Annotated in this window: 98 protein-coding genes, 1 riboswitch and 1 other annotated feature (2 of these 100 only partly in view); of the genes, 57 read left to right on the forward strand and 41 right to left on the reverse strand. The window is 54.5% G+C overall.

Translation table 11 applies throughout. From position 1 onward, the window contains the following. From WH298_RS12875 to thrC, 5 genes are all read left to right on the forward strand, one after another. Nucleotides 1–129 carry the final stretch of a tRNA/rRNA methyltransferase gene (locus WH298_RS12875; RefSeq protein ID WP_180823029.1) on the forward strand. 576 nt of this gene lie to the left of the window's left edge, so 129 of the gene's 705 nt are visible here — the last part of the coding sequence; its start codon lies off the left edge, out of view; it ends in the stop codon at nucleotides 127–129. A 189-nt stretch (nucleotides 130–318) separates the two neighbouring features. Then, the gene (gene thrL, locus WH298_RS23705) at nucleotides 319–390 is read left to right on the forward strand and encodes a thr operon leader peptide (RefSeq protein ID WP_071531027.1); all 72 of its coding nucleotides are present in this window, start codon (nucleotides 319–321) and stop codon (nucleotides 388–390) included. Further along, nucleotides 326–448, forward strand: a sequence feature (Thr leader region). Its footprint overlaps the gene before it by 65 nt. 26 nt (nucleotides 449–474) lie before the next feature. After that, nucleotides 475–2,937: a bifunctional aspartate kinase/homoserine dehydrogenase I gene (gene thrA / locus WH298_RS12880; RefSeq protein WP_180823030.1), complete on the forward strand. Its 2,463-nt coding sequence runs from the start codon at nucleotides 475–477 to the stop codon at nucleotides 2,935–2,937. Between the two features lie 2 nt (nucleotides 2,938–2,939). Beyond that, on the forward strand, nucleotides 2,940–3,869 hold the full coding sequence (gene thrB, locus WH298_RS12885) for a homoserine kinase (protein ID WP_180823723.1): 930 nt from the start codon (nucleotides 2,940–2,942) through the stop codon (nucleotides 3,867–3,869). Nucleotides 3,870–3,872: 3 nt separating this feature from the next. Next, entirely contained in the window at nucleotides 3,873–5,156 is a 1,284-nt protein-coding gene (gene thrC / locus WH298_RS12890; protein WP_180823031.1) for a threonine synthase, read from the forward strand. 178 nt (nucleotides 5,157–5,334) lie between these two features. Here thrC and yaaA read toward each other — a convergent pair whose 3' ends face one another. Continuing rightward, the gene (gene yaaA / locus WH298_RS12895; RefSeq protein ID WP_180823032.1) at nucleotides 5,335–6,111 is read right to left on the reverse strand and encodes a peroxide stress protein YaaA; all 777 of its coding nucleotides are present in this window, start codon (nucleotides 6,109–6,111) and stop codon (nucleotides 5,335–5,337) included. 213 nt (nucleotides 6,112–6,324) lie between these two features. Here yaaA and tal point away from each other — a divergent pair, with 213 nt between their 5' ends. The 3 genes from tal (at nucleotide 6,325) to WH298_RS12910 (ending at nucleotide 9,408) form a co-directional block, all read left to right on the forward strand. Further along, complete coding sequence (gene tal, locus WH298_RS12900; protein ID WP_007884940.1) at nucleotides 6,325–7,278, forward strand: transaldolase; 954 nt, start codon at nucleotides 6,325–6,327, stop codon at nucleotides 7,276–7,278. Between the two features lie 119 nt (nucleotides 7,279–7,397). Further along, the gene (mog, locus tag WH298_RS12905; protein ID WP_049851424.1) at nucleotides 7,398–7,985 is read left to right on the forward strand and encodes a molybdopterin adenylyltransferase; all 588 of its coding nucleotides are present in this window, start codon (nucleotides 7,398–7,400) and stop codon (nucleotides 7,983–7,985) included. 112 nt (nucleotides 7,986–8,097) lie between these two features. Continuing rightward, nucleotides 8,098–9,408 (forward strand): MFS transporter, encoded by a 1,311-nt coding sequence (locus WH298_RS12910; protein WP_180823033.1) that lies wholly within the window; start codon nucleotides 8,098–8,100, stop codon nucleotides 9,406–9,408. A gap of 53 nt (nucleotides 9,409–9,461) precedes the next feature. On the opposite strand, the gene satP is transcribed toward WH298_RS12910, so the two are convergent. Further along, on the reverse strand, nucleotides 9,462–10,022 hold the full coding sequence (satP, locus tag WH298_RS12915; protein ID WP_180823034.1) for an acetate uptake transporter: 561 nt from the start codon (nucleotides 10,020–10,022) through the stop codon (nucleotides 9,462–9,464). 298 nt (nucleotides 10,023–10,320) lie between these two features. Here satP and dnaK point away from each other — a divergent pair, with 298 nt between their 5' ends. The 4 genes from dnaK (at nucleotide 10,321) to nhaR (ending at nucleotide 15,802) form a co-directional block, all read left to right on the forward strand. Beyond that, on the forward strand, nucleotides 10,321–12,225 hold the full coding sequence (dnaK, locus tag WH298_RS12920) for a molecular chaperone DnaK (RefSeq protein ID WP_049851427.1): 1,905 nt from the start codon (nucleotides 10,321–10,323) through the stop codon (nucleotides 12,223–12,225). A 104-nt stretch (nucleotides 12,226–12,329) separates the two neighbouring features. Next, nucleotides 12,330–13,463, forward strand: a complete 1,134-nt coding sequence (gene dnaJ, locus WH298_RS12925) for a molecular chaperone DnaJ (RefSeq protein ID WP_007884949.1) — start codon at nucleotides 12,330–12,332, stop codon at nucleotides 13,461–13,463. Nucleotides 13,464–13,695: 232 nt separating this feature from the next. Beyond that, nucleotides 13,696–14,874 (forward strand): Na+/H+ antiporter NhaA, encoded by a 1,179-nt coding sequence (nhaA, locus tag WH298_RS12930; RefSeq protein WP_007884950.1) that lies wholly within the window; start codon nucleotides 13,696–13,698, stop codon nucleotides 14,872–14,874. A gap of 34 nt (nucleotides 14,875–14,908) precedes the next feature. Next, on the forward strand, nucleotides 14,909–15,802 hold the full coding sequence (gene nhaR / locus WH298_RS12935; RefSeq protein ID WP_180823035.1) for a transcriptional activator NhaR: 894 nt from the start codon (nucleotides 14,909–14,911) through the stop codon (nucleotides 15,800–15,802). Nucleotides 15,803–15,863: 61 nt separating this feature from the next. Here nhaR and rpsT read toward each other — a convergent pair whose 3' ends face one another. Further along, nucleotides 15,864–16,127: a 30S ribosomal protein S20 gene (gene rpsT, locus WH298_RS12940; RefSeq protein WP_036619798.1), complete on the reverse strand. Its 264-nt coding sequence runs from the start codon at nucleotides 16,125–16,127 to the stop codon at nucleotides 15,864–15,866. Between the two features lie 318 nt (nucleotides 16,128–16,445). Here rpsT and ribF point away from each other — a divergent pair, with 318 nt between their 5' ends. From ribF to folA, 10 genes are all read left to right on the forward strand, one after another. Then, nucleotides 16,446–17,384: a bifunctional riboflavin kinase/FAD synthetase gene (gene ribF, locus WH298_RS12945; RefSeq protein WP_007884953.1), complete on the forward strand. Its 939-nt coding sequence runs from the start codon at nucleotides 16,446–16,448 to the stop codon at nucleotides 17,382–17,384. Nucleotides 17,385–17,411: 27 nt separating this feature from the next. After that, complete coding sequence (gene ileS, locus WH298_RS12950; RefSeq protein ID WP_180823036.1) at nucleotides 17,412–20,231, forward strand: isoleucine--tRNA ligase; 2,820 nt, start codon at nucleotides 17,412–17,414, stop codon at nucleotides 20,229–20,231. Beyond that, nucleotides 20,231–20,731, forward strand: coding sequence for a signal peptidase II (gene lspA, locus WH298_RS12955; RefSeq protein ID WP_007884955.1), 501 nt, complete (start codon nucleotides 20,231–20,233; stop codon nucleotides 20,729–20,731). Before ileS ends, lspA begins: the two co-directional genes overlap by 1 nt. 3 nt (nucleotides 20,732–20,734) lie before the next feature. After that, a complete protein-coding gene (gene fkpB / locus WH298_RS12960) occupies nucleotides 20,735–21,205 on the forward strand; it encodes an FKBP-type peptidyl-prolyl cis-trans isomerase (protein ID WP_007884956.1) in 471 nt (156 codons plus the stop codon). Then, entirely contained in the window at nucleotides 21,186–22,139 is a 954-nt protein-coding gene (gene ispH / locus WH298_RS12965; protein ID WP_007884958.1) for a 4-hydroxy-3-methylbut-2-enyl diphosphate reductase, read from the forward strand. The genes fkpB and ispH overlap by 20 nt, the downstream gene beginning before the upstream one ends. Nucleotides 22,140–22,362: 223 nt before the next feature. Then, entirely contained in the window at nucleotides 22,363–23,178 is an 816-nt protein-coding gene (gene dapB / locus WH298_RS12970; protein ID WP_007884960.1) for a 4-hydroxy-tetrahydrodipicolinate reductase, read from the forward strand. Nucleotides 23,179–23,647: 469 nt separating this feature from the next. Next, the gene (carA, locus tag WH298_RS12975; RefSeq protein ID WP_180823037.1) at nucleotides 23,648–24,796 is read left to right on the forward strand and encodes a glutamine-hydrolyzing carbamoyl-phosphate synthase small subunit; all 1,149 of its coding nucleotides are present in this window, start codon (nucleotides 23,648–23,650) and stop codon (nucleotides 24,794–24,796) included. Nucleotides 24,797–24,809: 13 nt separating this feature from the next. Next, nucleotides 24,810–28,034 (forward strand): carbamoyl-phosphate synthase large subunit, encoded by a 3,225-nt coding sequence (gene carB, locus WH298_RS12980; protein WP_180823038.1) that lies wholly within the window; start codon nucleotides 24,810–24,812, stop codon nucleotides 28,032–28,034. Between the two features lie 241 nt (nucleotides 28,035–28,275). Continuing rightward, nucleotides 28,276–29,418, forward strand: coding sequence for a porin (locus tag WH298_RS12985; protein WP_007884966.1), 1,143 nt, complete (start codon nucleotides 28,276–28,278; stop codon nucleotides 29,416–29,418). Nucleotides 29,419–29,703: 285 nt separating this feature from the next. Next, nucleotides 29,704–30,186, forward strand: coding sequence for a type 3 dihydrofolate reductase (gene folA, locus WH298_RS12990; RefSeq protein ID WP_049851433.1), 483 nt, complete (start codon nucleotides 29,704–29,706; stop codon nucleotides 30,184–30,186). Nucleotides 30,187–30,238: 52 nt separating this feature from the next. Here folA and apaH read toward each other — a convergent pair whose 3' ends face one another. Genes apaH through lptD form a run of 6 tightly spaced genes read right to left on the reverse strand, consistent with a single transcriptional unit; the run spans nucleotide 30,239 to nucleotide 37,070 of the window. After that, a complete protein-coding gene (gene apaH, locus WH298_RS12995; RefSeq protein ID WP_007884973.1) occupies nucleotides 30,239–31,108 on the reverse strand; it encodes a bis(5'-nucleosyl)-tetraphosphatase (symmetrical) ApaH in 870 nt (289 codons plus the stop codon). Between the two features lie 49 nt (nucleotides 31,109–31,157). Further along, nucleotides 31,158–31,535 (reverse strand): Co2+/Mg2+ efflux protein ApaG, encoded by a 378-nt coding sequence (apaG, locus tag WH298_RS13000; protein WP_049851435.1) that lies wholly within the window; start codon nucleotides 31,533–31,535, stop codon nucleotides 31,158–31,160. Between the two features lie 4 nt (nucleotides 31,536–31,539). Then, nucleotides 31,540–32,364: a 16S rRNA (adenine(1518)-N(6)/adenine(1519)-N(6))-dimethyltransferase RsmA gene (gene rsmA / locus WH298_RS13005; protein ID WP_007884976.1), complete on the reverse strand. Its 825-nt coding sequence runs from the start codon at nucleotides 32,362–32,364 to the stop codon at nucleotides 31,540–31,542. Beyond that, the gene (gene pdxA, locus WH298_RS13010) at nucleotides 32,357–33,349 is read right to left on the reverse strand and encodes a 4-hydroxythreonine-4-phosphate dehydrogenase PdxA (protein WP_007884978.1); all 993 of its coding nucleotides are present in this window, start codon (nucleotides 33,347–33,349) and stop codon (nucleotides 32,357–32,359) included. Before pdxA ends, rsmA begins: the two co-directional genes overlap by 8 nt. Then, the gene (gene surA, locus WH298_RS13015) at nucleotides 33,339–34,634 is read right to left on the reverse strand and encodes a peptidylprolyl isomerase SurA (RefSeq protein WP_007884980.1); all 1,296 of its coding nucleotides are present in this window, start codon (nucleotides 34,632–34,634) and stop codon (nucleotides 33,339–33,341) included. The genes pdxA and surA overlap by 11 nt, the downstream gene beginning before the upstream one ends. Before the next feature lie 54 nt (nucleotides 34,635–34,688). After that, nucleotides 34,689–37,070 carry an LPS assembly protein LptD gene (gene lptD, locus WH298_RS13020; protein ID WP_238344431.1) on the reverse strand — a complete coding sequence of 794 codons (2,382 nt, stop codon included), beginning with the start codon at nucleotides 37,068–37,070 and terminating at the stop codon, nucleotides 34,689–34,691. 182 nt (nucleotides 37,071–37,252) lie between these two features. Between lptD and djlA the strand changes: the two genes are divergently transcribed. Beyond that, on the forward strand, nucleotides 37,253–38,065 hold the full coding sequence (gene djlA, locus WH298_RS13025) for a co-chaperone DjlA (RefSeq protein WP_007884983.1): 813 nt from the start codon (nucleotides 37,253–37,255) through the stop codon (nucleotides 38,063–38,065). A 145-nt stretch (nucleotides 38,066–38,210) separates the two neighbouring features. Here the strand turns inward: djlA and rluA are convergent, their stop codons facing one another. From rluA to polB, 3 genes are all read right to left on the reverse strand, one after another. Then, entirely contained in the window at nucleotides 38,211–38,870 is a 660-nt protein-coding gene (gene rluA / locus WH298_RS13030; RefSeq protein WP_049851436.1) for a bifunctional tRNA pseudouridine(32) synthase/23S rRNA pseudouridine(746) synthase RluA, read from the reverse strand. Nucleotides 38,871–38,889: 19 nt separating this feature from the next. Further along, a complete protein-coding gene (gene rapA, locus WH298_RS13035) occupies nucleotides 38,890–41,796 on the reverse strand; it encodes an RNA polymerase-associated protein RapA (RefSeq protein WP_180823040.1) in 2,907 nt (968 codons plus the stop codon). A 152-nt stretch (nucleotides 41,797–41,948) separates the two neighbouring features. After that, a complete protein-coding gene (polB, locus tag WH298_RS13040; RefSeq protein WP_180823041.1) occupies nucleotides 41,949–44,309 on the reverse strand; it encodes a DNA polymerase II in 2,361 nt (786 codons plus the stop codon). A gap of 228 nt (nucleotides 44,310–44,537) precedes the next feature. Between polB and WH298_RS13045 the strand changes: the two genes are divergently transcribed. Further along, nucleotides 44,538–45,302: a DedA family protein gene (locus tag WH298_RS13045; protein WP_007884988.1), complete on the forward strand. Its 765-nt coding sequence runs from the start codon at nucleotides 44,538–44,540 to the stop codon at nucleotides 45,300–45,302. Here the strand turns inward: WH298_RS13045 and thiQ are convergent. The 5 genes from thiQ to WH298_RS13070 all read right to left on the reverse strand — a co-directional run bounded on the left by thiQ (nucleotide 45,299) and on the right by WH298_RS13070 (nucleotide 50,702). Beyond that, nucleotides 45,299–46,000, reverse strand: a complete 702-nt coding sequence (gene thiQ / locus WH298_RS13050) for a thiamine ABC transporter ATP-binding protein ThiQ (RefSeq protein ID WP_180823042.1) — start codon at nucleotides 45,998–46,000, stop codon at nucleotides 45,299–45,301. The genes WH298_RS13045 and thiQ overlap by 4 nt on opposite strands. After that, on the reverse strand, nucleotides 45,984–47,570 hold the full coding sequence (thiP, locus tag WH298_RS13055; protein WP_180823043.1) for a thiamine/thiamine pyrophosphate ABC transporter permease ThiP: 1,587 nt from the start codon (nucleotides 47,568–47,570) through the stop codon (nucleotides 45,984–45,986). The genes thiQ and thiP overlap by 17 nt, the downstream gene beginning before the upstream one ends. Next, entirely contained in the window at nucleotides 47,570–48,556 is a 987-nt protein-coding gene (thiB, locus tag WH298_RS13060; RefSeq protein WP_180823044.1) for a thiamine ABC transporter substrate binding subunit, read from the reverse strand. The genes thiP and thiB overlap by 1 nt, the downstream gene beginning before the upstream one ends. 46 nt (nucleotides 48,557–48,602) lie before the next feature. Continuing rightward, a riboswitch (TPP riboswitch) is annotated at nucleotides 48,603–48,697 on the reverse strand. A 112-nt stretch (nucleotides 48,698–48,809) separates the two neighbouring features. Next, entirely contained in the window at nucleotides 48,810–50,471 is a 1,662-nt protein-coding gene (sgrR, locus tag WH298_RS13065) for an HTH-type transcriptional regulator SgrR (RefSeq protein ID WP_180823045.1), read from the reverse strand. A gap of 87 nt (nucleotides 50,472–50,558) precedes the next feature. Next, on the reverse strand, nucleotides 50,559–50,702 hold the full coding sequence (locus WH298_RS13070; protein ID WP_180823046.1) for a hypothetical protein: 144 nt from the start codon (nucleotides 50,700–50,702) through the stop codon (nucleotides 50,559–50,561). Between the two features lie 25 nt (nucleotides 50,703–50,727). On the opposite strand from WH298_RS13070, the gene WH298_RS13075 reads away from it, so the two are divergent. Beyond that, a complete protein-coding gene (locus tag WH298_RS13075) occupies nucleotides 50,728–51,915 on the forward strand; it encodes an MFS transporter (RefSeq protein ID WP_180823047.1) in 1,188 nt (395 codons plus the stop codon). 36 nt (nucleotides 51,916–51,951) lie between these two features. Here WH298_RS13075 and leuD read toward each other — a convergent pair whose 3' ends face one another. The 5 genes from leuD to leuL form a co-directional block, all read right to left on the reverse strand. Next, nucleotides 51,952–52,557 carry a 3-isopropylmalate dehydratase small subunit gene (gene leuD / locus WH298_RS13080; protein WP_007885001.1) on the reverse strand — a complete coding sequence of 202 codons (606 nt, stop codon included), beginning with the start codon at nucleotides 52,555–52,557 and terminating at the stop codon, nucleotides 51,952–51,954. Nucleotides 52,558–52,560: 3 nt separating this feature from the next. Next, nucleotides 52,561–53,967: a 3-isopropylmalate dehydratase large subunit gene (leuC, locus tag WH298_RS13085; RefSeq protein ID WP_180823048.1), complete on the reverse strand. Its 1,407-nt coding sequence runs from the start codon at nucleotides 53,965–53,967 to the stop codon at nucleotides 52,561–52,563. Nucleotides 53,968–53,971: 4 nt separating this feature from the next. Continuing rightward, nucleotides 53,972–55,063, reverse strand: coding sequence for a 3-isopropylmalate dehydrogenase (gene leuB / locus WH298_RS13090; RefSeq protein WP_007885003.1), 1,092 nt, complete (start codon nucleotides 55,061–55,063; stop codon nucleotides 53,972–53,974). Nucleotides 55,064–55,065: 2 nt separating this feature from the next. Next, nucleotides 55,066–56,628, reverse strand: a complete 1,563-nt coding sequence (gene leuA, locus WH298_RS13095) for a 2-isopropylmalate synthase (protein ID WP_007885009.1) — start codon at nucleotides 56,626–56,628, stop codon at nucleotides 55,066–55,068. 93 nt (nucleotides 56,629–56,721) lie between these two features. Continuing rightward, a complete protein-coding gene (gene leuL, locus WH298_RS23710; protein ID WP_099686952.1) occupies nucleotides 56,722–56,805 on the reverse strand; it encodes a leu operon leader peptide in 84 nt (27 codons plus the stop codon). 734 nt (nucleotides 56,806–57,539) lie between these two features. Here leuL and ilvI point away from each other — a divergent pair. From ilvI to secA, 21 genes are all read left to right on the forward strand, one after another. Continuing rightward, the gene (ilvI, locus tag WH298_RS13100) at nucleotides 57,540–59,264 is read left to right on the forward strand and encodes an acetolactate synthase 3 large subunit (RefSeq protein ID WP_180823049.1); all 1,725 of its coding nucleotides are present in this window, start codon (nucleotides 57,540–57,542) and stop codon (nucleotides 59,262–59,264) included. 2 nt (nucleotides 59,265–59,266) lie between these two features. Beyond that, entirely contained in the window at nucleotides 59,267–59,758 is a 492-nt protein-coding gene (ilvN, locus tag WH298_RS13105) for an acetolactate synthase small subunit (RefSeq protein ID WP_007885011.1), read from the forward strand. Between the two features lie 197 nt (nucleotides 59,759–59,955). Beyond that, complete coding sequence (gene cra, locus WH298_RS13110) at nucleotides 59,956–60,966, forward strand: catabolite repressor/activator (RefSeq protein WP_007885012.1); 1,011 nt, start codon at nucleotides 59,956–59,958, stop codon at nucleotides 60,964–60,966. Between the two features lie 491 nt (nucleotides 60,967–61,457). Then, a complete protein-coding gene (gene mraZ, locus WH298_RS13115; RefSeq protein ID WP_007885013.1) occupies nucleotides 61,458–61,916 on the forward strand; it encodes a division/cell wall cluster transcriptional repressor MraZ in 459 nt (152 codons plus the stop codon). 2 nt (nucleotides 61,917–61,918) lie between these two features. After that, nucleotides 61,919–62,860: a 16S rRNA (cytosine(1402)-N(4))-methyltransferase RsmH gene (gene rsmH, locus WH298_RS13120; protein ID WP_049851444.1), complete on the forward strand. Its 942-nt coding sequence runs from the start codon at nucleotides 61,919–61,921 to the stop codon at nucleotides 62,858–62,860. Beyond that, nucleotides 62,857–63,177 (forward strand): cell division protein FtsL, encoded by a 321-nt coding sequence (gene ftsL / locus WH298_RS13125; protein ID WP_007885016.1) that lies wholly within the window; start codon nucleotides 62,857–62,859, stop codon nucleotides 63,175–63,177. Before rsmH ends, ftsL begins: the two co-directional genes overlap by 4 nt. A gap of 16 nt (nucleotides 63,178–63,193) precedes the next feature. Then, the gene (locus WH298_RS13130; RefSeq protein WP_180823050.1) at nucleotides 63,194–64,960 is read left to right on the forward strand and encodes a peptidoglycan glycosyltransferase FtsI; all 1,767 of its coding nucleotides are present in this window, start codon (nucleotides 63,194–63,196) and stop codon (nucleotides 64,958–64,960) included. Then, nucleotides 64,947–66,434 (forward strand): UDP-N-acetylmuramoyl-L-alanyl-D-glutamate--2,6-diaminopimelate ligase, encoded by a 1,488-nt coding sequence (gene murE, locus WH298_RS13135; protein WP_180823051.1) that lies wholly within the window; start codon nucleotides 64,947–64,949, stop codon nucleotides 66,432–66,434. The genes WH298_RS13130 and murE overlap by 14 nt, the downstream gene beginning before the upstream one ends. Further along, on the forward strand, nucleotides 66,431–67,792 hold the full coding sequence (gene murF / locus WH298_RS13140; protein WP_180823052.1) for a UDP-N-acetylmuramoyl-tripeptide--D-alanyl-D-alanine ligase: 1,362 nt from the start codon (nucleotides 66,431–66,433) through the stop codon (nucleotides 67,790–67,792). Before murE ends, murF begins: the two co-directional genes overlap by 4 nt. Next, nucleotides 67,786–68,868 carry a phospho-N-acetylmuramoyl-pentapeptide-transferase gene (gene mraY / locus WH298_RS13145; protein WP_007888613.1) on the forward strand — a complete coding sequence of 361 codons (1,083 nt, stop codon included), beginning with the start codon at nucleotides 67,786–67,788 and terminating at the stop codon, nucleotides 68,866–68,868. Before murF ends, mraY begins: the two co-directional genes overlap by 7 nt. A gap of 2 nt (nucleotides 68,869–68,870) precedes the next feature. Then, nucleotides 68,871–70,187, forward strand: coding sequence for a UDP-N-acetylmuramoyl-L-alanine--D-glutamate ligase (murD, locus tag WH298_RS13150; RefSeq protein WP_180823053.1), 1,317 nt, complete (start codon nucleotides 68,871–68,873; stop codon nucleotides 70,185–70,187). Continuing rightward, nucleotides 70,187–71,401 (forward strand): cell division protein FtsW, encoded by a 1,215-nt coding sequence (gene ftsW / locus WH298_RS13155; RefSeq protein ID WP_007888617.1) that lies wholly within the window; start codon nucleotides 70,187–70,189, stop codon nucleotides 71,399–71,401. Before murD ends, ftsW begins: the two co-directional genes overlap by 1 nt. Further along, nucleotides 71,398–72,456, forward strand: coding sequence for an undecaprenyldiphospho-muramoylpentapeptide beta-N-acetylglucosaminyltransferase (murG, locus tag WH298_RS13160; protein ID WP_180823054.1), 1,059 nt, complete (start codon nucleotides 71,398–71,400; stop codon nucleotides 72,454–72,456). The genes ftsW and murG overlap by 4 nt, the downstream gene beginning before the upstream one ends. A 70-nt stretch (nucleotides 72,457–72,526) precedes the next feature. Next, a complete protein-coding gene (gene murC / locus WH298_RS13165) occupies nucleotides 72,527–74,002 on the forward strand; it encodes a UDP-N-acetylmuramate--L-alanine ligase (RefSeq protein WP_007888621.1) in 1,476 nt (491 codons plus the stop codon). Next, nucleotides 73,995–74,915, forward strand: coding sequence for a D-alanine--D-alanine ligase (locus tag WH298_RS13170; protein WP_180823055.1), 921 nt, complete (start codon nucleotides 73,995–73,997; stop codon nucleotides 74,913–74,915). Before murC ends, WH298_RS13170 begins: the two co-directional genes overlap by 8 nt. 1 nt (nucleotide 74,916) lies before the next feature. Further along, nucleotides 74,917–75,756, forward strand: a complete 840-nt coding sequence (gene ftsQ, locus WH298_RS13175; protein ID WP_180823056.1) for a cell division protein FtsQ — start codon at nucleotides 74,917–74,919, stop codon at nucleotides 75,754–75,756. Then, nucleotides 75,753–77,009 (forward strand): cell division protein FtsA, encoded by a 1,257-nt coding sequence (gene ftsA, locus WH298_RS13180; RefSeq protein WP_007888634.1) that lies wholly within the window; start codon nucleotides 75,753–75,755, stop codon nucleotides 77,007–77,009. The genes ftsQ and ftsA overlap by 4 nt, the downstream gene beginning before the upstream one ends. A gap of 71 nt (nucleotides 77,010–77,080) precedes the next feature. Further along, on the forward strand, nucleotides 77,081–78,235 hold the full coding sequence (gene ftsZ / locus WH298_RS13185; protein WP_007888638.1) for a cell division protein FtsZ: 1,155 nt from the start codon (nucleotides 77,081–77,083) through the stop codon (nucleotides 78,233–78,235). 101 nt (nucleotides 78,236–78,336) lie between these two features. Next, entirely contained in the window at nucleotides 78,337–79,254 is a 918-nt protein-coding gene (gene lpxC, locus WH298_RS13190; protein WP_007888639.1) for a UDP-3-O-acyl-N-acetylglucosamine deacetylase, read from the forward strand. 274 nt (nucleotides 79,255–79,528) lie between these two features. After that, nucleotides 79,529–80,029 carry a secA translation cis-regulator SecM gene (gene secM / locus WH298_RS13195; protein WP_007888640.1) on the forward strand — a complete coding sequence of 167 codons (501 nt, stop codon included), beginning with the start codon at nucleotides 79,529–79,531 and terminating at the stop codon, nucleotides 80,027–80,029. Nucleotides 80,030–80,105: 76 nt separating this feature from the next. Then, complete coding sequence (gene secA / locus WH298_RS13200; RefSeq protein WP_180823057.1) at nucleotides 80,106–82,811, forward strand: preprotein translocase subunit SecA; 2,706 nt, start codon at nucleotides 80,106–80,108, stop codon at nucleotides 82,809–82,811. Between the two features lie 39 nt (nucleotides 82,812–82,850). Here secA and WH298_RS13205 read toward each other — a convergent pair whose 3' ends face one another. Beyond that, nucleotides 82,851–83,285, reverse strand: a complete 435-nt coding sequence (locus WH298_RS13205; protein WP_238344432.1) for a winged helix-turn-helix domain-containing protein — start codon at nucleotides 83,283–83,285, stop codon at nucleotides 82,851–82,853. Nucleotides 83,286–83,423: 138 nt separating this feature from the next. Here WH298_RS13205 and mutT point away from each other — a divergent pair, with 138 nt between their 5' ends. Then, nucleotides 83,424–83,819 carry an 8-oxo-dGTP diphosphatase MutT gene (gene mutT / locus WH298_RS13210; RefSeq protein WP_180823058.1) on the forward strand — a complete coding sequence of 132 codons (396 nt, stop codon included), beginning with the start codon at nucleotides 83,424–83,426 and terminating at the stop codon, nucleotides 83,817–83,819. 31 nt (nucleotides 83,820–83,850) lie between these two features. Here the strand turns inward: mutT and yacG are convergent, their stop codons facing one another. Genes yacG through coaE form a run of 3 tightly spaced genes read right to left on the reverse strand, consistent with a single transcriptional unit; the run spans nucleotide 83,851 to nucleotide 85,413 of the window. After that, nucleotides 83,851–84,048 (reverse strand): DNA gyrase inhibitor YacG, encoded by a 198-nt coding sequence (gene yacG, locus WH298_RS13215; protein ID WP_007888648.1) that lies wholly within the window; start codon nucleotides 84,046–84,048, stop codon nucleotides 83,851–83,853. A gap of 8 nt (nucleotides 84,049–84,056) precedes the next feature. After that, a complete protein-coding gene (gene zapD / locus WH298_RS13220) occupies nucleotides 84,057–84,800 on the reverse strand; it encodes a cell division protein ZapD (protein WP_007888650.1) in 744 nt (247 codons plus the stop codon). 4 nt (nucleotides 84,801–84,804) lie between these two features. Continuing rightward, nucleotides 84,805–85,413: a dephospho-CoA kinase gene (gene coaE, locus WH298_RS13225; RefSeq protein ID WP_049851453.1), complete on the reverse strand. Its 609-nt coding sequence runs from the start codon at nucleotides 85,411–85,413 to the stop codon at nucleotides 84,805–84,807. Nucleotides 85,414–85,631: 218 nt separating this feature from the next. Here coaE and WH298_RS13230 point away from each other — a divergent pair, with 218 nt between their 5' ends. Next, nucleotides 85,632–86,672 (forward strand): GMP reductase, encoded by a 1,041-nt coding sequence (locus WH298_RS13230; protein WP_007888654.1) that lies wholly within the window; start codon nucleotides 85,632–85,634, stop codon nucleotides 86,670–86,672. A gap of 33 nt (nucleotides 86,673–86,705) precedes the next feature. On the opposite strand, the gene hofC is transcribed toward WH298_RS13230, so the two are convergent. The 4 genes from hofC to nadC form a co-directional block, all read right to left on the reverse strand. After that, nucleotides 86,706–87,905: a protein transport protein HofC gene (hofC, locus tag WH298_RS13235; protein ID WP_180823059.1), complete on the reverse strand. Its 1,200-nt coding sequence runs from the start codon at nucleotides 87,903–87,905 to the stop codon at nucleotides 86,706–86,708. Beyond that, the gene (gene gspE, locus WH298_RS13240; RefSeq protein ID WP_180823060.1) at nucleotides 87,898–89,286 is read right to left on the reverse strand and encodes a type II secretion system protein GspE; all 1,389 of its coding nucleotides are present in this window, start codon (nucleotides 89,284–89,286) and stop codon (nucleotides 87,898–87,900) included. Before gspE ends, hofC begins: the two co-directional genes overlap by 8 nt. Further along, entirely contained in the window at nucleotides 89,286–89,729 is a 444-nt protein-coding gene (gene ppdD, locus WH298_RS13245) for a prepilin peptidase-dependent pilin (protein WP_180823061.1), read from the reverse strand. The genes gspE and ppdD overlap by 1 nt, the downstream gene beginning before the upstream one ends. 178 nt (nucleotides 89,730–89,907) lie before the next feature. Beyond that, complete coding sequence (gene nadC / locus WH298_RS13250) at nucleotides 89,908–90,804, reverse strand: carboxylating nicotinate-nucleotide diphosphorylase (RefSeq protein WP_180823062.1); 897 nt, start codon at nucleotides 90,802–90,804, stop codon at nucleotides 89,908–89,910. A 181-nt stretch (nucleotides 90,805–90,985) separates the two neighbouring features. On the opposite strand from nadC, the gene ampD reads away from it, so the two are divergent. Both ampD and ampE read left to right on the forward strand, forming a co-directional pair. Next, entirely contained in the window at nucleotides 90,986–91,537 is a 552-nt protein-coding gene (ampD, locus tag WH298_RS13255) for a 1,6-anhydro-N-acetylmuramyl-L-alanine amidase AmpD (protein WP_007888669.1), read from the forward strand. A 16-nt stretch (nucleotides 91,538–91,553) separates the two neighbouring features. Further along, nucleotides 91,554–92,408 (forward strand): beta-lactamase regulator AmpE, encoded by an 855-nt coding sequence (gene ampE, locus WH298_RS13260; RefSeq protein ID WP_007888676.1) that lies wholly within the window; start codon nucleotides 91,554–91,556, stop codon nucleotides 92,406–92,408. On the opposite strand, the gene WH298_RS13265 is transcribed toward ampE, so the two are convergent. The 3 genes from WH298_RS13265 to aroP form a co-directional block, all read right to left on the reverse strand. Beyond that, nucleotides 92,390–93,343, reverse strand: coding sequence for a glycoside hydrolase family 43 protein (locus WH298_RS13265; protein ID WP_049851460.1), 954 nt, complete (start codon nucleotides 93,341–93,343; stop codon nucleotides 92,390–92,392). The genes ampE and WH298_RS13265 overlap by 19 nt on opposite strands. Then, nucleotides 93,340–94,746, reverse strand: coding sequence for a glycoside-pentoside-hexuronide (GPH):cation symporter (locus tag WH298_RS13270; RefSeq protein WP_180823063.1), 1,407 nt, complete (start codon nucleotides 94,744–94,746; stop codon nucleotides 93,340–93,342). The genes WH298_RS13265 and WH298_RS13270 overlap by 4 nt, the downstream gene beginning before the upstream one ends. A gap of 162 nt (nucleotides 94,747–94,908) precedes the next feature. Further along, nucleotides 94,909–96,264, reverse strand: a complete 1,356-nt coding sequence (gene aroP, locus WH298_RS13275; RefSeq protein ID WP_007888683.1) for an aromatic amino acid transporter AroP — start codon at nucleotides 96,262–96,264, stop codon at nucleotides 94,909–94,911. A gap of 513 nt (nucleotides 96,265–96,777) precedes the next feature. Between aroP and pdhR the strand changes: the two genes are divergently transcribed. The 4 genes from pdhR to lpdA all read left to right on the forward strand — a co-directional run bounded on the left by pdhR (nucleotide 96,778) and on the right by lpdA (nucleotide 103,844). Then, nucleotides 96,778–97,542: a pyruvate dehydrogenase complex transcriptional repressor PdhR gene (pdhR, locus tag WH298_RS13280; protein ID WP_007888684.1), complete on the forward strand. Its 765-nt coding sequence runs from the start codon at nucleotides 96,778–96,780 to the stop codon at nucleotides 97,540–97,542. 127 nt (nucleotides 97,543–97,669) lie between these two features. Further along, nucleotides 97,670–100,336 carry a pyruvate dehydrogenase (acetyl-transferring), homodimeric type gene (aceE, locus tag WH298_RS13285; RefSeq protein ID WP_007888685.1) on the forward strand — a complete coding sequence of 889 codons (2,667 nt, stop codon included), beginning with the start codon at nucleotides 97,670–97,672 and terminating at the stop codon, nucleotides 100,334–100,336. Between the two features lie 14 nt (nucleotides 100,337–100,350). Next, entirely contained in the window at nucleotides 100,351–102,246 is a 1,896-nt protein-coding gene (gene aceF / locus WH298_RS13290; RefSeq protein WP_180823064.1) for a pyruvate dehydrogenase complex dihydrolipoyllysine-residue acetyltransferase, read from the forward strand. A 173-nt stretch (nucleotides 102,247–102,419) separates the two neighbouring features. After that, on the forward strand, nucleotides 102,420–103,844 hold the full coding sequence (gene lpdA / locus WH298_RS13295; protein ID WP_007888688.1) for a dihydrolipoyl dehydrogenase: 1,425 nt from the start codon (nucleotides 102,420–102,422) through the stop codon (nucleotides 103,842–103,844). Nucleotides 103,845–103,989: 145 nt separating this feature from the next. On the opposite strand, the gene WH298_RS23715 is transcribed toward lpdA, so the two are convergent. Continuing rightward, nucleotides 103,990–104,136: a Hok/Gef family protein gene (locus WH298_RS23715; RefSeq protein WP_180823065.1), complete on the reverse strand. Its 147-nt coding sequence runs from the start codon at nucleotides 104,134–104,136 to the stop codon at nucleotides 103,990–103,992. 279 nt (nucleotides 104,137–104,415) lie between these two features. Beyond that, nucleotides 104,416–104,643 carry a LysR substrate-binding domain-containing protein gene (locus WH298_RS13300; RefSeq protein ID WP_339541480.1) on the reverse strand — a complete coding sequence of 76 codons (228 nt, stop codon included), beginning with the start codon at nucleotides 104,641–104,643 and terminating at the stop codon, nucleotides 104,416–104,418. Here WH298_RS13300 and WH298_RS13305 point away from each other — a divergent pair. The 3 genes from WH298_RS13305 (at nucleotide 104,630) to yacL (ending at nucleotide 108,381) form a co-directional block, all read left to right on the forward strand. Next, a complete protein-coding gene (locus WH298_RS13305) occupies nucleotides 104,630–105,007 on the forward strand; it encodes an aldo/keto reductase (protein WP_339541481.1) in 378 nt (125 codons plus the stop codon). The genes WH298_RS13300 and WH298_RS13305 overlap by 14 nt on opposite strands. A gap of 241 nt (nucleotides 105,008–105,248) precedes the next feature. Further along, nucleotides 105,249–107,846 (forward strand): bifunctional aconitate hydratase 2/2-methylisocitrate dehydratase, encoded by a 2,598-nt coding sequence (gene acnB / locus WH298_RS13310; RefSeq protein WP_152929119.1) that lies wholly within the window; start codon nucleotides 105,249–105,251, stop codon nucleotides 107,844–107,846. 172 nt (nucleotides 107,847–108,018) lie between these two features. Beyond that, nucleotides 108,019–108,381 (forward strand): protein YacL, encoded by a 363-nt coding sequence (yacL, locus tag WH298_RS13315; RefSeq protein WP_007888696.1) that lies wholly within the window; start codon nucleotides 108,019–108,021, stop codon nucleotides 108,379–108,381. A 75-nt stretch (nucleotides 108,382–108,456) separates the two neighbouring features. Here the strand turns inward: yacL and WH298_RS13320 are convergent, their stop codons facing one another. From WH298_RS13320 to WH298_RS13345, 6 genes are all read right to left on the reverse strand, one after another. Next, nucleotides 108,457–109,500, reverse strand: a complete 1,044-nt coding sequence (locus tag WH298_RS13320) for a cyclase family protein (protein ID WP_180823066.1) — start codon at nucleotides 109,498–109,500, stop codon at nucleotides 108,457–108,459. After that, a complete protein-coding gene (locus WH298_RS13325; protein WP_180823067.1) occupies nucleotides 109,497–110,834 on the reverse strand; it encodes an MFS transporter in 1,338 nt (445 codons plus the stop codon). Before WH298_RS13325 ends, WH298_RS13320 begins: the two co-directional genes overlap by 4 nt. Nucleotides 110,835–110,904: 70 nt before the next feature. Further along, nucleotides 110,905–112,224, reverse strand: a complete 1,320-nt coding sequence (locus WH298_RS13330; protein ID WP_180823068.1) for an MFS transporter — start codon at nucleotides 112,222–112,224, stop codon at nucleotides 110,905–110,907. Nucleotides 112,225–112,268: 44 nt separating this feature from the next. Next, complete coding sequence (locus WH298_RS13335) at nucleotides 112,269–113,222, reverse strand: phosphoglycerate dehydrogenase (protein WP_180823069.1); 954 nt, start codon at nucleotides 113,220–113,222, stop codon at nucleotides 112,269–112,271. A 129-nt stretch (nucleotides 113,223–113,351) separates the two neighbouring features. After that, nucleotides 113,352–114,236, reverse strand: coding sequence for a dihydrodipicolinate synthase family protein (locus WH298_RS13340; protein WP_180823070.1), 885 nt, complete (start codon nucleotides 114,234–114,236; stop codon nucleotides 113,352–113,354). 17 nt (nucleotides 114,237–114,253) lie between these two features. Further along, nucleotides 114,254–115,343, reverse strand: the 3' portion of a protein-coding gene (locus WH298_RS13345; RefSeq protein WP_180823071.1) for an iron-containing alcohol dehydrogenase. It continues 59 nt past the right edge of the window; only the last 1,090 of its 1,149 coding nucleotides appear in the window; its start codon lies off the right edge, out of view; its stop codon occupies nucleotides 114,254–114,256.

Below are 115,343 nucleotides of genomic sequence, written 5' to 3' on the forward strand. Positions count from 1 at the left end.
GACGTCAAAATGGCTGACTGGATCGACCAGCGTATTGGCCTGCTGGAACAGCGCGACAGCGCTATGCTGCATCGCTTGTTACACGACGTAGAAAAAAAACTTATAGATAATTGCTCGGATAAATCCTGAGTTGGCAGTGACTGATCGTGGAAATCGCAGCCTCTTATGAACGATCCCGATACGATTTGTGCCAGCAAGCGCACTACTGCGCAGCCGTGCCGTCCGTGTGCTTAGGACAAATTCGTTGACTTAATGTGCCCTTTGCTTTACTTCTGGAAGGCAGACGGACAAGACAAAGACAGACAGAAAAAAATCTAAATGCGTAAACTCAGCCTGAACACCACAATTATTATTACCACCACCATTACCACAGGTAACGGTGCGGGCTGACGCATACAGGAAAAACAAAGAAAAAAGCCCGCACCTAAACAGTGCGGGCTTTTTTTTCGGCAAAAATTCAGGAGAGCTTCAACTATGCGAGTGCTGAAATTCGGCGGAACCTCAGTAGCCAATGCGGATCGTTTTCTCCGCGTGGCGGACATTCTGGAAAGCAATGCACAACAGGGACAGGTTGCGACCGTACTCTCTGCACCAGCGAAAATTACCAATCATCTGGTGGCGATGATTGAGAAAACCATCAGCGGTCAGGACACGTTGCCGAATATCAGCGATGCCGAACGTATTTTTGCCGACCTGCTGCAAGGCCTGCATGATGCACAGCCGGGCTTTGATTTCGATGGATTGAAAACCCGCGTGCAATTGGAGTTAGCGCAGCTGAAGCAAGTGCTGCACGGCATCAGCCTGCTGGGCCAATGTCCGGACGCCGTCAACGCTGCCATCATCTGCCGTGGCGAGAAGCTGTCGATTGCCATAATGGAAGCGCTGCTGCAAGCGCGCGGCCACAAGGTGACCGTTATCGATCCGGTGGAGAAACTGCTGGCGGTTGGTCATTACCTCGAATCCACCGTGGATATTGCCGAATCCACACGTCGCATCGCCGCCAGCCAGATCCCATCCGATCACTTTATCCTGATGGCCGGTTTCACCGCTGGCAATGAGAAGGGCGAATTAGTGGTGCTGGGCCGTAACGGTTCTGACTATTCTGCCGCCGTGTTGGCCGCTTGCCTGCGCGCAGACTGCTGTGAAATCTGGACTGACGTCGACGGCGTCTACACCTGCGATCCACGTCAGGTGCCTGATGCCCGCTTACTGAAATCGATGTCTTATCAGGAAGCGATGGAGCTCTCCTATTTCGGCGCCAAAGTGCTGCATCCGCGTACCATCGCGCCTATCGCTCAGTTCCAGATTCCCTGCCTGATCAAAAACACCGCCAATCCGCAAGCGCCGGGCACCTTGATCGGTGGCGAAGGCGAGCTGGATGAAAATCCGGTGAAAGGCATCACCAACCTGAACAACATGGCGATGTTTAACGTTTCCGGCCCGGGTATGAAAGGCATGGTGGGCATGGCGGCGCGCGTGTTCGCGGCGATGTCCCGCACCGGCATTTCGGTGGTGTTGATCACCCAATCCTCTTCGGAATACAGCATCAGCTTCTGCGTACCGCAAAGCGATCAGGCGCGGGCGCGTCGCGTGCTGGAAGAGGAGTTCTATCTGGAGTTGAAAGATGGCTTACTCGATCCGCTGGACGTGCTGGAACAGCTGGCGGTGATCTCGGTGGTGGGCGATGGCATGCGCACGCTGCGCGGCATCTCGGCCAAATTCTTCTCGGCGCTGGCACGCGCCAATATCAATATCGTGGCGATTGCTCAGGGCTCATCTGAGCGTTCTATCTCGGTGGTGGTGAGCAACGATGAAGTCACCACCGGCGTGCGCGTGGTGCACCAGATGCTGTTCGCCACCGATCAGGTGATTGAAGTGTTTGTGGTGGGCGTTGGCGGTGTCGGTGCGGCGCTACTCGATCAGTTGCACCGCCAGCAAACGTGGCTGAAACAGAAGCATATCGATCTGCGCGTGTGCGGCATCGCTAACTCGCGTGCACTGTTAACCAACGTGCACGGTATCGATCTCAGCAACTGGAAGGCGGAACTGAGCGAAGCCAAAGAGCCGTTCAATCTCGGCCGCTTGATTCGTTTGGTGAAGGAGTATCACCTGCTGAATCCGGTGATCGTCGATTGTACCTCCAGCCAGGCGGTCGCCGATCAGTACGCGGATTTCCTCGCCGAAGGTTTCCATGTGGTTACGCCGAACAAAAAAGCCAATACCTCTTCATGGAATTACTACCAGCAGATGCGCGCTGCAGCGGCGAAATCGCGCCGTAAATTCCTGTATGACACCAACGTCGGTGCCGGTTTGCCGGTGATCGAAAACCTGCAGAACCTGATGAATGCCGGTGATGAGCTGATCAAGTTCTCCGGTATTCTCTCTGGCTCGCTCTCCTTCATCTTCGGCAAACTGGATGAAGGCGTTTCGTTGTCAGAAGCCACTAAAATGGCGCGTGAGATGGGCTTTACCGAACCGGATCCGCGTGACGATCTTTCCGGCACCGACGTGGCGCGTAAGCTGCTGATTCTGGCGCGCGAAGCCGGGCATCAGCTGGAACTCAGCGATATCGATATCGAACCACTGCTGCCCGCCAGCCTGACGGATATCCCCGACGTTGAACAATTCATGGAACGCCTGCCGGAGCTGGATAACGCCTTTGCGGCGCGCGTTGCCAAAGCGCGTGACGAAGGTAAAGTATTACGCTTCGTCGGCGCGATCGAAGAGGGCGGCGTCTGCAAAGTGAAGATTGATGCGGTGGACGGCAACGATCCGCTGTACAAAGTGAAGAACGGTGAGAACGCGCTGGCATTTTACAGCCGCTACTATCAGCCAATCCCGCTGGTTCTGCGTGGATATGGCGCCGGGAATGATGTCACAGCAGCGGGCGTGTTTGCTGACCTGCTGCGTACGCTGTCGTGGAAGTTGGGAGTTTGATGATGGTAAAAATTTATGCACCGGCCTCGATAGGTAACGTCAGCGTCGGCTTTGATGTGCTTGGCGCGGCGGTTTCGCCGGTGGATGGCACCTTGCTGGGCGATTGCGTATCCGTGGAAGCCGCCGACAGCTTTAGCCTGGTGAACTCCGGGCGCTTTGTCAGCAAACTGCCGAGCAATCCGCAGGAGAATATCGTTTATCAGTGCTGGGAGCGTTTTTGCCAGGCGATTGGCAAACAAATTCCGGTGGCGATGACGCTGGAAAAAAATATGCCGATCGGTTCCGGCCTCGGTTCGAGCGCTTGCTCAGTGGTCGCCGGCTTGATGGCGATGAACGAATTCTGCGGCAATCCGTTGAATGATACTGAACTGCTGGCGCTGATGGGCGAGCTGGAAGGACGTATCTCCGGCAGCGTACACTTTGATAACGTTGCGCCATGCTTCCTCGGCGGCGTGCAGTTGATGATTGAAGAGAACGGCATTATTAGCCAGCACGTGCCGTGCTTTGACGAATGGCTGTGGGTGATGGCCTATCCGGGGATTAAAGTCTCCACCGCCGAAGCGCGCGCCATTCTGCCAGCACAATATCGCAAAGAGGATGCCATCAAGCATGGTCGTCTGCTGGCGGGCTTTATTCACGCCTGTCATACGCGTCAGCCTGGGCTTGCGGCTAAACTTATGCAGGATGTTATCGCTGAGCCGTATCGTACCAAACTGCTGCCGGGCTTCGCCGATGCGCGTAAAGCCGCACAGGATATTGGCGCACTGGCGTGCGGCATTTCGGGTTCTGGCCCGACACTTTTCGCCGTTTGCAACGAGATGGCAACGGCACAGCGGATGGCGGACTGGTTGAGCCAGCACTATCTGCAGAATGAAGAAGGTTTCGTCCACATCTGCCGTCTTGATACGGCTGGCGCACGTAAATTGGGATAACGCATGAAACTCTACAACCTTAAGGATCACAACGAGCAGGTCAGTTTTGCTCAGGCGGTTAAACAGGGCCTCGGCTCGCAGCAAGGGCTGTTTTTCCCGCTCGAACTGCCGGAATTCGAACTGACCGATATCGATGTCATGCTGGAGATGGATTTCGTCAGCCGCAGTAGCAAAATTCTGTCTGCCTATATTGGTGATGAAATTGCCGCGCATCAGCTGGCCGAGCGCGTGAAAAACGCCTTCGCTTTCCCGGCTCCGGTGGCGAAGGTTAGCGAGGATGTGGCTTGCCTTGAACTGTTCCACGGACCGACGCTGGCGTTCAAAGATTTCGGCGGCCGCTTTATGGCGCAGATGCTCTCGTATGTGAGCGGTGCGGATGAGCAGATCACCATTCTGACCGCGACTTCCGGTGATACCGGTGCCGCGGTAGCGCATGCGTTCTACGGCATGGAGAACGTGCGCGTGGTGATTCTCTATCCGCAGGGCAAAATCAGCCCGCTGCAGGAGAAACTGTTCTGTACGCTGGGCGGGAATATCGAAACCATCGCGGTTGAGGGCGATTTCGATGCCTGTCAGGCGCTGGTGAAACAGGCATTTGATGATGAAGAGCTGAAAAAGGCGATTGGCCTGAACTCGGCGAACTCGATCAACATCAGTCGCCTGCTGGCACAGATTTGCTACTACTTCGAAGCGGTGGCGCAACTGCCACAAGAGCAGCGTAATCAGCTGGTGGTTTCCGTACCAAGTGGAAACTTCGGTGACCTGACGGCGGGCCTATTGGCGAAATCACTCGGTCTGCCGATCAAGCGTTTTATCGCTGCGACTAATGCCAATGACACGGTGCCGCGCTTCCTCGGCAACGGTGCATGGCAGCCAAACGCGACGGTGGCAACGCTGTCGAACGCGATGGATGTCAGCCAGCCGAACAACTGGCCGCGCGTGGAAGAGCTGTTCCGCCGTAAAACCTGGCGTTTAACCGATCTGGCTTACGGCGCGGTTTCAGATGAAACCACCCAATCCACCATGCGCGAGCTGGCGGAGATTGGCTACATCTCTGAACCGCATGCGGCAATTGCCTATCGTCTGCTGCGCGATAACCTGCAGGAGGGCGAATATGGCCTGTTCCTCGGGACTGCGCATCCGGCGAAGTTCAAAGAGAGCGTGGATGAGATTCTGGGCCAGGATCTGCCACTGCCGAAAGAGCTGGCCGAGCGTGCCGATTTGCCGCTGCTGTCACACAATCTGAAAGGCGATTTCGCTGAGCTGCGGGCGTTTTTGCTGAAGTAAGTGCTGGCTGGGGTAAGTGCTCGCTGTCCCCCATCCCGGCCTTCCCCCGCAAGCGGGGGAAGGAGACGCTGCCACATGCAGCTTCCAAACTCACATATTGCAGCATCTTCCTCCCCCATTTATGGGGGAGGACCGAGGAGGGGGGCAGCGAGCACAATCCAGGGCAGCGCTTGCTAAACTATTTCTGCTCGCGGCGCTTAAACACCAGCTCGTTATCTTTGCTTTCTGCCGCATCAATGAAGTAGCCATCCACATCGAATTTCTTCAACTGCGCTGGCTTGGTCAGGCGATTCTGAATCACATAGCGGCTCATCAAACCACGCGCTTTTTTGGCGTAGAAGCTGATGACTTTAAACTTGCCGTTCTTCTCATCGAGGAACACCGGCTTGATCAATTCGCCATTGAGTTTCTTCGGCTTAATGGCTTTGAAATACTCATCGGATGCCAGATTAATCAGCACTTCATCGCCTTGCTCAGCAATCGCCTCGTTGAGCTTCTCTGTCAGCAGATCGCCCCAGAAGCCGTAAAGGTCTTTCCCGGCCGGATTCGCCAGCTTAATCCCCATCTCCAGGCGATAGGGCTGCATTAAATCGAGCGGACGCAGCAAGCCGTATAAGCCGGAAAGCATGCGCAAGTGCTGCTGGGCAAACTCAAAGTCGCCATCGCTAAAGGTTTCTGCCTGCAAACCGGTATACACATCGCCTTTAAAGGCCAGAATCGCCTGACGTGCGTTATCCAGCGAGAAGGGCGGCTGCCACTGGTTAAAACGCTCGGCATTCAGATTCGCCAGCTTGTCGCTGATGCTCATCAGTGAGCTGATTTGCGCCGGTGAAAGATCGCGCGCAACGTCAATTAATTGGTGTGATTTTTCTAACAGCGCCGGTTGGGTAAAGCGTTGGGTCGCCAGCGGGCTTTCATAGTCCAGTGTCTTCGCTGGCGAGATTACCATCAGCATCGTTTACGTCCTCGTTGACCCGCAGGTTTATCAGGGAATTGAAGGGAAAAATGTCGCAGGGAGTGTAGCAAAAAAGCCGCAGAGATCGGCAAATCACTGCCATTTGTTAGCGCTATCGTAAAGGGCACTTCGTGGTGTTGCGCCGTCACTTGCGCGTGATATTATCGCAACAGCCTTTTACACCCTGACAGTCAACCTAAGAGAAAGAGAACCATGACGGACAAACTTACTTCCTTGCGTCAGCTGACTACTGTGGTCGCCGACACCGGTGATATCGCGGCGATGAAACTGTATCAGCCGCAGGACGCTACCACGAACCCTTCTTTGATTCTCAACGCCGCTCAAATCCCTGAATACCGCAAACTGATTGACGAAGCCATTAGCTGGGCACGTCAGCAGAGCAGCAACAAAGAAGATCAGCTGGCGCTGGTTTCAGACAAGCTGGCCGTCAACATTGGTCTGGAAATTCTCAAACTGATCCCAGGTCGCATTTCGACTGAAGTTGATGCGCGCCTTTCTTATGACACCGAAGCGAGCATCGCTAAAGCGCGTAGCCTGATCAAACTGTACAACGATGCTGGCATCAGCAATGACCGTATCCTGATCAAGCTGGCCTCAACCTGGCAGGGCATTCGTGCGGCTGAGCAGCTGGAAAAAGAAGGCATCAACTGCAACCTGACGCTGCTGTTCTCCTTCGCGCAGGCGCGTGCATGTGCCGAAGCGGGCGTGTTCCTGATCTCACCATTTGTGGGCCGTATCCTCGACTGGTACAAGCAGAACACTGATAAGAAAGAGTACGCAGCACACGAAGATCCAGGCGTGGTGTCTGTGGCTGAAATCTACAACTATTACAAGCAGCACGGTTATGAAACCGTGGTAATGGGCGCCAGCTTCCGTAACGTCGGCGAAATCATCGAACTGGCTGGCTGTGACCGTCTGACCATCTCTCCGGGTCTGCTGAAAGAGCTGGCGGAGAGCGAAGGTACGGTTGAACGCAAACTGAGCTACAGCGGCGAAGTGAAAGCGCGTCCAGCGAAGATGACTGAAGCTGAGTTCTTCTGGCAGCACAACCAGGATCCAATGGCCGTGACTAAACTGGCTGAAGGTATCCGCAACTTTGCCATCGATCAGGGCAAACTTGAGAAGATGATCGCCGAACTGCTGTAAGGTGATATGCCGTGGCAGCGACCCGCTGTCACGGTTTTACGTTTTTCCCTCGCTTCTTGTATTATCCTTTTTCATCTCATGCCATTTGCTGCCATGCAGCCAACCACAGCGATAACTCTATGGATACTTTACGTATTGGATTAATTTCCGTTTCCGATCGTGCTGCCAACGGCATCTACCAGGATCAGGGCATTCCGGCGTTAGAGAGCTGGCTCGCCACCGCGCTTGTCACGCCATTTGAAATCGAAACGCGTCTGGTGCCCGATGAACAGCCGATGATTGAGCAGGCGATCTGCGAACTGGTCGATGAGCTGTTCTGTCATCTGGTGCTTACCACCGGCGGCACCGGGCCAGCACGACGTGATGTGACGCCAGATGCCACGCTCGCCATCGCCGATCGGGAAATGCCCGGGTTCGGCGAGCAGATGCGCCAAATCAGCCTGCAATTCGTGCCAACGGCAATTCTGTCTCGTCAGGTTGGCGTGATTCGCAAGCAGTCGCTGATCCTGAATCTGCCGGGCCAGCCGAAATCGATTAAAGAGACGCTGGAAGGCGTGAAAGCGGAAGATGGAACGGTCAACGTGCCGGGGATTTTTGCCGCTGTACCTTATTGTTTACAGCTTCTGGAAGGGCCGTATGTTGAAACGCATGACGCAGTGGTAGCAGCTTTTCGCCCTAAAAGTGCCCGTCGTGAGACAAATAACTAAAAAACGGCGTTTTCAGGCATAAAATCCAGCGGCGCTGGTGTGGCAAAATATTGACGGTATAGTAATCCAATCTTTACAAAACGTATGTTTAGCCTCTGGATACCGCTGGATTATGGATACGCACGCAACGCGTCGACTCAACGGACAGGATTACAAAACCCTGTCGCTGGCCGCCCTTGGCGGGGCGCTGGAATTCTACGACTTCATTATTTTCGTTTTCTTTGCCGCGGTGATTGGCGAACTGTTCTTTCCGCCCGACATTCCTGAATGGCTGCGGCAGGTGCAGACGTTCGCCATCTTTGCCGCCGGCTATCTGGCGCGCCCACTAGGCGGCATTATCATGGCGCACTTTGGTGACAAAGTGGGGCGCAAAAAGATGTTTAGCCTGAGTATTCTGTTGATGGCGCTGCCCACGCTGGCGATGGGTGCGTTGCCAACTTATGCCAGCATCGGCATCGCCGCGCCGCTGTTGATTCTGCTGATGCGTGTGCTGCAGGGGGCGGCCATCGGCGGTGAAGTACCCGGCGCGTGGGTGTTTGTTGCCGAACATGTTCCTGAGAAACGTATCGGTTTCGCCTGCGGCACGCTGACAGCCGGTTTAACTGCCGGCATTTTACTGGGTTCGCTGGTGGCAACGGTACTGAATACCACGCTTCCACCGGCTGCCGTTCGCGATCACGGCTGGCGTATTCCGTTCTTTCTTGGCGGGATTTTTGGCCTGCTGGCGATGTATCTGCGCCGCTGGCTGCACGAAACGCCGGTATTCCAGCAGATGCAGCAGCGTAAAGCGCTGGCGGATAAAATGCCGCTGCAAACTATTCTGGCCAGCCACAAGCGTGGCATTGTGATTTCGATGCTGCTTACCTGGCTGCTGTCAGCCTGCATTGTGGTGGTGATTTTGATGGCGCCGACGCTGATGCAGAAACAGCACGGCATCCCCGCGGCGCTCAGCCTGCAAGCCAACAGTTTCGCCACCATTATGCTGCTGCTGGGCTGCGTTATCGCCGGATGGTTGGTGGATCGCTTCGGCGCAGCGCGGTCGCTGATGGTCGGTTCATTACTGCTGGCAATGGGTAGCTGGAACTTCTTCCATCAATTAGGTAGCACGCCCGAAATGCTGTTTGTTTGGTATGGCTTAGCGGGCTTGAGCGTTGGCGTGGTGGGTGTAGTGCCGTTTGTCATGGTGCGCGCGTTCCCGGCCGCGGTGCGTTTTACCGGCATCTCGTTCTCATACAACGTGGCTTACGCGATTTTTGGCGGACTCACGCCGATTAGTGTGACGCTGATGATGAGCCTGACGCCGATGGCACCCGCGTGGTATGTGCTGGCGCTGGCAGGCATTGGTTTCATGGTGGGGATTTGGCTGTGGCGCGATAGCCGTCAACAGCATGCGCAGTTGGATATGTCGCTGCACTCGTCATAATAAACAACGCGGAGCCCAATAGGCTCCGCGTTGTTTTTCTTCTCTTGCCACATTTACTCGCCGATCGGTAGGACCGTACGGCCAAATTTCTCGTTCAGCACTTCGCCCATCGCCAGATAGAAGGCGCTCGATCCGCAAATGATGCCAATCCAGCCGGCAAAACGCAGCAAGCCCGCGTTGTCGGTCAGATGACCTATCGCCAGCAGGGCAAACAGCAGCGTCAGGCTGGCAAAGATGAACTGCAGCATTTTGGGTGACTTCAGCGTGCCGAGGAACAGGAATGCAGTGAAAATGCCCCATAGCGCGAGATAGGCGCCGAGGAAGTGGCCGTCGGCTGCGGACGCTAACCCAAGCTTTGGCAGCAGCAGAATTGCCACCAGCGTTAACCAAAAGCTGCCGTACGAGGTGAACGCGGTCAAACCAAAGGTATTGCCTTTTTTATACTCCAGCAGCCCGGCAAAGATTTGCGCGATGCCACCGTAAAATATGCCCATTGCCAGGATGATCACATCCATAGCGAACAGGCCGGTGTTGTGTAAGTTAAGCAGGATGGTGGTCATACCAAATCCCATCAGGCCCAACGGAGCGGGATTCGCCAGCGTGGTGTTGCTCATAATTCCTCAGAAGCAGCGTTTAAATGTTGTTAGTTTTTTTAGCCACGCAAGCCGCCGGGGCCGCGTGGCGCTGCATAATAAGCGGCCTGTTTTTGGCCAACTTTGATCTTAATCGACCAGAGAATGAAATTTTTTTTAGTTTTAACCCTTGATGCGCATCGAACCGGCCCCATTTAGTTGTCATCGAGCGTTGTGAGGCAGCAAAAAAAGCCTGCTTCAGCAGTTGAAAGTGGTCAGTTTGACCGCATCTCTGTTTCACAACCCTAATTGGCAAAGAATTTAAGTGGGAGATGTTTAGATGGGTAAGATTATTGGTATTGACTTGGGTACAACCAACTCATGTGTTGCGGTTATGGATGGTGGTAAAGCGCGCGTGCTGGAAAACGCCGAAGGCGATCGCACCACGCCGTCGATCATTGCGTATGCACAGGATGGCGAAACTCTGGTTGGTCAACCGGCTAAACGTCAGTCTGTGACCAACCCGCAGAATACCCTGTTCGCGATTAAGCGCCTGATTGGCCGTCGCTTCCAGGACGAAGAAGTACAGCGTGATATTAAAATCATGCCTTACAAAATCATCGGCGCTGACAACGGCGACGCATGGCTGGATGTTAAAGGCCAGAAAATGGCACCGCCGCAGATCTCTGCTGAAGTGCTGAAAAAAATGAAGAAAACCGCGGAAGATTTCCTCGGTGAAGCAGTAACTGAAGCGGTTATTACCGTACCGGCTTACTTCAACGATGCGCAGCGTCAGGCAACCAAAGACGCCGGCCGTATCGCGGGTCTGGAAGTAAAACGTATCATCAACGAACCAACCGCAGCTGCACTGGCTTACGGTCTGGATAAAGGCCAGGGCAACCGCACCATCGCTGTTTACGACCTGGGCGGTGGTACTTTCGATATCTCAATCATTGAGATCGATGAAGTTGATGGCGAGAAAACCTTTGAAGTGTTGGCAACCAACGGTGATACCCACCTTGGTGGTGAAGACTTCGATAGCCGTCTGATTAACTATCTGGTGGCAGAATTTAAGAAAGATCAGGGCATCGATCTGCACAATGATCCACTGGCAATGCAGCGTCTGAAAGAAGCCGCAGAGAAAGCCAAGATCGAGTTGTCTTCAGCGCAGCAGACCGACGTTAACCTGCCGTACATCACGGCGGACGCGACCGGTCCTAAGCACCTGAACATTAAAGTGACTCGTGCGAAGCTGGAATCACTGGTTGAAGATCTGGTTGCGCGCTCTATCGAGCCGTTGAAAGTTGCTCTGCAGGATGCCGGTCTGTCAGTTTCTGACATTAACGATGTCATCCTGGTAGGCGGTCAAACGCGTATGCCAATGGTTCAGGCCAAAGTCACTGAGTTCTTTGGTAAAGAGCCACGTAAAGACGTGAACCCGGATGAAGCGGTTGCTGTAGGTGCTGCGGTTCAGGGTGGCGTGTTGGCTGGTGAAGTAAAAGACGTTCTGCTGCTGGACGTGACCCCGCTGTCGCTGGGTATCGAAACCATGGGTGGCGTGATGACGTCGCTGATCAGCAAGAACACCACTATCCCAACCAAGCACAGCCAGGTGTTCTCGACTGCTGAAGACAACCAGTCTGCCGTGACCATTCACGTGCTACAGGGTGAACGTAAGCGTTCTGGTGATAACAAATCACTGGGCCAGTTCAACCTCGACGGTATTCAGTCTGCACCGCGCGGCATGCCGCAGATCGAAGTCACCTTCGATATCGATGCGGATGGTATCCTGCACGTGTCGGCGAAAGACAAAAACAGCGGCAAAGAGCAGAAGATCACCATTAAGGCTTCTTCTGGTCTGAACGAAGAAGAGATCGAAAAAATGGTGCGTGACGCGGAAGCTAACGCCGAGTCTGACCGTAAGTTCGAAGAGCTGGTTCAGACCCGTAACCAGGGCGATCAGATTTCGCACAGCACGCGTAAGCAGTTAGATGAAGCTGGCGACAAACTGTCTGCCGATGATAAAGCACCGATCGAAGCGGCATTGACTGAGCTGAACACGGCGCTGAAAGGCGAAGACAAAGCTGAAATCGAAGCCAAAATGCAGGCATTGATGGAAGTGTCCAGCAAACTGATGGAGCTGGCACAGCAGCAAGGTCAATCAGCTGATGCAGGCGATGCGTCTGCACAGAAAGATGACGACGTTGTCGATGCTGAATTCGAAGAAGTTAAAGACAAAAAATAATTGCCCCTGACCGGGCGCGACGGCTGGCCTGACAGCCGTTGAAACCAGCACGGGCGTAGGAGATCTCTCCACGCCCGTGCGATCATGTTAAGGGCAGAACAAATATGGCTAAGAGTGATTTATACGAGATCTTAGGCGTCTCTAAATCCGCTGATGAGCGTGAAATCAAAAAGGCTTATAAGCGCCTGGCGATGAAATACCATCCGGACCGTAATCCGGACAATAAAGAAGCTGAAGCGAAATTTAAAGAAATCAAAGAAGCCTACGAAATTCTGACCGATGCGCAGAAGCGTGCAGCCTACGACCAATACGGTCATGCGGCCTTTGAACAAGGTGGTATGGGTGGCGGCGGTGGCTTCGGCGGCGGCGGTGCTGATTTCAGCGATATCTTTGGCGACGTATTTGGCGATATCTTTGGTGGTGGCCGCCGTCAGCGTGCCTCACGTGGCGCCGATTTACGCTACAACATGGAGCTAACGCTGGAAGAAGCGGTACGCGGCGTGACCAAAGAGATCCGCATTCCTACGCTGGAAGAGTGTGATGTTTGCCACGGCAGCGGCGCGAAAGCGGGAACCAAACCACAGACATGTCATACCTGTCATGGTGCGGGCCAGGTGCAGATGCGTCAGGGCTTCTTCACCGTGCAGCAAGCGTGTCCAACCTGTCACGGTCGCGGTTCAGTCATCAAAGATCCGTGCAACGCGTGTCATGGTCACGGTCGCGTTGAGCGCAGTAAAACCCTGTCAGTGAAAATTCCTGCAGGCGTGGACACCGGCGATCGCATTCGTCTGAGCGGCGAAGGTGAAGCAGGCGAACACGGCGCACCGGCAGGCGATCTCTACGTTCAGGTGTCGGTGAAAAAACACCCGATCTTTGAGCGTGAAGATAACAACCTGTACTGCGAAGTGCCGATTAACTTCGCCATGGCTGCATTGGGTGGCGAGATAGAAGTGCCAACCCTGGATGGTCGCGTAAACCTGAAAGTGCCTTCTGAAACGCAAACCGGCAAACTGTTCCGCATGCGCGGCAAAGGCGTGAAATCGGTGCGTGGTGGCGCGGTGGGTGATTTGCTGTGTCGTGTGGTGGTGGAAACGCCTGTTAGCCTCAACGACAAGCAAAAAGCGCTGCTGCGCGAACTGGAAGAGAGCTTTGGTGGTGCAGGCGGTGAGAAAAATAGCCCGCGCTCTAAGAGCTTCTTTGACGGCGTGAAGAAATTTTTTGACGACCTCACGCGTTAATTGCGTCAGGTATGTTTGATAAAGCGGAGAGGAAACTCTCCGCTTTTTTTATGTTTCGCCACTCACGCGTCACTCCTGATATATGCTCAATTTTGCCCATCACTTGATGTACGCCAAAAACGTCATCGCAAAGGCTCGGTATTATCGAGCATTAAACGAGACATAAGCTGCTTTTAACGAGGTGTTTGAATCGCTACACTTCTCAGCCAAATGTCTCTACTCAGGAGGAGTTGTGAACAAACCCCGTTCTATTCGAAGCTTACTTAAAAGCTTTATTGCCAGCGATGCCAGTAATGGCTTAGTGCTGATTCTGGCTGCCGTCGCGGCAATGATTTTGGCTAACAGCGCGGAGACCGCTCAAGGCTATCAAGCGTTTCTCGCGCAACCGGTACAGATTCGCTTTGGCGCATTAGATATCAGTAAAGACCTGCTGCTGTGGATCAACGATGCGATGATGGCGTTGTTCTTCCTGGTCATCGGTCTGGAAGTGAAACGTGAACTGATTACCGGCGAACTCGCTAGCCGCGATCGCGCCATTTTCCCGGTGATTGCTGCGCTCGGCGGTATGGTTGTGCCGGGGCTGATATTTTTTGCCTTGAATCATGGCGATCCTATCGCACGTAATGGCTGGGCGATTCCAACTGCCACCGATATTGCCTTTGCTTTAGGCGTGCTGGCCTTATTGGGAAGTCGTGTCCCTACCGCGTTGAAGGTATTCCTGATGGCGCTGGCAATTATCGATGATCTCGGCGCCATCGTGATTATCGCGCTGTTTTACACCAGCGACCTATCGGTGATGTCGTTAAGCGTGGCGGCGGGCGCAATTGTGTTGCTGGCGATTCTCAATCGCTGTGGTGTACGTAATATCGCAATCTATATGCTGGTCGGCATCGTGTTGTGGACTGCGGTGCTGAAATCTGGCGTACACGCCACACTGGCGGGCGTCGTTGTCGGCTTCTTCGTGCCGCTGGAGGAGAAGAACGGCCATTCACCGGCTGAGCATTTAGCGCATGGCTTGATGCCATGGGTAAACTGGCTGATTCTGCCGCTGTTCGCTTTTGCAAATGCGGGGATTTCGCTGAGCGGTATCACCTTTATGGATGCGCTGTCGCCAGAGCCGCTGGGTATCATTCTGGGCTTGCTGATAGGTAAACCACTGGGGATTACGCTGTTCTGCTGGTTGGCGGTGAAGTGGCGGCTGGCGGTACTGCCAGCGGGCACCACGATACGCGATATCATGGCGATTGGTGTGTTGTGCGGTATCGGCTTTACCATGTCGATCTTTATCAGCTCACTGGCCTTTGATGCTGCCCACGAGCAACTGGTGACCTTCTCCAAACTGGGCATTCTAAGCGGCTCGCTGCTCTCGGCGGTAATTGGTTACACGCTGCTGCGGATTAAACTGCGTTAATAGAGGAAGGAGGCGAAAGCCTCCTTTTTTGCCAATGAATCAGCTCAACTTTAATCATCTCTACTATTTCTGGCAGGTGTGTAAAACCGGTTCGGTGGTGCGTGCAGCGGATGTGCTGTGCCTGGCGCCACAAACTGTCACCGGCCAAATTAAAGCACTGGAAGAGCAGCTCGGCGGGGTGTTGTTTCGTCGTCAGGGGCGCGGATTAGTGCCCAGTGAATTGGGGCAGCTGGTATTTCGTTATGCCGATCGTATGTTCATGCTGAGCCAGGAAATGCTCGATATCGTTAACTATCGCAAAGAGTCACATCTGCTGTTTGATGTCGGCGTGGCGGATGCGCTATCGAAGCAGTTAGTGAGTAAAGTGCTTGAGGCGGCGGTGGTGGCAGAAGAGAGAATTCATTTGCGCTGCTTTGAATCGACACACGAAATGCTGCTGGAGCAGCTTAGCCAACATAAGCTGGATATGATCCTCTCCGATTGTCCTATTGATTCTACCCAGCAGGAAGGGCTGTTTTCGGTGAAGCTGGGCGAGTGTCCAATCAGTTTCTGGTGCAACACGCCTGTACCGGCGCAGCCTTTTCCCGCCTGCCTCGAAGAGCGTCGCTTACTGATCCCTGGTCGTCGTTCGATGCTGGGGCGCAAATTGCTGAACTGGATTCACAGCCAGGGCTTGCAGGTTGAGATTCTGGGTGAGTTTGATGATGCGGCCTTAATGAAGGCGTTTGGCGCGCTTAACAACGCGATATTCGTGGCTCCCACGCTTTATGGCGACGGCATTTATCGTGATGATGCTATCAGGGAGATTGGTCGTTTGGATGCGGTGATGGAGGAGTATCACGTCATTTTTGCTGAAAGGATGATTCAGCATCCGGCCGTGCAGCGTATTTGCAATCGCGATTTCAGCGCGCTATTTACCAGTGAATAACAGGCATAAAAAAACCGGCTAAGCGCCGGTTCTTTTTACAAAGCGATGAACAGACGGGCGATTAAGCCAGTTTGTTGATCTGTGCAGTCAGGTTTGCTTTATGACGTGCAGCTTTGTTTTTGTGGATCAGACCTTTAGCAGCCTGACGGTCCACGAGTGGTTGCATTTCGTTGAATGCGTTCTGCGCAGCAGCTTTGTCGCCTGTTGCGATAGCCGCGTATACTTTCTTGATGAAAGTACGCATCATTGAACGGTTGCTTGCGTTATGCTTGCGACGTTTCTCAGATGTTACGGCGCGTTTCTTAGCTGATTTGATATTAGCCAAGGTCCAACTCCCAAATGTGATCTATATGGACAAATCAAAGGCCGAGGACTATGCCTTTTGCGCCTTCTTATGTCAATGGATTTGTGCAAATAAGCGTCGTTTTAAAAACAACACTCGATTACGTAATTGATGGCGCAGGATTCTACCAGCAACGCGGCGTTGAATACAGTATTTCGCAGCAAAAATCTTCAGATCCTCGCTAAGCAACTGGCCACGCGTGGAATAAGCCGCTCCAGAAGCAGGAAAGGCACGTATACGGGTTAACCTAAACGCCATTCAAGGGTATAATCCGCCGATTTCCACCGGTTTGAGTCAGCCATGAAGTTTATCCGCGGCATTTATAATCTGAAAGAGCAGCATCGCGGCTGCGTCCTGACCATAGGCAATTTTGACGGCGTACATCGCGGCCACCAGGCTTTGATGGCGGAGCTGATTGCCGAAGGACGTCAACGCAATCTGCCGGTGGTGGTGATGCTGTTCGAGCCACAACCGCTTGAACTGTTTGCCGGCGATAAAGCCCCGGCGCGCCTTACACGTTTGCGTGAAAAGCTGAAATACCTTGAGCAAGCCGGTGTTGATGCGGTGTTGTGCGTGCGTTTTGATCGCCGCTTCGCCGCGCATTCGGCGCAGAGTTTTATTGCTGAATTACTGGTGGACAAGTTGAACGTGAAGTTCCTTGCCGTGGGCGATGATTTCCGCTTTGGCGCTGGTCGCCAGGGGGATTTCCTGCTATTACAGAAAGCCGGTGCGGAGTATGGCTTCGAGGTCATCAGCACCCAGACTTACTGTGACAGCGGCAAGCGCATCAGCAGCACGGCGGTACGTCAGGCGCTGGCGCAGGATGATTTCGCGCAAGCCGAAGCGCTGCTGGGCCATCCGTTCAGCATCTCAGGTCGCGTCGTGCACGGTGATGCACTTGGGCGCACCATCGGTTTTCCTACTGCTAACCTCCCTTTACGTCGTACCGTTACGCCGGTTAAAGGCGTGTTTGCGGTTGAAGTTTTGGGCCTTGGTGAGCAGCCGCTGCCGGGCGTGGCCAACATTGGTACGCGTCCTACGGTAAAAGGTTTACGTCAGCAGCTTGAAGTTCACCTGCTCGACACAAATATGAATCTCTATGGACGCCACATTGACGTGGTATTGAAACAGAAGATTCGCGATGAACAGCGTTTCGCTTCGCTGGACGCGTTGAAAGAACAAATTGCGAAAGATGTGGTGACGGCCCGCCAATTCTTTGGGCTAAAAACACCGGTTTAATGACCGAAATACGGAATCGAGAATCTGATGAGTGACTATAAATCTACCCTGAATTTGCCGGAAACGGGGTTCCCGATGCGTGGCGATCTGGCCAAGCGCGAACCGGGAATGCTGCAACGTTGGTATGATGACAACCTGTACGGCATCATCCGCGAAGCCAAAAAAGGGAAAAAAACCTTTATTTTGCATGATGGCCCTCCCTATGCGAACGGCAGCATTCATATCGGTCACTCAGTTAACAAGATTCTGAAAGACATTATCGTTAAGTCGAAAGGCATGGCGGGCTATGACTCGCCGTACGTTCCAGGCTGGGACTGCCACGGCTTGCCGATTGAACACAAAGTTGAGCAGATGATTGGCAAGCCGGGCGAGAAGGTGAGCGCTGCTGAATTTCGTGCAGCTTGCCGTCAATATGCGGCTGAACAGGTTGAAGGTCAGAAAAATGACTTCATCCGTCTCGGCGTATTAGGCGACTGGGATCGTCCTTACCTGACGATGAATTTCCAGACAGAAGCCAACATCATCCGCGCACTGGGTAAAATCGTCGGCAACGGCCATCTGCACAAAGGCGCTAAGCCGGTGCACTGGTGTATGGATTGCCGCTCAGCGCTGGCCGAAGCGGAAGTCGAGTACTACGACAAAACCTCACCCTCCATCGACGTGATGTTCAATGCCGTTGATGCTGACGCAGTACGCGCGAAGTTTGGCGTCACCGCTTCAGAAGGCCCAGTTTCTCTGGTTATCTGGACCACCACGCCGTGGACCATGCCGGCCAACCGCGGGATCTCACTGCATCCGGAATTTGAATACCAGCTGCTGCAGATTGAAGGTCGCAGCCTGATCCTCGCTAAAGAGATGGTTGAGAGCGTGATGAAGCGCGCTGGCATTAGCGACTGGACAGTGCTGGGCGAATGCAACGGCGCTGCGCTGGAGTTGCAGCTGTTCCAGCATCCGTTCCTTGAGCAGATCCAATCTAAAGTGGTTCTGGGTGAGCACGTTACGCTGGAAGCGGGTACCGGTGCGGTACACACTGCGCCAGGCCACGGCCCGGATGACTATGTCATCGGTCAGAAATATGGTCTGGAAACCGCCAATCCGGTTGGTCCGGACGGCGCCTATCTGCCAGGCACTTATCCAACGCTGGATGGTGTAAACGTCTTTAAAGCTAACGACATGATCGTTGAGCTGCTGAAAGAGAAAGGTGCGCTGCTGCATGTTGAAAAACTGCTGCATAGCTATCCACACTGCTGGCGTCACAAAACGCCGATCATCTTCCGTGCCACGCCGCAATGGTTCATCAGCATGGATCAGAAAGGTCTGCGTGCGCAGTCGCTGAAAGAGATCAAAGGCGTGCAGTGGATCCCGGATTGGGGCCAGGCGCGTATCGAAGCGATGGTCGCTAACCGTCCAGACTGGTGTATCTCACGTCAGCGTACGTGGGGCGTGCCGATGGCGCTGTTCGTGCATAAAGAGAGCGAGCAGTTGCATCCAGATACGCTGGAGCTGATGGAAAAAGTCGCCAAACGGGTTGAGCAGGACGGCATCCAGGCGTGGTGGGATCTCGACCCGCGCGACCTGATGGGCGACGACGCTGACCAATACGTTAAAGTGCCAGACACCTTAGACGTCTGGTTCGACTCCGGATCAACCAGCTACGCGGTCGTTGATGCGCGTGCAGAGTTTGGTGGTCACACGCCAGACATGTATCTGGAAGGTTCGGATCAGCATCGCGGCTGGTTCATGTCTTCTCTGATGATCTCTACGGCGATGAAAGGCAAAGCGCCTTATCGTCAGGTACTGACGCACGGCTTCACCGTCGATGGTCAGGGTCGCAAAATGTCGAAATCTATCGGCAACACCGTGGCACCGCAGGACGTGATGGATAAGCTGGGCGCGGACATTCTGCGTCTGTGGGTCGCCTCAACCGATTACTCCGGTGAGATGGCGGTATCCGACGAAATCCTCAAACGTGCCGCAGACAGCTATCGTCGTATCCGTAACACCGCGCGTTTCCTGCTGGCTAACCTTGCTGGCTTTAACCCGGCGACCGATTGCGTTAAGCCGGAAGAGATGGTGGTGGTGGATCGCTGGGCGGTCGGCCGCGCGCTGGCAGCGCAGCAGGATATCGTGCAGTCCTACGAGAACTATGATTTCCATGAAGTGGTGCAGCGCCTGATGCACTTCTGCTCCATCGAAATGGGCTCGTTCTATCTTGATGTGATCAAAGATCGTCAGTACACCGCGAAAGGTGACAGCCTGGCGCGTCGCAGCTGCCAAACCGCACTGTGGCACATCGTTGAAGCGCTGGTGCGCTGGATGGCGCCAATCATGTCCTTCACCGCTGACGAAATCTGGGGCTATCTGCCGGGCGAGCGTGCGAAATACGTGTTCACCGAAGAGTGGTACCAGGGTCTGTTTGGTCTGGCGGAGAACGAAGCGCTGAACGACGCTTATTGGGATGACCTGCTGAAAGTTCGCGGCGAAGTGAACAAGGTCATTGAGCAAGCGCGGAGTGATAAACGCATCGGTGGTGCGCTGGAAGCCACGGTCACGCTTTACGCAGATGCCGAGCTGGCAGCCAAGCTGCAGGCGCTGGGCGATGAGCTGCGTTTTGTGCTACTAACCTCAGGTGCGACCGTTGCGGATTACGCCACGGCCAGCGATGAAGCGCAGCAGAGCGAGCTGTTAAAAGGTCTGAAAATTGCGCTGCACAAAGCAGAAGGTGAGAAATGTCCGCGCTGCTGGCATTACACTACTGACGTTGGCCAGAATCCGGAGCATGCTGCGGTGTGTGGTCGTTGCTACACCAACGTCGCCGGCAATGGCGAACAGCGGAAATTTGCCTGATGAGTAAAGCGCTCTCTTCGACTGGTTTGCGCTGGCTGTGGCTGGTGCTGGTGGTGATCGCCATCGATTTTGGCAGCAAGATGTGGATCATCAACAACATGATGCTGCATGAAACGCAGCCGCTGATGCCGTTCCTGAACCTGTTCTACGCGCACAACTATGGCGCGGCGTTCAGTTTCCTGGCCGACAAAGGCGGCTGGCAGCGCTGGTTCTTTGCCGGTATCGCCGTTGCTATCGTGGTGGCGCTGCTGGTGATGATGTATCGCAATGCGGCCACGAACAAATTAACCAATATTGCCTACGCGCTGATTATTGGCGGGGCGTTAGGTAACCTGTTTGACCGTTCATATCACGGCTTTGTGGTCGATTTTATCGACTTCTATGTCGGAGACTGGCACTTCGCGACCTTTAACATCGCTGACTGTGCCATCTGCATCGGCGCGGCGCTGGTGGTGCTGGAAGGTTTTCTCAGCCCGAACGGCAAACCGGCTAAGGAATAAAAGATGACAGACTTAGTTCAGCGCGATAGCGCGTTGCTGGTGCATTTCACGCTGAAGCTGGAAGATGGTTCGACAGCTGAATCCACGCGCGCCAACGGCAAACCTGCGCTGTTCCGTCTGGGCGATGGTAGCCTGTCGGGCGCGCTGGAACAGCAGCTGATCGGGCGTAAAGTGGGCGATAAGCACGCGTTTACGCTGGAACCGGAAGATGCGTTTGGTGGCACCAGTCCGGATCTGGTTCAGTACTTCTCGCGCCGTGACTTTAACGATGCGGGCGAGCCGGAAGTGGGTGCCATCATGCTGTTTAGCGGTCGAGGCGGCAGCGAAATGCCGGGTGTGATTCGTGAAGTTTCCGGCGACTCGATCACCGTGGATTTCAACCATCCGCTAGCGGGTCAACGCATTCAGTTCGACATTGAAGTGCTGGAGATTGATCCGGTGCTGGAGGGCAACGATGCAAATCCTGTTAGCTAACCCGCGCGGTTTCTGCGCAGGCGTCGATCGCGCCATCAGCATCGTTGAGCGCGCGCTGGAGATGTATGGCGCGCCCATCTATGTGCGTCACGAAGTGGTGCATAACCGCTACGTGGTGAGCAGCCTGCGCGAGCGCGGCGCCATCTTCATTGAAGAGATCGCCGAAGTACCAGACAACGCGATTTTGATCTTCTCGGCGCACGGTGTCTCACAAGCGGTTCGCGCCGAAGCCAAAGCACGTAATCTCACCATGTTGTTCGATGCCACCTGTCCGCTGGTGACCAAAGTGCATATGGAAGTCGCGCGCGCCAGCCGCAAAGGTGTCGAAGCGATCCTCATTGGTCACGCGGGCCATCCCGAAGTGGAAGGCACCATGGGCCAATACAGTAATCCGAACGGTGGCATGTATCTGGTGGAATCACCGGAAGATGTGTTTAAGCTGAACGTGAAAGATGAGCGCAATCTGTGCTTTATGACGCAGACTACGCTCTCCGTCGATGATACCTCGGACGTGATTGATGCTTTGCGTCAGCGCTTCCCGGCAATTATCGGTCCACGTAAAGATGACATCTGCTATGCCACCACTAACCGTCAGGAAGCGGTACGCGTGTTGGCGCGTGATGCTGAAGTGGTGCTGGTGGTGGGGTCGAAAAACTCCTCTAACTCTAATCGCCTGGCGGAACTGGCGCAGCGTGCTGGCAAGCTGGCGAAGCTGATTGATTCAGCGGATGACATCCAGGAAGAGTGGGTCAAAGATAAGCAGATCATCGGCGTCACCGCGGGAGCATCAGCGCCGGATATTCTGGTGCAGCAGGTAATCCAGCGTTTGCGTGAGCTCGGCGGAGAAGCAGCCATTGAGCTGATTGGTCGCGAAGAGAACATCGTGTTTGAAGTACCGAAAGAGCTGCGCGTCGACGTACGCAACGTGCAGTAAGCGCTTCGCGCCACAGTAAAAATCAGGCCGACATTGTTCGGCCTTTTCTTTGTCTGTCGCCACCTAAAATCCCACTTCCAGCATGCGGGATTGCTTTTACTGATAATGTTTCGCGGCTGGCATAAAATTCTTATTATCCCTTTATTATTGTGGCGTGACGGTTATCTGACCGTTAACCTGTTTACGCTTTATATGCATAGATTTGTATCAGGAATGAATAATTATGAGTGAAATCCGCATTGCTATCGTTGGTGCGCCGGGTCGCATGGGACGTAATTTGATTCAGGCCGTTCAGCAGGCGGAAGGTGTCGTGCTTGGTGCCGCATTGGCGCGCAGCGGTTCCTCGCTGTTGGGTGTTGATGCGGGGGAGTTGGCGGGCGTCGGCAAAACCGGCGTGATCGTCACCGACGATCTGCATCAGGTGAGCAATGATTTCGATGTCTTAATCGACTTCACCCGCCCGGAAGGCACGCTGGAGTATCTGGCGTTTTGCCGCCAGCACAAAAAGGCGATGGTGATCGGTACCACCGGTTTTGATGAGGCGGGTAAAGCAGCGATTCGCGCGGCTGCGCAAGAGATTGGTATCGTGTTTGCCGCCAACTTCAGCGTTGGCGTCAATCTGGTGCTAAACCTGCTGCAGCAGGCAGCGAAAGTGATGGGTGACTACGCGGATATTGAAATTGTAGAAGCGCATCACCGTCATAAAGTTGATGCACCATCAGGTACCGCGCTGGCAATGGGCGAAGCCATTGCCGATGCCATGAACTGGAAGCTGGACGAGCATGCGGTGTATGCCCGTGAAGGCCATACCGGTGAGCGTAAAGCACAAACCATCGGTTTCGCTACGGTGCGCGCCGGTGATATCGTGGGCGAACATACTGCGATGTTTGCGGATATCGGCGAGCGAGTAGAGATTACCCACAAGGCTTCCAGCCGCATGACCTTCGCAAATGGCGCGGTTAAGGCTGCAAGCTGGCTTAAGAACAACAAATCTGGCCTTTATGACATGCGTGACGTGCTGGATTTATCGATGTTGTGAGTGTTGTGAACCATCGTGATGTGGTTATTTCAATCGGTAAGGCCTTGATTGACGAGGGCAATGTTTTCATTGCCCTTTATTTTATCTATAAATAACCATCTTGTTGTATATTGATTATGAAGTCTTTATTTATCGTGGTTTTTGAGTGTTTATCAGCCTGCTTAAGTCCATTTTTGACCATTTGGTCAAAAATTTATGCGTGCTAGCACCATTTTGTGATTATTGCCGTCAGGCAACCGATTATTTTTCCGAGTTATCACGCTCTTTTGTCGCCTTTCCCCGTTTTTAACATTCAGTTGCCCGAAATATACAAAAAAATAGCCACATGGTGTAGACAAGCTGCGGGTCGATCATTAGAATGCGCGCAATTTGCCAAAATTCGAGTACTCAGGCGGGTTTTGCATTGATTCTGGCACTGCTTTTGAATTAATATGCAAATATTGTGACTGTTTATTCCCTGGAGGATGTTTTGATTAAGTCAGCGCTCTTGGTTCTGGAAGACGGAACCCAATTCCACGGTCGGGCCATCGGGGCAACGGGGTCGGCAGTGGGAGAAGTTGTTTTCAACACTTCAATGACCGGTTATCAAGAAATCCTCACTGATCCTTCCTATTCTCGCCAAATCGTTACCCTCACTTATCCCCATATCGGCAATGTTGGCGTTAACGCCGCCGATGAAGAATCCAGCCAAATCCATGCTCAAGGCCTCGTTATTCGCGATCTGCCGCTGATTACCAGCAACTTCCGCAGTGAAGAGAGTCTGTCAGCTTACCTACAGCGCAATAACATCGTCGGTATCGCCGATATCGACACGCGCAAACTGACCCGTTTGCTGCGTGAGAAAGGTGCTCAGAGTGGCTGCATTATTGCGGGCGATAATCCGGATGCCGCACTGGCGCTACAGAAAGCGCAGGCGTTCCCGGGCTTGAAAGGGATGGATCTGGCGAAAGAAGTCACCACCGCAGAGACCTACGCATGGCAGCAGGGCAGTTGGACGCTGGAAGGCGACCTGCCGGAGCAGAAAAGCGCGGAAGCGCTGCCGTTCCACGTGGTGGCCTATGATTACGGCGCTAAGCGCAATATCCTGCGCATGCTGGTGGATCGCGGCTGCCGCCTGACGGTAGTACCGGCACAAACCCCGGCAGACGAGGTGCTGGCACTTAATCCAGACGGTATTTTCCTGTCGAACGGCCCTGGCGATCCTGAGCCGTGCGACTATGCCATTAACGCGATTCAGGCGTTCCTGAACACGGACATTCCAGTGTTCGGCATCTGCCTCGGCCATCAGTTATTAGCGCTGGCGAGCGGTGCCAAAACCATCAAGATGAAACTCGGCCACCACGGCGGCAACCACCCGGTGAAAGATCTCGATAACAATACCGTGATGATTACCGCGCAGAATCACGGTTTTGCGGTTGATGACAGCCAGTTGCCAGCGAATCTGTGCGTGACGCATGTGTCGCTGTTCGACAAAACCGTGCAGGGCATTCATCGCACCGACAAACCGGCCTTCAGCTTCCAGGGACATCCGGAAGCGAGCCCAGGCCCGCACGACGCGGCGCCACTGTTCGATCACTTTATCGAACTGATCGAAGCTTACCGTTCTAACGCGAAGTAATCAGGAGCCCACGATGCCAAAACGTACAGACATAAAATCCATCCTGATCCTTGGCGCTGGCCCGATCGTAATCGGCCAGGCATGTGAATTTGACTACTCCGGTGCGCAGGCGTGTAAAGCGCTGCGCGAAGAGGGTTACCGCGTCATTCTGGTGAACTCGAACCCGGCCACAATCATGACCGACCCGGAAATGGCCGATGCCACCTACATCGAGCCGATTCACTGGGAAGTGGTACGCAAAATTATCGAAAAAGAGCGCCCGGATGCGGTGCTGCCGACCATGGGCGGCCAGACTGCGCTGAACTGTGCGCTGGAGCTGGAGCGTCAAGGCGTGCTGGCTGAATTCGGCGTCACCATGATTGGTGCCACCGCCGATGCGATTGACAAAGCCGAAGATCGCCGCCGTTTCGACGTAGCGATGAAAAGCATTGGTTTGGGCACAGCGCGTTCCGGTATTGCGCACAACATGGAAGAAGCGCTGGCGGTGGCCGAAGACGTTGGCTTCCCGTGCATCATCCGTCCTTCCTTTACCATGGGCGGCACCGGCGGCGGTATCGCCTATAACCGCGAAGAGTTCGAAGAGATTTGCGAGCGCGGTCTGGATCTGTCGCCAACCAATGAGCTGCTGATTGACGAGTCGCTGATTGGCTGGAAAGAGTACGAGATGGAAGTGGTGCGTGATAAAAACGACAACTGCATCATCGTCTGCTCAATCGAAAACTTCGATGCGATGGGCATCCACACCGGTGACTCGATCACCGTGGCGCCAGCGCAAACCCTGACCGACAAAGAGTATCAAATCATGCGTAACGCCTCGCTGGCGGTACTGCGTGAGATCGGTGTAGAAACCGGCGGTTCTAACGTCCAGTTCTCGGTGAACCCGAAAGATGGCCGTATGATCGTTATTGAAATGAACCCGCGCGTGTCCCGTTCGTCGGCGCTGGCATCGAAAGCCACCGGCTTCCCGATTGCTAAAGTGGCAGCGAAGCTGGCGGTGGGCTTCACCCTCGATGAGCTGATGAACGACATCACCGGCGGCTTAACGCCTGCGTCGTTCGAACCCTCTATCGACTACGTTGTGACCAAAATTCCTCGTTTCAACTTCGAGAAGTTTGCTGGCGCCAACGATCGCCTGACGACGCAGATGAAATCAGTGGGTGAAGTGATGGCGATTGGCCGTACTTTCCAGGAATCGATGCAGAAAGCGCTGCGCGGCCTGGAAGTGGGCGCCAACGGTTTTGACCCGAAAGTCAGCCTGGACGATGCCGAAGCACTGACGCGCATTCGCCGTGAACTGAAAGATGCCGGTTCTGACCGTATCTGGTACATCGCCGATGCCTTCCGTGCCGGCATGTCGGTGGATGGCGTGTTCAATCTCACCAACATCGACCGCTGGTTCCTGGTACAGATTGAAGAGCTGGTGCGTCTGGAAGAGCAGGTTGAGCGCGAAGGCGTGAACTCGCTGAATGCTGAATTCCTGCGGGCCCTGAAACGTAAAGGCTTTGCCGATGTGCGTCTGGCCACGCTGGCCAGCGTTTCAGAAGGCGAAATTCGCAAGCTGCGTCAGCAGTTTAATCTGCATCCGGTCTACAAACGCGTCGATACCTGCGCCGCTGAATTTGCCACCGATACCGCGTATATGTACTCAACCTACGAGGAGGAGTGCGAAGCCAATCCAAATCAGGATCGTGAAAAAATTATGATTCTGGGCGGTGGTCCAAACCGTATCGGCCAGGGCATCGAGTTTGATTACTGCTGCGTGCATGCGGCGCTGGCACTGCGTGAAGACGGTTACGAAACCATCATGGTTAACTGTAACCCGGAAACCGTATCGACCGATTATGACACCTCAGATCGCCTCTACTTCGAGCCGGTCACGTTGGAAGATGTGCTGGAAATCGTGCGCATTGAGCAACCAAAAGGCGTCATCGTGCAGTACGGTGGCCAGACTCCGCTGAAACTGGCGCGCGCGCTGGAAGCGGCCGGCGTGCCGGTGATTGGTACCAGCCCGGATGCCATTGACCGTGCAGAAGACCGTGAACGTTTCCAGCAGGCGGTTGATCGCCTGAATCTGAAGCAACCGGCGAACGCCACCGTTGCCACGCTGGAGCAGGCGGTAGAAAAAGCGGCCGGTATCGGCTATCCGCTGGTGGTACGTCCTTCTTATGTGCTGGGCGGCCGCGCGATGGAAATCGTTTACGATGAAATCGACCTGAAGCGCTACTTCCAGACCGCGGTTTCGGTCTCTAACGATGCGCCGGTGTTGCTGGATCGTTTCCTCGACGACGCGGTTGAAGTGGATGTTGATGCGATTTGCGACGGCGAGCGTGTGCTGATTGGCGGCATTATGGAGCACATCGAGCAGGCAGGCGTGCACTCCGGTGACTCCGCATGTTCACTGCCAGCCTACACGCTGAGCACTGAAATTCAGAACGTGATGCGTCAGCAGGTAGAGAAACTGGCCTTTGAGCTGAACGTACGCGGCTTGATGAACGTGCAGTTTGCGGTGAAGGACAACGAGGTTTACCTGATTGAGGTTAACCCGCGTGCCGCACGTACCGTACCGTTTGTGTCGAAAGCCACCGGCGTGGCGCTGGCGAAAGTAGCGGCGCGCGTAATGGCCGGCAAAACGCTGGCGGAGCAGGGCGTCACCAAAGAAGTGATTCCTCCGTATTACTCGGTAAAAGAAGTGGTGCTGCCGTTCAACAAGTTCCCAGGCGTTGACCCGATTCTCGGCCCTGAAATGCGCTCTACCGGTGAAGTGATGGGTGTTGGTCGAACCTTCGCAGAAGCCTTTGCGAAAGCGATGCTGGGCGCGCAGAGCAATATGAAGAAAACCGGCCGTGCACTGTTGTCAGTACGTGAAGGCGATAAGAAACGTATCGTCGACCTGGCGGCGAAGCTGCAGAAGTTTGGTTTCGAGCTGGATGCCACGCACGGCACCGCAGTGGTACTGGGCGAAGCTGGCATTAATCCACGTCTGGTGAACAAGGTGCATGAAGGTCGTCCGCACATTCAGGATCGTCTGAAGAACGGCGAATATGCTTACATCGTGAACACCACTGCAGGGCGTCAGGCGATTGAAGACTCTAAACTGATTCGTCGCAGCGCACTGCAATATAAAGTGCATTACGACACTACGCTGAACGGCGGTTTTGCTACTGCGATGGCGCTGAATGCGGATCCCACCGAGCAGGTGATTTCCGTGCAGGAAATGCATGCGCAAATTAAAGGCTAATCAGTTCGTTAGCTAAAATAAGCGGCTCCTTCGGGAGCCGTTTTTATTTTGTCATTTTGCTGCAATATGGAAATGCTTATACGTTAAAATTCTTTAGATTTGACATAACTTTTATCAGTTGATGCGGAAAACGTTACACCTCGGAATATCCGCACAAAATTATAAATAAGAACCCAGTAAGCGCACCGTACTATTTCGCTCGCTCACCAATAGAGCGCTCACCTTAACTGGGATATAAAAAATGCAAATGCGTGCTTTCACTCTCAGCGCTATTGCTGCGTTACTCGCAGCGGCGCCACTCGCCAGCCAGGCGGAAATTACTTTACTCAAGCAGGATCCCCAGGCGGGCGATCCGCTCAGCCGTCTCGACTTCAAAGTGGGCGGCAGTATTCGTCCACAGTTCCAACACCAAAATGGTGTGAATGACCAATCCTATAAGCGTAATGGCTATGATGGCGGTTCACGTTTCCGCTTCACTGCGAATTACTACCTGTTTGATGACGTAAGCTGGGTCGGTTACTACGAGCTGGGTGTTAACTTCCCGGCTTGGTGGGGTTGGGACAATCATCATGCTGATGGCGCCAACAATACCACCCGTCGCCAACTTTACACGGGCTTCAAAAGTGCCACTTTGGGTGAGCTCTACTTTGGTCAGCAGAACAGCGTTTACTACGATGTAGTGGGCGCGAAAACCGATATCTGGGACTATGACATGTTGGCCCAGGGCCCAGGCAACGGTATCAATGGCGATTACGATGGTTCATATCGCTCGCGCAAAATGTTGAAGTACAAAAACACCTTCGGCGATGCAGATGTATATGCGTCTTATCTGTTTGAAGATAATGAGTTCCTGCCGGGTAACGGCCTACGCTACAAGCGTAAAGGCGGCGGCTCGCTGGGTGTGAACTATCACATCACCAAAGATCTGGCATGGGGAACCGCGTGGAACTACACCCGCGCAGATATCCGTAATCCAGGCAATGGTGACAGCAAGCGCTACGACCAGAATATCTACGGTACCGCATTGAGCTGGACGCCGGATAACTGGACGCTGTCAGCAGGTGCGGGTTGGTATGAAAACTTCTCTCCAACCAAACGTAATACGGTAAACAACTACTTCGCGGATGACGCGTGGGGTATTGAATATTTTGCCGGTTACAAATTCCCAATCGGTCAGTATGCGGTGAAATCAATTCAGCCTTACTTCATGGGTGACCGTCTGGAGTTCGTCAACGGACGTGATTACAAACGTATCGATAATGGGGTTGGCGTGAGCGCACAGCTCGACTACGGCTTCCGTATTGATTACGAATATGTCATCACCTCAAGCACCGACAAATCACTGGGTAACGTCAACCTGGTGCGTCTGCGCTACGATTTCTAAATCGTCTTAACGGCTCCTGCGGGAGCCGTTTTCTTTTGGTGCACAGAGTGCGTTTTTCTTTACACTGCCATACCGAGTGTCCACGGATTCGTGCTGAGTTGTGCCGCCTCGCCAGCAATTTCTGGCGCCTCTCCCCGCTATTGCTGGGAAAGTCGGTGTAAAACTCTGTCCAAGAACAAAAGTGCGGTGGCATCGGAGCTTTACGCAAATAGCGGGGTCGGCCTATCGACGAAAGTTTCGCCTTTACGTATGATGGCGCCAATTTTTTCCAGTAGGTCTTTTAACATGATTAGTCTGATCGCGGCACTGGCAACGGATCGCATTATTGGTATGGAAAACGCCATGCCATGGAATCTGCCAGCAGATTTGGCGTGGTTCAAACGTAATACCCTGAATAAGCCGGTGATTATGGGCCGCCTGACCTTTGAATCCATTGGCCGTCCGCTGCCTGGACGTCTTAATATTGTGGTCAGCAGCCAGCCTGGCAACCATGATGGCGTAACCTGGGTGACCTCGCTGGAAGAGGCGGTGAAAGCTGCGGGCGATGTAGAAGAGATGATGGTGATTGGCGGTGGACGCGTTTACGAGCAGATGCTGGCGCGCGCAGATCGTCTGTATCTGACGCATATCGACGCGGAAGTGGAAGGGGATACGCAATTCCCGGATTATGAGCCGGATGAGTGGCAATCAACCTTTAGCGAATTCCACGATGCCGACGAGCAGAACTCGCACAGCTACTGCTTTGAGATTCTGGATCGCCGTAAGTAGGGTTGGCCTTCAGGTGACCAATAAAAAACCCCGCTAAAGCGGGGTTTTTTAATTACGGCGTATCGCTTAACGGTGGATGTGCGCTGGCGGCGCTTTCCGCCATCGCCTGTTCACGATTCGAGGCTTGCACGTAATATTGTTTGGTTTCCCAATGCAACAGCGTCAGTGTTCCGCCCCAGCAGCAACCGGTATCCAGACCAATTACGTGTTCAGGTGTACCTTTCCCTTCCAGTGATGCCCAATGACCGAAAATCTGCGTGTAGTCGCTGTCGATCTTGCTCGGCACCATAAACCACGGCTTCAGCGGCGGTGGTGCAGATTCCGGGGATTCCTTGCAAATCATATCCAGCTGACCATTTGGAAAGCAGAAGCGCATGCGCGTTAGCGCATTGGTGCTAAATCGCAGGCGCGCCAGCCCGCTAAGCTCCGGCGTCCAGTTGTTTGGCATGTCGCCGTACATGGCGTCGAGAAACAGCGGATAGCTGTCGCTGGAAAGCACCGCTTCTACTTCGCGCGCGCATAACTGTGCCGTTTCCAGATCCCACTGCGGTGTAATCCCGGCATGCGCCATTAATAGCTTCTTCTCTTCATCTACCTGCAGCAGCGGCTGACGACGCAACCAGTTGATCAGTTCATCGGCATCATCGGCTTCCAGCAGCGGCGTCAGGCGATCTTTCGGCTTATTACGGCTGATACCGGCAAACACCGCCAGCAGGTGCAGATCGTGATTGCCCAGCACCAGGCGCACGCAATCACCCAGCGATTTCACATAGCGCAACACATTGAGCGAGCCGGGCCCGCGCGCTACCAGATCGCCGGTGAGCCACAATGTGTCCTGCTGCGGATCGAAATCGACCTGCGCCAGCAGCGCACGAAGCTCGTCATAACAGCCATGGATATCGCCAATCAGGTATGTACTCATTGTCAGTCCGGTTAAAACGCGCCGCCCGGACGGGCCGGGCGGAGGAGGATTAATGAATGTGGGTTTGCACCGCAAGTCGGAACACGGGAATTTCGACGTGGAACTCTTCGCCCGCTTCATCGATCATCACATAGTGACCCTGCATAGTGCCCATCGGCGTTTCAAGAATCGCGCCGCTGGTGTATTGATACTCGCCGCCGGCCGCGATGTGCGGCTGCTCGCCGACCACGCCTTCGCCCTGGACTTCAGTCTCGCGACCGTTACCGTTGGTGATCAGCCAATAGCGGCTGCGCAGCTGTACGCTGCTGCGCCCTAGATTGCGGATGGTGATGGTGTAGGCAAACACGTAGCGATCCTCGTCGGGCAAGGATTGCGACTCCACATACTGACTATGTACATGGATACAGACGCGGGCCAGTTCACTCATGCACTCAATTCTCCGGGTTTTCAGCCTGATGCTTGCTCAACCAGTTTGCCAGTTGGCAATATTGCGCCACAGAAACGTTTTCTGCACGCAGTGAGGCATCGATATCTAATTGATCCAGCGCACCAGCCGCAAACATATGAGCAAGGCTGTTGCGCAGCGTTTTACGGCGTTTACCAAAGGCTTCTGTGGTAATGCGGCTCAGCAGACGAATATCGCTCACCGGATGCTGTGGCTGCGTATAAGGCACCAAACGCACCACGGCCGAATCTACTTTCGGCGGCGGCGTGAACGATTCAGGCGGCACTTCGAGCACAGGGATAACCTGGCAATAGTACTGCGCCATCACGCTCAGACGACCATAAGCTTTGCTGCCTGGACCGGCGACTAAACGATTCACCACTTCTTTCTGCAACATGAAGTGCATGTCTTTAATCGAACCAGTATAGCTGAAAAGGTGGAACATCAGCGGCGTGGAGATGTTGTACGGCAGGTTGCCAAATACCCGCAGCGGCTGACCTTTCTCCTGCGCCAGGGCAGAAAAATCAAAGGTCATCGCATCCTGCTGGAAGATGGTCAGCTTAGGGCCGAGGAACGGGTGAGTTTGTAGACGCGCGGCAAGGTCGCGGTCCAGCTCGACAACGGTCAGCTCATCCAGACGCTCGCCTACCGGTTCGGTTAACGCACCAAGGCCGGGGCCAATTTCCACAATGGCTTCGCCTTTTTGCGGATGAATGGCGGAGACAATGCTGTCGATAATGTACTGATCGTTCAGGAAGTTCTGCCCGAAACGTTTACGGGCATAATGCCCCTGATGGACGCGATTATTCATTACTGCTCTTGATCATAGTGATGGCGAGATTAAGCGCCGTGATAAAGCTGCCCGGTTCCGCCTGACCCAGTCCGGCTAATTCAAGCGCGGTGCCGTGGTCGACAGAAGTCCGGATAAAGGGCAGGCCAAGCGTGATATTTACCGCCCGGCCAAACCCCTGAAATTTTAGCACCGGTAAGCCCTGGTCGTGATACATCGCCAGCACTGCGTCGGCATGTTGCAGGTATTTCGGCTGGAATAACGTATCCGCTGGCAGTGGTCCAGTGAGTTGGATGCCTTGCTGACGCAGCTCATTGAGTGCCGGAATAATGGTATCAATCTCTTCACGGCCCATATGGCCGCTCTCGCCGGCATGCGGATTGAGGCCGCAGACGAAGATATGCGGATTTGGCAAACCAAACTTTAGCTGAAGATCGCGATGCAAAATCGTGATCACTTCATGCAGCGTGTCGCGAGTAATTGCTGCAGACACATCTTTCAACGGCAGATGCGTCGTGGCTAAGGCGACGCGCAACTCTTCAGTTGCCAGCATCATAACCACTAAATCGCCACCGGCGCGATCGGCGAAAAATTCGGTGTGACCGGTAAACGGGATGCCCGCGTCGTTGATCACGCCTTTATGTACTGGCCCGGTAATCAGCGCAGCGAATTCACCCTTCAGACAACCATCGCAGGCGCGCGTCAGCGTTTCCAGCACATAGTGGCTGTTAGCGACGCACAGTTCACCAGCGGTGACGGGCTGCGCGGTATCCACTTGCAGCAGCGTAAGGGTGCCGGCCTGCTGCGGTTGTGCCGCGACGCCAGGCTGATAGTCGCGCAGCGTCAGCGGTAAACCCAATAAAGCAGCGCGACGGCGCAAAAGCTCGCCGTCGCCGCAGACCACCAATTCAACGGGCCAGTTTTGCTGCGCCAGTTGAACGGTGAGGTCGGGACCAATCCCGGCGGGTTCGCCGGGAGTGATCGCTACACGATAATTACTGACCATTGTTATCCAGAATTTTCACGTAAGCACTGGCGCGCTGTTCCTGCATCCAGGTTTGCGCTTCTTCCGCGAATTTACGGTTGAACAGCATACGATAGGCGCGCTCTTTCTGCGCAGCATCGGTCTTATCGACCTGACGCGTATCCAGCAGCTGAATCAGATGCCAGCCGAAGGAGGAGTGAACTGGCTGGCTCACCTGGCCTTTCTGCAGTTTCAACAGTGCATCGCGGAACGCCGGATCGTAAATTTCCGGTGATGCCCATCCAAGATCGCCGCCCTGATTGGCAGAACCCGGATCGTCAGAGAACTGCTTGGCCGCTGCGGCGAAGGTGGTTTTACCGCTTTGAATGTCGGCCGCGATCTGTTCGATCTTCGCTTGAGCCTGCGCGTCAGTCAGAATCGGTGACGGCTTCAGCAGGATGTGGCGCGCGTGTACTTCAGTCACGGAGATGTTTTTACTCTCGCCACGCAGATCGTTCACCTTCAGGATATGGAAGCCGACACCTGAACGGATTGGGCCGACGATATCGCCTTTCTTCGCGGTGCTCAGCGCCTGCGAGAACAGCGTTGGCAGCTCTTCGATTTTGCCCCAACCCATGTTGCCGCCTTTCAGCGCTTGTGGATCGGCTGAGTAAGTGACGGCCAGTTTGCCGAAGTCAGCCCCGCTTTTCAGCTGAGCAACCAATTGGCGCGCCAGCGTTTCCTGATCGTCAACCTGCTGTTGCGTTGGGTTCTCTGACAGTGGCAGCAGAATCTGGCTAATGTTCAGTTCCGTACCCTGGCTGTTCTGCGCTCCGACCTGAGCGGCCAACGTGTCCACTTCCTGCGGCAGGATGGTGACGCGGCGACGCACTTCGTTATTACGCACTTCGGCAATCATCATCTCTTTGCGGATCTGCGCGCGATAGACGTTGTAGTTCATACCGTCGTAAGCCAGACGACTACGCAGCTGATCAAGACTCATGCGATTCTGTGCGGCAATGTTTTGAATAGCCTGATCCAGTTGCTGATCGCTAATCTGCACGCCTGCTTTTTCACCCATTTGCAGAATGATGTTATCCATGACCTGGCGTTCAAGGATTTGATGACGCAATGTGTTGTCATCAGGGAGCTGCTGGTTTGCCTGCTGCGCCTGTGATTTCACGGTGCGCATCATGTCATCAACGTCACTTTCGAGTACCACGCCGTTATTTACGACTGCGGCAACTTTATCAACCACTTGTGGGGCTGCGAACGCAGTGTTAGCGGTAATCGCCACACCAAGAATCAGCATTCTCCAGTTCTTCATACTTTATCCATTGTTGTTTCCGCACTGCGGGATAGCCTGTCAAACATCACAACATCAGAAAGCGCGCTGGTAAGGGATGATGCCCTGACGCAGCATTTGATTGGTGCCTAAGCCATAGTTGGAACTCAGACCACGCAGCTCAATGTTGAATGAGATTTGGTTGTCATACTTACTGTCGTTGTTTTCCCAACCGTTGATCTTGCGTTCGTAACCCAGACGAATGGCATAGCAGCACGAGCTGTACTGCAGTCCGACCATTTGTTCAGCAGGACGGCTGTTGCGCGTATCGTAGTAGTAACCGCCCACCAGTGACCAGGCATCTGCAATCGGCCAGCTGGCAGTGGTACCCACCTGTGAAATCCCGTTCTCATAAATCTTGGCGTAGTTAGGGTTATTCACTAAGGAGTTGTTACTCAATGCCTGAGCGACATACTCTGGGCTACTGTAGCGATAACTCAGCTGCACCATACGATCGGCATCCTGACGATACTCAATCACCGCATTACCCTGCGACACGTTATCGAGGCGAGTGTCGTATTGTAAACCGCCACGTGCGCCCCAACGATCGCTGATTTTCCAGTAGGTGTCGCCGGCCCAAACGAGGCTACCGGTGTCATCTTCTTTGCTGGTCTGGTTTACGCCAGTACGGGATGGGGTAAACGAGTAGATTTGACCCACAGAAACGTTAAAACGTTCAACCAGATCGTTATCATAAATACGCGAGGTTACACCGGTTGCGACTTCATTGGCTGAAGCGATACGATCCAAGCCGCTGTAAGTACGATCGCGGAATAAACCGGTGTAGTCGGTTTGCAGTAGCGTTGAGTCGTAGGGATAAATGTTGCTCTGGTTGCGATAAGGCACATACAGGTACTGTACGCGCGGTTCCAGGGTTTGTGTGTAGCCTTGTTCCCAATCCATATCGCGGTCAAACACCATGCGACCATCAATTTTAAATTGCGGCAATGTGCGATTAACCGAGTTTTCCAGCTGATTGGCACGTGAAGTACTCAAAGAGTTGTAATACTCAACGTCATCTTGCTGATAATGGGTTGCGAGCAGTTTTGCTTCGGTATCCAGGCTCGCCCAGCCATTGGACAAGGGCAGATTCAGCGTAGGTTCGATATGCAAACGCGTGGTTTCAGGCATACGATCATTCACGTTAGTGAACTTCACCGCTTGCGCAAAGATACGCCCATCAAACGGCCCTATATCGTTTTTATAGTAGTTCAGATCGAGTTGCGGTAACGCGCTATAGACGTTGCGGCTGCTGGTGCTACCAAAGATTTGGAAATCTTTTGAAGACAGCGTGGCATCCCAATTGGTGTCGGCATAGCCCACGCTGAATTTCTGCGTGGCGTAGCCATCCGAGGAGCTGTAATACTTCGAATCGAGATCGTTAAAGTAATAGGGATCGCTTACTTTTGTGTAGTTGGCACTGAAGCGCCAATGCTGCTCATAAACGCCCGCATGACGCCAGAAGAAAAGCCAGCGTTTATCGCTGGCATCGTTTGCCACCAGCGGACGCGAGGATTTATCTTCGTTGTACTGCTTATCCGATGCGAGATAATCCAGCTCCATCAAGCCAGCACCAAACGTTGTCAGATAGCGGAATTCGTTCTGCAATTGCAGACCGCGTTTTTCCATATAATGCGGTGTAATAGTGGCATCGGCCTGCGGCGCAATGTTCCAGTAGTACGGCAGCATGAATTCGAAGCCGTTATTGCTACCGTACTTCGCATTCGGGATCAGGAAACCGGAACGGCGACGATCGCCAATCGGCAGCTGCAAATAGGGGCTGTAGAACACTGGCACATTGCCGAGTTTAAAGCGGGCGTTCCAGATTTCCGCGACTTCTTCTTCGCGGTCCTGAATCACTTCGGAACCGACCACGCTCCAGCTGTTGGAACCCGGCAAGCAGGAAGTGAAGCTGCCGTTTTCCAGAATGGTGTAACGATTGTTACCGCGTAGCTTCATTTGATCGGCATCGCCGCGGCCCTGGCGGCCAACCATCTGATAATCACCATTCCACACGTTGGTGTCTTTGGTGTTCAGGTTTGACCAGGCTTTCGGACCTTTGAGGATGACCTGGTTGTCGTCATAGTGCACATTACCCAGCGCATCCACGGTGCGAACCGGCGTGGTTTGCCCATCTTGCGGACGCTGATGCAGTTGCATCTCGTCAGCGCGCAAGCGGCTATTGCCCTGTTGCACATCGACGTTGCCAGTGAACACCGCGTCATTCGGATAATTGCCTTTGGCTGAATCAGAATTGATGGTGACCGGCAGCGAATTGGTATCGCCATTAACCAGCGGGCGGTTGTAGCTCGGCACGCCCAGCATGCACTGCGACATCAGATCGTCGGCAAGTGATGACTGGCTATAAAGCGCTGCACCAATCATGGTAGCCAGCAAGGTAGGTATACGTTTTTTCATACGCGGTTTCGATAATTCCATGAAAACTGGCATCATGCCGACAATCCGGTCAGAGACTAACTTACTGCCCGGCGTTGCGCCAGTGTTAATCCTTTTCTGTCCGCGTTGCCGTTAGGCGCTGAGATAAATGACAGGTATGATAATGCAATTTTCAGCCGCAAGCATGGCGAATTGAGGAGTTTATGCGCTACTGGGGAAAAGTAATTGGTCTGGCGCTCGGTATATTTTCCGGGGCGGGCTTTTGGGGCATTGTACTGGGTCTGATCATTGGTCACATGTTTGACAAAGTGCGCAGCGTAAAAGGGCAGGGATATTTCGCCAATAACCAGGCGCGACAGACACTGTTTTTCAGTACCACCTTCCAGGTGATGGGCCATTTGACCAAGTCAAAAGGGCGCGTGACCGAAGCGGATATCCAGATTGCTTCCTTATTTATGGATCGTATGCAGCTGCATGGTGATGCGCGCAGCGCTGCACAGCGTGCGTTTCGTGAAGGCAAGCAGAGCGACTATCCGCTGCGCAATAAACTGCGCGAGCTACGCAGCGCCTGTTTTGGCCGTTTCGATCTGATTCGTATGTTTCTGGAAATCCAGATCCAGGCCGCTTTCGCCGATGGTTCACTGCATCCCAACGAACGTCAGGTGCTGTATGTCATTGCGGAAGAGCTAGGCATCTCGCGCGCGCAGTTCGATCAGTTCCTGCGCATGATGGAGGGCGGGCAGCAGTTTGGCGGCGGCGGTTCTTCCTACGGCGGTGCGTATCAGCAGACCCAACGCGGGCCCACGCTGGAAGATGCCTGTAGCGTGCTGGGCGTGAAAAGCAGCGATGATAGCACCACCATCAAACGCGCTTATCGTAAGCTAATGAGCGAGCATCATCCTGATAAATTGGTGGCGAAAGGATTACCGCCAGAGATGATGGAGATGGCGAAACAGAAAGCGCAGGAAATCCAGGCGGCTTACGATTTGATTCGTAAGGAGAAGGGGTTTAAGTAAGTTTGCTTTTCCCTCACACTAGCCCTCTCCCGCAAGCGGGCGAGGGAACCGTTTATTGCGATGTTAAGGTTCTGTGCTTTATCTGCAAATCCACTCACCCCAACCCTCTACCGCGTGCGGGCGAGGGTTGGGGTGAGGGAAGAAACTAAAACTCCGCCGGCTGCCTAAACGTCATGCTGTTACCAAACGCCGGATGGGTAATCGTCAGAGATTCGGCATGCAGCTGCAAACGCGGGGCCATCGCCAGCGCCTCTTGGTGCGCATAAAAGCGGTCACCGAGAATCGGATGCCCCAGCGCCAGCAGATGTACACGCAGCTGATGTGAACGTCCGGTAATCGGCTTCAGCTTGATGCGCGCGCTGTGAGTCGCTTCGTACTCCAGCACCTGATACTCCGTTTGCGCCGCCTTGCCGTTCTCGAAACACACCATCTGCTTCGGCCGATTCGGCCAGTCGCAAATCAGCGGCAGATCGATTAACCCTTCTTCTGCCGCCGGATGTCCCCAAACACGCGCCACATAATACTTAGAGGGCTCGCGCTCACGAAACTGGCGCTTGAGTTCACGCTCTGCCGCTTTATTCAGGGCCACGATTATCACGCCGCTGGTGGCCATATCAAGACGATGCACCGATTCCGCCTGCGGGAAATCACGCTGGATGCGCGTCATCACGCTATCCTTGTGCTCCTCAAGACGGCCCGGCACTGACAGCAACCCGCTCGGTTTATTCACCACCATAATGTGCTCGTCCTGATAGAGAATATGCAGCCAGGGCTCGAGCGGCGGGTTGTAGGCTTCCATCAGCATGATGTCGCGGTCCTGAACATTATTGGTGCGTCACGACGATCAGGCGCAGCGCATCAAGACGCCAGCCCGCATCGCCCAGGCTTTCCAGCACCTGCTCGCGATTGCTTTCCAGCGCTTCGACCTCATCATCACGGATGTTGGGGTTAACAGCGCGCAGCGCTTCGAGGCGTGACAGTTCTGAACCCAGCTTCTCTTCGGCTTCGACTTTCGCCGCCGCGATAATCGCCTGCGCTTCCGGCACAATCACTTTTTCCGCCTGGGTTAGAATCTCGTGCACATCTTGCTGCACGGCATTCACCAGCTTGCTGCCAGTATGACGATTCACCGCATTGAGCTGACGGTTAAAGCTTTCAAACTCGACCTTGCCAGCCAAATTGTTACCGGCACGATCCATCAGCAAACGCACCGGGGTTGGCGGTAAGAAGCGGGTGAGCTGCAGGCTTTTCGGCGCTTGCGCTTCAACCACATAGATCATCTCCACCAGCAGCGTACCTACCGGCAGCGCCTTGTTCTTCAGCAGCGACAGCGCGCAGCTGCCGGTATCGCCGGAAAGAATCAGATCGAGACCATTAAGAATCAGCGGGTGTTCCCAGGTGATGAACTGCGTGTCTTCGCGTGACAGCGCCTGATTACGGTTGAAGGTTACGGTACAACCGTCCTCCGGCAGGCCAGGGAAATCGGGCACCAGCATGTGATCGGATGGCGTCAGCACAATCAGGCTGTCGCTGCGATCTTCCTGGTTGATGCCGACGATATCGAACAGGTTCAGCGCGAAGTTAACCAGATCGGTATCATTATCCTGTTCGCCGATGGCATTCGCCAACGCTTGTGCCGCTTCGCCACCGTTGGAGTTGAGTTCCAGCAGGCGGTCGCGCCCCTGTTCCAGCTGCAATTTCAGCGCATCATGCTGCTTGCGGCTCTCGGTGATGAACGCATCCAGCCCCTGCGGGTTTTCCGGTGCGGCGAGGTATTCAATCAGCTGCTTGTACTCGTTGTCATAGATCGCGCGGCCGGTTGGACAGGTATGCTCAAACGCGTCCAGACCTTCGTGATACCAGCGCAGCAGCACTGCCTGGGCGGTTTTTTCCAGCCACGGCACCAGAATCTGGATGTCATGCATTTGGCCGATACGATCGAGACGACCGATACGCTGTTCCAGTAGATCCGGGTTGAACGGCAGATCGAACATCACCAGACGGCTGGCGAACTGGAAGTTACGACCTTCTGAACCGATTTCCGAGCACAGCAACACCTGCGCGCCATCCTCTTCGGAGGCGAAGAAGGCGGCTGCACGGTCGCGTTCAATGATCGACAAACCTTCGTGGAATACAGCCGCGCGAATACCTTCACGCTCACGCAGTACCTGCTCCAGCTGCAGTGCGGTGGCCGCTTTGGCGCAAATCACCAGCACTTTCTCTTTGCGGTTGCTGGTGAGATAGCCCATCAGCCACTCAACGCGGGGATCGAAGTTCCACCAGGTGCCGCTATCGCCTTCGAATTCCTGATAAATCTGCTCGGGATACAGCATGTCGCGCGCGCGCTCTTCTGCGCTTTTGCGCGTGCCCATGATGCCGGAGACTTTAATGGCGGTCTGATACTGTGCCGGCAGCGGCAGGCGAATTTGGTGCAGCTCGCGTTTCGGGAAGCCTTTTACACCGTTTCGGGTGTTACGGAACAGCACGCGGCTGGTGCCGTGACGATCCATCAGCATTGAGACCAGCTCTTTACGCGCATCCTCTTTGCCGTCGCGATCGCTATTGGCCACTTGCAGCAGCGGCTCAATATCCTGCTCACCGATCAAATCGTTGATCAGATTCATTTCATCTTTGCTGATGGCGTGATCGGCCAGCAGCGAGCTGACGGCATCTGCCACCGGGCGATAATGCTGCTGCTCTTCAACGAACTGGCCAAAATCGTGGAAGCGATTCGGATCGAGCAGGCGCAGACGGGCAAAGTGGCTCTCTAAGCCCAGCTGTTCCGGCGTTGCGGTCAGCAGCAGCACGCCAGCTGTTTTCTCTGCCAGCTGCTCGATGACCTGATATTCACGGCTCGGCGCGTCTTCGCTCCACGCGAGGTGGTGCGCTTCATCGACCACCAGCAGATCCCATTCGGCGTCCGCCAGCAGTTCAAGACGCTGTTTATTACGGCGTACAAAGTCGAGCGAACAGATAATTAACTGCTCGGTTTCAAAAGCGTTATCGCTGTCATGCTGGGCTTCGGTATAGCGATCGTCATCAAACAGCGCAAAGCGCAGGTTAAAGCGACGCAGCATCTCTACCAGCCACTGATGTTGCAGCGTTTCCGGCACCACAATCAGCACGCGTTCGGCGCGACCGGCCAGCAGCTGTTGCTGGATGATCATCCCGGCTTCAATGGTTTTACCCAGGCCCACTTCGTCCGCCAGCAGGACGCGCGGCGCATGGCGACGGCCAACATCGTGCGCGATGTGCAGCTGATGCGGGATCAGATTGGTGCGCATACCGCGCAGGCCGCTGATCGGCAAACGATATTGCTCACTATGATATTTACGCGCACGAAAACGCAGCGCAAAGCGATCCATACGGTCTAGCTGACCGGCGAACAAGCGATCCTGCGGCTTGCTGAACACCAGTTTGCTGTCCAGCATCACTTCACGCATCACCACATCGGTTTCTTCGTTATCGAGACGCGTGCCGATGTAAGTCATTAACTCGTTTTCGTTGCGGACTTCATCGACGCACATCTGCCAGCCTTCATGGCTGGTGATGGTGTCACCCGGATTGAAAATTACACGGGTAACCGGAGCATCATTTCGTGCATACAGGCGGTTTTCGCCGGTTGCCGGAAACAGCATGGTAATCATACGCGTATCAATCGCGACAACCGTGCCCAGTCCCAGTTCACTTTCCGTATCACTAATCCAGCGCTGACCCAGTGTAAAAACCATATATTTTTTGCTCGACTCTCTTACATGCCATAAAGAAGTTCACCTGCACTCAGGCAATACGCAACCGCCAAACGGGTGTTTGGTCAGATTGTGTGTGCGGTGAGAATCAGGAAGGGCGCTATGGTACTGGATGGCAAGGCATTCGTCACCTGTCAAAAAAGCCCCAGTTGCCCAGTAATCAGTGTAGCAAAGTCATCACCGACGAACGGTAAAATGCCATCAGCCACCGGTTGTAGCTGTTTGCTAACGTAGTGATCGTAGTCCAGCGGCGTATTGCGTGCCTCCAGCGGTTCAGGGCCAGAGGTGGCCATCACATAGCGAATTGAGCCGCCGTTCTGGTATTGCAACGGCCGCTGTAGTTTACGATTTTGCTCATCGGCAAGGCGTGCGGCGCGCACGTGGGGCGGCACATTGCGTTCGTAATCTTTCAGCGCCCGACGTAGCCGTTTTTTGTAGATCAGTTGCTCATCGAGCTCGCCCGCCAGCAGCTGTGCCACCGTCTCGCGAATATAATCCTGCCACGGCTCACCGCGGAATATACGACCATACAGGTTTTGCTGGAACTGCTGCGCCAGCGGTGTCCAGTCGGTACGCACGGATTCAAGTCCTTTAAACACCAGCCGCTCGCCGCCGTCGCTGCGGATCATTCCGGCATAACGTTTTTTACTGCCCTGTTCGGCACCGCGAATCGTCGGCATCAGGAAGCGGCTAAAGTGCGTTTCATACTCCAGCTCCAGCGCGCTCGCCAGTCCATAAGTCGCTTGCAGATGCTGTTGCCACCAGCCGTTGACGTGCTCGGCCAGGCGGCGACCAATCGCCGTCGCATCTTCTTCGCTGTGCGCGCCTTTTAGCCAGACAAAGGTGGAATCGGTGTCGCCATAAATAACGTCAAAGCCTTCCGCTTCAATCAGATCGCGCGTTTGCTGCATGATGGCGTGGCCACGCAGTGTAATTGACGACGCCAAACGCGGATCGAAAAAGCGGCAGGCGCTAGTACCGAGCACGCCGTAAAAGGCGTTCATAATAATTTTCAGCGCCTGCGACAGCGGTTTATTGCCGTCGCGCTTGGCGGCTTCACGTCCTTGCCAAATCTGCTCAACGATTGCCGGTAAGCAGTGCGTGTCACGGGAAAAACGTGCATTTCGAAAGCCGGGGACAGAATCGGCATCATCCGGATGCGCCAGACCTTCTACCAGCCCAACCGGATCGATCAGGAAAGTGCGAATAATAGAGGGATAGAGGCTTTTATAATCCAGTACCAGCACCGAGTCGTACAGGCCGGGGCGCGAATCCATTACATAGCCGCCGGGGCTGGCTTCAGGCGCCACTTCGCCGAGATTCGGCGCGACAAAACCAGCGCGGTGCATGCGTGGAATATAGAGATGACCAAACGCCGCCACCGAACCGCCGTGGCGATCCACTGCTAACCCATTTACCGTGGCGCGTTCCAGCAGGAACGGCATGATGGCGGTGTGCTGGAAGATGCGCGTTACCAGCTCGCAATCCTTAAGATTGTATTTCGCCAGCGCCGGTTTATCGTTGGCAAAGCGCCAGTTGATCTCCTCCATGCGCTGCCATGGATTATTGATGGCTTTGCCTTCACCCAGCAGCTGGCGCGAGACCGCTTCAAGGCTGAAAGAGGGGAAATCCCAGAAAGCGGATTTGAGCGCGTCAATGCCATCAATAATCAAGCGGCCAGTGGCCTGCGCGAAGAGCACGCCGGGTTTGAAGCCATGCTCGCGCCACTCTAAAGCCTGCTTCTGACGCCCTAAACGCAGCGGAATGCCGTAGCGATCGGCGTGCTTCTGTAATACGCGCAGGTCAAACTGCACCACGTTCCAGCCGATAATCACATCCGGTTCATGTTGCTCGAACCAGGCGTTGAGCTGCTCCAGTAGCTGCGGGCGGCTATCAACATAGATGAGTTCGAAATCGAGGGGGCTGGCGTCGCCGTTGGGCGGACCGAGCATGTAGACCTGACGCTGGCCGCAGCCTTCCAGCCCAATACAATAAAGCTCGCCATGCTGGGTAGTTTCGATATCCAGCGAAACCCATTTCAGCTGTGGACGATAATCAGGATGTGGCTTCAGGCGCGCGTTAACGACGCTGTCACCGCGCGCCTCGCCACTAAACCACACTGGCGCGGTGATAAAGCGTTCCATCAGGTAGCGTTCCGGTGGGCGGATATCGGCTTCATAGACCGGAATGCCGTTCTCGCGCAGACGCTTTTCGAGGTTTTGCAGTTGGCGATTGCTGCGGCAATAGAGGCCAAAAACCGGGCGGCGGCGGAAATCTTTCAGTTCAAGCGTTTGCAAACGAATATGGCGCTCATCGTGCAGCTGCGCTTCGGTTTGCGCACGAAACGCTTCCGGGATAAACGCCACCGATTCCTGAGCAGGCAGCACCAGCCGCTGCGGGCCGCTGTCTGTCGCCAGCCACAGCACCACTTCGCTGCCAGTCGGCGTATCTCGCCAATGTCGGGTAAGCAGAAAACCTGCGCGCGGATCGGTCACGTTAACTCCGGAGAATGAATTACATTCAGTATAACATGGATGTTTATACAGTGTATTTGGATCTCTGGCGTAAGTCCCCGGGAGGTTACACCCATAAGTGACCGGGGCAAGCGAACGCAGCCAACGCACCTACCATTTGAAGGATGACGGAAAAGCCTACAATTCTTGCCTTGACGCTGGCGCACGCGCTCTGGACAATCCAGCCTCTATATTCCGCAGAGGATATTTATGGAAGCCTGGATTCAACACCTGTTTTCGCAATCGCTGGAGTACGCGCTGATCGCCGTTGCGCTGGTGACCTTTCTTGAGTCACTGGCATTCGTGGGATTGCTGTTGCCGGGCACGGTATTAATGGCCAGCCTTGGGGCGCTGGTAGGAAGTGGACAAATTGGCCTTTACCCTGCGTGGGCGGCCGGATTCATCGGCTGTTTAGTCGGCGATTGGGTCTCTTATGGCATCGGCTGGAAGTTTCAGGGTCCGCTGCATCGCTGGAAATATCTGAAAAAATATCAGGGGCTGCTGGATAAAACCGAGCACGCGCTGCATCAACACAGCATGTTCACCATTCTGGTGGGGCGTTTTGTGGGTCCGACGCGTCCGCTGATTCCGTTAGCGGCAGGTATGCTGGAACTGCCGGTGCGCAAGTTCTTGCCACCGAATCTCATTGGCTGCATTCTTTGGCCGCCGGCTTATTTGATGCCGGGCATTCTGGCGGGCGTGGCGATTGATGTACCGCAGGCCGCGCAGGGCGGCAGCTTCAAATGGCTGCTGTTGCTGGTGGCGCTGCTGCTGTGGATCGGTGGCTGGTTGCTGTGGCGCTGGTGGCGCAGTGGGAAAACCGTCGATTGGGCAACCCAGTATCTGCCGACTGCGCGCCTGCGCTGGCTGGCACCGCTGGCGGCAGCGATCGGGCTGGGCGCGTTTATCGCGATCCAGTTCCATCCCATGATGCCGATCTTCCGCCACCTGCTGTGGAAAGTGTTCTTCGCTTAACGCGGTTGCACGCCAAGGATGGCGGCTGCCGTGCTTTCACCCCGAATCAAACTCTCCGTGCTGCCGTCCCAATAGATGCGCCCATCGACGATCACTAAACTGCGCGGCGCAATCTGCTGAGCATCTTCCAGGCTGTGCGAAACCATGAGCAGCGTGATATTGCGCGTTTCACATACCGAACGCACCAGCTGCAGCATCTCACCGCGCAGCGCCGGATCAAGCGCCGAAAACGGCTCATCCAGCAGCAAAATAGGCTGATTGCGCAGCAGGCAACGCGCCAGTGCCACGCGCTGACGCTGGCCACCGGAAAGCTGTCCCGGCAAGCGCGCCAGCAGCTCCTGCAAGCCGGTTTGTTCCGCAATGTCAGTGACTTGTTGTTGCTGCGCGCGCGTCAGTTTCAGGCCAGGATGCAAACCCAGCGCCATGTTCTGCTGCACCGTCAGGTGCGGAAACAGGTTGTTCTCCTGGAACAACATCGACACCGGCCGCGCGGACGGCACGCTATGGGTATGATCCACGCCATTCATCACCAGCGATCCCTGGTTTACCGCTAAAAAGCCGCCAATCAGACTCAGCAAGGTGCTTTTGCCCGCGCCGCTTGGACCAAGGATCGCCAGGCGTTCACCCGCCTGCGCCGCAAAACTGAAGCGCATCGGCAGATGCTGATAAAGGTAAGTGAGGTTATTCAGTGTCAGCATGGCGGCCCGGTAATTTTTCCATCAGCGTAAAGAGGAGCAAGCAGAGTAACAGTAGCAGCAGCGCAGTGACGGCACCGTCCGCGCCGCGATAGGCGCCAATCTGCTGGAAGAGATAGAAGGGCAGCGTGCGGAAATCGGCGCTGCCAAACAGCGCCACCACGCCGAAGTCACCGATCGACAATACGCAGGCAAACGCCAGCGCCTGCGCAATTGGACGTTTCAGCGCGCGCAGCTCAATCAGTCGTAAGCGGTTAAAACCTGAGATGCCGAGTGAGGAACAGAGCTGGCCATAACGGGTGCTGATATCGCGCATGGGATTCTCCAGTACTTTCATCGCATAGGGAATGGCGATCAGCGCATTAGTGAAAATCACTAAGCCATCGGCGCGCTGCGGCAGGCCAACGGTGGCGTTGAACAGCAGGAAAAATCCACTCGCCAGCACAATGCCCGGCATCGCCAGAATCAGCATGCCGCTGAGTTCCATGGCCTGCGCGGCGATCATTTTCTGACGCTGGCGCAGTTCGCGGCTGCTCCAAAGCAGCATCATGGTCAGCACCACACAGAGTACGCCGGCGCCGACCGCGATACGCAGCGAGGTAAAGGTGGCTTGCCACAATGCTGATTGTTGCAACGCACCGGCCACGCCACCACGTAGGCCATCGACCACCACCGCCGCCAGCGGTGGCAACAGTAGCAGCAGCGCCATGCCAATTAACACGGTATCGGTAAAACGCGCATGCCATGAGTCGCGCGGGTCGCGCCAGCCGCGAATGCTCTGGCTGCCAGTGGGAATTGCTTTGCTAAAGCGCTGACTCAGCAGTACCAATAATAAACAACAGCCAAGCTGTAGCAGGGCCAGCAGTGCCGCACGGCCAGGATCATAATCAAAATTCAGCGCCTGATAGATCGCCAGTTCTAGCGTGGTGGCCTGCGGTCCGCCGCCCAGCGCCAGCACGGTGGCGAAGCTGGCGAAGCACAGCATAAAGATCAGTGCCGCTGTAGGCAGAATCTGGCGGCGCAGCCACGGCCACTCCAGCAGTCGAAACAGATTCCAGCCGCGCAGGCCGAGCTGCGCGGCTAATTGTCGCTGCTCGCCTGGGATGCTCTCAAGCGCCTGCAGCAGCATGCGCGTTGCCAGCGGCAGATTAAAGAACACGTGCGCCAGCAGAATGCCCTGCAAACCATACGGGGAAAAGTGGTAGTCGAATCCCAGTGTCGTACACAGTTGTGCCAGCCAGCCGCTGCGGCCGTAAACGCTCAGCAGGCCAAATACCGCCACCAGCACCGGCAGCACCAGCGTCATAGCACACAGACGCAGCAGCAGATTACGACCGGGGAAACGGCGGCGATAGAGCGCGCGTGCCAGCAGGATGGCTGGCAGCACCGACAGCAGCGCCGATAGCAGTGCTTGCTCGAAGGAGAAGGCCAGCACGTGGTGCAGGTAGCTGTCGCTGAGCAGTGCGCGCCAGTCAGTGGCCGGCGCGACCATCACTAAAGCGCCAAAGGCCAGCAGTGCGACCGCGCACAGCAGCAGCGCGGTCGCGCTGCCGGGAATCAACCAGCCAGGCATTAACGGCTAACGGCGCGTTGCCATGCGCTGATCCATGCAGCGCGATGGTCGGCCACTTCCGCTGGCGTGAATTGCAGCGCTTTGGCGGGGACCTGCAGCGATTGATAACCGGCAGGCAACTCGCTTTTAATCACCGGATACATCCAGTTGCCGGTGGGAATGGTCTGCTGGAAAGCCGGCGACACCATAAACTGCATGAACTGTTGCGCCAGCTGTGGCTGTTTGCTGCTGGCCAGCTGCGCGGCAACTTCTACCTGTAAATAGTGGCCTTCGCTAAATTCGGCCGCGGCGTAGTTCTCTTTCTTCTCTTCGATGATGTGGTAAGCCGGAGAGGTGGTGTAACTCAACACCAAATCGCCTTCGCCTTTGAGGAACAGGCCGTAGGCTTCACTCCAGCCTTTGGTGACGGTAACGGTTTTTTTCGCCAGCTTCTGCCACGCATCGGGCGCGTTGTCGCCATAGACTTTCTGCATCCACAGCAGCAGGCCAAGACCCGGCGTGCTGGTGCGCGGATCTTCATAAATCACGCGCCATTTTTCCGGGCTCTCAACCAGCTCCTTCAGGCTTTTAGGCGGATTCTTCAACTTGTTCTTATCGTAGACGAAGGCGAAGTAGCCGTAATCGAACGGGATAAAGGTGTCGTTGTGCCAGCCATCCGGCAGTGTTAACGCTTTGGTATCGACGCTGCTTTTGGCAAACAGGCCGGTTTTCTCCGCTGCCTGCACCAGATTGTTATCGAGGCCCAGCACCACATCGGCTTTGCTGTTTTTGCCTTCCATACGCACACGATTCAGCAGCGACACGCCATCTTCCAGCGCGACGTATTTCAGTTCACAGCCGCACTGCGCTTCAAAGGCTTTTTTGACCGCCGGACCTGGACCCCAATCGGCAGAGAATGAGTCGTAGGTGTAAACCGTCAGAACCGGTTTGGCAGCGAAAACCGGTGCCGCAACCAGCAACAACACAGGCAGAACTTTGTTTAACACTTTGCGCTCCTTGAGGAGAAGATAAGGTTGAGTCGCAAAGGATCTGAGGAGTGGGCATCTCAAATCCCTACGCCGGTATTAGCCGGATCAGGTTCGACGGGTCTTTCTCAGCCACAAAATAAGGCACCCCGTTGAGAACGGCTCATTCTAGACATTTATATGACAGCGCGAAAGGATCACCGGCTGGAAGTCTGGTGCCACGCTTCCCGGTGCGCATGAATGCGCACCTTACAAAACTGCGCCGGCGCGATGTTCACAGCTCCGGAGGCGCAAACCAGGCGGATTTGAAGTCAAACCAGCCGAGCGTATTCAGCCGCACGCCGCGCATGCTGCGTTGCCCCTCCAGCAGCAGCCAATGATGGAAAAGCGGGTGCAGATAGTCGCTGTCGATCAGCTGCTTACTCCACTCCGCCAGCGGTAAAGCTTTCTGCCGCCAGCGCGCCGCGTCGGCTTGCCAGTCAATCGGGATGCAATGATGCATCAAAGGCAGTTCGAACAGCTGAGCAAACAGCGCGTACTCCAGCGGCAGGGTAAAATTGACGCTACCGAGCCAGATATCACTCTCGCCTTCACCCTCGAACCACTCTTCGTAACTGACTTCGCGCGTAATCAACTCAACACCTTGCTGCGCCAGTAACGGACGCAGGGCGTTGGCGATACCTTCATGCTCAACGTGGTTGTTGTACCAGCTGAGCGTGAATTGGGTTAAGCCTGCTGGTTTCTCGGCAGCCGTAAGATCGCGACGATGATGCCAGCGCGGCAGCAGGCCATAGGCCGGGAACCAGTAACGCTGATAGCCGACGCCAGCATGATTAAGCAGGGCGATAGGATTGAATAAATAGCTCACCCAGCGGCGGAAATGCGCATCTTGTCCCAGGTGTGAGCGCTGATCAAACAGGAGGAAATAACAGCCCTCTTCCAGGCGGCTCTCTTCCGATTTCTCATCAGCGTTTTCGCCCTGCAGTTTTACGCCGGCATACACCAGCTCGTCGCTGATCTCCGGCAGCACCCAAATCGATACATCGTCGATCAAGGCGCGATAGCCGAAGTAATCATCAAAGGCGGCAATTTTCAGCTGCGTTTGCTGATTACGCACCACGCTGTAGGGGCCGGTACCAATCGGCTGACGGGCAAAGTGGCGTAGCGTCTGCCATTCGCGTGGCAGGATCATCGCACTGACGCTGGCCAGCAGCCACGGTAGCCAATCGTCCGGCTGGCTTAGGTGAATATCCAGCGTCCAGGGGGCTGGTGAATGCAGCTTTTCGATATGGGAAAACAGCGGTTGACTGCGCACGCGCTCCAGCGAAGCCATCACATCCTCCATTTCCAGTTCGCGGCCATGATGAAAGCGAATCGCCGGGCGCAGGAAAAAGCGCCAATGCAGCGGCGAAGTTTGCTGCCAATGGTGCGCGATATCGGGTTCGATTTCCCCCTTTTCCTCATTTATACGCATCAGGCCGTTGAAAATTTGGCGTGCCAGATGGGTTTCTGAGCGACGCAGCGGCGAACCGGGCAACAGATTGGGCAGCGGACGGTAATAGAGCACGCGCAGAATATGCTTGCCCTGACGGAAGCTGCGGCCTAAATGTGCCGCGATCATCTGTCGGACCTGATTTTTGTCGCCAACCAGCTGGACCAATTGTTCGATGCGATCTTGTTCCAGCAGATCCTCGGCACGCTGCTGTTGCAGCGCCAGCCCGGTATAGCAAAAACTCAGCATCGAACGCTTGCCGCGTCCGGCTTCCGCCTGCCAAATCAGCCAGCCTTCGTTCTGCATGGCGTTGAGTAAATTACGCATGTGACGGCGCGAGCAGTGCAGCAGATCGGCCAGCTCGTTCAGGGTGGTTTCATGGTCCAGCCCCTGACAGCTTTGCCATAAGCGGATGAATTGCTGCTGCAGACGTGAAGAGGACATAAAAGGGGAACTCCTTCTCAGAATCGCTCAGTTTTTCCTGCCTCATATTAGAGGCATACTGCCCGGCAATGGAAGAGCGGGAGGCATTCAGTCATGAATGGCGCTCTGCCAGCGGTTCCGCCAATGTGGAACCTCTTTCTGAGTAGGGTGCATTTTCACCGCCAGCAGCGCTTTATCTGCTGGCTTTTTTCGTTTTGCTGTAGAATCTTCTACCCTCATTTCTCTAGCCATTTTTTATCCGCAAAGGGATTTCTGCATGAAATCGCTGTTAACGCGTCAACGTCGCATCAATCCGGTCTATCTCTCTTTTATGGTGGTGTCGTTTATGACGGGCGTGGCCGGGGCGCTGCAGGCGCCGACGCTGAGTCTATTTTTGACGCGTGAAGTGCAGGTTAGCCCGTTTTGGGTGGGCTTGTTCTTTACCATCAATGCGATAGCCGGCATTGTCATCAGCCTGTTAATGGCGAAGCGATCCGATAATCGAGGCGATCGCCGCAATCTGATTCTTTTCTGCTGCCTGATGGCGACACTTAATGCGCTGCTGTTTGCTTTCAACCGTCACTATTTAACGCTGGTGACGCTGGGGGTGTTTTTGTCTGCGCTGGCCAGCGTGTCGATTCCGCAGGTGTTCGCCCTCGCGCGTGAATATGCCGATCAATCGGCGCGTGAGGTGGTGATGTTCAGCTCGGTAATGCGTGCGCAGCTGTCGCTGGCATGGGTGATTGGGCCGCCGCTGTCGTTTGCGCTGGCGCTCAATTATGGCTTCACCACGTTGTTTTGCGTCGCGGCGGGGATTTTCCTGCTGAGCATGCTGCTGATCTGGCGCACCTTGCCTTCGGTACCGCGCGTGGTGGCGTCGCCTGAAGAGGTGCTGACGCAGCTTAGCCCGTGGAAAGATAGCCAGGTGCGGCTGCTGTTTATCGCCTCCGTCACCATGTGGGCGTGCAACACCATGTATATCATCGATATGCCGCTGTATATCAGCTCAACGCTCGGCCTGCCAGAGAAGCTGGCGGGATTATTAATGGGCACCGCCGCCGGGCTGGAGATTCCGATTATGCTGCTGGCCGGGCATTACGCGCGGCGGTTGGGCAAACGCAAACTGATGCTGCTGGCGCTGGTGGCGGGAATTGTGTTTTATCTCGGACTGGTGATGTTCCAGTCACGTACTGCGCTGATGGTGCTGCAGCTGTTCAATGCGGCATTTATCGGCATCATCGCCGGAATTGGCATGCTGTGGTTCCAGGATTTGATGCCAGGACGGGCAGGCGCGGCAACCACCTTATTCACAACGTCGATTTCCACCGGCATGATTATCGCGGGTATTATTCAGGGCACCATGAGCGAGCGCTTTGGTCATGAGTCGGTTTACTGGCTGGCGTTGGGGTTAGCGGTGCTGGCGCTGGGATTGGAGTCACGCGTGCGGGATGTTCCGCATCGATAGAAAAGAGAAGGGCGACAGAATGTCGCCCTTATTGCCTTAGCGTAAGAACGCGGGCTGATTGGTTTCGTAGCTGGAGATCGACGCTTCATGTTGCAGCGTCAGGCCAATACTGTCGAGGCCGTTGATCATGCAGTGACGGCGGAAGCTGTCGATTTCAAAGCTGTAGGTTTTCTCACCCGCCGTTACCGTCTGCGCTTCCAGATCCACCGTGAAGCTAACGCCCGGCTGCGCGGCGACCAGTTTGAACATCTCATCCACTTCTTCATCGCTCAGCTTCACCGGCAGCAGCTGGTTGTTGAAACTGTTGCCGTAGAAGATGTCCGCGAAGCTTGGTGCGATCACCACATGGAAACCGAAGTCGGTCAGCGCCCAGGGCGCATGCTCACGTGAAGATCCGCAGCCGAAGTTTTCACGCGCCAGCAAAATGCTGGTGCCTTTGAACTCCGGCTTGTTCAGCACGAAGCCGGCGGTGGGGACGGTGCCGGCATCATCTTCAAAACGCCAATCGTGGAACAGATGCGCGCCAAAGCCGGTGCGCGTCACTTTCTGCAAAAACTGCTTCGGAATAATGGCATCGGTATCGACGTTAGCCGCATCCAGTGGCGCAACAATGCCGGTGTGTTGAGTAAATTTGTTTGCCATGGCTTAAGCTCCCTGAGTCAATTCACGAATGTCGGCAAAGCGACCGGTTACGGCAGCCGCCGCGGCCATCGCCGGGCTGACCAGGTGAGTACGTCCACCACGGCCCTGACGACCTTCAAAGTTACGGTTGCTGGTGGATGCACAACGCTCGCCTGGATTCAGGCGGTCATTGTTCATTGCCAGGCACATGGAGCAGCCCGGCAAGCGCCATTCAAAACCGGCTTCGAGGAAGATTTTATCCAGACCTTCGGCTTCGGCCTGCGCTTTCACTGGACCCGAACCTGGCACCACCATCGCTACTACGCCTGGCGCCACTTTGCGACCTTTAGCAATGGCGGCAGCGGCGCGCAGATCTTCAATGCGTGAGTTGGTGCAGGAGCCGATAAACACTTTATCGATCGCCACGTCAGTCAGTTTAATGCCCGGCTGCAGATCCATGTAAGCCAGCGCTTTCTCGGCCGAGGCGCGCTCAACCGGATCGGCAAACGATTGTGGATTCGGGATCGCTTGATCCACCGCCATCACCTGGCCAGGGTTGGTGCCCCAGGTAACTTGCGGAGCGATATCTTCCGCGTGCAGCGTGACGATGCTATCGAATTTGGCATCGCTGTCGGATTTCAGCGTGCGCCAGTAAGCAACCGCCTGTTCCCACTGCTCGCCCTTCGGTGCGAACTGTTTGTCTTTCAGGTAGTTGAAGGTGGTGTCATCCGGTGCGACCAGGCCCGCTTTGGCACCCATCTCAATCGCCATATTACACAGCGTCATGCGGCCTTCCATGCTCAGCGCTTCAATCGCTGGGCCACAGAATTCAACAACGTGACCGGTACCGCCAGCGCTGCCGGTTTTACCAATGATCGCTAACACGATGTCTTTAGCGGTAATGCCCGGCGCCGCTTCGCCCAGCACTTCAATCTTCATGGTTTTCGCACGGCCCTGTTTCAGGGTTTGCGTGGCAAACACATGCTCAACTTCAGAGGTACCGATACCGAACGCCAGCGAACCGAACGCGCCGTGGGTGGCGGTGTGGGAGTCGCCGCAGACAATAGTCATGCCCGGCAGCGTCATGCCTTGTTCCGGCCCAATCACGTGCACGATGCCCTGGAACGGGTGATTCAGGTCATACAGCTGAATGCCGAATTCAGCACAGTTCTTGATCAGCTCCTGCATCTGAATACGTGCCATCTCGCCAGACGCATTGATGTCTTTGGTCTGGGTCGAAACGTTATGGTCCATGGTGGCAAAGGTTTTTGACGGTTGACGCACTTTGCGGCCGTGCGCACGCAAGCCATCAAAGGCCTGCGGTGACGTCACTTCATGGATCAAATGGCGATCGATATACAGTAACGGAGTTTCTTTTGGCGCTTCGTGAACGACATGTGCATCAAATAACTTCTGGTATAAGCTTTTCATTTTATTATTTTTCCTCGGCGATAAAACCGGCAATGATGCTGCCCATTTCATCTGTGCTCACGGCTTTGCCGTCACCGGCTAAATCACGGGTGCGATAACCCGCTTCCAACGCGCGGCTCACGGCGCGTTCAATGCTAGCGGCAGCGTCATCCGCATTCAGGCTATAACGCAGCAGCAGTGACAACGACAGAATCTGGGCAATCGGGTTGGCAATATTCTGACCGGCGATATCCGGTGCAGAACCGCCCGCAGGCTCAAACAGGCCGAAACCTTCTTCATTCAGGCTGGCGGAAGGCAACAAGCCCATGGAACCGGTAATCATCGCGCATTCATCAGACAGGATGTCGCCGAACAGGTTAGAACACAGCAGCACATCAAACTGTGATGGATCTTTAATCAGCTGCATGGTGGCGTTATCGATGTACATGTGGCTCAGCTGCACATCCGGGTAATCTTTTGCCACTTCATTGACTATTTCGCGCCACATGACCGACGTCTGCAAGACGTTGGCTTTATCGATTGAGGTGACGATATTGCGACGTTTGCGGGCAGATTCAAAGGCGATGCGGGCGATGCGCTCGATTTCAAAGCGGTGATAAACCTCGGTGTCAAAGGCGCGCTCATGCGGGCCGCTGCCTTCGCGACCTTTCGGCTGACCGAAGTAGATGCCGCCAGTCAGTTCACGCACGCACAGGATATCGAAACCACGCTCGGCGATATCGCTGCGCAGCGGGCAAAAAGCTTCTAAACCTTTATACAGCGCGGCGGGGCGCAGGTTACTGAACAGCTTGAAGTGCTTACGCAGCGGCAGTAGCGCACCGCGCTCTGGCTGCTGAGCAGGTGGCAGATGTTCCCATTTCGGGCCACCTACCGAGCCAAACAGAATCGCATCTGCTTGTTCTGCGCCGGCAACGGTGGCCGGTGGCAACGGTTCACCATGACGATCGATGGCGATACCGCCAACATCATATTCGCTGGTGGTGATACGCATGTCGAAACGCGTACGAATTGCGTCGAGAACCTTCATGGCCTGCGCCATCACTTCCGGACCAATTCCGTCGCCTGGCAATACCGCGATATGAGAAGACTTAGACATAGTTACACCGTTTCCTTCTGATCTTTAAATTTACGCTGCAGTTCTTTTTCCACCTGCTTAGCACGCCAAATATTGTTCAACGCATTTACCATCGCTTTAGCGGATGATTCGACGATATCGGTCGCCAGGCCAACGCCGTGGAATTTACGGCCGTTGTAGTTGACGACGATATCTACCTGACCCAGCGCGTTCTCGCCGTGGCCTTTCGCGGTCAACTTGTAGTTCATCAGTTCAGCTTCAAAGCCGGTGATGCGGTTGATAGCCTGGTAAACGGCATCAACCGGGCCATTACCGGTAGCGGCATCGGCTTTGGTCTCTTCGCCACAGCCCAACTGCACAGACGCGGTGGCGGTGACGCTGGAACCTGTCTGCACGTTGAATTCGTTCAGCTGGAAGTATTCCGGCTCTTCATTCTGTTTGTTGATGAAGGCCAACGCTTCCAGGTCGTAATCGAAGACCTGACCTTTCTTATCAGCCAGTTTGAGGAAGGCATCGTACAAGGTGTCCAGATTGTAATCGGACTCTTTGTAACCCATCTCTTCCATGCGATGTTTGACGGCGGCGCGGCCCGAGCGTGAGGTCAGATTCAGCTGGATTTTGTGCAGGCCGATAGATTCTGGCGTCAGGATTTCGTAGTTTTCACGATTCTTCAGCACGCCATCCTGGTGAATACCGGATGAGTGGGCGAAGGCGTTAGAACCAACTACCGCTTTGTTAGCCGGAATCGGCATGTTGCAGATTTGGCTTACCGTTTGGCTGGTACGGTAGATTTCCTGATGATTGATATTGGTGTGCACGTTCATAATCTGCTGGCGGGTTTTAATCGCCATGATCACTTCTTCCAACGCACAGTTACCCGCGCGCTCGCCCAGACCATTCAACGTACCTTCAACCTGACGCGCACCGGCCAATACCGCGGCGATGGCGTTGCCGGTCGCCATGCCCAAATCATCGTGGGTATGAACAGACAGAATGGCTTTATCAATGTTTGGCACGCGTGCGACCAATTGGCCGATGATGTTGGCGTATTCGCCTGGCAAGGTGTAGCCGACGGTATCGGGGATGTTAATCGTGGTGGCACCAGCATTGATAGCCGCTTCAACCATGCGACACAGATCGTCGATTGGTGTGCGGCCGCCGTCTTCACAGGAGAACTCAACGTCATCGGTATAGTTGCGGGCGCGTTTAATCATGTGTACTGCACGTTCAATCACTTCCGGCAGCGTGCTGCGCAGCTTGGTGGCGATATGCATCGGCGAAGTGGCGATGAAGGTGTGAATACGGAACGCTTCAGCGACACGCAATGATTCGTATGCGGCGTCAATGTCCTTCTCAACGCAGCGTGCCAGTCCGCAGACGCGGCTATTTTTAATGGTACGAGCAATGGTTTGTACGGATTCAAAATCGCCTGGAGAGGAAACCGGGAAGCCCACTTCCATCACATCCACGCCCATACGTTCCAATGCCAGAGCGATCTGCAGTTTTTCTTTAACACTCAGGCTGGCCTGTAAAGCCTGTTCGCCGTCACGCAGAGTGGTATCGAAAATAATAACTTGCTGGCTCATCGTAATCTTCCTTATGCATTAACTTTGCCGGTGCTACGAGCATAAAAAAACCCGCGCATTGGCGCGGGTTTCTTAAACTTCTGCAGGTTCGAATCAGTTATTGATTCCGCCCACGAGTCTACCGCGCAAACTGGATGCGTTTAGTAGTAGACCGAGTAGGCGGAAAGAATGAAACATGAGTCAAACCTCGTAAATTGTGTGCTGCACATATTGGTACTGGAATTGACGTAGCAAGTCAACCCTAAGTGCAAGGGTATTTCAGTCAAGCCAGGAGGGCGATCTGCTGTGATTTTTCAGCTGCGCAGAGCAATGACATAAATTAGCTGCAGGATAAGCAAAACCCTACGCTTAAAAAATACTTTAGAGAATGGATTTTATTTTAATGCGTTGAAATATATTGATTTAGTTAGTTAATGCGCTCTGAATCCAAAACAAGATTTGGCTTGTTGTATAGAGGAATATGATGTGATTAAGCCATTTTAAAGATAATCAAGCCAGAAAGTAATTAGCCCAAAAGATTGTGGACTGAGTGGTCAGGCAATATGAAAATCATATTTCTTATAACACGCTGCAAATAATTGCTTAGCCAGCATTATCCTCTGTGGTTATGACAAAGCATTAGTTTAATCCTCCCAGGCGATAATCACGCGTTAGTGCCTTAATTGCCGGATAGAGCCTGAGGTGGCATGCTGGCGTTTGCAGGCTGCGTAGTCTGCGGTTATGGTAATCGACCTACTCTTAAAAGAATTAACTCAAGTAGATTCCCTGTACCTGGAAGGCGGAAATGAACGCCGTCTTCTGAGCATAAACATAAGGTTTTGATCTTAATTGGCAAGCGGGGGCCGGATATCAGTGGCGTGCGGGAAACGCGAACGTCAGTGGATTCAGTCCCTCAAGCCTGGAGGCAGAAAATGGAGATGTTGTCAGGAGCCGAAATGGTCGTCCGTTCGTTAATCGATCAGGGCGTTAAGCAGGTATTCGGCTATCCGGGCGGAGCGGTGCTCGATATTTACGATGCGCTGCAAACGGTCGGTGGTATTGACCATGTATTGGTGCGTCATGAACAAGGCGCGGTGCATATGGCCGATGGCCTTGCGCGTGCGACGGGCGAGGTTGGGGTGGTGCTGGTGACCTCCGGTCCGGGCGCCACTAACGCGATCACCGGTATCGCAACGGCCTATATGGACTCCATCCCGATGGTGATTCTGTCGGGCCAGGTGCCCTCTTCACTGATCGGCTATGATGCGTTCCAGGAGTGCGACATGGTCGGCATCTCCCGTCCGGTGGTGAAGCACAGCTTCCTGGTGAAAAATACCGAAGAAATTCCAACCGTATTGAAAAAGGCCTTCTGGCTGGCAGCGAGCGGTCGTCCGGGACCGGTGGTAATCGATCTACCAAAAGATATCCTCAATCCTGCCAATAAGTTGCCATACGTATGGCCGGAAACGGTGAGCATGCGCTCTTACAATCCGACCATCCAGGGCCATAAAGGACAGATTAAGCGCGCATTGCAAACGTTATTAGCGGCCCATAAGCCGGTGATTTACGCGGGTGGTGGCGCGATCATGTCTGGCTGTGAAGCTGAACTGCTGCAGCTGGCGGAAAAACTGAATATCCCGGTAACTATGTCGTTAATGGGCCTGGGCGTGTTCCCTGGCACGCATCGTCAGAGTGTCGGGATGCTGGGTATGCACGGCACTTACGAAGCCAACATGACTATGCACAATGCCGACTTGATTTTCGGTATTGGCGTACGTTTCGATGATCGCACCACCAACAATCTGGCGAAGTACTGCCCGAATGCCACCATCATGCATATCGACGTCGATCCGACCTCGATCTCCAAAACCGTTAGCGCGGATATTCCGATTGTCGGTGATGCAAAACAGACGCTGACTCAAATGCTTGAGCTGCTGGCGCAAAGCGATGCGAAGCAGGAGCTCGATAGCTTGCGCGATTGGTGGCAAACCATTGATGGCTGGCGTAGCCGTAAGTGCCTGGAATTTGATCGCACCAGCGACAAGATTAAGCCGCAGGCGGTGATCGAAACCATCTGTCGTTTGACCAAAGGTGACGCTTACGTCACCTCTGACGTGGGCCAGCATCAGATGTTCGCTGCGCTTTATTACCAGTTCGACAAACCACGTCGTTGGATCAACTCCGGTGGCCTGGGCACCATGGGCTTCGGCCTGCCCGCTGCGTTGGGTGTGAAGATGGCGCTGCCGGATGAAACGGTTATCTGCGTGACCGGTGATGGCAGCATCCAGATGAACATTCAGGAGCTGTCAACCGCACTGCAATACGATTTGCCGGTGCTGGTGCTGAACCTCAACAACGGCTTCCTCGGCATGGTGAAGCAGTGGCAGGACATGATTTACTCCGGCCGCCACTCGCAGTCTTATATGCAATCGCTGCCTGACTTCGTCCGTCTGGCTGAAGCCTATGGCCACGTCGGCATCGCGATTCAACATCCTGCCGAACTGGAAGAGAAGCTTCAGCTGGCGCTGGACACGCTGGCAAAAGGGCGTCTGGTGTTTGTTGATGTGAATATTGACGGCAGCGAGCATGTTTACCCGATGCAGATTCGGGGTGGTTCGATGGATGAGATGTGGCTGAGCAAAACGGAGAGGACTTAATTATGCGTCGTATTTTATCGGTTCTGCTGGAAAATGAATCCGGCGCATTGTCCCGTGTCGTGGGACTGTTCTCGCAACGTGGCTACAACATTGAAAGCCTGACTGTAGCGCCCACCGATGATCCTACGTTATCCCGCATGACCATCCAAACGGTTGGCGACGCGAAAGTGCTGGAGCAGATCGAGAAGCAACTGCATAAGCTAGTGGACGTGTTACGCGTCAGCGAACTGGGGCAGGGCGCCTATGTAGAGCGCGAGATCATGCTGGTGAAAATTCAGGCCAGCGGTTACGGTCGTGAAGAAGTGAAGCGCAGCGCGGAAATTTTCCGTGGTCAGATTATCGATGTGACGCCGACGCTTTACACGGTTCAGCTGGCGGGCACCAGCGATAAACTTGATGCGTTTCTCAACACTGTACGTGATGTAGCGGAAATTGTTGAAGTGGCGCGTTCAGGAATCGTTGGTGTGTCACGCGGCGATCGCGTTATGCGTTAATAACCCAGAGAAAAGATTACATTCAGTGCTAACCCGGCGAAATGCCGGGTTTTTTTATTTTATGCGCTTAACCAGGATGCTGGAGAAAAGCGGTTGCTCAGCGTAGTTTTCTGCGGTTAGATGTTACAAATGTTTTATCCATAGCTAATCTGCGGATATTTTCGCCAGCGCTGGCTTAACAGAATTAAGGTGTCATCGTGAAACTGGATGAAATTGCGCGCCTGGCAGGCGTGTCGCGCACTACGGCCAGCTACGTAATAAATGGCAAAGCGCGGCAGTATCGTGTCAGCGAAAAAACCGTCGAAAAAGTCATGGCGGTGGTGCGTGAACACAATTATCACCCCAATGCCGTTGCGGCTGGGCTGCGTGCCGGCCGGACGCGCTCTATTGGTCTGGTAATCCCCGATTTGGAAAACACCAGTTACACCCGCATTGCAAATTATCTGGAGCGTCAGGCGCGACAGCGCGGCTATCAGCTGCTGATTGCCTGCTCGGAAGATCAGCCCGATAACGAAATGCGCTGTATTGAGCATCTGCTGCAGCGTCAGGTCGATGCCATCATTGTTTCTACCTCATTACCGCCAGAGCACCCGTTCTATCAGCGATGGATCAATGATCCCTTACCGATTATCGCTCTGGACCGCGCGCTGGATCGTGAACACTTTACCAGCGTGGTAGGAGCCGATCAGGATGATGCCCAAGCGTTGGCGGCTGAATTGCGTCAGCTGCCGGTGAAAAATGTGCTGTTCCTTGGCGCACTGCCTGAGCTTTCAGTGAGTTTCCTGCGCGAACTGGGCTTCCGCGATGCGTGGAAGGATGACGAGCGCCCTATCGATTACATTTACTGTAATAGCTTCGATCGTGCCGCCGCGGCAACGCTGTTTGAAAGCTACCTCGAAGATCATCCTATGCCGGACGCGCTGTTCACCACCTCATTTGGGCTATTACAGGGTGTGATGGACATTACGCTTAAGCGCGATGGTCGCCTGCCAACCGATCTGGCAATTGCTACCTTTGGTGATCATGAATTGCTCGATTTCCTGGAATGCCCGGTACTGGCAGTGGGTCAGCGTCACCGCGATGTCGCCGAGCGTGTGCTGGAGTTAGTATTAGCCTCGCTGGATGAGCCACGCAAACCGAAGCCTGGTTTAACGCGCATCCGCCGAAATTTATTCCGCCGTGGACAATTAAGTCGCCGCGCAAAATGAAATTGTGGGCAGTTCGCTGCCCCTTTTAATTTAACCAGTAGATATTTCTCAAGAACCTGCCGGGGTAAAAAAGCGTAAATTATCGCCACCACAGCTAACAATTTAAACCTGTTAACTTTTCTTATTTGTTTACATGTTCATCAACGAGTCATAGCAGAGCTGGCGCGAAGCTGCTGGGCTTCCTTTCAGAAATCCCCTAAAATGCAGCCGCTGTCGCAGAACGCAGGGCAAATATATTTCAGCGCTAAAGCGCTTTATTTTTCGCCAATTTATATTTCGCGGAAATTTTTATTCCACTATTCATCAGGTTAATTTTAATTTTGCCGCTCAATGTCGCTTTATTCCCGTCTCCAATTAATTTCACCCGTTGTAAATAGTGATATTCACTTGCCGTTGCGGCTTGACAAGGATTTCATAGGCTCCGTAAACTCGTTTCGTGGTAAAAAGTGGGATAAAGTGGTGAAAACGGGTGATTGAGGGGTAAGGCTGGCATGTTCCGTGGAGCAACGTTAGTCAATCTCGACAGTAAAGGGCGATTAGCAGTACCAACACGCTATCGTGAATTGCTTGTCGCAGAGTCTCAGGGGCAAATGGTATGCACCATTGACCTCCACCAGCCATGCCTGCTGCTTTATACCCTGCCCGAATGGGAAATCATTGAGAAAAAGCTGTCTCGCTTATCCAGCATGAATCCTGCAGAGCGTCGCGTACAGCGACTGCTGTTAGGGCATGCCAGTGAGTGTCAGATGGATAATGCGGGCCGTTTGTTGTTAGCGAATACGCTGCGACAACACGCGGGCCTGACCAAAGAAGTGATGCTGGTTGGACAGTTCAATAAATTTGAGCTGTGGGATGAACAGACCTGGTATCAACAAGTTAAGGACGATATTGACACAGAACAGTCGGCTCAGGAGCCTTTATCTGAGCGGTTGCAGGACTTGTCGCTATAGCTATGCAGGAAAATTTCAAACACACCACAGTGCTGCTGGATGAGGCGGTTAACGGCCTCAATATCAGGGAAGACGGCATTTACATTGACGGCACTTTTGGTCGCGGCGGTCATTCGCGCTTAATTCTTTCACAGCTTGGCGAGAAAGGACAACTGATCGCGATTGATCGCGATCCGCAAGCGATAGCCGCAGCTGCTGAGATAAACGATCCCCGTTTTTCCATCGTCCACGGGCCGTTTTCGGCGCTGGCGGAATATGTCGAAGAGCGCGGTCTGACCGGCCAAATTGATGGCGTATTGCTGGATCTGGGCGTCTCGTCACCACAGCTGGATGATGCCGAACGCGGCTTCTCCTTTATGCGTGACGGACCGCTGGATATGCGTATGGATCCAACTCGTGGGCAATCAGCAGCTGAATGGCTAATGAGTGCGGAAGAAGCGGATATCGCTTTCGTGATTAAAACCTACGGTGAAGAGCGTTTCGGTAAACGTATCGCGCGTGCCATCGTAGAACGCAATCGTGAGCAGCCCATGACTCGCACCAAAGAGTTGGCCACCGTTATCGCTGCTGCGATGCCGGTGAAAGACAAATTTAAGCATCCGGCGACGCGTACCTTCCAGGCGATTCGTATCTGGATCAACAGCGAGCTGGAAGAGATCGATACCGCACTAAAAGGTGCGCTGTCTGTTCTCGCTCCCGGCGGCAGATTGTCGATCATCAGCTTCCATTCGCTGGAAGATCGCTTAGTGAAGCGTTTTATGCGCGATCAGAGCCGCGGTCCACAGGTGCCAGCCGGCATCCCAATGACCGAGTCGCAGCTCAAAGCGTTAGGCGGTCGTGAACTCAAAACGCTTGGCAAGCTGATTCCGGGTGAAGCTGAAGTGAACGAAAACCCACGTGCACGCAGTTCTGTTTTGCGTATCGCGGAGAGAACAGCGTCATGATTGGCAACGAGCGTCACAGCCTGCCTGGCGTTATCGGTGGAGACCTGCTGCGTTTTGGCAAGATTCCACTGTTACTGCTGATTGCGGTGCTAGTGTCCTCCGTCGTGGTCGTGACGACCACACATAAGACGCGCCTGCTGACAGCGCAGCGTGAACAGCTGGTGCTGGAGCGTGATGCGCTCGATATCGAGTGGCGCAACCTCATTCTTGAAGAGAACGCCCTTGGCGATCACAGCCGCGTAGAGCGGATAGCAACCGATAAACTGCAAATGCAGCATGTTGATCCTTCACAGGAAAATATTGTGGTGCAGAAATAAGGAATCGCAGAACTCAATGAGTGGCGCAGGTAAAACGCTGAAGTTAAAAAAACAAGAAGATAAGGCCAGCTTTGTAAGCTGGCGCTTTGCGTTACTGTGCGGGTGTATTTTACTGGCGCTGGGTGGACTGCTGTCGCGCGTAGCGTGGTTACAGGTGATCAACCCCGATAAGCTGGTGAAAGAGGGCGATTTACGCTCGCTGCGCGTTCAGTCGGTGCCAACGGCGCGCGGGATGATCAGCGATCGTGCGGGTCGTCCACTGGCGGTGAGTGTGCCGGTGAATGCGATCTGGGCCGATCCGAAAGAACTGACTGAGCACGGCGGCGTATCGCTGGATAGCCGCTGGAAAGCATTGTCCGATGCGTTATCAATCCCGCTTGATCAACTCGCAGCACGCGTTAATGCCAACCCGAAAGGGCGCTTTATTTATCTGGCGCGTCAGGTCAATCCGGCAATCGGCGAGTATGTGAAAAAACTTAAGCTGCCGGGCATCTATCTGCGTGAAGAGTCGCGTCGCTACTATCCGGCGGGCCAGGTTACTGCGCACCTGATTGGCTTCACCAACATTGATGGTCAGGGCATTGAGGGTATTGAGAAGAGCTTCGATAAATGGCTGACTGGCGCGCCGGGTGAACGTACCGTGCGTAAAGACCGCAACGGTCGCGTCATTGAAGATATCTCTTCGGTTGATAGCCGTGCGGCGCATAACCTAACGCTGAGCATTGATGAGCGTCTGCAAGCGCTGGTTTATCGTGAACTGAATAACGCCGTGGCCTTCAACAAAGCCGAATCGGGCACTGCCGTATTGGTGGATGTGAATACCGGTGAAGTGCTGGCAATGGCGAACAGTCCCGCTTATAACCCGAATAATCTTAGCAATACGCCGAAAGACGTAATGCGTAACCGCGCCATCACTGACATCTTCGAGCCAGGTTCTACCGTGAAACCCATGGTGGTGATGACGGCTTTACAGCGTGGTGTGGTGAAAGAAAACAGCGTCCTGAATACCGTGCCGTACCGCGTTAATGGTCACGAGATCAAAGACGTGGCGCGCTATAACGAATTGACCCTTACCGGGGTTTTACAGAAGTCGAGTAACGTCGGGGTTTCACGTTTGGCGTTAGCGATGCCCTCCTCAGCGCTTGTAGATACTTATGCACGCTTTGGCTTGGGTAAACCGACCAATTTGGGGCTGGTCGGGGAGAGCAGTGGCTTATACCCTCAAAAACAACGGTGGTCTGACATAGAGAGGGCCACCTTCTCTTTCGGCTACGGGCTAATGGTAACGCCGTTACAGTTAGCGCGAGTCTACGCAACCATTGGCAGCTATGGCATCAATCGCCCGCTGTCGATCACCAAAGTTGACCCGCCAGTGGCAGGTGAACGCGTTTTCCAGGAAGACCTGGTGAAAACGGTGATGCACATGATGGAGAGCGTTGCGTTGCCAGGCGGTGGTGGGGTTAAAGCCGCCATCAAGGGCTATCGCATTGCCATTAAAACCGGTACTGCCAAGAAAGTTGGACCGGACGGACGCTACGTCAACAAATACATTGCTTACACCGCTGGCGTTGCACCTGCCAGCCGTCCTCGTTTTGCGCTGGTGGTGGTGATCAACGATCCCCAGGCCGGTAAATATTATGGTGGTGCGGTTTCAGCACCGGTGTTTGGCGCCATCATGGGCGGCGTGTTGCGTACCATGAACATTGAACCTGATGCGCTGCCAACAGTTGATAAGAACGAGTTGGTGAAGAATAGAAGTGAGGAATCAAGTGACAGATCGTAACCTGCGCGACTTACTGGCCCCATGGGTGCCGGGTGCGCCGGCGCGTCCACTCCGTGACATGACACTGGACAGCCGCGCTGCGGCTGCTGGCGATCTGTTTATCGCCGTGGCGGGCCATCATGCTGATGGACGTCGTTTTATTCCACAGGCTATTGCACAAGGTGTGGCAGCGGTGATTGCCGAAGCCGAAGGTGAGGCCAGCGATGGTGATATCCGCGAGATGCACGGCGTCCCGGTTATCTATCTGGCGCAGTTGCAGCAGCGTCTCTCTGCACTGGCCGGACGCTTTTATCAGCAGCCTGCGAGCAAACTGAAGTTAATTGGTGTTACCGGCACCAACGGTAAAACCACCACCACGCAGTTGATGGCGCAGTGGGCCAATCTGTTGGGTGAAGCCGGCGCCGTGATGGGCACGGTAGGAAATGGCCTTTACGGTCAACTGGTGGCAACTGAAAACACTACCGGCTCTGCAGTGGATGTGCAGCATGTTCTGAATGATTTGGTCGAGCAGGGCGCAACCCTGACGGCGATGGAAGTGTCTTCACATGGGCTGGTGCAGCACCGCGTGGCAGCGTTGCCGTTTGCCGCGGCGGTATTTACCAACCTGAGCCGCGATCACCTCGATTATCACGGTGATATGCAGGGCTATGAATCCGCTAAATGGCTACTGTTCTCTGAGCATCAAATCGGTGCAGCCATCATCAACGCTGATGATGAGGTTGGCCGTCGCTGGCTGGCAAAATTGCCCGATGCTGTAGCGGTAACCATGGAAGACAACTTGCAATCAGGCTGCCATGGCCGCTGGCTCAAAGCCACGGCGGTGAATTATCACGACGGCGGCGCACATATTCAATTCAGCTCCAGCTGGGGCGACGGCGAGTTTGATAGCCGTTTGATGGGCGCGTTCAACGTTAGCAACCTGCTACTGGCGCTGGCTACCTTGCTAACGCTGGATTATCCGCTTGCTGCGCTGGTTGCCACCGCACCACAATTATTACCGGTTTGTGGTCGTATGGAAGTGTTCACCGCGCCAGAAAAACCCACAGTCGTGGTTGATTACGCCCACACGCCTGATGCGCTGGAAAAAGCGCTGGAAGCGGCGCGTCTGCACTGTAAAGGCCAGCTGTGGTGCGTGTTTGGCTGCGGCGGCGATCGTGATAAAGGCAAACGTCCATTGATGGGCGCGATTGCTGAGCAATTCTCCGACATCGTGGTGATCACCGACGATAATCCGCGCAGCGAAGAGCCGATGTCGATTGTGAATGATATTCTCACCGGCCTGCTCGACCCGGGTCGTGCACGCGTCGTTTCAGGACGTGCGCAGGCGGTGACCAACGCCGTCATGCAAGCCAGTGTGGATGACATCGTGCTGGTGGCCGGTAAAGGCCACGAAGATTATCAAATCATTGGTAACCGCCGTCTGGATTACTCGGATCGCGACACCGTCGCCCGTTTGCTGGGGGTGGTCGCATGATTCCCGTTTCTCTGCAAACCCTCGCAGATATCAGCGGCGGCAAGCTGCACGGCGCTGATTTAACCGTTGCCGATGTCACAACCGATACGCGCAAAGTTACTGCCGGCAGCCTGTTTGTTGCGCTGGTAGGCGAACGTTTTGATGCTCATGATTTCGCCAGCGATGCCATTGCAAGCGGCGCTCAGGCTCTGCTGGTCAGTAAGCTATTGCCGATTTCTACCGCGCAGGTAGTGGTGGCCGATACGCGTATTGCCTTCGGACAACTCGCGGCATGGGTGCGCCAACAGGCGAAAGCGCGCGTGGTTGCCCTGACGGGATCGTCCGGTAAAACCTCGGTCAAAGAGATGACCGCCGCAATTTTGCGTCAGTGCGGCGAGACGCTCTATACCGCAGGTAACCTGAATAACGATTTCGGTGTACCGATGACGCTACTGCGTCTAACGAAAGAGCATGCCTACGCGGTGATTGAGCTGGGTGCCAACCATCAGGGCGAGATTGCCTACACCACCGCGCTGGTGCGTCCGGAAACCGCGCTGGTGAATAACCTTGCCGCCGCTCATCTGGAAGGTTTTGGTTCGCTAGCAGGAGTGGCGAAAGCCAAGGGCGAAATCTTTAACGGCTTGCCGGTGCACGGCACCGCTATCGTTAACGCCGACAGTAATGATCTGGCCAACTGGCAAACGCAGTTTGTGGATAAAACGTTGTGGCGCTTCTCGCCGCAGCCGATGGCCGATGCCGAATTCCGCGCCAGTGATATTGTGCTGCGCGCTGATGCCACGCTCTTTACCCTGCATACACCGCGTGGCGATATCGCGGTTGAGTTGCCGCTGCCGGGCCGTCATAACATCGCCAATGCGTTAGCAGCTGCCGCGCTGGCGCTGTCAGTGGATGCACCGCTGACTGCGATTCAAAATGGCCTTAAAACCTTACAGCCCGTTCCTGGTCGTCTGTTCCCGATTCGTCTCGCGGCCAATCAGTTGCTACTGGATGACAGCTATAACGCCAACGTGGGTTCGATGACCGCCGCTGCGCAGGTACTCGGCGATATGCCGGGCTTCCGCGTGATGGTGGTAGGCGATATGGCGGAGTTGGGCGATGAAGCTGAACTCTGCCATCGACAGGTTGGCGATGCGGCAAAAGCGGCAGGCATCGATCGCGTGCTGAGCACCGGCTCATTAAGCCAGCTGATTGGTGAAAATAGCGGCAAAGGCGAGCATTTCGCCAGTAAAACCGCGCTGACTGAACGTTTACGCACATTGCTGTCCGAACATCAGGACATCACTATTTTGGTTAAAGGTTCACGTAGTGCCGCCATGGAGCAGGTAGTACAGAGCTTACAGGAGAAAGGAACATGCTAGTCTGGCTGGCCGAACATCTGGTCGCATTTTATTCCGGCTTTAACGTCTTCTCATATTTGACGTTCCGCGCCATTGTCAGCCTGCTGACCGCTCTGTTCATTTCTCTGTGGATGGGACCACGTCTGATTGCCTGGCTGCAGAAACTGCAGATTGGTCAGGTGGTGCGTAACGACGGCCCCGAGTCACACTTCAGCAAACGTGGCACGCCAACGATGGGCGGCGTGATGATCCTTACCTCCATCACCATTTCGGTGCTGATGTGGGCGTATCCCTCCAATCCATACGTTTGGTGTGTTCTGGTGGTGCTGGTTGGTTTTGGCATCATCGGCTTTGTTGATGACTATCGCAAAGTGGTGCGCAAAGACACTAAAGGTCTTATCGCGCGCTGGAAATACTTCTGGATGTCAGTGATTTCACTCGCTGTGGCCTTCGCGTTGTTTATCGCTGGCAAAGATACTCCCGCGACACAACTGGTGGTGCCGTTCTTTAAGGACGTTATGCCGCAGCTGGGCTTGTTCTACGTGGTGTTGGCCTACTTCGTGATTGTCGGTACCGGTAACGCCGTTAACTTAACGGATGGCCTTGATGGGCTGGCAATTATGCCAACCGTGTTCGTGGCGGCGGGCTTTGCGCTGGTGGCGTGGGCAACCGGTAACGTCAAATTCGCTGAGTATCTGCACATTCCTTATTTACGGCACGCCGGTGAACTGGTGATTGTCTGTACCGCGATTGTCGGAGCGGGGCTCGGATTTTTGTGGTTCAACACCTATCCAGCACAAGTGTTCATGGGCGATGTCGGTTCATTAGCGCTGGGCGGCGCGCTTGGGACTATTGCAGTGCTGCTGCGCCAGGAGTTCCTGCTGTTGATTATGGGCGGCGTGTTTGTCGTAGAAACCCTGTCGGTAATTCTGCAGGTGGGATCGTTCAAGCTGCGCGGACAACGCATTTTCCGCATGGCACCGATTCACCATCACTATGAATTGAAAGGCTGGCCGGAGCCGCGCGTCATCGTGCGCTTCTGGATTATTTCGCTGATGCTGGTGCTGATTGGCCTGGCAACGCTGAAGGTACGTTAATCATGGCTGACTATCGGGGCAGAAAAGTCGTCATCATCGGATTAGGCATTACTGGCCTGTCCTGTGTTGATTTCTTCCTTGCGCAAGGCGTTACGCCACGCGTGATGGATACCCGTGTCTCGCCGCCGGGACTGGACAAGCTGCCAGCCTCGGTTGAGCGCTATGTTGGCGGTATCAACAGCGATTGGCTGCTGGCGTCGGATCTGATTATTGCAAGCCCGGGTATCGCACTGGCACATCCTGCCTTAAGCGAGGCTGCTGATGCTGGCATTGAGATCATTGGCGATATCGAGTTGTTTTGTCGCGAAGCGCAGGCCCCGATTGTGGCGATTACTGGTTCAAACGGCAAAAGCACCGTGACGACGCTGGTGGGCGAAATGGCCCGCGCAGCAGGTTGGCAGGTGGGCGTTGGCGGCAACATTGGTTTGCCGGCGCTGACGCTACTGAAATCGCCAGCGCAGCTCTATGTGCTGGAGTTGTCCAGCTTCCAGCTCGAAACTACCCACAGTTTAAAAGCCGCGGCTGCGACGATCCTCAATCTTACCGAGGATCATATGGATCGCTATCCGTTGGGCATGCAGCAATATCGCGCGGCTAAGCTGCGCATTTACGAAAATGCCAGCGTCTGCGTAGTGAATGCTGATGATGGCATGACGATGCCGGTGCGCGGTGTTGATCAGCGCTGCGTGAGCTTCGGTATCAACCTTGGCGATTATCATCTCAATCAGCAGCAGGGCAGCACCTGGCTGCGGGCGAAGGGCGAGAAAGTCCTGAATACCGATGAGATGACGTTGGTGGGGCAACATAACTACACCAACGCGCTGGCAGCACTGGCATTGGCTGACGCGGTGAACATTCCGCGCGCCTCCAGCCTGAAAGCCTTAACCACGCTCACCGGCCTGGCGCACCGCTTTCAGTTGGTGCATGAAGCCAATGGCGTGCGCTGGATTAACGATTCAAAAGCCACCAACGTCGGCAGCACTGAAGCGGCGCTGAATGGGCTGCAGGTAAAAGGAACGTTATGGCTGCTGCTCGGCGGCGACGGTAAGTCGGCTGATTTCAGCCCGCTGGCGCGCTATCTGCAGGGTGACAAGGTGAAGCTGTTCTGCTTTGGTCGCGATGGCGATGCCTTAGCGGCGCTGCGCCCGGAGATTGCCACGCGCACCGACACTATGCAGCAGGCGATGACGCAAATTGCTGCACAGGTGACAGCCGGCGATATGGTGCTGCTGTCACCTGCTTGCGCCAGCCTCGATCAATTCCGCAATTTTGAGCAGCGTGGCGATCAGTTCGCGCAGCTGGCGAAGGAGTTGAGTTGATGCGCATTCCTGGAGCCGGTATCGCCAACTATCTGTCACTGCGCCTACGCGATTGGGTGATGGGCGCACGCGACAATGATGATGCGCCGGTGGTGCTGTACGATCGCACGCTGCTATGGCTGACCTTTGGGCTGGCGCTGATCGGTTTCGTGATGGTGACCTCGGCATCCATGCCGGTGGGTCAACGTTTGAACGAAGATCCATTCTATTTTGCCAAGCGTGATGCGTTTTATATCGCACTGGCGTTTGGCATGGCGTTAGTGACATTGCGCATCCCGATGGATTTCTGGCAGCGCTACAGCAACGTAATGCTGATGGTTTCGGTTGTGATGCTGCTGATCGTATTAGTGGTGGGTAGCTCGGTAAATGGTGCGTCGCGCTGGATTGCCCTTGGCCCGCTGCGTATTCAGCCAGCTGAGCTCTCAAAATTAACGCTGTTCTGCTATCTCGCCAGCTATCTGGTGCGCAAAGTGGAAGAGGTGCGTAACAACTTCTGGGGCTTCTGTAAGCCGATGGGTGTGATGGTGGTGCTGGCGGTATTGCTGCTGGCCCAGCCCGACCTCGGCACCGTGGTGGTGCTGTTTGTTACCACACTGGCGATGCTGTTTCTCGCCGGTGCGAAAATGTGGCAGTTCCTGGCGATCATTGGCTCCGGCATTTTTGCTGTGGTGCTGCTGATCATCGCCGAACCTTACCGTATGCGCCGCGTTACTTCCTTCTGGAATCCATGGGAAGATCCCTTTGGTAGCGGCTATCAGCTCACGCAGTCATTGATGGCGTTTGGACGCGGTGAGTTCTGGGGCCAGGGCTTAGGCAACTCGGTGCAGAAACTGGAATATCTGCCGGAAGCACACACTGACTTTATCTTCTCCATCATCGGCGAAGAGTTGGGTTATGTCGGTGTGGTTTTGGCGCTGTTGATGGTATTCTTCGTCGCTTTTCGCGCGATGTCGATTGGTCGCCGTGCTCTGGAGATCGATCAGCGCTTCTCAGGCTTCCTCGCTTGTTCAATTGGCGTGTGGTTTAGCTTCCAGGCGCTGGTTAATGTCGGTGCGGCCGCGGGTATGCTGCCGACCAAAGGTCTGACACTGCCGCTGATCAGTTACGGTGGTTCGAGTCTGATCATCATGTCGACCGCCATCGTGTTTTTATTGCGCATAGATTATGAAACGCGTCTGGCAAAAGCCCAGGCGTTTACCCGAGGTGCTCGATGAGTGGCAAACGGCTGATGGTCATGGCAGGCGGTACTGGTGGACACGTGTTCCCCGGTCTGGCCGTTGCCCATCACCTGATGGAACAAGGCTGGCAGGTTCGCTGGCTGGGAACCGCTGACCGAATGGAAGCGGATTTGGTGCCGAAAAACGGTATTGAGATTGATTTTATCCGCATCAGCGGTTTGCGCGGTAAAGGTGTGAAAGCGCAGTTACTGGCACCGGTACGCATCATTAATGCGTGGCGCCAGGCGCGTCGCATCATGAAAAACTGGCAGCCGGATGTGGTGCTGGGCATGGGCGGTTATGTTTCAGGTCCCGGTGGTTTAGCGGCATGGAGCTGCGGGATTCCGGTGGTACTGCATGAGCAGAACGGCATTGCCGGACTCACCAACAAGTGGCTGGCAAAAATCGCTACCAAAGTGATGCAGGCATTTCCGGGCGCATTCCCTAACGCCGAAGTGGTGGGAAATCCGGTGCGTACCGATGTGTTAGCTCTGCCGTTACCCGCAGTGCGACTGAGCGGACGTTCTGGGTCGATTCGCGTGCTGGTAGTGGGTGGCAGTCAGGGCGCTCGCATCCTCAATCAGACCGTGCCACAAGTGGCTGCTGAGTTGGGCGAAGCGATTACGGTTTGGCACCAAACCGGTAAAGGCGGACTGGAAATCGTGCAGCAGGCTTATCATGCAGCCGGCCAGCCGCAACATAAAGTCACCGAATTTATCGATGACATGGCAGAAGCCTACGCGTGGGCGGATGTGGTTGTCTGTCGCTCCGGCGCATTGACGGTCAGTGAAGTCGCTGCCGCAGGTTTACCGGCGATCTTCGTGCCGTTCCAGCATAAAGATCGTCAGCAGTACTGGAATGCGTTGCCGCTGGAAAAAGCGGGCGCAGCCAAAATTTTCGAGCAGCCGCAATTTACTGCGGCTGTAGTAGCGGACACGCTGCGTCACTGGGATCGCACCACATTATTGGCGATGGCAGAGAAAGCCCGTCAGGTGGCGATTCCCGATGCAACCGAGCGGGTTGCAAATGAAGTGGCACGTGTCGCGAAGTAAATTAATCGGCCAGTTGATTTGGCCCGTACCTTCAGCAGGTACAAACGGGAAAAACAGGTAATTGAAACAGATGAATACACAACAATTGGCAAAACTGCGTTCTATTGTGCCCGAGATGCGTCGCGTCCGGCACATTCACTTTGTCGGCATCGGTGGTGCTGGCATGGGCGGTATTGCCGAGGTGTTGGCGAACGAAGGTTATCACATCAGCGGTTCTGATCTGGCGCCGAACCCGGTGACACAGCATTTGGCCGCGTTGGGCGCGACGATTTACTTCAACCATCGCCCGGAAAACGTCACCGATGCGAGTGTAGTCGTGGTGTCTACGGCCGTGGCGCAGGATAACCCTGAGCTGGTGGCCGCGCGCGAACAGCGCATTCCCGTGATTCGTCGCGCGGAGATGCTGGCCGAACTGATGCGCTTCCGTCACGGCATTGCCGTGGCTGGCACGCACGGTAAAACCACCACTACCGCAATGGTGACCAGCATTTATGCGGAGGGCGGACTGGATCCGACTTTCGTCAACGGTGGCTTAGTGAAAGCTGCGGGAACGCATGCGCGCCTTGGCAGCAGCCGTTACCTGATTGCGGAAGCGGACGAAAGTGACGCGTCCTTCCTGCATCTGCAGCCGATGGTGGCGATTGTTACCAACATCGAAGCCGACCATATGGACACTTATCAAGGCGATTTCGAGAACCTGAAGCAGACCTTCATTAACTTCCTGCACAACCTGCCATTCTACGGACGTGCGGTGATGTGTGTTGATGACGCGGTGATTCGTGATCTGATTCCGCGTGTAGGCCGCCAGGTTACCACATACGGCTTCAGCGAAGACGCCGATGTACGTATCGAGAATTACGAACAGCGTGGCGCGCAAGGTCATTTCACTCTGATTCGCCATGATAAACCGGTGCTGAAAGTGACGCTGAATGCGCCCGGTCGACATAACGCATTAAACGCGGCGGCGGCTGTGGCCGTAGCCAGCGAAGAAGGGATTGAAGACAACGCGATTCTGGCCGCACTGGAGAGCTTCCAGGGAACCGGGCGCCGCTTTGACGTACTGGGCGAGTTTGATACCGCCGCCGTCAATGGCAACCCGGGCAGCGCGATGTTGGTCGATGATTATGGCCACCATCCAACCGAAGTTGATGTCACCATCAAAGCGGCACGTGCGGGCTGGCCTGACAAAAAGCTGGTTATGGTGTTCCAGCCGCATCGCTACACGCGTACGCGTGACCTGTTTGATGATTTCGCCAATGTGCTGTCGCAGGTTGATGTACTGCTGATGCTGGATGTTTATCCAGCCGGTGAAGCCGCCATTCCGGGCGCTGACAGTCGCTCGCTGTGCCGCGCGATTCGTAATCGTGGCAAGGTTGATCCCATTTTGGTCTCTGAGCATGACGCTTTACCAGATGCTTTGGCACCGTTGCTGTCGGGCGACGATCTGGTGATCGTTCAGGGCGCAGGTAACATCGGCAAGATTGCACGTAAGCTGGCCGATAGCCAACTGCAGCCGGCGGTTAAGACGGAGGCGCGTCATGACTGAGAAGGTCGCAGTATTGATGGGCGGTACCTCGGCAGAGCGTGAAGTGTCGCTGATGTCAGGTGCGGCCGTGCTGGCCGGGCTGCGTGAAATGGGCATTGATGCACATGCTGTTGATACGCGTGATGTGTCGGTGCTGGATCTGAAACAGCAAGGCTTTGCTAAGGCGTTTATCGCGCTGCACGGCCGCGGTGGCGAAGACGGCACGTTACAAGCGGTGCTGGATTTTTTGCAGCTGCCGTATACCGGCAGCGGCGTGATGGCTTCTGCCATCACCATGGACAAACTGCGCAGTAAATTGCTGTGGCAGGGCAGGGGATTGCCTTCAGGCAAATTCGTCTGGCTAACGCGTCAGCAGCATCAGCAAGGTTTGGATGCGGATACCGTTGCCGCCATACAAGCATTGGGTTTACCGCTGTTTGTTAAGCCAAGCTGCGAAGGTTCCAGCGTTGGCATCAGCCGCGTAAACCATGCGGATGCGCTACCTGCGGCGTTAGAAGAAGCATTTCGTCATGATGACGACGTATTAATTGAAGCTTTTTTAAGCGGCGCAGAGTACACCGTAGGCATCGTGGGTGAACAAATTCTGCCTTCTATCAGAATTAAAACCGCCAGCGAGTTCTATGACTATGAAGCTAAATACATTTCTGACGATACTGAATACTTCTGTCCGAGCGGTTTAAGTGCTGAGCGAGAAGCAGAATTGCAGAAATTGGTATGGGCAGCCTGGCGCGCGCTGGGTTGCAGCGGCTGGGGCCGCGTTGACGTGATGGCCGATGGTGAGGGTAATTTCCAGCTGCTGGAAGTGAATACCTCGCCAGGCATGACCAGCCATAGTTTGGTGCCAATGGGCGCTAAGCAGGCGGGATACAGCTTCCCTCAATTGGTAGCGCGTATTCTGGAGCTGGCTGACTGATATGTCTCAGGCGGCGATACGAGTACGCAATCGCGAACCTCAGGAGCGTCTACGCTCCGGGCGTAGCAACGGTGCACGACTGTTCGGCATCGTGTTCCTGCTGATTGTGCTGGGCATCATGGTGGCGGGCGGCCTTGTGGTGCTGAAGTGGATGAATGACGCCTCGCGCTTACCCTTATCAAAGCTGGTAGTAACGGGCCAAACCCACTACACCACGCATGATGATATTCGCCAGGCCATTTTATCGCTCGGTGCACCGGGGACATTCATGTCGCAGAACGTGGATATCATCCAGCAGCAGATTGAGCGTTTACCCTGGATTAAGCAGGTCAGTGTGCGGAAGCAGTGGCCTGATGAGCTGAAGATAAACCTGGTGGAGTATGTTCCGGTCGCACGTTGGAACGATTCACACATGGTCGATGCCGATGGCGTCTCCTTCAGCGTCCCGGCCAGCCACGTTGGCAAAGAAACCTTGCCAATGCTGTATGGCCCGGAAGGCAGTGAAAATGAGGTGTTAGCCGGCTATCACACCATGAGTGATGTGTTGAAGGCTAACAAGTTTACCCTGAAGGTCGCGTCGATGACGGCGCGGCGCTCGTGGCAGTTGGTGACCAGTGACGATGTGCGCATCGAGTTGGGACGCAGCGATACCATGAAGCGTCTGAACCGTTTTATAGAGCTTTATCCGGATCTGCAGCAGCATGGTCTGAGTCAGAATCAGCGCATCACCTATGTCGATTTGCGATATGACTCCGGCGCCGCAGTTGGTTGGGCAGCAGCACCGATTGAGCCACAGGACAGTAATCAGCAACAGAACCAGGCACAGGCTAAACCACAATGATCAAGGCAACGGACAGAAAACTGGTAGTAGGACTCGAAATTGGCACCGCGAAGGTGTCCGCCCTGGTTGGGGAAATTCTGCCCGATGGTATGGTCAATATTATTGGGGTGGGCAGTTGCCCGTCTCGCGGCATGGATAAAGGCGGCGTAAACGATCTTGAGTCGGTGGTGAAATGCGTACAGCGAGCCATCGATCAGGCTGAACTGATGGCGGATTGCCAGATTTCATCGGTCTACCTTGCTTTATCGGGCAAACATATCAGTTGCCAGAACGAAATCGGGATGGTTCCGATTTCGGAAGAGGAAGTGACTCAGGATGATGTAGAGAACGTGGTGCATACGGCGAAATCCGTTCGCGTACGTGATGAACATCGTATCCTGCATGTCATTCCGCAGGAATATGCCATCGATTACCAGGAAGGCATCAAGAATCCGGTGGGACTTTCCGGCGTGCGTATGCAGGCGAAAGTACATTTGATCACCTGCCACAACGATATGGCAAAAAATATTGTCAAAGCCGTTGAACGTTGCGGCCTGAAAGTTGACCAACTGATTTTTGCCGGACTGGCCTCCAGTTTCTCAGTATTAACTGAAGACGAACGTGAGCTGGGAGTCTGTGTTGTTGATATCGGTGGCGGTACAATGGATATCGCTGTCTATACTGGCGGTGCACTGCGTCATACCAAAGTGATCCCGTATGCTGGGAACGTGGTAACCAGTGATATTGCCTACGCTTTTGGCACGCCGCCAACTGACGCGGAAGCGATTAAAGTGCGTCACGGTTGTGCATTGGGCTCGATTGTCGGCAAAGACGAAAACGTAGAGGTGCCGAGCGTGGGTGGTCGTCCACCACGTAGCCTGCAGCGTCAAACGCTGGCGGAAGTGATTGAGCCGCGTTACACCGAACTGCTGAATCTGGTCAATGACGAGATTCTGCAACTACAGGAGCAGCTGCGCCAGCAGGGCGTAAAACATCATCTGGCAGCGGGTATCGTGCTGACCGGTGGTGCGGCGCAGATTGAAGGTTTGGCAGCCTGCGCACAGCGCGTGTTTCACACGCAAGTGCGCATTGGACAGCCGCTTAACATCACCGGCCTGACGGATTATGCGCAGGAGCCGTATTACTCTACGGCGGTTGGCCTGCTGCATTACGGCAAAGAGTCACACATGAACGGTGATGCAGAAACGGAAAAACGTGCTTCGGTGGGCAATTGGTTTAAGCGAATCAACAGCTGGCTGAAGAAAGAGTTTTAATTTTTGAAAAAGGAGATCATGCTGGCAATGTTTATGATCTCCAGGCGACAGGCACATAACGGAGAGAAATCATGTTTGAACCTATGGAATTAACCAATGACGCGGTGATTAAAGTCATCGGCGTCGGCGGTGGCGGCGGCAACGCCGTAGAGCACATGGTACGCGAGCGTATCGAAGGTGTAGAATTCTTCGCTGTAAACACCGACGCGCAAGCGTTGCGTAAGACAGCGGTCGGCCAGACGATCCAGATCGGGACCAATATCACTAAAGGTCTCGGTGCAGGTGCGAACCCAGAAGTGGGCCGTAACTCTGCGGAAGAGGATCGCGAAGCACTGCGTGCTGCGCTGGATGGTGCAGACATGGTGTTCATCGCCGCAGGCATGGGTGGCGGTACCGGTACTGGTGCAGCGCCAGTTGTGGCTGAAGTAGCAAAAGATTTGGGTATCCTGACCGTTGCGGTGGTGACTAAGCCATTCAACTTCGAAGGCAAAAAGCGTATGGCTTTTGCTGAGCAGGGTATCGCCGAACTTTCTAAGCACGTCGATTCATTAATCACTATTCCTAACGACAAATTGCTGAAAGTTCTTGGCCGTGGCATCTCTTTGCTGGATGCGTTTGGTGCAGCCAACGACGTGTTGAAAGGTGCAGTGCAGGGTATCGCTGAGCTGATCACGCGTCCTGGACTGATGAACGTCGACTTTGCGGACGTACGTACCGTGATGTCAGAAATGGGTTACGCCATGATGGGTTCCGGTGTGGCATGCGGTGAAGACCGTGCGGAAGAAGCGGCAGAAATGGCTATCTCCAGTCCACTGCTGGAAGATATCGACCTGTCTGGCGCGCGCGGCGTGTTGGTCAACATCACTGCCGGCTTCGACCTGCGTCTGGACGAGTTTGAAACCGTGGGTAACACTATCCGCGCCTTTGCGTCTGACAACGCTACCGTAGTAATCGGTACATCTCTGGATCCAGAGATGAATGACGAACTGCGCGTAACCGTAGTTGCCACCGGTATTGGCATGGATAAGCGTCCAGAAATCACGTTAGTGACCAACAAACCGGCTACTCAACCTGTGATGGATCATCGCTACCAGCAGCATGGCATGGCGCCACTGCCGCAGGAGCAGAAGCCTGCAGCTAAAGTGGTGAATGAGCAACCAGCATCATCCAGCAAAGAACCCGACTACCTTGATATTCCAGCCTTCCTGCGTAAACAGGCAGACTAAGAATATCCCGATAATTGGGATTCTCCGCTCTTTGTGCTAAAGTATTCCCCCGCTGGTAATTTATACTGGCGGTCGGAAGGGTAATATTGCGAGATAAAGCGATGATCAAACAAAGGACATTAAAACGTATTGTTCAGGCGACTGGTGTCGGTTTACATACCGGCAAGAAAGTCACGCTGACCTTACGCCCTGCGTCGGCTAATACCGGGGTCATCTATCGTCGCACTGACTTGAATCCACCGGTTGATTTCCCGGCTGATGCAAAATATGTGCGCGACACCATGCTGAGTACCTGCCTGGTGAATGATGAAGGCGTGCGTATTTCAACAGTTGAACACCTGAACGCCGCATTGGCGGGCTTGGGCATCGACAACATTATTGTTGAAGTTGATGCACCGGAAATCCCGATTATGGATGGCAGTGCCGCGCCTTTTGTCTATCTGCTGATGGATGCTGGCATCGAAGAGCTGAACAGTGCGAAGAAATTCGTGCGCGTTAAGCAAACGGTGCGTGTTGAAGATGGTGATAAGTGGGCCGAGATTAAGCCGTACAACGGTTTTTCACTCGACTTTACCATCGACTTCAAGCACCCGGCGATTGACTCAAGCTCGCAGCGTTATCAGCTCAACTTCTCGGCTGAGAACTTTGTGCGTCAAATCAGCCGTGCGCGCACTTTTGGCTTTATGCGTGAAATCGAATATCTGCAGTCTAAAGGCCTGTGCCTGGGCGGTAGTTTAGATTGTGCGATTGGCCTCGATGATTTCCGCGTATTAAACGAAGACGGTCTGCGCTTTGAAGACGAGTTTGTTCGTCATAAAATGCTCGACGCGATCGGTGACTTGTTCATGTGCGGTCACAATGTTATTGGCGCATTTACCGCCTTTAAATCTGGACATGCGTTGAACAATAAGTTGCTGCAAGCGGTTCTGGCGAAGCAGGAAGCCTGGGAATGGGCGACCTTTGAAGACGAAGCTGAACTGCCACTGGCATTCAAAGCACCTAATTTAGTTCTGGCTTAAGTCAGACATAAAACGGCAGGTTTCGCTGACACCCTCTCCGGTCAGTTGAACCTGCCGTTTTTTATTGCCTCGCACCTAACCCTGCCAAACCGATCTCAATTCACTGTCGTGACTGGTGAAACGCTATACAAAAAAACGTGAATTCCGCCGTGGGCCCTTTAATCACTGGTGTCGAAGCCGCACATAAGTGCTATCATCTGGCGCTCATATAAGCTGGTTAACGCAGTTTTAGTCGACAGCTTTATTACTTTATTCAATGCATTGTGGACGGGTTGTGATCGGGATTTTCTCACGCTGGCGACAATTAGGCAGACGCTATTTCTGGCCTCATCTCCTTTTGGGGATGGTGGCGGCCAGTTTGGGCTTGCCTGCCTGCGCGCAAAGCTCTGAACCCACGGCGAACGATTCGCCGATCAGCAGCCTATTTGTTGGCAATGTTGTTCAGTTCGATCATCTCATTCGTTTGCAGGAAAGCGCGCGTCGACCGAATTTTAACGTCGATTATTGGCATCAGCATGCAATTCGTACGGTGATACGCCACCTTTCCTTTAGCATGACGCCACCCGCTCAGGCTGAGGCCGACCAGGCTTTACCGCTGGCGGCGCAAAAGCTGGCGTTGATTGGTTCGCTTCAAGCGCTTTTAACCTCTCCCGCACAGCCACTTACTGTCGTTGAGCCGCAGCAAAACCTGCGTCACAGCGAGCCGCAAATCCACTCTTCTGCTGATTGGCAGGCTGCTATTCACGGCATCCGCGCCGGACCTTTCGAAGCTTAACTGCTAACCTTTTTTCCGCATCCTGTTTTAGATTTTGCAGTCCGTGAGATCACGGCTGAATTGAGAAAAATTTATCATGTTAATCAAATTGTTAACTAAAGTATTTGGCAGCAGCAACGATCGTACTCTGCGCCGTATGCGTAAAGTGGTAGACATCATCAACAAGATGGAGCCAGATTTCGTTAAGCTCTCCGATGATGAACTGAAAGCGAAAACTGACCTGTTCCGTGAGCGCCTGAAAAAAGGCGAGAGCCTTGAAAGTCTTATTCCAGAAGCTTTTGCCACCGTACGCGAAGCTAGTAAGCGCGTATTTGGCATGCGCCACTTTGATGTGCAGCTGATCGGCGGCATGGTGCTGAACGAACGTTGTATCGCGGAGATGCGCACCGGTGAAGGTAAAACCCTGACCGCAACTTTGCCTGCTTACCTGAATGCGCTGAGCGGCAAAGGCGTGCACGTGGTGACCGTCAACGACTATCTGGCGCAACGTGACGCCGAAAATAACCGCGCACTGTTTGAGTTTCTTGGCCTGACCATTGGTATTAACCTGCCAAATATGCCAGCCGTGGCAAAGCGTGAAGCCTATGCAGCCGATATCACCTACGGCACTAACAACGAATACGGCTTCGACTACCTGCGTGACAACATGGCATTCAGCCCGGAAGAGCGCGTGCAGCGTAAACTGCATTATGCGTTGGTGGATGAAGTCGACTCCATCTTGATCGATGAAGCACGTACGCCATTGATCATCTCTGGTCCTGCTGAAGACAGTTCTGAACTGTATACCAAAGTTAACAAGATCATCCCGCACCTGGTCCGCCAGGAGAAAGAAGACTCTGAGACTTTCCAGGGCGAAGGCGATTTCTGGGTCGATGAGAAAGCACGTCAGGCGCACATGAGCGAGCGTGGCCTGGTGAAAGTTGAAGAGCTGCTGGTTAGCCAAAACATTATGGAAGAGGGCGAGTCACTCTACTCACCGACCAACATTATGTTGATGCACCATGTTACGGCGGCACTGCGTGCTCATGCACTTTTCACCCGTGATGTAGATTACATCGTCAAAGACGGTGAAGTGGTCATCGTCGATGAACATACCGGTCGTACCATGCAAGGTCGCCGCTGGTCTGATGGCCTGCATCAGGCCGTTGAAGCGAAAGAAGGCGTGGAAATCCAGAATGAAAACCAGACGCTGGCTTCTATCACCTTCCAGAACTACTTCCGTATCTACGAAAAACTGGCCGGTATGACCGGTACGGCAGATACCGAAGCATTCGAATTTAGCTCTATCTATAAACTCGACACTATCGTGGTGCCAACTAACCGTCCGATGGTGCGTAAAGATATGGCCGATCTGGTCTACATGACCGAGAAAGAGAAGATCGATGCCATTATCGAAGACATTCGCGCCTGTACTGCAAAGGGGCAGCCGGTGTTGGTGGGTACAATTTCGATTGAGAAATCCGAAGTGGTCTCCAATGAGCTGACGCGCGCAGGCATTAAACACAGCGTGCTGAATGCGAAATTCCACGCCAGTGAAGCGGATATCGTGGCACAAGCGGGCCAGCCAGCTGCGGTAACTATCGCAACGAACATGGCCGGTCGCGGTACCGATATCGTGCTGGGCGGTAGCTGGCAGGCTGAGCTTGCCGCGATGGACGAGCCGACTGAAGAGCAAATTGAGGCGATGAAAGCCGCCTGGAAACTGCGTCATGATGCAGTGCTGGCGGCGGGTGGCCTGCACATCATTGGTACTGAGCGTCACGAATCACGTCGTATCGATAATCAGCTGCGTGGTCGTGCTGGTCGTCAGGGTGATGCCGGTTCTTCACGCTTCTACCTGTCGATGGAAGATGCCTTGATGCGTATCTTCGCTTCGGATCGCGTATCAAACATGATGCGTAAACTGGGTATGAAGCCAGGCGAAGCGATTGAGCATCCATGGGTGACCAAAGCAATTGCCAACGCTCAACGCAAAGTGGAAAGTCGTAACTTCGATATTCGTAAACAGCTGCTGGAATACGATGACGTTGCTAACGATCAGCGTCGCGCCATCTACAGCCAGCGTAACGAACTGCTGGATGTGTCTGATGTATCTGAAACCATCAACAGCATCCGTGAAGATGTCTATAAAACCACCATCGATACTTACATTCCACCGCAGTCGCTGGAAGAGATGTGGGATGTCGCGGGCCTGGAAGAGCGTCTGCGTAACGACTTCGATCTGAACCTGCCAATTGCTGAGTGGTTGGATAAAGAGCCTGATCTGCATGAAGAGACGCTGCGCGAACGCATCATGAGCCATGCTGCTGAAAACTATGCTGCCAAAGAAGAAGTGGTTGGTGCAGAGATGATGCGGAACTTTGAAAAAGGCGTGATGCTGCAAACGCTGGATTCGCTGTGGAAAGAGCATCTGGCGGCGATGGACTATCTGCGTCAGGGGATCCACTTGCGCGGTTACGCACAGAAAGATCCGAAGCAGGAATATAAGCGTGAATCCTTCTCTATGTTTGCAGCAATGCTGGAGTCACTGAAGTACGAAGTGATCAGTACCCTGAGCAAGGTCCAGGTACGCATGCCAGAAGAAGTTGAAGCAATGGAGCAGCAGCGTCGTGAAGAAGCGGAGCGCTTAGCACAGCAGCAACAACTGAGCCATGTTGATGATGCAACCGCAGCAGCCGAAGCCTTAGCAGCACAAGGTGGCGAAAGGAAAGTGGGCCGTAATGACCTTTGCCCATGCGGCTCAGGCAAAAAATATAAACAGTGCCACGGTCGTCTGGCCTGATAAAAAAGGAGCCTTCGGGCTCCTTTTTTTGCTTAAGCCTTAGCGCGTAATTGCCATTAGCTTCTCTTCGTTGAGTCGTACGCCGTGATAAGGCAGCGTGACCAACAAACCATCCGGCAAGCCAAATCGTTTGAATAATGCCCGGCTTTGAAACAGCAATTGATGATAATTATTGTCGCTGATACCTGGATAGCTCTCATTCCACACTGTCGCAATGATCTGACGTTTTGAGGTAATCCGCAGCAACAGGCAGGAGAAGAAGCGTTTTTGCGCTTCGTTAAGTGGCATGATTTTATGTTCAGGCCACCAGGTTAGGGTGTTCTGAGCACTGTCTAAGGTGAGAAGGTCGTGAAATACCAGATGGCGTAGAGTATGTAATTGTTCCGGCGTGTTTTGTTCCAGAAACGTTGTTTCTTTGAATTCCATAGGTAATCGGGTTTGGCAGAAGAAAGTGGCTGCGAGTATTCCCAACATCCCCGGTTGCGATCATTACGACATGTCTTAATCAATGGCTTTTGTGCGGCACATGGCGTCACATCCATCTCAGTGGTTAACATCACGCAACGTCTGATTTACACTCAGCGCTCATTTATTAAAAGCGGAATCCAGCTTATGAAACACCTGCAGGTTGCGGTGGGCATCATTCGCAATACAGATCGTCAAATTTTTCTAGCCCAGCGGGCGGCAAGCTCCTATATGGCTTATAAATGGGAGTTTCCAGGCGGGAAGATTGAACAAGACGAAACCGCCGAGCAGGCGCTGAAACGTGAGTTGATGGAAGAAACCGGGATAGACGTTACTTCAGCTAAGGCAATTGGACTGGCCGATCATAGCTATGAAGACCTGCGCGTTACGCTGCATTTCTTCCTGGTGGAAGGCTGGAACGGTGCGCCTTATGGCCGTGAAGGACAGCCACAACGCTGGGTTGGACAGCAGGATTTGGTTGCGGATGAATTTCCTCCGGCAAACCATGAGCTGATAGGTCGTCTGGTGGCCGGCGAGTTTTAAGTTAAGGGGCTGCTGGCCCCTTACTTTTTTGTTACTGCTGCTCTTCGCTCCAGTCATCGCTGTCTGTCAGGTCACCGTTGCTGGGAATGCGTTTTTCTTCTGCTGCCCATTCCCCTAAATCAATCAGCTGGCAACGTTTGCTGCAGAATGGCCGCCACGGGCTCAACTCATCCCAGATCACATCTCTACGACAATTGGGACAAGGTACGGTAATAATCTCTTCCGGCATAACTTCCTCTAACAACAAGCTAATTCAAAATTCAGTCGGGCTGGCACCTCACCCCGTTCGCTGTCTAACGGCAGAAAACGAATGGCATAGCGACTTTTGTGACCCGAGACTTGCGGATACAGCGCATCTTCCAGCATTAACTGCAGGCGCAGCAAATCGGATCCTTCGGCATTGTCCTGATAAAAACCATTGAGGCTAGTTTGATGACGGAATACGCCGGACTGACGCACTAAATCGAGAATCATCGTCAAACTATTACGCAGCGGATTCAGCGATTCTAACCAGCTATTGACCTGCACATCACGCACCGATTGGTCCTGATGCAGCCAGATGTGCAGACTTGGTAAATCAAAACTACAGCAGCCGCCGGGAATACTCAGGCGCTGACGTACCAGCGCAATCAGGCGATCTTCACGTAGCTGTTGGCCCATCCGCGGCGCAGCCATCAATTCGCTAGAGTATTGTTTCAATTGCTGGCGCAGATTGCTAACGCGCAGTTCGTCAACGCCAGGCACATCCAGCCAGGCGCGTAACTTCTGCTGCTGCCGCTCCAGCTCTTTTAGCAATTCGGTGCGCATATCTCCGCGCTCAAAAATATCCAGGAGATCGCTAAGTATGCGAAAAACGCCGAGAGCCGAGACCGAACCACTTACTGGCACAGTTTCATGCAGCTGATCAATAAGATACTCAACGCGCAACCAGGTACGCATCTTCTCGTTCAAAGGGTGTTCGAATAGAACAACTGTACTCATGATGTTAATCCTTTCCGGTTGCTGCCAGACTTAGATAGTGCTGGTGAAGAGCAGCAACGCGCGGTAGCACCTGTTCAGGCGTACCGCTGTTATCAATGATGTCATCCGCACAGGCTAATCGCTGCTCACGACTGGCCTGCGCGGCAAGAATACTTTTCGCCTGACTCAGTGAAATGCCATCGCGCTGTTGAGTGCGTTGCAATTGCGTTGCGGTATCCACATCTACCACCAGCACACGATCGGCCTGCTGCTGTAATCCATTTTCGACTAACAGCGGCACCACCCAAAGCACATAAGGTGAAGTGGCCAGTAACTTTAATTGTTGTGTGCGGGCGTTAATGAGTGGATGGAGCAACTGATTGAGCCAGTTTTTTTCTTGCGGTTGCTGGAAAATAATTTCACGAAGTCGCGCACGATAGAGTGTGCCTTCAGCCGTCAGAATGGATTCTCCATGTCGTTGAGCAATCGCCTTTAAGGCGGGCGTGCCGGGTTCAACGACTTCTCTGGCAATGGCGTCAGCGTCAATAATATCAACGCCTAGCGCTGCGAAAGCATTAGCAATAGTGGTTTTACCACTGCCAATGCCACCGGTGAGCGCAACGGTATAAGGCATAGCGTTCTCGCAAAATTTATATCGTGAGCGGTGATTAACCACAGCAAGATGAGAGCATGATCACAATCATTTTTCTCAGCTAAATTTAAGGGATTGTAGCCTAAATAAAGTGAAATTCGCAGTCTTGTCGCGCAAGGAATGGCGCGTATGATAACGACACTGGAGCCGTGAGCGCTACCCGAACCGCGGTTCGTCTTCACTAACCAGGACAATCAGCTATGCGCATTGAAGAAGATTTAAAACTGGGCTTTAAAGATGTTTTAATCCGCCCAAAACGCTCCACCTTGAAAAGCCGTTCCGAGGTTGAACTGGAACGCACCTTCACTTTTAAACACTCAGGCTTGAACTGGAGCGGCATACCCATTATTGCCGCTAATATGGATACCGTCGGCACGTTCACTATGGCTGAGGCGTTGGCCAGTTTTAACCTACTGACCGCGGTGCATAAGCACTATAGCGTAGAAGACTGGCAGGCATTTGTGCAGCGCGTCCCGGCGACGGTGCTGAGTTATGTGATGGTTTCCTCAGGCACATCTGAATCAGACTTCACTAAGTTATCCGCGATTCTGGCGTTATCACCGCAACTCAATTTCATCTGTATCGACGTGGCTAACGGCTACTCCGAGCACTTTGTTCAGTTCTTGCTGCGGGTGCGTGAAAGCTTCCCAGGTAAAACCATCTGTGCGGGCAATGTCGTCACCGGTGAAATGGTGGAAGAGCTAATTTTGTCGGGCGCTGATATCGTCAAAGTAGGGATTGGCCCTGGCTCGGTGTGTACCACGCGAGTGAAGACCGGCGTGGGCTATCCTCAGCTCTCTGCGGTTATTGAGTGTGCTGATGCGGCACACGGTCTGGGTGGACAAATCGTCAGTGATGGCGGCTGTTCGGTTCCGGGCGATATTGCCAAAGCTTTCGGTGGTGGTGCAGATTTCACCATGCTAGGTGGCATGCTTGCGGCGCATGACGAGTGCGAGGGCACCATCGTTGAAGATCAGGGTGAGAAGTTTATGTTGTTCTATGGCATGAGCTCCGAATCGGCGATGAAGCGTCACGTAGGCGGCGTGGCGCAGTACCGTGCGGCTGAAGGTAAAACCGTACGCTTGCCATTGCGTGGTCCCGTTGAAGATACGGTGAAAGATATCCTCGGTGGCTTGCGTTCAGCCTGCACCTACGTGGGCGCGGAGCGTTTGAAAGAGCTGACTAAGCGCACCACCTTTATCCGCGTAGCAGAACAGGAAAACCGCGTGTTTACTCGCTGATCGAAGATAACGGGCGCGCACAGCGCGTGCCCGTTAACGAATCGCATCACCCAGGCCAAATACCGGCAGATACATCGCTATCACTAACGTCCCAACAATCCCGCCAATCACCACCATCATCATCGGTTCCAGCGACGCAGCCAGAGCATCAGCCCGCGCCAGCGTTTGGGCCTCATGCCACTCCGCCAGACGCGCCAGCATCACATCGAGCGCACCTGCCTCTTCGCCAACTCTGACCAACTGGGCACAAAGCGGTGTAAACAGCAGATGCTGTTGTAACGCCTGATGCAGCGGTGCACCCGCGGCGATATGCTGTTGCAATTGAACAATGGCATCACGCCACAGACGCGATACTAGCGTAACCTCTACCGCCTGCAGGCTCTGTAACAGCGTTAAACCAGATTGCTGAGTAAGTTGCAGGATGGCGTAAATCTGGCTGAGCTGCCCACCGCGCCACAGCGGTGATAGCAACGGCATGCGTAACAGCCATTGCTGTGTACGCTTTTGCCAGGGCACTGAGCGTCGATAAGTTTGCTGCGCAGTTGCCAGCACCGCGGCGCATACCAGCGACAGCGGTAGTGCGGCTTTCTGCAAAAGTTCTGACAGAGACATCACCGCAGCGGTAAAAGCGGGCAACGGAGCATCAAAACTGGCATACACGGAGACAAATTCCGGCAACACGAACAGCAGCATGCCGGCACTGACCGCGAGCGCCACCAGCAAGATAAACAAGGGATAACGCAGCGCCTTCACAACTTTTTGCCGTAAATATTGCTGCTTGCTTTGCTGCTGCGCCAGCTGGCGACAGCATTCGTCGAGTTGGCCCGTTAACTCGCCAACCTGCATCAGCGCGGGAAACAGCGGTGGAAAGATTTGCGGCCACTCCTGCAGCGCCTGTGAAAAGGGTTCACCGGCAATGACGCGGCGCTGCAATCCTTTCAGTAATACCCGCCAACCGGCATGCGGATGACCTTCCGCCAGCAGTATCAGGCTTTCGGCCAGCGGCAAACCGGCTTTAAGTAGCGTCGCTAATTGCCTAACCAGATCGATCTTCTGCTGCCACTTCCAATCGCGTGAGCGCCAGCATTTACCACGCTGCCAACTCACCGGCAGCATGCCTCGATCGGAAAGTTGATTGAGTAGGGCTTCCTGGCTGATGTTGATCGACTCACCTTCCTGCAATACGCCCATGGTATCAAGCGCATGCCAGCGAAAATGATAGAGATTAGCCATCGCCAAGTCCCACCACGCGCTGCATCTCCTCAAAAGAGGTATCGCCGCGACTCACCGCTTCCAGCCCCGCAGCCAGCAATGTTTTCAATCCTTGCTCATTGGCTATGGCCAGCAAATGCTCTAGCGGCATATCTGCCGAGATAGCATTTTGCAATTTGCTGGTTATCGGCAGAATCTCAAACAGCGCCAGACGGCCATAATAACCAGAGAAGCAGTGATCGCAACCGGGCGCTCGCCAGGTTTGTAGGGTGCTAGGCCAGAGGTCGGCTGGCAGATGGGCGATAGCTTGCCCTGGCTGACGGCAATGCACGCACAGGCGCCTGACCAGGCGTTGCGCGACCACCAGTTGCAGAGCAGGTCCCAGCAGATAGCCCGGAATGTCCATCTGGCGCAGACGCGTCAACGTTTCAGCGGTTGAGTTAGTATGCAAAGTGGAGAGGACCAGATGGCCGGTTTGTGCCGCCTTAACGGCAATGCTTGCTGTCTCGGCATCACGAATTTCACCCACCATAATGACATCAGGATCCTGGCGCAGCAGTGCACGCAGCACACGATTAAAATCAAGCCCGCTGCGCGGCTGGATCTGCGTTTGATTAATGCCATCGAGCGGAATTTCCACCGGGTCTTCCACGCTACACACGTTCTTTTCCGGCACGTTTAGCGCGCTTAAGCCGCTGTAGAGCGTGAAGGTTTTTCCGCTTCCGGTGGGGCCGGTGACCAGAATCAAACCCTGAGGCTTTGCCAGCGCATTTTTCAACAGGCGCAGCTGTGCTGCGGGCATCCCCAGCTTATCGAGCGTGATGGCGCTATTCTCACTTTGTAGCAAACGCACCACGGCTTTTTCACCCTGGCTGATGGGTAATGTAGAAAGGCGAAATGCTGCCAGTTTGTCGTCTATCTCCAGTGTAAACTGCCCGTCTTGCGGTAAACGTCGTTCGGCAATATCTAATCCGCCGAGGATTTTTAAGCGTGCCAGTAGCGCAGCAGGCTGAACTTCAGAGGATTGAGGCAGTTTATGAAGAACGCCATCAATGCGCAGACGCACGCGCAGCCCATGACGTTGCGGTTCGAAGTGGACATCCGATGCGCGACGCTGGATTGCCTGGCGCAAGATTTGATCCACCGCGTTAATCGCAGATTCGGCGCTGGCGTGTTCACGTGGCGCGGTAGCGACTTCGGGTTCGTGCAGCAATTGTTCGAGTCGTGCCGCAGGCCAGCATTCGACGTCGACCTTGCACTGGCTGGCGAACTGTAATGCTTCCAGTAGCAGCGGGTCGGGCGTCTCTGCTACCGCCACGCGCAGCTGCGTGGCGTCATGTTGCAAAATTACCGCCTGATAACGTGCGCACAAGGCTTGTAACGCGGCATTTGGATTGTCCATTAATTGGCATCCTTGTCATCAAAGCGGAACTGCTCAAGACAGCTATCGCGCAGGCTACTGTTATCACTGGTACAACTACGCTGCCAGCTCATGGTGCCATCCGTTGCGTTCCAAATTGGCAGCATTTCGACCGCTAATCCGCTAAGGCTCTCTTGTCCGGTCAGATTGATCGTACCGTTGACCACGCTCAGCGTTGCCACATAGCGCGAACCTCTCGCCGCAGGAATGCCGCGCTGTCCCGCCTGACACTGCGCTGGACCGCCACGTTCAATCGAACAGAGTTCCACTGCCGTTTTATACGGCACCATGGTTTGCAGCATGTCGGTTAGCGCCGCGCGTTGCAGATAATTTTGGTAGGCCGGTAAACCGATGGCGCTGAGAATGGCGACGATGCCAATCACAATCATCAATTCGATGAGGGTAAAACCGCGTTGTCTTTCCATAATGATGCTCCTTGTTGTGGAGCCGCTACGGTAGAAAAGGGCGAGTAAAAGCGGAAGCCAGGCATGCGCGAGTCTGGAAAGCATCGCGCAGAGAATCGTCAGGATTACAGATGAGCTAGCAGAAATTTGGAAGGCATACCGCAAAACCGCCGCCACGAAGGGCGACGGAGACGCTGAATTAAAGGTCGCGGAAGCGCATCGATAAATCCAGCGCGCGCACATGTTTGGTTAACGCACCAACGGAAACGTAGTCGACGCCGGTCTGGGCAATGTGTGGCAACGTGGTTTCGGTAACGTTGCCAGAGACTTCCAGCAGCGCACGTTTATTGGTTAGCGCCACCGCTTCATGCATCATTTCAAGGCTGAAGTTATCCAGCATGATGATGTCCGCGTCAGCATCAATGGCATCCTGCAGTTCCGTCAGTGATTCGACTTCGACCTCAACCGGCACATCGGGCGATAGCCACAGCGCTTTTTCTACCGCGTTGCGCACCGAGCCGCTGGCAATAATGTGGTTTTCTTTAATCAGAAAAGCATCCGACAAACCTAAGCGATGATTGTTACCGCCACCGCACAGCACCGCATATTTCAGCGCGGTACGCAGGCCGGGTAGGGTTTTACGCGTGTCGAGCAGTTGCGTGTTGCTACCTTGCAGCAGGGCCACATAGCGGCTGACTTCAGTAGCCACTCCAGACAACGTTTGTACGAAGTTAAGCGCAGTGCGTTCTGCGGTTAAAAGCAGGCGCGCCGGGCCACTGAGCTCAAATAGCAGTTGATCGGCAACCAGCTTTTGTCCATCTTCAACATGCCAGTTGATGCTCACTTTATTGCCCAACTGGGTAAACACCTCTTCCACCCAGCGTTTACCACAAAAAACACCGACTTCACGCGTGATTACCTGGGCCACAGCCTGCTTCTCGGCTGGCAGCAGTAACGCGGTGATATCGCGATCGGCATCCACTTCGCCGCCCAGGTCCTCCTGAAGCGCGCGGGCAACGGCTTCAGGGATATCTTGCTCAATACGCTTAATCAATTCCTGACGGCGATGATCGGGATCGTAACGACGCGTTGCCATGGTTTACCACTCCACAAGACGAGATTTTGTGCGCTCACCTTAGCCTGATTTATCGGCCATTGCCAGTTGCTGCAGGTGAAATGTTTAGTATCCTTAACTCCGTGTTGCTGGCGCATTAAGTCGCAAGTCTGCACTCTGAAACATGTTATTCTCAGCCTGATTTTGCTGAGGATTTAACGGCATGAAACTGGAAGAGGGCTGGATCACCAGCGCGCGCAAAGTACCGTCACCCCACTTTAATCAGCGTCCGAATGATGAAGTTCCCTCGCTGTTAGTGATTCATAACATTAGCTTACCGCCCGGTGAGTTTGGCGGGCCGTGGATCGATCGGCTGTTTACCGGCACGTTGCCTGCGGATGCGCATCCCTATTTTGCCGAGATCGCCCACCTACGCGTGGCGGCACACTGTTTGATTCGCCGCGATGGTGAGTTGGTGCAATACGTCTCTTTCGATCAGCGCGCCTGGCACGCTGGGGTATCACAGTTTGAAGGGCGTGAAAGCTGCAATGATTTTTCGATGGGCATTGAGCTGGAGGGCACCGATACGCTGCCGTATACCGATGCGCAATATGCCACTTTGCAACAGGTGACGGCGTTGTTATTGCAGCACTATCCATTGACGCCGTCGCGCATTACCGGCCACAGCGATATAGCGCCGGAACGTAAAACGGATCCGGGGCTCTCGTTTGACTGGCCGCGATATAAAGAGTCTATCAGGCAGGAGAATTCCTGAAACAGCAGGAGCAGGTATGACGTTGTTTAGCTTGTTATTAGTCTTAGGTTGGGAACGCCTTTTTAAGCTGGGTGAACATTGGCAACTGGATCATCGGCTTGAGCCGCTGTTCCGGAGACGTCAGCGCTTTTCCCTGCTGCGCACGCTGTTGATGACCGTCATGGCGATGCTGATCGTCTGGCTGGTGGTGTGGAGCCTGAAAGGTATTCTGTTTGGCGTAGCGCAACTGCTGTTCTGGATTGTGGTGGGTTTGCTATGCATTGGCGCCGGTTCGGTACGGCTGCACTATCACAACTACCTTAAAGCCGCGAGCCATGACGATGAAGCAGCCCATCAGGCGATGGCCGCCGAGCTGACACTGATTCACGGTGTGCCTGTTGAGTGCAGCGAACGCGAGTTCCTGCGTGAACTGCAGAATGCGCTGATATGGATTAACTTCCGCTACTATCTTGCGCCGCTGTTCTGGTTTGTGGTTGGCGGTCCTTACGGTCCGGTGCTGTTAGTGGGTTATGCATTTCTGCGCGCCTGGCAGAGTTGGCTGGCGAAACACCATTCGCCGCTGGAGCGTTCGCAATCTGGCGTTGATCGCCTGCTGCACTTGCTGGACTGGATTCCTGTGCGCCTTGCCGGTGTGGCTTACGCGCTACTCGGGCACGGCGAGCGTGCGCTGCCGGCGTGGTTTGCCGCGCTTGGCGATCTGCATCGCCCGCAGTATCAGGTGCTGACCAGCCTGGCGCAGTTCTCGCTGGCACGCGATCCCCACATGGATAAAGTCGAAACGCCACGTGTTGCAGTGGCGCTCGCGAAACGTATTTCTCTGGTGCTGGTGGTGGTGGTGGCGCTATTGACCATCTACGGCACGCTGGTGTGATCGGCCGGCGGCACGCCGAAATCTGGTGTGCCGTCTTCGCGCCAGTCAACGTACTTTAATCGCGTATGGCGATTCGGATCCCACAGCGGATCGCCCTCAATTTCCGTATAGTTACGTGCGTGATACACCAGCACATCCCGCCCCGCCTCATCCACCGTAAAGCTGTTATGCCCTGGCCCGTATTGTTGATTATCCCAACTGGTGGCAAATACCGGACGCGCCGATTTATGCCAGGCGCTGATGTTAAGCGGATCGGCTGACACATCAATGCTTAAGATGCCAAGGCAGTAATTTTCATCGGTGGCGCTGGCGGAGTAGGTGACAAACAATCGTTCACCGTGCTGAATCACTGCCGGCCCTTCATTCACGCTAAACCCTGCGCATTCCCATTCATACTCAGGTCGGCTCAGCATCAGCGGGGCGCTTTTCAATGTCCAGGGATTGAGTAGCTCGGCGAGATAAAGGTTGGAGTTACCGGGAATAGCCGGGTCTTTCTGCGCCCAAAGATACCAGTGTTTGCCCTGATGCGAGAAGTAAGTGGCATCCAGCGAGAAGGAGTCAATGGGCGTGTGGACGCGACGGCAAGGTTGCCAGTTGCCGCTGAGCGGATCGGCATCATTGCACACCAGCGCATACATGCGGTGCTGGAAAAGCCCATCTTTAATTTCGCGCGTCGGCGCGGCGGCAAAATAGATCACCCATTGCCCATTTATGTGGTGCAGTTCTGGTGCCCAAATCAATGCGCTAAACGGGCCGGTATCGGGTTTGTGCCATACGGTAACGGCTTGCGCATCAATCAGGCCAGCCAGCGTAGACGCATAGCGAATCTCTAGTCGGTCATATTCCGGCACCGAGGCGATAAAATAGTAGCCATCCGCGTGACGCAGAATAAAGGGATCGGCGCGTTGGGTAATAAAAGGATTGGGCCAGCTCATTTGATCTCTCCGGGTTGCGTAGTCGCTGAGGACGCGATAGGGGATACGTGATGTGAATGGGCACGGCGTAGTGCCAGATCGGCCTGAATGGTGCGCATCATTTTGCGATCCACTTTCATCAAGCGCACCACGCCAGCGGTAATCAGATAGCCGACGCCAGGAATCACGGTAAACAGCAGCATGATGCCGTTAGTGGCGCTGGGTGCCTGTTGTTTGGCACCGGCATCGTAGCCATATATCGACAGCAGGAAACCTACCATCGCACCGGCAACCGCCAGCCCAACTTTCAGGAAGAACAGATTGCCGGAGAAGCTCATACCGGTGATGCGTTTGCCGGTTTTCCATTCACCGTAATCATCCACGTCGGCCATCAGCGACCAGTGCAGCGGCGAGGGAATTTGGTGCAGGATATTTAGCAGGAAATAGGCGATCACCACCGCGACGGTGGCGTGTGGATCGATCCAGTAAAAGCCGCAGGAGAACAGCGCCAGCGCGATGTTAGTCCAGAAAAAGACTTTGAGCTTGCACCAGCGGTCGGTAAGAACTTTCGCCAGCGTGCTGCCAAACATCATGCCGATGACGCCAAGGCTGATGAACAGCGTGGCGAAGTGAGTTGATTGGCCCATCACCCAGGTGACGTAATACATGGTGGCCGCCATGCGGATAAAACCAGGACAGACGTTACAGAACGTCAGCAGCAGAATGCGCACCCACTGATCGTTCTTCCATACGTCGCGCAGGTCCTGTTTCAAATCATCATTGCTTGGCGCCGCAGGTCGAATGCGTTCGCGCACCGTAGCAAAACAGAACAGGAACATGGCCAGACCAATCAGCGCCAACACGCTCATCGCCAGCTGATAGCCGCGTGCTTTATTGTCGCCACCAAACCACTCGGCCATCGGCAGTAGCGAAAGCGAAAGAATGAGCGTGGCAACGCCCACCATCACAAAGCGATACGACTGGCACGACACGCGTTCTCCGGGATCGTTGGTAATCACGCCACCCAGCGAGCAGTAAGGGATGTTGATGGCGGTATAGGTCAGCGACATCAGGAAGTAGGTGACAAATGCCCAGATAACTTTGTTGTCGTAGCTCCAGTCCGGCGTGGTAAACATCAAGACGCTGAACAGCACGTAGGGCACGGAAACCCACAGCAGCCAAGGGCGGAAACGGCCCCAGCGGCTCTGAGTTCGGTCGGCAATGGCGCCCATGATCGGATCGGTCACCGCATCCAGCACGCGCACCGAGAGCAACAGCGTGCCGACCAGCGCCGGGGCTAAGCCAAACACATCAGTGTAGAAATAATTGAGGAACAGCATGATGGCGCCACCAATCATGTTGCATCCGGCATCGCCCATGCCATATCCCAGTTTCTCCCGGAACGAGAGGGCTGCTCCTTTCATTGATCGTCTCCAGCGACTAGATGAGCAGAAATTATCTGTGCAAAATCAGTAATCTGCTGGGGAGCAAATGGTCGGGTAGATGGACAAAACGCGCGGGCGGGAAAAAGTGTGAGCCAGATCAGAGGAACTGCCCGGCAACAGCGTGCCGGGCAGGGAACAACATTAGGCTTTCTGTAGTTTGTTCTTAATGGTGTAGCCGATACCCAGAATCACCAGCCAGACCGGAATCAGCCATACCGAGATCGCCATGCCCGGCGTCATCAGCATAATGACCAGCACGCCGGCCAGGAACACCAGACAGATCCAGTTACCCAGCGGATAGAGCACCGCTCTGAAGCGGGTGGTCACGCCTTGCTGGTCTTTCTTCTTACGGAATTTCAGATGCGCCAGGCTGATCATCGCCCAGTTGATAACCAGAGCGGAAACCACCAGCGCCATCAGCAGACCAAAGGCTTCACCTGGCATCAGGTAGTTAATCAGGACGCACAGCAAGGTCGCAACGGCAGAGACCAGAATGGTGGCGACTGGCACGCCGCGGCTATCGACTTTCAGCAGCGCTTTTGGCGCGTTGCCTTGTTGCGCAAGGCCGAACAGCATGCGGCTATTACAGTAAACGCAGCTGTTGTAGACCGACAGTGCAGCCGTCAGGATCACCACGTTCAGCGCGTTGGCGACAAAAGCATCGCCCAGTTCATGGAAAATCAACACGAACGGGCTGGTATCGGCTGTTACGCGCGTCCACGGCAGCAGCGACAACAATACAGCCAGTGAGCCGATATAGAAAATCAGGATACGCCACAGCACCTGGTTGGTGGCTTTCGGGATGCTCTCTTCTGGATTGTCGGCTTCTGCGGCGGTAATGCCCACCAGCTCCAGACCACCAAACGAGAACATAATGATTGCCATCATCATCACGAGCCCGGTCATGCCGTGCGGCAAGAAACCGCCCTGATCCCAAAGGTTGCTCACGCTAGCCTGCGGGCCGCCGTTGCCGCTAAACAGCAGCCAGCCGCCGAACAGGATCATGCCGATAACCGCGACGACTTTGATGATTGCGAACCAGAACTCCATCTCACCAAACACTTTAACGTTGGTCAGGTTGATAGCGTTGATCAGTACAAAGAAGATGGCGGCAGTAGCCCAGGTGGGGAAGTCTGGCCACCAGAACTGCACGTATTTGCCGACGGCGGTCAATTCAGCCATGGCGACCAATACATACAGCACCCAGTAGTTCCAGCCCGAGGCGAAACCGGCGAAGTTGCCCCAGTATTTGTAGGCGAAGTGGCTGAAGCTACCGGCAACCGGCTCTTCAACCACCATTTCGCCCAGTTGGCGCATAATCAGAAAGGCAATAAAACCGGCGATCGCATAACCGAGAATCACGGCGGGACCCGCCGATTTAATCACTGATGCGCTACCCAGAAACAGGCCAGTACCTACGGCTCCGCCCAGCGCAATCAGCTGAATATGGCGATTCTTTAAGCCGCGGTGCAGCGTGTCGCCATGCTGTTGTTCCATACAAACCTCGTGATGTTGTTATTGTGCACCTGCAGTGCGCGCACTGTAAGGTCGTTTACCCTAATGTACTCTTTTCTTTACGGTATCTGGCATGCTGTGTGCATGCATGAGCTACCACGGCGTTCAGAATAGTGATAAGCGCGCCGCTTTGCACCTGCTTTTGCTTTTTGTGCTGAGAGATGACTGAAAAAGCAGCAGCATTCACTGCGCGCCGGTCGCAATATTTCTGCCACGAAAAAATCGTGAACACGAATAGCTTTCACTTATGGTTGCACGGTTTTGGCGGCGCTAACTCAGTGTAAGGTTAGGTAAAAGTGCAATTCATTAACATTTGCTGTCGCCCAGTAATTTCTCACTTAATCCCGGTGAATTAGCGCATCACTGCTACGATCTTCCCCTGAAGTGTGACCGCGCCCATATAGACACAAGGTGAATACTTTGTTACTTTACCGGCACCATTTTTCAATTGGTATTACCAATTTACTCCGGACGTTTGGCTGATAAGAAGGGAAGATGGCTTACAGTAAAATTCGCCAACCCAAGCTCTCTGATGCAATTGAGCAGCAACTGGAATCCCTGATTATGGAAGGGACGCTCCAGCCGGGAGAAAAACTGCTCCCCGAGCGTGAACTGGCGAAACAGTTTGATGTCTCACGTCCATCCTTGCGCGAAGCGATTCAGAGCCTGGAAGCTAAAGGCCTGCTGATGCGTCGTCAGGGCGGTGGCACCTTCGTCCAAAAAAATCTCTGGCAAAGCCTAAGCGACCCGCTGGTCGGGCTGCTTGCCGAACATCCAGAATCTCAGTTTGACCTGCTGGAAACCCGCCATGCGCTGGAAGGCGTTGCTGCCTATTATGCGGCGCTGCGGGGCACCGATGAAGATCTGCAGCGCATCCGCGACTGCCATGTTCACATTCAGCAGGCACAGGACAGCGGCGATCTCGATGCTGAAGCCGATGCAGTGATGAAGTATCAGATCGCTGTCACAGAAGCCGCTCATAATGTGGTGCTTCTGCATTTGCTGCGTTCCATGGGCCCTATGCTGGAACAAAACGTCCGTCAGAATTTTGAATTGCTCTACGCTCGCCGGGAAATGCTGGCGAAAGTGAGCGGTCACCGCGCCAGTATTTTCGAGGCGATTGTGGCTCGTGAGCCAGAACAAGCACGCGAGGCCTCTCATCGTCACCTGGCGTTCATTGAGGAAATCTTGCTGGATAGAAGTCGGGAGCAGAGTCGTCGTGAACGCTCCCTGCGTCGTTTACAGCAACGTAAGGAATAACGCACGGCAACGAACGTGCGGAAAACACGACGGGCCTGTCTTCTTGTGCTGTGAACCAGAAGCAAAGCACAAGCAGACAGGCTCCTGATAATTTCAACGTATTAGACACAGATAAGGAATACACCCCATGTCAGAACGTTTACAGAATGACGTGGATCCGATCGAAACTCGTGATTGGCTACAAGCGATCGAATCGGTCATCCGTGAAGAAGGTGTTGAGCGCGCGCAGTATCTGATTGATCAGGTAATGAGTGCAGCACGCAAAGGTGGCGTGAAAGTTGCCGCAGGTTCCTCTGCAATCAGCAACTACATTAACTCTATTGCTGTTGAAGATGAGCCGGACTATCCGGGCAACACCTCTCTTGAACGTCGTATCCGTTCCGCAATTCGTTGGAACGCCATCATGTCGGTGCTGCGTGCGTCGAAGAAAGATCTGGAGTTGGGTGGCCATATGTCCTCCTTCCAGTCTTCCGCGACCATTTATGAAGTGTGCTTCAACCACTTCTTCCGCGCGCGTAGCGACAAAGACGGCGGCGATCTGGTTTACTTCCAGGGCCATATCTCTCCGGGCATCTATGCACGTGCCTTCCTTGAAGGTCGTCTGACCGAAGAGCAGATGAACAACTTCCGTCAGGAAGTGCATGGCAACGGCCTCTCTTCTTATCCGCACCCGAAACTGATGCCAGACTTCTGGCAGTTCCCGACCGTTTCTATGGGCCTTGGCCCGCTGTCGGCGATCTATCAGGCGAAATTCCTGAAGTATCTGGAACACCGCGGTCTGAAGGACACTTCAGCACAAACCGTTTACGCCTTCCTTGGTGATGGCGAGATGGATGAGCCAGAATCCAAGGGTGCGATCACCATCGCCACCCGTGAAAAGCTGGATAACCTGGTGTTCATCATCAACTGTAACCTGCAGCGTCTGGATGGCCCGGTCACCGGTAACGGTAAGATCATCAACGAGCTGGAAGGCATCTTCGCCGGTGCTGGCTGGAACGTGATCAAAGTGATCTGGGGCGGTCGTTGGGATGAACTGCTGCGTCAGGACACCAGCGGCAAGCTGATTCAACTGATGAACGAAACCGTTGACGGCGATTATCAGACCTTCAAATCCCGTGACGGCGCCTACGTGCGCGAGCACTTCTTCGGTAAATATCCGGAAACCGCAGCACTGGTGAAAGATTGGTCAGACGAAGAGATCTTCGCCCTGAACCGCGGCGGTCACGATCCGAAGAAAGTCTACGCAGCACTGAAAAAAGCGCAGGAGACCAAAGGTCAGCCAACGCTGATTCTGGCACATACCATTAAAGGCTATGGTATGGGTGATACTGCCGAAGGCAAAAACATCGCGCACCAGGTTAAGAAGATGAACATGGATGGCGTTCGCTACATCCGCGATCGCTTCAACGTGCCGGTTGCTGATGAGAAAATCGAAGAGCTGCCGTACGTGACCTTCGAAAAAGGTTCTGAAGAGTACAACTATCTGCACGGTCAACGTGAGAAGTTGGGCGGCTACCTGCCAACGCGTCAGGCGCAATTCAGCGAGAAGCTGGAAATGCCAACGCTGGAAGAGTTCCGTCCGTTGCTGGAAGAGCAGAATAAAGAGATCTCCACCACCATCGCCTTCGTGCGTGCCTTGAACGTGATGCTGAAGAACAAGTCGATCAAAGATCGCCTGGTTCCGATCCTCGCGGATGAAGCTCGTACCTTCGGTATGGAAGGTCTGTTCCGTCAGATTGGTATCTACAGCCCGAACGGTCAGCAGTACACCCCGCAGGACCGCGAGCAGGTTGCTTACTATAAAGAAGACGAGAAAGGCCAGATTCTGCAGGAAGGGATCAACGAGCTGGGCGCAGGTTCATCCTGGCTGGCAGCGGCGACCTCTTACAGCACCAACAACCTGCCGATGATTCCGTTCTACATCTATTACTCGATGTTCGGCTTCCAGCGCATCGGCGATCTGATGTGGTTGGCGGGCGATCAGCAGGCGCGCGGCTTCCTCGTCGGCGGCACCTCCGGTCGTACTACACTGAACGGCGAAGGCCTGCAGCACGAAGATGGTCACAGCCACATTCAGTCGCTGACCATCCCGAACTGTATCTCTTACGATCCGTCTTACGCGTACGAAGTGGCGGTCATCATGCAAGATGGCCTGGTGCGTATGTACGGCGAAGCGCAGGAGAACATCTACTACTACATCACCACGCTGAACGAAAACTACCACATGCCGGCGATGCCGCAGGGTGCGGAAGAGGGTATCCGTAAGGGTATCTACAAGCTGGAAACCGTAGACGGTAGCAAAGGCAAAGTGCAGCTGCTGGGTTCAGGTTCAATCCTGCGTCACGTGCGTGAAGCCGCGCAGATCCTGGCGAAAGATTACGGCATCGGTTCTGACGTCTACAGCGTGACCTCGTTCACCGAGCTGGCGCGTGATGGCCAGGATTGCGAGCGCTGGAACATGCTGCACCCAACCGAAGAGCCACGTGTACCGTACATCGCGCAGGTGATGAACGAGGCGCCGGCTGTCGCATCAACTGACTACATGAAGCTGTTCGCAGAACAGGTTCGCAGCTACGTACCTTCCAGCGATTATCGCGTGCTGGGTACTGACGGCTTCGGTCGTTCAGACAGCCGCGAAAACCTGCGTCACCACTTCGAAGTGGATGCATCGTATGTGGTTGTGGCTGCGCTGGGTGAGCTGGCTAAACGCGGCGAAATCGATAAGAAAGTGGTGGCAGAAGCAATCACCAAGTTCAACATCGACGCCGATAAAGTTAACCCGCGTCTGGCTTAAGAGGTAAGAGAGTAATGGCTATTGAAATTAACGTGCCGGATATCGGGGCAGACGAAGTTGAAGTCACCGAAATTCTGGTGAAGGTGGGCGACAAGGTTGAAGCTGAACAGTCGCTGATCACCGTAGAAGGTGATAAAGCCTCAATGGAAGTGCCTTCGCCGCAGGCCGGCGTGGTGAAAGAGATCAAAATCTCAACCGGTGACAAAGTGGAAACCGGCAAACTCATCATGATCTTTGACGCAGAAGGTGCCGCAGAAGCGGCGCCAGCGCCAGCAGAAGAGAAGAAAGCGGAAGCCGCTCCTGCTCCAGCTGCTGCCGCTGCTGCGGTCAGCAAAGAGGTCAACGTACCGGACATCGGCGGCGACGAAGTTGAAGTTACCGAGATTCTGGTCAAAGTGGGCGACACCGTTGCCGCTGAGCAGTCACTGATCACCGTTGAAGGCGACAAAGCCTCAATGGAAGTCCCTGCACCGTTCGCGGGTGTGGTGAAAGAGATCAAAATCGCCACCGGCGATAAAGTGAATACCGGCTCACTGATCATGGTATTCGAAGCAGAAGGCGCAGCGCCTGCTGCGGCTCCAGCAGCCAAACAGGAAGCGGCTCCAGCAGCAGCCCCTGCGGCCTCTGGCGCGAAAGACGTCAACGTGCCGGACATTGGTGGCGATGAAGTTGAAGTCACCGAGATTCTGGTGAAAGTCGGCGACAAAGTAACTGCTGAACAATCATTGATCGTGGTTGAAGGCGACAAAGCGTCAATGGAAGTGCCTGCACCGTTCGCCGGTACCGTGAAAGAGTTGAAAGTGTCGACTGGCGATAAAGTCATCACCGGTAAACTCATCATGGTGTTCGAAGTGGAAGGCGCGGCACCGGCTGCGGCGCCAGCAGCTAAGCAGGAAGCCGCTCCGGCAGCCGAAGCCGCTAAACCTGCCGCCGCGCCTGCCCCTGCGAAAGCGGATGCTAAAGGCGAGTTCGCTGAGAACGATGCTTACGTGCACGCTACGCCGGTGATTCGTCGCCTGGCGCGCGAGTTCGGTGTCAACCTGGCGAAAGTCAAAGGCACCGGCCGCAAAGGTCGCATCCTGAAAGAAGACGTGCAGACTTACGTTAAAGACGCGGTGAAACGCGCTGAAGCGGCTCCGGCTGCTGCAGCCAGCGGCGGAAGCCTGCCTGGTCTGCTGCCTTGGCCGAAAGTGGACTTCAGCAAGTTTGGCGAAATCGAAGAAGTGGAACTGGGTCGTATCCAGAAAATCTCGGGTGCCAACCTGAGCCGTAACTGGGTGGTTATCCCGCACGTTACGCACTTCGACAAAACCGACATCACCGATCTGGAAGCCTTCCGCAAACAGCAGAATGCTGAAGCGGAGAAACGTAAACTGGATGTGAAATTCACACCAGTGGTGTTCATCATGAAAGCCGTTGCCGCTGCTCTTGAGCAGATGCCACGCTTCAACAGTTCACTGTCTGAAGATGCACAGAAACTGACACTGAAGAAATACATCAACATCGGTGTGGCGGTAGATACGCCAAACGGTCTGGTGGTTCCGGTGTTCAAAGATGTGAACAAAAAAGGCATCACTGAACTGTCGCGCGAGCTGATGGCGATTTCTAAGAAAGCACGTGATGGCAAGCTGACCGCGGGCGACATGCAGGGCGGTTGCTTCACCATCTCCAGCCTTGGCGGCTTGGGCACCACGCACTTCGCGCCGATCGTCAACGCGCCGGAAGTGGCTATCCTCGGTGTTTCCAAGTCAGCGATGGAGCCGGTGTGGAACGGTAAAGAGTTTGAGCCGCGTCTGATGATGCCTATCTCACTCTCCTTCGACCACCGCGTGATCGACGGTGCTGATGGTGCGCGCTTTATCACTATCATCAACAACACACTGTCCGACATTCGCCGTCTGGTGATGTGAAGTTAATCAAGGCCGGCGTAAGCCGGCCTTGTTGTAAGCATTCAATGTTGCCGCGGTTGGCAGTTTGTTAACAATTCTGTAAACTCTCGCGGTGAAATGTCCCGGCGGATATAGGGCATTAGAGCTTGGGAAAAGCTTTCTCCTGACTGCCGGTAATCAAACAAGAGGTCATGATGAGTACAGAGATTAAAACTCAAGTCGTGGTACTTGGGGCAGGTCCTGCAGGTTACTCTGCAGCCTTCCGTTGCGCTGATTTAGGTCTGGAAACCGTAATCGTTGAGCGTTACAGCACCCTCGGCGGTGTTTGTCTGAACGTAGGCTGTATCCCGTCAAAAGCGCTGCTGCACGTCGCCAAAGTGATCGACGAAGCAAAAGCCCTGGAAGAGCACGGTATCGTGTTTGGCCAGCCGCAAACTGACATCGACAAAATTCGTAGCTGGAAAGAGAAGGTGATTAACCAACTCACTGGCGGCCTCGCGGGTATGGCGAAAGGTCGTAAAGTGAAGGTGGTTACTGGCCTCGGCAAATTCACCGGTGCTAACACGCTGGTGGTAGAGGGTGAAGGTGGCGCAACCACCATTAACTTCGATAACGCGATCATCGCGGCCGGTTCTCGTCCAATCGAACTGCCATTTATTCCGCACAACGATCCGCGCGTGTGGGACTCTACCGATGCGCTGGAACTGAAAGAAGTGCCGAAGCGTCTGCTGGTTATGGGCGGCGGCATCATCGGTCTGGAAATGGCCACCGTTTACAAAGCGCTGGGTTCAGAGATCGACGTGGTTGAGATGTTCGACCAGGTGATCCCGGCTGCCGATAAAGACGTGGTGAAAGTCTTCACCAAGCGTATCAGCAAGAAATTCAACCTGATGCTGGAAACTAAAGTCACCGCGGTTGAAGCGAAAGACGACGGTATTTACGTATCAATGGAAGGCAAAAAAGCGCCAGCTGACGCACAGCGTTACGACGCGGTGCTGGTGGCGATTGGCCGTGTACCGAATGGTAAAGGTCTGGATGCTGGTAAAGCAGGCGTGGAAGTGGACGATCGCGGCTTCATCCGCGTCGACAAGCAGATGCGCACCAACGTACCGCACATCTATGCCATCGGTGACATCGTGGGTCAGCCAATGCTGGCGCACAAAGGTGTGCACGAAGGCCACGTAGCGGCGGAAGTGATCTCCGGTCTGAAGCACTACTTCGACCCGAAAGTGATCCCATCTATTGCTTATACCGAGCCAGAAGTTGCCTGGGTTGGTCTGACCGAGAAAGAAGCCAAAGAGAAAGGCATCAGCTACGAAGTGTCTACCTTCCCGTGGGCAGCTTCAGGCCGTGCGATCGCTTCTGATTGTGCAGACGGTATGACCAAGCTGATCTTCGACAAAGAAACGCACCGTGTCATCGGTGGCGCGATTGTCGGTACCAACGGCGGCGAGCTGCTGGGTGAGATTGGTCTGGCGATTGAAATGGGCTGTGATGCCGAAGATATCGCGCTGACCATTCACGCGCACCCAACGCTGCATGAGTCTGTTGGCCTGGCAGCGGAAATATTCGAAGGCAGCATCACGGACCTGCCGAACCCGAAAGCGAAAAAGAAATAACTTTTCGCTTTTGATAAATTAACGGCTCCTTTAAGGAGCCGTTTTTTATTAGTCGTTCTGGTTAAATAAAGAAATAAAAAAAGGCGCGTGAGCTAACACATGCGCAATGCCGGAATAGCGGGAGCGAACTCCCGCTAAAGAAGTTTTACTGTCGTGCTTCGTAAGCCATAACAGCCGATAATTCAGCAGCGAATATCCGTAATCGTAATTCACAGAGTGAACTGCGATTTACCAGACACAATCCTAATAGAATGAGCCCGCTGATAATCAGCTTGCTGAATATTGACTTCATAGTCGTGTTCCTCTTGATTTAGCACGAGCAAGCGACTACCCTGACATTTCTCAGGTGTTAGGGTATGTCGCTTGCCCGTGCGGTTAATGAAAATTAACTGCACGGTTTTACGCTCCACAACCTACCTCAATCTTTTCAGCTTGAAGCAAGTTGCCTCAAGCGCCCGCAGGCAGTCTACGCCAAACCTATTTTATTTCACCTTAATTTTAAAATTATTTATAATTAATGATTTTGTTTTTATTTAACTATTTAAATAGATCGCGTAATGGATGGCTTTAATTAGTTATTTGTTTCCTTAAGCCAATCAATAAAATGCCGCAGCGGCGCTGAGAGATATTTACGGATTGGATAGTAGAGCCAGAATCCTTCTTCAACCGCAGTAAATCCTGCCAATATTTCAATTAAATCGCCGCGTTCTACATCTTCCCGCACCGTGCCTTCATGCAGAAAAGCAATGCCCACGCCCGCACGCGCCGCCTGTAAAATCCATTCATTGTTATCCAGCACCAGCGAACCTTTTACCGCCACTTCCTGTCGGCGGCTAGCCGAAGATGATTTCCGTCGTTCTTTACCGCGTTTCCAGCAGGATGCGCAGGCACATAACCAGAAGTTAGTGAATCAACTTTCCGCGATGGCTGCAGGTTATGACGCCACAGCCGCCCAGCTGGCATTGGCGTGGGTGCTGGCGAAGGGTGATTTTATCGTGCCGATTCCCGGAGCCAGTAAAATCGCCCATCTGGAACAGAACTGCGTCGCCGCCTATTTAACATTACGCGGGGTTGATGTCGCCACGCTGGATGAGCTGTTCAGCGTGCACAATATTCAGGGCGCACGTTATAACGACAGCGAGTTTATATTGGTCGATCGATAATCGGTTTCTCCTCGTTTATGCAGCAAGCAGGCTTTCAACGCCTGCTTTTTTTTATGTGATCGCGCGCAATCCGCAGACGAACCTGCTAAATAACGCGCGGATGTTGCTTTTTTGTAAACAGATTAACAATCAGCCGAAATGCTGCTATGCTGCCCCACGCGGAACCGGGCACCTCACCCTACTGTTTGACAGCATCAAGGGGTGCGCCGGAAAGCTATACAATGAGAGCGAGGAGAACGTCGTGCTAGAAGAATACCGTAAGCACGTTGCCGAGCGTGCTGCCCAGGGAATCGTACCTAAGCCGTTAGATGCTTCCCAAATGGCCGCGCTGGTTGAACTGCTGAAAAACCCGCCAGCGGGTGAAGAAGAATTCCTTATCGACCTTTTGGTCAATCGTGTTCCACCAGGTGTTGATGAAGCGGCGTATGTTAAAGCCGGTTTCCTGGCAGCTGTCACTAAGGGCGAAGCCCACTCTCCTCTGGTTACTCGCGAAAAAGCCGTTGAGCTGCTGGGCACCATGCAGGGCGGTTATAACATCCATGCGCTGATTGAAGCGTTAGAAGATGAAGCGCTCGCGCCGATTGCCGCTGAAGCCCTGTCTCACACGCTGCTGATGTTCGATAACTTCTACGATGTCGAAGAGAAAGCCAAAGCGGGTAACCCACACGCGAAAAAAATTATCCAGTCATGGGCCGATGCCGAATGGTTCCTGAAGCGTCCAAAACTGGCTGAAAAAATCACCACCACCGTGTTCAAAGTGACCGGCGAAACCAACACCGACGACCTCTCTCCGGCGCCGGATGCATGGTCACGTCCGGATATTCCACTGCACGCGCTGGCGATGTTAAAAAACGCCCGTGAAGGCATCGAACCCGACGATGCGGGTAACGTTGGCCCGATCAAACAGATCGAAGCGCTGCAGACCAAAGGCTTCCCGCTGACCTATGTCGGCGACGTGGTCGGTACCGGTTCTTCACGTAAATCCGCCACCAACTCGGTGCTGTGGTTTATGGGCGACGATATCCCGTACGTGCCGAACAAAAAGGGCGGCGGTCTGTGCCTCGGCGGTAAAATCGCCCCGATCTTCTTCAACACCATGGAAGATGCTGGCGCACTGCCGATCGAACTCGACGTTGATCGTCTGAACATGGGCGATGTCATTGACGTTTACCCGTACAAAGGCGAAGTGCGCAATCATGAAACCGATGAAGTGCTGGCGACCTTCGAACTGAAGACCGACGTGCTGCTGGACGAAGTCCGTGCTGGCGGTCGTATTCCGCTGATCATCGGCCGTGGCTTGACCACTAAAGCGCGTGAATCACTGGGACTGCCGCACAGCGAAGTGTTCGTGCAAGCCAAAGATGTTGCCGCCAGCACCCGTGGTTACTCACTGGCGCAGAAAATGGTTGGTCGTGCGTGCGGCGTAGATGGCGTCCGTCCAGGCGCTTACTGCGAACCGAAAATGACGTCAGTGGGTTCTCAGGACACCACCGGTCCAATGACGCGTGACGAACTGAAGGATCTGGCGTGCCTCGGCTTCTCTGCCGACCTGGTGATGCAGTCATTCTGCCACACCGCGGCCTATCCGAAGCCGGTCGACGTCACCACGCACCATACGCTGCCTGACTTCATCATGAACCGTGGTGGCGTCTCGCTGCGTCCGGGCGATGGTATCATTCACAGCTGGCTGAACCGTATGCTGCTGCCAGATACCGTAGGTACCGGCGGTGACTCGCATACCCGTTTCCCAATTGGTATATCCTTCCCGGCTGGTTCGGGTCTGGTAGCGTTTGCTGCTGCGACCGGCGTAATGCCGTTGGACATGCCGGAATCGGTGCTGGTGCGCTTTAAAGGTAAAATGCAGCCGGGCATCACCCTGCGCGATCTGGTGCATGCGATTCCGCTGTACGCCATCAAAGCGGGTCTGCTGACCGTGGAGAAGAAAGGGAAGAAGAACATCTTCTCTGGCCGCATTCTGGAAATTGAAGGCCTGCCTGATCTGAAAGTTGAGCAAGCTTTCGAACTTTCTGATGCTTCCGCTGAACGTTCTGCTGCCGGCTGTACCATCAAGCTGGATAAAGCGCCAATCATCGAGTATCTCAACTCGAACATTGTGCTGCTGAAGTGGATGATCTCTGAAGGCTACGGCGATCGTCGTACGCTGGAACGCCGCGTTGAAGGCATGGAAAAATGGCTGACCGATCCGCAACTGCTGGAAGGCGATGCAGATGCCGAATACGCTGCGGTGATCGACATCGATCTGGCCGAGATCAAAGAGCCAATTCTGTGTGCACCGAACGATCCAGACGACGCGCGCTGGTTGTCTGACGTGCAGGGCGAGAAGATCGACGAAGTGTTCATCGGTTCGTGCATGACCAACATTGGTCACTTCCGCGCGGCAGGTAAACTGCTGGATGCCCATAAAGGTCAGTTGCCAACCCGTCTGTGGGTTGCGCCGCCAACGAAAATGGACGCCGCACAGCTGACCGAAGAGGGCTACTACAGCGTGTTCGGTAAGAGCGGTGCGCGTATTGAGATTCCGGGCTGTTCACTGTGCATGGGTAACCAGGCGCGTGTGGCGGACGGCGCGACGGTGGTTTCCACCTCAACCCGTAACTTCCCGAACCGTCTCGGTACCGGTGCTAACGTGTTCCTCGCATCGGCTGAACTGGCAGCGGTAGCTTCACTGCTCGGTAAACTGCCAACGCCGGACGAGTACCAGCAGTTCATGCTGCAGGTGGATAAGACCGCGGCAGACACTTACCGTTACCTCAACTTTGATCAGCTGGGACAATACACTGACAAAGCAGATAGCGTGATCTTCCAGACTGCCGTTTAATCGGTTTTCCGGATGAACAAGGGGACGATGAAAATCGTCCCTTTTTTTATGCGCTTTTTTCCGCTGACATCTCCAGGCATAATGCGAGCGCGATCCCACTTTATTCAGCGTGCTGCGCACAAAATGCACTAAGACAGTGCCGCACGGCGCGTCATCAGTATGAGGCAAATCCATGGAGTATGAATTTCTGCGTGATTTGACCGGGCAGGTCAAAGTGCGTATGTCGATGGACCACGAAGCGGTGGGTCACTGGTTCAATGAAGAAGTCAAAGACAATCTGCCGTTGCTGGATGAGGTTGAAGCCGCCGCCCAACAGGTAAAAGGTACCCTTAATCAGTGGCAGCGTGTGGGGCATGAATACACGCTGTGGCTGGACGAAGAAGAGGTGATGATTCGTGCCAACCAGCTAGCGCTGGAAGATGACGGCATGGAAGAGGGCATGACCTATTACGACGAAGAGAGCCTGTCGTTTTGTGGTGTGGAAGATTTTCTTGCGGTGATCGCGGCATACCGGCAGTTTATTGCGGGTAAGTAATACCGGTGCGCATTCACGCGCACCTTATACCTTAGTATTGCCATGCATGGCGACTACGTCGATATTTGTACTTATCTACACTGTCGCAATCGGCGTAGCGGGCGAGCCTACCGCGCCTGGCAAACGTAGCGGCGGTGCGGTGAGCAGAAACGCATGGCGCTGATGCTGCGCCAGCCAGTCGGCCAGCGGACTCAGCAGCATTAACTCCCCAAGATAGACGCCCAGCCGGAACAAGCAGAGATCGTGCAGCGGATGTGACGGATAGAAATCATCATTCATTGGCCGCGCTGGGAGTATTTCCACCGCCGGGTTATCTGCGATTAATGCCACTACGCCGCTTTCAGCAACCCAGTTGCGTAATGCCCGATCGCTACCGTCCAGCCCGGCAAAATGCGTGTTGAGGAAGTCCATATCCGGTTTACCCTGCATGGCGAGAATGGCTTCGTCCATGCCGGTGCGGAAGCAGACGAAATCGCCCGGTCGCACTTCAATATTATCGGCCTGCAGAATCTGTTGCAGATGCGAATAACCAAATGCAAACCGTTGGTTACCGAAATGGCGTTTGATATCAATCATCACTGCACGTCCCTGCATACCCTGCGCTGCCATGTTCTCAATGCCCAGCGCTTTGGCACCGAGATGGCAGCCGTGATCGCAGCCACAACCAGCGCGGTAATCGGTTTCGCCGACAATATCCACATTGGCCTTGTAACCGTTGTAGAACACCATTTCCGGCTCGCCGTTATCGTTAACGTCAAACCACTGGCCCATATGCGCCAGGCTGTCCCATTGCGTTGAATATTGCAGTGCCAGCGTTACGCTATCGTCGCAAATCACATCGGTAAGCTGCGGATTATCACGCGAAAGAGGATAGGTCATATTGGCATGTTCACCGCGTCGCGTGGCATTGAGTTGAGGTGGTGGACGGCGTGGATTCATCGCCGTACCGCCGGGCAAATCGAGTGGCAAACTCAGGCAGAAGGTTTCGCCCGTCTTCACCTCTGCGATACCTTCCCGCACTTTGGCAGCCGTAAGCAGATTAAGTCGACCGAGCTGATCATCCGCACCGAAATCGCCCCATGTCGATTGGGCCGGACGTTTTTTCCAACGCGCATTCATACTTCTCTCCTTAAGGTGCCATCCAACGCGGCATTACGCTCTGCACCCATTGGCTCTACGCGCGGCAGCCAGAACGCGTAAATCAGCGCACCAACCACGCCAATAACACCGGCAATCTCCAGTGGAATTACGAACGAATGGGTGAACTGCATCAGCACGCCAATCAAAATCGGTGAGATGATCCCGGCAAGATTTGCCGCCATGTTTTGAATGCCGCCGATAGTCGCCACATTGGCGCGATTGGGCGCAACGTCCGAAGGTAACGCCCATAATGCTGCCGAAGCAAACGTGGCGGCGAAGTTGGCAAAGCACAGCGCCGCCAGCGCCAGGCCTACGGTCGGCGAGAAGGCCGCCAGCCCAATTGTCGCGCTACCGAGCATGCCGCCTACCAGCGGGATCTTGCGCGCCACGCTGAGCGAATAGCCACGACGTACCAGCGCATCCGACAGCAATCCGCCACACCAGCCACCAACAATTGCGGCAACGCCCGGCAGCATGCCGAGTAAGCCGAACTTCATCAGCGACAGATGAAAGGTTTCCACCAGATAGGTGGGAAACCAGGTGAAGAAAAAGTACGAGACGAAGTTGATACAGAAGAATCCGGCCATCATCGCCTGCACGGTGCGCTGACCCAGCAGCTGGCGCACGCTCATCGGATCGCCGGTTTGCGGATCCTGGTTGGCTTCGATAAATTCCACTTCTTCGCGCGTTACGCTGGAGTGCTCGCGTGGATCGCGATACCACAGATACCACGCCAGCGCCCACACTACCGCTACCACGCCCGAAATCACAAAGGTCATACGCCAGCCGACCAGTGCAATCAGAAAAGAGATGATCGGAATGGCCAGCGTGCCGCCAATTTTGCTGCCGTTATTGAATGTTGCGGCGGCGAAGCTGCGCTCCTGGCGCGGGAACCAGCGCGTAACCGTTGAGGAGCTGGCGGGATAGCTTGGCGCTTCCACGGCACCGAGCACAAAGCGAAAGCCAACCAGCGCCGCAATTGAACTGGCAAGTCCGCATGCGGCAGTGGCTAATCCCCATCCAAGGCTACTCAGCGCAAAGGTAATGCGCGGACCGAGTTTATCCACCAGCCAGCCTCCTGGCAGTTGAAACAGCACATAGCTCCAGAAGAAGGCGGAGAGCAACAAGCCGCTGTCGGTAGGCGAAAAGTTCAGCTCCTGGCTCATAAACGGCATCGCTACGCTCATTGCAGCGCGATCGATATAGTTGATGGCAATGCCGACGGACAGCACCGTAAGAATGACGAAACGAAATTTCCCTTTCGCTTTACTTGCCGAAATTGCAGCAGGTGATCCATTGGAATGTAGCGACATCATCGCCTCCAATTATTTTTATTTTCAGTAGGGGAAAATCCGCATCAGAACGATGCGGCGGGTTAGGCGCTTACGCGCCGCTTGCCACAGAATGGGAGTGCGTCACCTGTTCCTCATCCACGATAGGTTCAACTTTACCCATCAGGAACAGATAGTTAAGGATACCAATCACCACCAGCACCGCCGAGAACACCAGTGCCCAGGTGAAGTGGCCGGTTGCACCGACGATGGCGCCGGTAATAATCGGGCCAACGGCACCGCCCATGTTGGAGACGGTGTTTTGCAACCCGGCGACAATCGATACGCTGTTTTGCGGCGCAACATCGCCCGGCAGCGCCCATACCTGTGAGGCCGCAACGGTGGTGCCCGATTTTGCGATACACAGCAGCAGCACGGTCATGAACACTGAGTCGGTAAACGGCGCAAAGCCGATGCACAGCGCCATCAACAGGCCAATGGTGAGGAACAGTTTGCGCGTGGCGGTCAGCGACAGCACTTTATTATGCACCATGCGATCCGATGCCCAACCGGCCAGCACTTCAATCACCATGCCGCAAATCAGCGGCAGCGCAGCCACCATCCCCATTTTAAGGAAATCCATGCCTTTATCTTTCACCAGATACGTCGGCAGCCAGGTGATAAAGAAGTAGGAGGTGTAGTTGATGGTGAAGAAACCAATGCACATCGCCCAGATATTGCGATAGCGCAGCAGCTTGTACCACTTCATCGGACGCACGCTTTTATCGCCATGCTTCTGCGCCTGGCCGTCACGGATAAAGCGCACTTCCTCTTTGCTGATCGACTGATGATCTTCCGGGTTTTCGGCGTAGATAAAGTACCAGGCGATAACCCAGAACAACCCTAATGCACCAATGGCGAGGAAGGTTAGACGCCAGTCGAACATGGCGATCATAAACACAATCAGCGGCATCGCCACCGCCCCCCCAAACTTCGAGGCGCTGTCGAACAGGCCCGACACCGTGGCGCGTTCGCGGTCCGGGAACCAACGCGCGGTGATGCCGGCGTTGCTCGGATAGGCAGCCGCTTCACCCACGCCTAGCGCTAAACGCAGCGCCAGCAGCGATTTAAAGCCGGTCGCCAGACCCATCGCCATGGTGGCGATTGACCACCAGCCGACGGCAATTCCCAGGCCTTTTTTCTGGCCGAAGCGATCGGCAAACCAGCCCGCCGGTATCTGCAGCAGCGCGTAAGACCAGAAGAATGCGGCCATGATAAAGCCCATCATTTCTGGATTGATATCGAGCTCTTTGATCAGATGCGGTGCCGCCGCCGAGAGAACGGTGCGGTCAATGTAGTTAATGGCGATGGCCAGCCACATCAGGCCAGCGATCCACCAACGGATACGACTCGAGCGTGCAGAGTTAGTCATAATAATTATCCACTCGAAAAAGGGTTACAGGGAAAGGCGGCGAATTATTCCAGCCCATTCATCACGTTAAGCGGGCGTTCACCCTGGCAAATGCACTGCACGATTTGCGTCACGCAACGTTCGCCTATCGCGCTGATGGCACCGTCGGTATAACCGGCGAGGTGCGCGGTGGGGATGAAGTTGCTGAGCGTGAACAGCGGATGCTCCGTCAGCGGTTCTTGCACGAACACGTCAGCCGCAGCTCCGGCAATCACGTTATCCAGCAGCGCCTGATAGAGATCCTGCTCATTCACCACACCGCCGCGTGAGGCATTAATCAGGAAGGCACTCTTCTTCATGCGTTTCAGCCGGGCGGCATCAAACAGGTGGTGGGTTTTGTCGGTCAGCGGCATATGCAGGGTGATGAAATCGCTGGTTTCCGTCAGCTGATCCAGCGTGACGAATTCGATGCCGTGCTCGGCAGCAAATGTCTCATCTGGATAAAAATCGAAGGCAATCACCCGCATGTTGAAGCCTTTAGCGCGCAGCGCGACCTGCTTGCCGATATTGCCCAGCCCAATAATGCCCAGCGTTTTGCCGTAGACATCGGTGGCAAAAATGCGCGGCCAGTGTCCGGCGCGCGTTTCAATCGCCGCCTGAGTTACCTGGCGCGCGCAATTCAATATCAGCGCGAAGGCGAAATCGGCCACCGCATGTTTGTTGGCGTCCGGCACGTTAGTGACGTAAATACCGCGTGCGCACGTGGCATCCAGATTGATATTGTCGACGCCCACGCCGTGCTTACAGACGATTTTCAGCTGTGGCGCCAGCGCCAGCAGCGCCTCGTTGACGTCGGTAAAGGCGACGATCAGCGCGACCGTATCAGCCAGATGCGGCTCAAGCGCGCTTAGCGGCGCATCGGCGGGCAGGGTGATCAGCTCAAAACCCTGTTGTTGTAGGGTTTCAATGGGCGTCGCCTCATATTTAGCAAACGACGGTGAGGTGCAGATGACTTTCATAAATCTTCCCGATGTTGAAAATACAGCTAAGAGCCGGTGCCGCGATTAACACGGTGCGCATAAATGCGCACCCTACAAAACGCGTAGGGTCGCCATTTATGGTGACCTGGCAGGCCGCTCACCCGGTGATTACTGCAAATATTGATTCACGATCTGACGAATTTTCTGCTCTTCGTCGGCAGAGAAACTCACCGCATAGCGGCTGTCGCCCACGTCAAAGCCGAGCAGCGACACCGCTTTTTTTACTGCAGCAGGCGAGAAGCCGACGCTATACAGATCGGTGCGCAAGCCGGTGACATTTTCCTGCGCCAGACGAGAACCTTCGATATCGCCAGCGTGGAAGCGTGCCCAAATGGCGTTGATCTCTTTGGGGGCGACGTTGGCGAGCCCTGAAATACAGGCCGAGCAGCCGTCGACGAAGCCCTGATGAATCAGCGAATCCGGGCCATTCAGTACATCGAAGCTATCGATGCCTGCTGCCGCCTGCAGAAAACCGCTCAGGCTTTCATAGCTGCCAGCGCTATCTTTGATGCCGATGATGTTCGGATGCGCAGCCAGCGTGCGCACGGTCTCCGGCTGCAGCGTGTTGCCCGTGCGCGCCGGGATGTTATAGAGGAACAGCGGCACATCGATGGCGTCAGCTACCGCGCGATAGTGGGCGATCAGCTCTTCCTGTTTCAGCGGCACGAAGTAGGGCGTAATCACCGAAACCGCATCCACGCCCAGCTTCGCCACTTGCTTGCCGAGACGAATGGTTTCACGCGTCGAGATTTCGCCAATGTGCGCCACTACCGGCGCGGTGCCGTTAACTTCATCGACGCAAGTCTGTGTCACCGCCAGCTTCTCCTGCTCGTTCAGCACGAAGAATTCACCGTTGGTGCCGCCGCAGAAAATACCGTTGCCAGCACTTAACTGGCGTTTGACCTGCTCGCGCTGGGCGACGGGATTAAAGGCACCGTCGCGTTCGAAGGTGGTAACGATGGCGGTTAACACGCCCTGAATTTTCTTACTCATGTTGTCCTCGATAATGCTTAGTGGCTCAAAGCGGGAAACAGCGTCAGGTAGACGTTGCGTACGTCATCTGCGCCCACTTTCATCGGTACATTCTTCATCAGACGCTGCACGTCGAGTGCGGCTTCAACCAGATACGGCAGGTGATCCGGGCCGATACCCAGCTCTTCCAGACTGGCGGGCAGCTTTAGGCGTTTTACCAGCGCGGCGAAGTACTCAACCAGCGCGTGAGATTTGGCTTCTTCATCCAGTGACGTATCGGCATCGGGCAGCAGATCGTAAGCCTGAGCGAATTTGCTCACCGCCGCTGGACGCACAAAGCGCATGCACGGCGCGAGCAGAATGGCGTTAGCCACACCGTGCGGCAGATGATATTTACCGCCCAACGGATAGGACATGGCGTGAACCAGATGGGTACCGGCATGCGCAATCGACGCACCGCCATAATAAGATGCCCACAGCATATTCAGGCGCGCTTCAAGGTTATCCGGCTCAGCGAGAGTGGTTTCGAGGCTGGCAAACAGCTTTTTCATGCCGATCAGCGCATAGTTATCGCTTACCGGATTCGCCACGGTAGCGGTAAAGCATTCGATCAGATGGCACAGCGCATCGATACCGGTAGAAGAGGCGATATGCGGTGGCATGCTGGTGGTGAGCTCCGGTATCAGCGCGACATAATCCGGCAGCATCACCGGCGTGATTATGCCGACTTTGGTCTCTTTCTCCGGGATCGCCAGAATGGCGTTCGGCGTGGCTTCCGAGCCGGTGCCCGCCGTGGTGGGAATCAGCAGCGAAGGGGTGCGCGTCTGCGGTTTTTCACCGGCCAGCAGCGCATCCAGCGTTGGCGCGTCCGCGACGCACAGAATAGAGAGCAGCTTAGCGACATCCAGTACGCTGCCACCGCCGACGCCAATCACCAGATCGACATCGGTGGCCGGTAGCGCAGCGACAATGGCCGCCACATCGTGCTGGCTTGGCTCTGGCGGCACCGAATTGACGATGCTCAGGCTAGCCAATTGTTGCTGCAGCTGGGCGATCAGCCTCTGAACCGCCGGAATGCCTTCGATATTCTTATCGGTCACCAGCAGGGCTCTCTTCTTACCTCGTAGT

It is taken from the genome of Pantoea nemavictus (assembly GCF_037479095.1).
GTDB lineage: Bacteria > Pseudomonadota > Gammaproteobacteria > Enterobacterales > Enterobacteriaceae > Pantoea > Pantoea nemavictus.

What these genes read in the sequence shown, in the direction of transcription:
- aceF (WP_180823064.1), top strand. Translation starts at nt 100,351, where the DNA reads ATGGCTATTGAAATTAACGTGCCGGATATCGGGGCAGACGAAGTTGAA.
- WH298_RS13320 (WP_180823066.1), bottom strand. Translation starts at nt 109,500, where the DNA reads ATGAATGCGCGTTGGAAAAAACGTCCGGCCCAATCGACATGGGGCGAT.
- rluA (WP_049851436.1), bottom strand. Translation starts at nt 38,870, where the DNA reads ATGCTGATGGAAGCCTACAACCCGCCGCTCGAGCCCTGGCTGCATATT.
- WH298_RS13325 (WP_180823067.1), bottom strand. Translation starts at nt 110,834, where the DNA reads ATGTCGCTACATTCCAATGGATCACCTGCTGCAATTTCGGCAAGTAAA.
- lspA (WP_007884955.1), top strand. Translation starts at nt 20,231, where the DNA reads ATGAGTAAAGCGCTCTCTTCGACTGGTTTGCGCTGGCTGTGGCTGGTG.
- yacG (WP_007888648.1), bottom strand. Translation starts at nt 84,048, where the DNA reads ATGCCGGAAGAGATTATTACCGTACCTTGTCCCAATTGTCGTAGAGAT.
- WH298_RS13205 (WP_238344432.1), bottom strand. Translation starts at nt 83,285, where the DNA reads ATGTTGGGAATACTCGCAGCCACTTTCTTCTGCCAAACCCGATTACCT.
- leuB (WP_007885003.1), bottom strand. Translation starts at nt 55,063, where the DNA reads ATGTCTAAGTCTTCTCATATCGCGGTATTGCCAGGCGACGGAATTGGT.
- leuC (WP_180823048.1), bottom strand. Translation starts at nt 53,967, where the DNA reads ATGAAAAGCTTATACCAGAAGTTATTTGATGCACATGTCGTTCACGAA.
- WH298_RS13340 (WP_180823070.1), bottom strand. Translation starts at nt 114,236, where the DNA reads ATGAGTAAGAAAATTCAGGGCGTGTTAACCGCCATCGTTACCACCTTC.
- tal (WP_007884940.1), top strand. Translation starts at nt 6,325, where the DNA reads ATGACGGACAAACTTACTTCCTTGCGTCAGCTGACTACTGTGGTCGCC.
- dapB (WP_007884960.1), top strand. Translation starts at nt 22,363, where the DNA reads ATGAGTGAAATCCGCATTGCTATCGTTGGTGCGCCGGGTCGCATGGGA.
- mutT (WP_180823058.1), top strand. Translation starts at nt 83,424, where the DNA reads ATGAAACACCTGCAGGTTGCGGTGGGCATCATTCGCAATACAGATCGT.
- surA (WP_007884980.1), bottom strand. Translation starts at nt 34,634, where the DNA reads ATGAAGAACTGGAGAATGCTGATTCTTGGTGTGGCGATTACCGCTAAC.
- ileS (WP_180823036.1), top strand. Translation starts at nt 17,412, where the DNA reads ATGAGTGACTATAAATCTACCCTGAATTTGCCGGAAACGGGGTTCCCG.
- murF (WP_180823052.1), top strand. Translation starts at nt 66,431, where the DNA reads ATGATTCCCGTTTCTCTGCAAACCCTCGCAGATATCAGCGGCGGCAAG.
- WH298_RS13270 (WP_180823063.1), bottom strand. Translation starts at nt 94,746, where the DNA reads ATGAAAGGAGCAGCCCTCTCGTTCCGGGAGAAACTGGGATATGGCATG.
- nhaR (WP_180823035.1), top strand. Translation starts at nt 14,909, where the DNA reads ATGAATCAGCTCAACTTTAATCATCTCTACTATTTCTGGCAGGTGTGT.
- ftsZ (WP_007888638.1), top strand. Translation starts at nt 77,081, where the DNA reads ATGTTTGAACCTATGGAATTAACCAATGACGCGGTGATTAAAGTCATC.
- WH298_RS13170 (WP_180823055.1), top strand. Translation starts at nt 73,995, where the DNA reads ATGACTGAGAAGGTCGCAGTATTGATGGGCGGTACCTCGGCAGAGCGT.
- pdxA (WP_007884978.1), bottom strand. Translation starts at nt 33,349, where the DNA reads ATGGTCAGTAATTATCGTGTAGCGATCACTCCCGGCGAACCCGCCGGG.
- mog (WP_049851424.1), top strand. Translation starts at nt 7,398, where the DNA reads ATGGATACTTTACGTATTGGATTAATTTCCGTTTCCGATCGTGCTGCC.
- satP (WP_180823034.1), bottom strand. Translation starts at nt 10,022, where the DNA reads ATGAGCAACACCACGCTGGCGAATCCCGCTCCGTTGGGCCTGATGGGA.
- thrC (WP_180823031.1), top strand. Translation starts at nt 3,873, where the DNA reads ATGAAACTCTACAACCTTAAGGATCACAACGAGCAGGTCAGTTTTGCT.
- ampD (WP_007888669.1), top strand. Translation starts at nt 90,986, where the DNA reads ATGAAACTGGAAGAGGGCTGGATCACCAGCGCGCGCAAAGTACCGTCA.
- zapD (WP_007888650.1), bottom strand. Translation starts at nt 84,800, where the DNA reads ATGAGTACAGTTGTTCTATTCGAACACCCTTTGAACGAGAAGATGCGT.
- carB (WP_180823038.1), top strand. Translation starts at nt 24,810, where the DNA reads ATGCCAAAACGTACAGACATAAAATCCATCCTGATCCTTGGCGCTGGC.
- secA (WP_180823057.1), top strand. Translation starts at nt 80,106, where the DNA reads ATGTTAATCAAATTGTTAACTAAAGTATTTGGCAGCAGCAACGATCGT.
- coaE (WP_049851453.1), bottom strand. Translation starts at nt 85,413, where the DNA reads ATGCCTTATACCGTTGCGCTCACCGGTGGCATTGGCAGTGGTAAAACC.
- WH298_RS13335 (WP_180823069.1), bottom strand. Translation starts at nt 113,222, where the DNA reads ATGAAAGTCATCTGCACCTCACCGTCGTTTGCTAAATATGAGGCGACG.
- leuL (WP_099686952.1), bottom strand. Translation starts at nt 56,805, where the DNA reads ATGTTTCATTCTTTCCGCCTACTCGGTCTACTACTAAACGCATCCAGT.
- dnaJ (WP_007884949.1), top strand. Translation starts at nt 12,330, where the DNA reads ATGGCTAAGAGTGATTTATACGAGATCTTAGGCGTCTCTAAATCCGCT.
- WH298_RS13230 (WP_007888654.1), top strand. Translation starts at nt 85,632, where the DNA reads ATGCGCATTGAAGAAGATTTAAAACTGGGCTTTAAAGATGTTTTAATC.
- rsmH (WP_049851444.1), top strand. Translation starts at nt 61,919, where the DNA reads ATGCAGGAAAATTTCAAACACACCACAGTGCTGCTGGATGAGGCGGTT.
- WH298_RS13075 (WP_180823047.1), top strand. Translation starts at nt 50,728, where the DNA reads ATGAAATCGCTGTTAACGCGTCAACGTCGCATCAATCCGGTCTATCTC.
- lptD (WP_238344431.1), bottom strand. Translation starts at nt 37,070, where the DNA reads ATGAAAAAACGTATACCTACCTTGCTGGCTACCATGATTGGTGCAGCG.
- ribF (WP_007884953.1), top strand. Translation starts at nt 16,446, where the DNA reads ATGAAGTTTATCCGCGGCATTTATAATCTGAAAGAGCAGCATCGCGGC.
- yaaA (WP_180823032.1), bottom strand. Translation starts at nt 6,111, where the DNA reads ATGCTGATGGTAATCTCGCCAGCGAAGACACTGGACTATGAAAGCCCG.
- ispH (WP_007884958.1), top strand. Translation starts at nt 21,186, where the DNA reads ATGCAAATCCTGTTAGCTAACCCGCGCGGTTTCTGCGCAGGCGTCGAT.
- WH298_RS12910 (WP_180823033.1), top strand. Translation starts at nt 8,098, where the DNA reads ATGGATACGCACGCAACGCGTCGACTCAACGGACAGGATTACAAAACC.
- ftsW (WP_007888617.1), top strand. Translation starts at nt 70,187, where the DNA reads ATGCGCATTCCTGGAGCCGGTATCGCCAACTATCTGTCACTGCGCCTA.
- yacL (WP_007888696.1), top strand. Translation starts at nt 108,019, where the DNA reads ATGGAGTATGAATTTCTGCGTGATTTGACCGGGCAGGTCAAAGTGCGT.
- ftsA (WP_007888634.1), top strand. Translation starts at nt 75,753, where the DNA reads ATGATCAAGGCAACGGACAGAAAACTGGTAGTAGGACTCGAAATTGGC.
- rsmA (WP_007884976.1), bottom strand. Translation starts at nt 32,364, where the DNA reads ATGAATAATCGCGTCCATCAGGGGCATTATGCCCGTAAACGTTTCGGG.
- aroP (WP_007888683.1), bottom strand. Translation starts at nt 96,264, where the DNA reads ATGGAACAACAGCATGGCGACACGCTGCACCGCGGCTTAAAGAATCGC.
- leuD (WP_007885001.1), bottom strand. Translation starts at nt 52,557, where the DNA reads ATGGCAAACAAATTTACTCAACACACCGGCATTGTTGCGCCACTGGAT.
- hofC (WP_180823059.1), bottom strand. Translation starts at nt 87,905, where the DNA reads ATGGCTAATCTCTATCATTTTCGCTGGCATGCGCTTGATACCATGGGC.
- nadC (WP_180823062.1), bottom strand. Translation starts at nt 90,804, where the DNA reads ATGGCAACGCGTCGTTACGATCCCGATCATCGCCGTCAGGAATTGATT.
- mraY (WP_007888613.1), top strand. Translation starts at nt 67,786, where the DNA reads ATGCTAGTCTGGCTGGCCGAACATCTGGTCGCATTTTATTCCGGCTTT.
- WH298_RS13045 (WP_007884988.1), top strand. Translation starts at nt 44,538, where the DNA reads ATGGAAGCCTGGATTCAACACCTGTTTTCGCAATCGCTGGAGTACGCG.
- ilvN (WP_007885011.1), top strand. Translation starts at nt 59,267, where the DNA reads ATGCGTCGTATTTTATCGGTTCTGCTGGAAAATGAATCCGGCGCATTG.
- leuA (WP_007885009.1), bottom strand. Translation starts at nt 56,628, where the DNA reads ATGAGCCAGCAAGTTATTATTTTCGATACCACTCTGCGTGACGGCGAA.
- thrA (WP_180823030.1), top strand. Translation starts at nt 475, where the DNA reads ATGCGAGTGCTGAAATTCGGCGGAACCTCAGTAGCCAATGCGGATCGT.
- WH298_RS13070 (WP_180823046.1), bottom strand. Translation starts at nt 50,702, where the DNA reads ATGGCTAGAGAAATGAGGGTAGAAGATTCTACAGCAAAACGAAAAAAG.
- lpxC (WP_007888639.1), top strand. Translation starts at nt 78,337, where the DNA reads ATGATCAAACAAAGGACATTAAAACGTATTGTTCAGGCGACTGGTGTC.
- ppdD (WP_180823061.1), bottom strand. Translation starts at nt 89,729, where the DNA reads ATGGAAAGACAACGCGGTTTTACCCTCATCGAATTGATGATTGTGATT.
- pdhR (WP_007888684.1), top strand. Translation starts at nt 96,778, where the DNA reads ATGGCTTACAGTAAAATTCGCCAACCCAAGCTCTCTGATGCAATTGAG.
- thiQ (WP_180823042.1), bottom strand. Translation starts at nt 46,000, where the DNA reads ATGCTGACACTGAATAACCTCACTTACCTTTATCAGCATCTGCCGATG.
- folA (WP_049851433.1), top strand. Translation starts at nt 29,704, where the DNA reads ATGATTAGTCTGATCGCGGCACTGGCAACGGATCGCATTATTGGTATG.
- ampE (WP_007888676.1), top strand. Translation starts at nt 91,554, where the DNA reads ATGACGTTGTTTAGCTTGTTATTAGTCTTAGGTTGGGAACGCCTTTTT.
- thiP (WP_180823043.1), bottom strand. Translation starts at nt 47,570, where the DNA reads ATGCCTGGCTGGTTGATTCCCGGCAGCGCGACCGCGCTGCTGCTGTGC.
- WH298_RS13265 (WP_049851460.1), bottom strand. Translation starts at nt 93,343, where the DNA reads ATGAGCTGGCCCAATCCTTTTATTACCCAACGCGCCGATCCCTTTATT.
- thrB (WP_180823723.1), top strand. Translation starts at nt 2,940, where the DNA reads ATGGTAAAAATTTATGCACCGGCCTCGATAGGTAACGTCAGCGTCGGC.
- WH298_RS13130 (WP_180823050.1), top strand. Translation starts at nt 63,194, where the DNA reads ATGAGTGGCGCAGGTAAAACGCTGAAGTTAAAAAAACAAGAAGATAAG.
- mraZ (WP_007885013.1), top strand. Translation starts at nt 61,458, where the DNA reads ATGTTCCGTGGAGCAACGTTAGTCAATCTCGACAGTAAAGGGCGATTA.
- ftsL (WP_007885016.1), top strand. Translation starts at nt 62,857, where the DNA reads ATGATTGGCAACGAGCGTCACAGCCTGCCTGGCGTTATCGGTGGAGAC.
- WH298_RS13330 (WP_180823068.1), bottom strand. Translation starts at nt 112,224, where the DNA reads ATGACTAACTCTGCACGCTCGAGTCGTATCCGTTGGTGGATCGCTGGC.
- ftsQ (WP_180823056.1), top strand. Translation starts at nt 74,917, where the DNA reads ATGTCTCAGGCGGCGATACGAGTACGCAATCGCGAACCTCAGGAGCGT.
- apaG (WP_049851435.1), bottom strand. Translation starts at nt 31,535, where the DNA reads ATGAGTGAACTGGCCCGCGTCTGTATCCATGTACATAGTCAGTATGTG.
- gspE (WP_180823060.1), bottom strand. Translation starts at nt 89,286, where the DNA reads ATGGACAATCCAAATGCCGCGTTACAAGCCTTGTGCGCACGTTATCAG.
- murD (WP_180823053.1), top strand. Translation starts at nt 68,871, where the DNA reads ATGGCTGACTATCGGGGCAGAAAAGTCGTCATCATCGGATTAGGCATT.
- sgrR (WP_180823045.1), bottom strand. Translation starts at nt 50,471, where the DNA reads ATGTCCTCTTCACGTCTGCAGCAGCAATTCATCCGCTTATGGCAAAGC.
- dnaK (WP_049851427.1), top strand. Translation starts at nt 10,321, where the DNA reads ATGGGTAAGATTATTGGTATTGACTTGGGTACAACCAACTCATGTGTT.
- ilvI (WP_180823049.1), top strand. Translation starts at nt 57,540, where the DNA reads ATGGAGATGTTGTCAGGAGCCGAAATGGTCGTCCGTTCGTTAATCGAT.
- djlA (WP_007884983.1), top strand. Translation starts at nt 37,253, where the DNA reads ATGCGCTACTGGGGAAAAGTAATTGGTCTGGCGCTCGGTATATTTTCC.
- WH298_RS12985 (WP_007884966.1), top strand. Translation starts at nt 28,276, where the DNA reads ATGCAAATGCGTGCTTTCACTCTCAGCGCTATTGCTGCGTTACTCGCA.
- lpdA (WP_007888688.1), top strand. Translation starts at nt 102,420, where the DNA reads ATGAGTACAGAGATTAAAACTCAAGTCGTGGTACTTGGGGCAGGTCCT.
- murC (WP_007888621.1), top strand. Translation starts at nt 72,527, where the DNA reads ATGAATACACAACAATTGGCAAAACTGCGTTCTATTGTGCCCGAGATG.
- rapA (WP_180823040.1), bottom strand. Translation starts at nt 41,796, where the DNA reads ATGGTTTTTACACTGGGTCAGCGCTGGATTAGTGATACGGAAAGTGAA.
- murG (WP_180823054.1), top strand. Translation starts at nt 71,398, where the DNA reads ATGAGTGGCAAACGGCTGATGGTCATGGCAGGCGGTACTGGTGGACAC.
- WH298_RS23715 (WP_180823065.1), bottom strand. Translation starts at nt 104,136, where the DNA reads ATGAAGTCAATATTCAGCAAGCTGATTATCAGCGGGCTCATTCTATTA.
- aceE (WP_007888685.1), top strand. Translation starts at nt 97,670, where the DNA reads ATGTCAGAACGTTTACAGAATGACGTGGATCCGATCGAAACTCGTGAT.
- apaH (WP_007884973.1), bottom strand. Translation starts at nt 31,108, where the DNA reads ATGAGTACATACCTGATTGGCGATATCCATGGCTGTTATGACGAGCTT.
- fkpB (WP_007884956.1), top strand. Translation starts at nt 20,735, where the DNA reads ATGACAGACTTAGTTCAGCGCGATAGCGCGTTGCTGGTGCATTTCACG.